This is a genomic window from Streptomyces sp. 378, from assembly GCF_030124145.1.
Lineage (GTDB): Bacteria > Actinomycetota > Actinomycetes > Streptomycetales > Streptomycetaceae > Streptomyces.
In genome coordinates, this window is record NZ_JASKMS010000011.1 from 1 (window position 1) to 113,999 (window position 113,999).

The following is a 113,999-nucleotide window of genomic DNA, read 5'->3' on the forward strand; positions in this document are numbered from 1 at the left end:
CCGGTGGCGGTGGCGGTGGTGGCGAGCGGCGCTGCCCCGTCCTGCCAAGGGCGCCGGGCGGCCCGGGATCCGGTCGGCCCGGTGTCGGTGGCGGTGGCGAGCGGCGCTGCCCGGTCCTGCCAGGGACGCCGGGCGGCCCGGGATCCGGTCGGCCCGGTGGCGGTGGCGGTGGTGGCGAGCGGCGCTGCCCCGTCCTGCCAAGGGCGCCGGGCGGCCCGGGATCCGGTCGGCCCGGTGTCGGTGGCGGTGGCGAGCGGCGCTGCCCGGTCCTGCCAGGGACGCCGGGCGGCCCGGGATCCGGTCGGCCCGGTGGCGGTGGCGGTGGTGGCGAGCGGCGCTGCCCCGTCCTGCCAAGGGCGCCGGGCGGCCAGGGGTCCGGTCGGCCCGGTGGCGGTGGGCTGCCGGGGGCGTCTCGGTTGGGCAGCGGAGGGCCGTGTCATCAGCCGGGTGAGCAGAGTGGTCGTCGCGAGGGCCGCGAGGGGTGGCAGGGGTGAGCCGCCCTGTGCCTCCTGGCGGGAGACCGTCGTGACGGCCAGGGTGTGGGTGCCGAGGAGGGCGGCGGAGGGCAGCGCCTTGCGGGTACGGCCGGTGGTGGCCGCGGCTCCCAGAAGCAGGTCGAGGCCGCGGGCCGCCCCCATGGCCACGGGTCCGGCGGGTGTGTGCTTCAGGCCGAGGTCATACGCCCAGACGGTCGCCGCCAGAGGGGCGGCGACGGCCAGGGCCGGACGGCCCGCGCGCGCGGCCAGGGCCAGTCCGGCTCCGGTGAGGGCGCAGGCCGCCGTGAGGGCGGCAGCCGGGCGGATGCGGCCGGAGGGCAGGGGGCGGTGCGGGCGTTCGACGGCGTCCACGTCGCGGTCGGCCCAGTCGTTGAGGGCCATGCCGGCCTCGTACAGGCAGAGGGAGGAGGCGATGGCGAGCAGGGTGCGCGAGTCGGGTGCCGAGCCGGTGGCGGCCGTACCGGCCAGGGCGTCCCCTGGGACACTGAACAGGGCGGGCAGGCGCAGGAGTTCGGCCCAGGCGAGAATCCGGTGGGAGCGGTCGGCGCAAGGGCGAGAGGCCTGGTCGCCGGCAGTGGTTCGGGGGCCGGCGCTGGGCGCACCGCCGGGGCACCCGCAAGGGCTCTCGCGCAGCGTCACGGCGCTTCTCCCGTCTCCTCGGAGCTCCTCCCCGGCCGCGTGCCACCGGCCTTTCCACCGGCCTGCGCAAGGCTTCGCCCGAACCGGACGAGCGCCTCGTACTGCTCCGACAGTCCCGGGGGCCCGTCCCCCACCGGGTCCTTGAAGTAGAAGCCGAGGGCATCGAGCGGGCCGGACAGCCCCGTCTCGTGGGCGCGGGCGGTCAGGCGGGCCAGGTCCAGCACCAGGGGCGCCGCGAGGGCCGAGTCGCAGCCCTGCCAGATGGTCTGGAGGATCATGCGGGTGCCGAGGAAGCCGTCGAAGGCGATGTGGTCCCAGGCGGTCTTCCAGTCGCCGAGGGCGGGGACGTCGTCGATGTGGACCTCGCCCTCGGGGACGGTGCCGAGGGTGTCGGCGAGGACGCGTTCCTTGCCGGCGTTCTTCGCTGCCGCCGCGGCCGGGTCGGCGAGGGCCGCCCCGTCGCCGCCGCCGAGCAGGTTCGTGCCGGACCAGGCCCGGACCCTCAGCGCCCGTTGCGGGAACATCGGGCCCAGCACGGCCCGCAGCAGTGTCTGTCCGGTCTTGCCGTCCCGGCCGGCGAAGGGCAGGCCGCTCCCTTCGGCCTCGCGGGCGGCGACGGGGTGGTGCATGCCCTCGGAGGGGGTGAAGTTGACGTAGGGGCAGCCCGCGCGCAGGGCGGCCAGCGCGTACAGGGTGCTGGCGGGCAGTGGGGCGCCGGGCTCCTGGGAGGCGGGTTCGGTGGAGGCGACGTTCACCACCACGGCCCGCTCCAGTGCGTGGCGGTGCAGGAAGTCGCGGATGTCGTGGGCGAAGGCCGTGATCAGGTCGGTCTCGCTCCTGGTGTCCCCCGGGGTGGGGCCGCCGGGCCTGGTCTCCTGGTCGGCGGCGTTCAGTTCGGCGGCGACGGCGGTGGCGACGCCGGGTGGGAGGACGCCGCCGGCGGTCAGGGTCTCGGCGCGTTTGGGCAGGGGGCAGTCGAGGGTGTCGTGGCCGCCGAAGACGAGGTCGGACAGGGCGGGCAGGCCGCTGTCGGTGAATGCCGGTGTTTCGGTCACCATGCCGGTGGGCGGGTGCAGTCCCGCGGCGACGGCGGCGCACCCCGTGACGACGGTGGTGGCGACGGAGCCTCGGGCTCCGATCAGCCACACCCCCACACGCGGTCGGGAGAGGGACGCGGACATGGGCAGCCTCCTGGTCGTACGCGAACCCGGGGGAGAGGGAGGGAGACGGCGGGCGGGGGTCCGGCGTCCCCCGCCCGCCGCCGTTCAGTCGCCCTTGACGGGCAGTTCCTTGAGCTGGATGTTGCGGAAGGAGACCTGGTCGTCGGCGCCGTGGTTCTGCAGGCCGATGTAGCCGTCGGTCAGGCTCCGCTGGGGATCCTTGTTGGTGAAGTCGTTGATCTTGACTCCGTTGAGGAACACCCGGAGGCGTTCGCCCTGGACCTTGATCTCGTAGGAGTTCCACTGGCCGGGTGGCCGCAGAACCTGGTCACGGGCCTTGATGTTCGCCGACTTGAAGGAGTAGACGGAGCCCGTGGTGCGGTCGGGCGCGTCCGTGGCGTCGATCTGGATCTCGTAGCCCTTGTTCACGGCGGACCAGGGATCGTCGGAGGCGGGGAAGCCCACGAAGATCCCCGAGTTGTCGTCGCCCCGCATCTTCCAGTCGAGCTTGAGCGAGTACGACTTCAGCTCCTTGGCCTGGTACCAGAGCAGTCCCATGCCGCCTTCGGACTCCATCACGCCGTCCTTGACGACGAACGTGCCGGGGCCGGCCTGCTTCCAGCCGTCCAGGGTCTGGCCGTTGAAGATCTTCCGGTAGTCCTTGCTCGGCTTGCAGTCCGCCTTGACCTGGCCGGTGGCGTACTGGAGGCCGCCGAGCAGGTGGGCGCGGAAGGCCTCGTCGGCGTAGGACTCCTTGGTGTGGCCGCCGCCGGTGTAGAAGGACCGGCCGCCGCCGTAGTTCTGGCACCAGGCGATCGGGTGGTCGCCCTTCATGGTGCCGCCCTGGTAGCTGGTCTCGTCCAGGGTGGCGAGGATCTTGGCCTGCTCACGCGGGTTGGTGCGGTAGTTGTACCACTCGTCGGTGCGCTCCCAGGCCTCGCCCAGGTGCGCGGTGGACGGGTGGTCGTGGTCCTCGACGCGGACGGTGGCCTTCTGGATGGCCGGGTGCGAGTGGAAGTAGGCGCCGACGAGGCCGCCGTAGAACTCCCAGTCGTACTCGGTGTCGGCGGCGGCGTGGATGCCCATGTAGCCGCCGCCGTTGCTGACGTAGTTCTCGAACGCCTGCTGCTGCTCGGCGTTGAGGACGTCACCGGTGGTGGACAGGAAGGCGACCGCGTCGTACTTGGCGAGGTTGGCGGTGGTGAACTGCCGGGCCTCCTCGGTGGCGTCGACCGTGATGCCCGCGGGGCCGCCGAGCTCCTTCAGCGCGGTGATGCCGGCCGGGATGGAGTCGTGGCGGAAGCCGGCGGTCTTGGAGAAGACCAGGACCCTCTTGCCGCCCTTGAACGGCTCCTTGGAGAACTCGAAGTCGTCCACGTCGAACAGCGCGCCCTCACCGCCCTTGAAGACCAGGTAGATGTCCGTGGTCTTCCTGGGCAGCGACCGCAGCGGCACGTCGACGTTCTGGAACGTCTCCCAGCCGCCGGTCGGCGGGATGTACGCCGAACCGTGCAGCGGGCCCTCGGGCGAGCCGGTGCGCAGCTCGACGAAGCCGCCCGCGCCGCCCGAGGACGCCCGCACGGTCATCTTCTTCTGCCCGTCGAACCGGTAGGGGGAGAAGGAGATCCAGTCGCCGTCGTTGATGTCGCCGACGGTCTTGCCGCCGTTGGCGGCGGTCTTGTCGATCACCGATACGCCCGACTGGGTGGTGAAGTGCTCGCCCTGGCGGTGCGGCGGCTGGAGCACGGTGCGGGCGGTGCCGGTCAGTTCCTCCTGGCCGCTTGCCCCGCCGTCGGTGTAGGCGGCGCCGACGACGCCGTAGATGTTGGCGTTGGGGTCGTGTCCGCCGTCACCGGCGGGCGGCTTCAGGGTGCCCTCGCAGCCCATCTCGCTGGTCAGCTCGTGGGCGTGGGAGTCGTGGCCGAGGCTGTAGGTGACCTTGACCTTGGAGCAGTCGACGGTCTCCTCGGGGTCGGTGACCTTCACCTTGAACGGGACGGGCCGGCCCAAGGCGGTCAGGCTGCCGTTGGCCGGGGTCTCGATCGTCACCTTGGGCTCGGTGTTGCCGACCACGATCCGGACGCTGGCGTTGCCGGTGTTGCCCTCGGGGTCCTTGGCGGTGAAGGTGGCGCTGTAGGTGCCGATCTTCTTGTACCGGTGGGTGGGGTTGAGGCCTTCGCCCTTGGTGCCGTCGCCGAAGTCCCAGCTGTAGGTGAGGTTCGGGGAGTCGGCGTCCTTGGCGGATCCGGTGAAGGCGACCTTCAGGCCGGCCGCTCCGGACGTCTTGTCGGCGCTCGCCTCGGCGATGGGCGAGAAGCCGTCCTCGGCGCTCTCGATCCGGTACAGCGCGGAGTTCTCGTCGCCCTGGAACCAGGAGACGCCGTAGTCGAGGACGTAGAGCGCGCCGTCGGGGCCGAACTCCATGTCCATGATCTGGGTGCCGGTCCAGGGGAAGTCGTTGATCTTCGCGACGGTCCCGTCAGCGTTCTGTTCGATGCGCTTGATCCAGCGGCGGCCGAACTCACCGGCGAAGAAGTCGCCGTCGTAGGCCTCGGGGAACTTCACGCTGGAGTCGAGTTCGGGGTCGTAGCGGTAGACCGGACCGGCCATCGGGGACTCGGAGCCGCTGCCGAACTCGGGCACGGAGCCGCCGTCGTACGGGATCCAGGCGGCCTGCGCGGTCGGCAGGTCGACCAGGCCCGTGTTGTACGGAGAGGTGTTCTTCGGGGCGTCGCAGTCGAACGTCTCGCCGGACTGCTTGGTGGCGAAGTCGTAGTCGACGTAGGGGTCGTTGTCGCCGGTGCAGAAGGGCCAGCCGAAGTTGGCGGCCTTGGTCACCTTGGCGAACTCGACCTGTCCGCCCGGGCCGCGCTCGGGGTCAGCGGCGCCCGCGTCGGGGCCGTAGTCGCCGACGTAGACGGTGCCGGTCTTGTCGTCGACGCTCATGCGGAACGGGTTGCGGAAGCCCATCGCGTAGATCTCGGGGCGGGTCTTCTCGGTGCCCGGGGCGAAGAGGTTGCCCTCCGGGACGGTGTAGGAGCCGTCCTCGGCGACCTTGATGCGCAGGATCTTGCCACGCAGGTCGTTGGTGTTGCCGGAGCTGCGGCGCGCGTCGAAGGCCGGGTTGCGGCCCGGCCGGTCGTCGATCGGCGTGTAGCCGTCGGAGGCGAAGGGGTTGGTGTCGTCGCCGGTCGACAGGTAGAGGTTGCCGTCCGCGTCGAAGTCGATGTCGCCGCCGACGTGGCAGCAGATGCCCCGGGAGGCCGCGACGTCCAGGACCTTCTTCTCGCTGGACATGTTGAGCGTGCCGTTGGCGTTGAGGACGAAGCGGGAGAGGCGGTTGACGCCGTCGAACTTCTTGAAGTCCTCGGCGGTGCCGGTCTCGGGGGCGTCGCCCACGGGGGTGTCCAGCGGCGGGGCGTAGTAGAGGTAGATCGCCCGGTTGTTCTTGAAGTCCGGGTCGATGCCGACGCCTTGGAGACCTTCCTCGTCGTGGCTGTAGACGGGGATCTTGCCGGCGACCTTGGTGACGCCGCCCTGGTCGGTGAGGCGCAGCGTGCCGTCGCGCGAGGTGTGCAGGACGCTGCGGTTCGGGAGCACGGCGAGCGACATCGGCTCGCCCGTCTCGGGTTCGCCCTTGGCGAGCGGCACTTGCTGGAACTGGCCCTCGGCGGCTGCCGGTTCGTCGTGTTCCGGGTGTCCGGGGTGGGCGCCGGCGACGGTGGCCGGGGTGCCCACGGCGAGGAGCAGGCCGGTGAACAGGGCGACGGTGGTGCGCAGTGCGGGCCGTCTGGGGGTGCGGGCGCTTCTGAGTCTGGTTCTGTGCACGAAGTCCCTCCGGGAACGGGGTGGGCCGTACGGGGTGGGTGCGTGGACGTGCGGTGCGGGTGCCGGGGTGCGCCGTCACCCCGGAGGTGCGTGTGTCCTGAACACATCAAGGACGGTAACCTCGTCCGTCCGGGGCGAACACCCCCCGCGAATGACTCGGTCGAACGTCCTCCCGCCTCCGGACGAAGCGGGATCCGGGCAGGTCGGAGGGGGGATCGGCGTTGCTGCCGGTCCCCGCTCCCGACCAGCGCCGGGCGCGCTGTTCAGCTGTTGAACGCGGCGTCGAAGGACGCGCTGGGCGGATCGAAGTCGAACGCCTTGAGACGGGTCAGGGCCTCGGGGGCACCTTGGAGCCGGTCCATGCCGGCGTCCTCCCACTCGACCGAGACCGGGCCCTGGTAGTCGATGGATCGCAGCATCCGGAAGACGTCCTCCCACGGGACGTCCCCGTGCCCGGCGGAGACGAAGTCCCAGCCGCGCCGCGGATCGCCCCAGGGCAGATGGGAGCCGAGCCGGCCGTTGCGTCCGTCCAGGCGCTTGCGGGCCTCCTTGCAGTCGACGTGGTAGATCCGGTCGCGGAAGTCCCAGAGGAAACCGACGGGGTCGAGGTCCTGCCACACGAAGTGCGAGGGGTCGAAGTTCAGGCCGAACGCGGGGCGGTTTCCGACGGCCTCCAGGGCGCGCTGGGTCGTCCAGTAGTCGTAGGCGATCTCGCTGGGGTGCACCTCGTGCGCGAACCGCACGCCCTCGGCGTCGAAGACGTCCAGGATCGGGTTCCAGCGGTCGGCGAAGTCCTGGTAGCCGCGTTCGATCATCGTGTCCGGGGCGGGCGGGAACATGGCGACCAGGTGCCAGATGGCGGAGCCGGTGAAGCCGATGACCGTGTTCACGCCGAAGGCGGCCGCGGCCCGGGCGGTGTCCTTCATGCGCTCCGCGGCCCGCCGCCGGACCCCTTCCGGATCGCCGTCGCCCCATACCGCTCCCGGCACGATCGCCTGGTGGCGCTCGTCGATGATGGCGTCGCAGACGGCCTGGCCGACCAGGTGGTTGGAGATCGCCCAGCACTTCAGGCCGTACTTGTCGAGGAGCTGGTGCCTCGACTCCAGGTAGGAGGGGTCGCTCAATGCCTTGTCGACCTCGAAGTGGTCGCCCCAGCAGGCGAGTTCGAGGCCGTCGTAGCCGAAGTCGCGGGCCAGGCGGCAGACCTCCTCCAGGGGCAGGTCCGCCCACTGGCCGGTGAACAGGGTGAAGGTGCGCGGCATGCTCGGGGCCTCCTCAGACCGAGATCGGCGTGTAGACGGAGTTCTTCTCGGCGCTCTCCTCGACCGCCGCGAGCACACGCTGCACCTGCAGCCCGTCGGCGAAGGAGGGTTCGGGGCGGCGGCCCTCGGCGATCGCGTGGACGAGGTCGCGTGCCTGGTGGACGAAGGTGTGCTCGTAGCCGAGGCCGTGGCCCGGCGGCCACCAGGCCTCCAGGTAGGGGTGGTCGGGTTCGGTGACGAGGATCCGGCGGAAGCCGGCCTCGGCGCCCGGCTCGGTGCCGTCGTGGAAGGACAGCTCGTTGAGCCGCTCGAGGTCGAAGGCGAGCGAGCCACGCTCCCCGTTGAGTTCGATGCGCAGGGCGTTCTTGCGGCCGGTGGCGTAGCGGGTGGCCTCGAAGGAGGCGAGGGCGCCGGAGAGGAAGCGGGCCGTGAACAGGGCGGCGTCGTCGACGGTGACCTGGCCGGTGCCGGCGGACGTGACGGCGGACAGCCCGCTGGTCGCGCCGCCGGGCAGGGGCCGTTCCCTGACGAAGGTCTCGGTCAGCGCCGAGACGCCCGCCAGCGGCTCCCCCACCAGGTACTGCGCGAGGTCGACGATGTGCGCCCCCAGATCGCCCAGCGAGCCCGCGCCGGCCTGCTCCCTGCGCAGCCGCCAGGTCAGCGGGAACGCGGGGTCGACCAGCCAGTCCTGGAGGTACGTCACGCGCACGTGCCGCAGCCTGCCCAGGCGGCCCTCGGCGACCATGCGGCGGGCCTGGGCGGTGGCGGGCACCCGGCGGTAGTTGAACCCGACCATCGCCACCTGGCCCCGCGTGTGGGCCTCTTCGGCCGCCAGCGCCATCGAGGTGGCTTCCTCGACGGTGTTGGCGAGGGGCTTCTCGCACAGGACGTGCTTGCCCGCGGCCAGGGCGGCCAGGGCGATCTCGGCGTGGCTGTCGCCCGGGGTGCAGATGTCGACGAGGTCGACGTCGTCCCGTTCCACGAGGGCTCGCCAGTCGGTCTCGGTGGAGGCCCAGCCGTGCCGGTCGGCCGCCGCGCGGACGGCGGCGGCGTCCCGGCCGCAGATCACGGCCTGCACGGGGTTCAGCGGCAGGTCGAAGACGCGGCCCGCGGTGCGCCAGCCCTGTGAGTGGGCGGCGCCCATGAAGGCGTAGCCCACCATCCCCACGCGCAGGGGCGGCTTGCCTTTCTCGGTCCCTTCCGACGGCTGCTGCGGCTGTCCCATACGGGTGTCCTCCTCGTCCTGGTCGGGGTGGCGCACGTGGGGGGTGCGGGGTGGCTCACTTGAAGCCGGTGGACATGTACTGGTCGACGTTGGTCTTGTCGACGACGGCCGAGTAGAGCGTGAGCGACGACGGGATCTCGAATTCGGCGAGTCCTTGGATGCCCTTGCTCTGGCCGAGGGCCCGGGCGAGGTCGATCGCGGAGGCCGCCATGGTCGGCGGGTACAGCACGGTCGCCTTGAGGACGGCGTCGTCCTGCTTGATGGCCTGGAAGGCGGAGAGCGCGCCGGCGCCGCCGACCATCAGGAAGTCGTCGCGCCCGGCCTGCTCGATGGCGCGCAGCGCGCCCACGCCCTGGTCGTCGTCGTGGTTCCACAGCGCGTCGAAATTCGACTGCGCCTGGAGCAGTTGGGCCATCTTGGCCTGCCCCGACTCGACGGTGAACTCGGCGGCCTGCCGGGCGACCTTCTTGATGTCGGGGTAGTTCTTCAGGGCGTCGTCGAAGCCCTGGGTGCGCTGCTTGGTGAGCTCCAGGTTGTCCAGGCCCGCCAGTTCGATGACGCGGGCGCCCGACTTGCCCTTCAGCTTCTCGCCGATGTAGTGCCCGGCGTTGAGGCCCATGCCGTAGTTGTCGCCGCCGATCCAGCAGCGGTACGCCTGCGGGGAGTTGAAGATCCGGTCGAGGTTGATCACCGGGATGCCGGCGCGCATCGCCTTGAGGCCGACCTGGGTGAGGGCCTTGCCGTCGGCGGGCAGCACGACCAGGACGTCGACCTTCTTGTTGATGAGGGTCTCGATCTGGCCGATCTGCTGGGCGGTGTCGTTGGAGCCCTCGGTGATCTCCAGGGTGACGTCGGAGTACTTCTCGGCGCGGCTCTTGGCGTTGTCGTTGATGGCGTTGAGCCAGCCGTGGTCGGCCTGCGGTCCGGCGAAGCCGATGGTGACCTGCTTGCCGGGCTTGTCGTCGGCGGCCGGCTGGTTGTTGCCCGCCGGCTCGTCCTTGGAGTCGGACGGCTCGTTGCTGGTGCACCCCGTGACGAGGGCACCGGCGGAGACGGCGGCGGCCCCGAAGAGCAGACCTCTGCGGCTCGTGATCTCTGGCATGGCGGGGAACCCTTTCCTCAGGTCGTGCTCGCGGTACGGCGCTGGACCAGCACGGCGGCGACGATGATCGCGCCCTTGGCGATCTGCTGGACGTCGCTCTGCAGGTTGTTCAGGGCGAAGATGTTGGTGATCGTGAAGAAGATCAGGACGCCGAGGACGGAGCCGGTGATGGTGCCCCGGCCTCCGGTGAGCAGGGTGCCTCCGATGATCGCGGCGGCGATGGCGTCGAGTTCGTAGAGGTTGCCGTTGGTGTTCTGGCCCGAGCCGGACAGGACGATCAGGAGGAAGGCGGCGATGCCGCAGCACAGCCCGGACAGCAGGTAGAGGTAGAGCCGCTGGCGGCGGACGTCGATGCCGGCGAGCCGGGCGGCCTCCGGGTTGCCGCCGACGGCGACCGTGCGGCGGCCGAAGGTGGTGCGGTTGAGCACCAGCCATCCGATGACCGTCACGACGGCGAAGACCAGGACCAGTGGCGGGATGCCGAGGACGTAGGCGTCGCGCTCCCCCAGGTCGAGGACGGACGGCACCGTGACGATCTGTGTCTTGCCGTCGGTGATCTGCAGGGCGAGGCCGCGGGCGGAGGCCAGCATGGCGAGGGTGGCGATGAACGGCACCATCGCGCCGTAGGCGATGAGCACCCCGTTGACCAGGCCGCAGCCGACCCCGACGACGATCGCCGTGAAGAGGATGCCGGCGAAGCCGTACTCCTGGGTGGCGACGGTGGTGGCCCACACGGAGGCGAGGGCGACGATCGCGCCGACCGACAGGTCGATGCCGCCGGAGATGATGACGAAGGTCATGCCGACGGTGACGACCCCGACCACGGAGGCCTGGGTGAGGACCAGTTGCAGGTTGCGGGTGTCGAGGAACTCGTCGGGTTTGGTGATGCCGCCGACGAGGATCAGCGCGGCGAGCACGCCGAGCAGGGAGAGGGTGCGGATGTCGGCGCGGGCCGGCAGGCCGCGCCAGGCGGGGGGCCGGGCCTGCGGCACCTTGTCGGTCGTGCTGTCCCGCGGCGGGGAGACGGGCTGCGTCATGACGCCGGGCTTCCTTCCATGACCAGGTCGAGTACGCGGTGTTCGTCGAGTTCGCGCGCGGGTGCCGTGTGGACGACACGGCCCTCGCGCAGCACCAGGACGCGGTCGGCGAGGCCGAGCACCTCGGGCACCTCGCTGGAGACCAGCAGCACGGCCAGGCCCTCGTCGGCCAGCCGGCGGATGACCGCGTAGAGCTCGGCGCGGGCGCCGACGTCGACGCCGCGGGTGGGTTCGTCGAGCAGCAGCACCTTGCAGCCGCGCAACAGCCAGCGGGCGAGGACGGCCTTTTGCTGGTTGCCGCCGGACAGGGTGCGCACGGGCACGGACGGGTTGTCCGGCCGGAGTGACAGTTCGCGGGTCGCGGCCCGGGCGGCGCCCAGTTCGGCGCCCCGGTCGATCCAGCCGCCGCGTGAGAAGCGGGACATGGACGAGACCGACACATTGCGGGTGACGGATTCCAGCATCAGCAGGGCCTGGGCCTTGCGTTCCTCGGGAGCGAGCCCGAGTCCGGCCCGGACGGCGGCCTGTACGCTGCCCGGCTTCAGGGCCTTGCCGCCGATCAGCACCTGACCGGTCGTCGGTTTGCGGGCGCCGTAGACGGTCTCCAGGATCTCGGAGCGGCCCGAGCCGACGAGTCCGGCGAGGCCGACGATCTCACCCGGCCGCACCTCCAGGTCGAACGGTTCGAACTCCCCACGCCGGGAGAGCCCTTGGACCTTCAGCACCGGCTCGGTGGCCGGCGGTGCGACGGGCCGGTCCGGGAAGAGGTACTCGACGTTGCGGCCCGTCATCAGCGAGACGACCTCGCGGGTCGGGGTCGACTTCGCCGGGAGCCCGTTCGCGACCGCCCGGCCGTCCTTGAGCACCGTCACCCGGTCGCCGATACGGCGGATCTCCTCCAGGCGGTGCGAGATGTAGACGACGGCGACTCCGGCGGCGGTGAGGTCGCCGACGATGCGGAAGAGGTTGTCGACCTCGTCCGGGTCGAGGGCGGCGGAGGGCTCGTCCATCACGATGAGCCGCACGTCGTGGGAGAGCGCCCGGGCCATGGACACGATCTGCTGCTGTGCCGCCGGCAGCTCCCCGACGAGCCGGGCCGGATCGATCTCGGCATGCCCGAGTCGTTGTAACAGGGCGGCGGTTGACGCCTTGGCCGCCTTGCCGCGGACGACGAACCCCGCGGCGGTCGGCTCATGCCCGAGATGGACGTTCTCGGCGACGGACAGGTGGTCCACCAGGTCGAGTTCCTGGTAGATGGTGGCGATGCCGAGGCGCATGGCCGCGAGGGGCGAGCGGAGCGCGACCTCCTCGCCGCGCCAGCGCAGACGGCCGGTGTCGGGCTGGTGGGCGCCGGCCAGGACTTTGATGAGGGTCGACTTGCCGGCTCCGTTCTGGCCGAGCAGGCAGTGCACCTCACCGGCCTGGACGTCGAGGTCGACGCCGTCGAGGGCCCGGACTCCGGGGAACGACTTGGTGATGCCGGACATGCTGAGCAGCGGTGGTTCTGGTGCCATGCGGATTCCCCTTGGCGGGCGGGCCGGTGTCAGGGCGCTTGTCGAGCAGGCGTGTTTCAGGGCAGGGCAGGGCAGAGCAGGGCGCTGTGCTGGTGAGCCGTGCTGTGAAGGGACTACGCGGGTGAGAACAGGTGGTCGCTGATGAGCCGGGCCGCGCCGATGACTCCGGCGGTGGGGCCGAGCTCTCCCAGGACGATGGGCAGGTTGCCGGTCGCCAGAGGCAGCGACTGGCGGTAGACCTGGGTGCGGATCGCGGCGAGCAGGGTGTGGCCGAGGCCGGTCACCCCGCCGCCGATCACCACCAGGCCCGGGTTGAAGAAGCTGACCAGGCCGGCGATGACCTGGCCGGTGCGGTTGCCGCCCTCGCGGATCAGATCGAGGGCGGTGGCGTCACCGGCGGAGGCCGCGGCGGCGACGTCGACAGCGGTGAGTCCGCCGTTGGTGTCCAGCCGCGAGGCCAGTTCGACCGAAAGGCCCTGCTGGGCGGCCTCCGTGGCGTCGCGGGCCAGCGCGGCGCCGCTGAAGTGGGCCTCCAGGCAGCCCCGGTTGCCGCAGGCGCACGGGCGGCCGTCGGGCACGGCCTGGATGTGCCCGATGTCGCCGGCGCTGCCCGTCGTTCCGCGGTAGACCTCGCCGCCGACGACGATGCCGCAGCCGATGCCGGTGCCGATCTTGACGCAGAGGAAGTCACCGACGCTGCGGGCGACGCCCGCGTGCTGCTCCCCCAGCGCCATGAGGTTCACGTCGTTGTCGACCATGACCGGGCAGCCGAGTTCCTGGCTGAGCGCCTCCCGCACGGGGAAGCCGTCCCAGCCGGGCATGATCGGCGGTGCCACCGGGATGCCCTCGGGGAAGCGGACCGGGCCCGGGACGCCGATGCCGGCGCCGTCGAACCCCTCCGCGAGCCCGGAGGCCCTCAGTTTCGCGGCCATGGCCAGGACCTGCTCGAAGACCGCGACCGGGCCCTCGCGCACGTCCATGGGCTGGTTGAGATGCCCGAGGGTCTCCAGTTCGGCGTTGGTGACGGCGACGTCGATCGAGGTCGCGCCGATGTCGACGCCGAGGAAGCGCAGCTCGGGGTTGAGCCGGACGTTGTGGGAACGGCGGCCGCCGCGCGAGGCGGCGAGCCCGTCGGCCACGACCAGACCCGTCTCCAGTAGCCGGTCCACCTCCACGGCCAGCTTGGACCGCGAGAGGTCGACCTGGTCGCCCAGCTGGGCACGGGAGTTGGGTCCGCCGTCACGCAACAGCTTGAGCAGTCGGGCCTGATGGGCGTTGGCGGGTCGTGCGGTCATACGTCTCACGAGCCCCTCCCCGCCTCAATCGGCCTGCGCGCGCCGGTTTTCCGCCACCTCGGTGGCTTGCTTTCGGAGGGAACGTAGCAGCGGCTGCCGGAGGTGGGAAGAAGTCGCGCAGGAATTGCCCTCTACTTTTTCCACTCACAGGACAAAGACGCGGTGACGGGTGCCTCGCGGCACAGGACGCCTGTGGTGGCGCTACGAGCCCGCCCGCGCGTGGTACGACCGTCGTGTGTGCTCCGTGTGGGCGCGCATCAGCTGGGTGGCGCGCTGTTCGTCCCGGTCGGAGACCGCGGCGATCAGTTCGCGGTGTTCGATCCAGGACTGGTGGCCGCGCCGGCGGGCCACCGGCGTGTAGTACCAGCGCACGCGCCGGTCGACCTGGGCGGCGAGTTCCGCGAGGACCGCGTTGCCGGCGAGCTCCATGATCTTGGCGTGGAAGCGGGCGTTCATCGCGACGGCCCCGTCCACGTCGTCGGCCTCCACGGCCTTCTCGCCCTCCGCGCACAACGCCTCCAGGGCGGCGACGCCCGCGCTGTTCGCGTTGGCCGCCGCGAGCCGGGCCGCCTCGGCCTCCAGGAGCGTACGGACCGTGAGGAGCTGGTCGGCCTCCTCCTCCGTCGGCTCGTGCACGAACGCGCCCTGCGCGGGCCGCAGATCGACCCACCCCTCGGTGTTGAGCCGCTGCAGCGCCTCGCGCACGGGCTGCCGGGAGACCCCGAGGTGCCCGGCGAGTTCACTCTCGACGAGATGCTGGCCGGGCTGGAGCGCACGGGTGGTGATGAGTTCGAGCAGTGCCTCGTAGACACGGTCGCGCAGCGGACCCGGGCGTTCCAGCTTGGGTACCGCCCCCTGGGGCAGGCCTGTCGACAGCATCGCGGTCCCCCTCCTCGGCAGGGCCGTGCACAGCGCGGCGCCGGCCGGTGTCACCGCAGAGTCAGTATTGATTGTCTTTCGTCTACAGTCTACGGCGCACCAGAGCCAGGGTTTCGGGGAGTTGACCGCGTCACACCACCCCTCCGCCAGGGGCGGCGCACACTCAGGGGCAGCGCACGACCTGCCCCGCGTACGAGAGGTTCCCGCCGAAGCCGAACAGCAGCACCGGGTCGCCGGTGGTGAGCGCTCCCCGCTCGACCAGCTTCGAGAAGGCCAGCGGGATACTCGCGGCGGAGGTGTTGCCGGACTCGGTGACATCGCGCGCGACGACCGCGTTGACGGCTCCGATCTTCTCCGCGAGGGGTTCGATGATGCGCAGGTTCGCCTGGTGCAGCACGACCCCGGCGAGGTCGGCCGGCTCCAGCCCGGCCCGCTCGCAGGCCCGGCGCGCGATGGGCGGGAGCTGCGTGGTGGCCCAGCGGTAGACGCTCTGCCCCTCCTGGGCGAAGCGCGGCGGGTTGCCCTCGATGCGCACCGCGTTGCCCATCTCGGGCACCGAGCCCCACAGCACCGGGCCGATGGCCGGCTCGTCGGCGGCCTCCACCACCGCGGCCCCGGCTCCGTCACCGACGAGCACACACGTGCTGCGATCGCTCCAGTCGGCCACCTCGGACATCTTGTCGGCCCCGATGACCAGCGCGCGGCTCGCGCCCCCCGCGCGGACGGCGTGGTCGGCGGTGGCCAGGGCGTGGGTGAAACCGGCGCACACCACGTTGAGGTCCATGGTGGCGGCCTGCGGGATGCCCAGGCGGGCCGCGACCCGGGCCGCCATGTTGGGCGAGCGGTCGACGGCGGTGGAGGTGGCGACCAGCACCAGATCGATGTCCGCCGGGGCCAGCCCGGCCGCCGCGAGGGCCTTGGCGGCGGCGTGGCCGGCCAGTTCGTCGACCGGCTCGTCGGGTCCGGCGATGTGGCGGGTCCGGATGCCCACCCGGCTGGTGATCCACTCGTCACTGGTGTCCACCAGAGCCGCCAGATCCTTGTTGGTGAGCACCGTGGCGGGCTGGTAGTGGCCGACGGCGGCGATGCGCGAGCCGTTCATTGGGTGGGTCCCCCTCGTTGCCTTGGGTAGCGGATCCACCAGTCTGATCAGTGACTCACGGGTACGACGGCAGCCAAGGCGACAGGAAACGAGCGCCGGGGTTGTCAGCTTCGGTCAGCAGCTCGGACGCCCGGACACCTGTCGGCCGCCCACCCCGTACACCGGCGCCCGTCCCGCGCCCCGGCGGCTACCCGGTGAACAACTGCGTCGCCTTGCGGACGAGCTCGTACAGCCCGTAGGCGAGCGGGACGCCCACCCACACCCAGGCGAAGGCGATCAGCCACCGCCGGTCCGGGCTAGGCGGACTCTGACTGCTCTCGCCGGACATGGGCGGCCTCCTTCGGCTCGAGGACGTGGTGGCGGGGGTCGACGGGCCGCACCAGTTCGTTGGCGACGAAGCCGACGACGAGCAGCCCGATCATGATGACGAAGGACAGCCCGTACAGGGACGCGCCGTGCCGGCCCGCCTCCTCCTGCCGGTCGGCGATCCAGTTCACGATCAGCGGCCCGAGCACCCCGGCCGTGGACCAGGCGGTGAGCAGCCGCCCGTGGATGGCACCGACCTGGTACGTACCGAACAAATCCTTCAGATAGGCCGGAACCGTGGCGAAACCACCGCCGTAGAAGGAGAGAATGACCAGCGCGCACAGGATGAACAGCGGCTTGGAGGAGTCGCCGAACAGGGCGATGAGCGCGTACATCAGGGCGCCGGCGCCCAGGTAGAGGCGGTAGATGTTCTTGCGGCCGATGAGGTCGGACGTCGACGACCAGCCGATGCGGCCCGCCATGTTCGCCGCCGACAGCAGCGCGACGAAACCGGCGGCGGCCGTCACCGACACCGGGGTGGAGGTGTCCGCGAAGAAGTCCGTGATCATCGGCGCGGCCTTCTCCAGGATGCCGATGCCGGCGGTGACGTTCATGCAGAGCACGAGCCACAGCAGCCAGAACTGCGGGGTGCGCAGCGCCTGGTTCGCGGAGACCTGCGGGCCGGTGGGGGCTTGTCGCGCGGTTGCCCGCGCCGCTGGGGCAGGACGCGGAACCCGGACCAGGAACACGCCCAGCAGCATGAAGACGGCGTACGACAGCCCGTGCACGAGGAAGGCGAGCGCGATGCCGGAGCTGTCGCCGCCGAACGACTCCAGCATCTGCGCCGACCACGGCGAGGCGATGAGGGCGCCGCCGCCGAAGCCCATGATGGCGATGCCGGTGGCCATGCCGGGCCGGTCCGGGAACCACTTGATCAGCGTGGAGACGGGCGAGATGTAGCCGATGCCGAGACCGATGCCGCCGACGAAGCCGTAGCCGAGGACGATCAGCCAGTACTGCTCCAGGGACGCGCCCAGCGCGGAGAGCAGGAAGCCGGAGGAGAAGCAGACCAGGGCGACGGTCATGGCCCAGCGGGGGCCGTTGCGCTCCACGAGCGTGCCGCCGAACGCGGCGGACAGGCCCAGCATGACGATGCCCAGCTGGAAGGGCAGCGCGCTCTGCGTGCCGCTGAGCCCGAGGGCGGACTCGAGGGGCGGCTTGAACACGCTCCAGGCGTAGGCCTGGCCGATGGAGAGATGTACGGAGAGAGCTGCGGGCGGGACGAGCCAGCGGCTCCAGCCCGGGGGCGCGACTGGGGGACTCATGAACCCGGGACGGTAGGTATCCGCGCGGGAGTTGAGAAGGCGGCGCGTCGACCGTATGCGGTGAACGGTATCCGGCCTGCGCCGAACGGTCGGCGCGCGAACCCTTGCCGCCCCAACCTCCATACTGTAGACAATATTTCGTCGACACAAGCCGTCCGCGAGAAGGCCCAGCCCGCCTGCGCTGGGCGGGGCGCGTCCCGTGGGCGGCCGGACGGCAGCCACCTCCGCGGTATCCCTCGAACCGAACGGAGTGTTTCCGTGAAAGTCGCAGTTCTCGGTGCCGGTGCCATCGGCGCCTACGTCGGCGCCGCGCTCCACCGCGCGGGCGCCGAGGTGCATCTCATCGCCCGTGGACCGCATCTGGCGGCCATGAGGCAGCACGGAGTCCGGGTGCGCAGCCCACGCGGCGGCTTCACCGCACACCCCCACGCCACCGACGACCCGGCCGAAGTCGGCCCGGTCGACCATGTCTTCCTGGGCCTGAAGGCCAACGCGTACGCGGCGTGCGGGCCGCTGATCGCGCCCCTGCTGCACGAGACGACCTCGGTCGTCGCGGCCCAGAACGGCATCCCCTGGTGGTACTTCCACCGGCACGGCGGCCCGTACGACGGCCACCGTGTCGAGAGCGTCGACCCGGACGGCGCGGTCAGTGCGGTGCTCGCGCCCGAACGGGCCATCGGCTGCGTCGTCTACGCGGCGACCGAACTCGAAGGGCCGGGCGTGGTGCGGCACTTGGAGGGCACACGGTTCTCCATCGGCGAGCCCGACCGCAGCCGCTCCGCCCGCTGTCTCGCCTTCAGCGAGGCCATGCGGGAGGGCGGGCTGAAGTGCCCGGTCGAACCGGACCTGCGCAGCGACATCTGGGTCAAGCTGCTCGGCAACATCTCCTTCAACCCGATCAGCGCCCTGGCCCGCGCCACCATGCGGCAGATGTGCCTGCACGGCGGCACCCGCAAGGTCATCGAGATCATGATGACCGAGACACTGGCGGTCGCCGAGGCCCTCGGCTGCGAGGTCGGGGTCTCCATCGAGCGCCGGCTCGCGGGCGCCGAGCGGGTCGGCGACCACCGCACCTCCACGCTCCAGGACCTGGAGCGCGGCAAGCCGCTGGAACTCGACGTGCTGCTGGCGGCGGTCGTCGAGCTGGCGGAGATCACCGGCGTGGAGGTGCCCACCCTGCGCACCGTGCACGCCATCTCGGACCTGCTCGCGCTGAGGAGCGCCGCATGAGGAAACGCGACCGGACCCCCAAGACCTACACCCGGCTCACCAACCCCCTCGTCAGGGACGCCCGCGACGAGCCGTTCCGGCGGGCCACCTGGGACGAGGCCCTGGACCGGGCCGCCGCGGGCCTCGGGCGCAACCGCGACGCCTTCGGTCTGTTCAGCTGTGCCCGCGCCACCAACGAGATGAACTACGTGGCGCAGAAGTTCGCCCGGGTCGTCATGGGCACCAACAACGTCGACTCCTGCAACCGCACCTGCCACGCCCCGAGCGTGGCGGGCCTGTCGGCGGCGTTCGGCTCGGGCGGCGGGACGTCGTCGTACGAGGAGATCGAGCACACCGACGTCATCGTGATGTGGGGCTCCAACGCCCGGTTCGCGCACCCGATCTTCTTCCAGCACGTGCTGAAGGGGATCAGGAACGGCGCCCGGATGTACGCGGTCGATCCGCGCCGGACGTCGACCGCCGAGTGGGCGGAGAGCTGGATGGGGCTCAACGTCGGCACGGACATCCCGTTGGCGCACGCGGTCGGCCGCGAGATCATCCAGGCGGGGCTCGCGAACGAGGCGTTCATCGAGCGGGCGACCACCGGCTTCGAGGAGTACAGGGCGCTGGTCGAGCCGTGGACCCTGTCCCTCGCCGAGAAGGTGACGGGCGTACCGGCGGCGGCGATCCGCGAGCTGGCGCACGCCTACGCCCGGGCCGAGCGGGCCCAGTTGTGCTGGACCCTGGGCATCACCGAGCACCACAACGGCACCGACAACGTCCGCGCCCTGATCAACCTGTCCCTGCTCACCGGGCATGTCGGCCGCTACGGCTCGGGGCTTCAGCCCCTGCGCGGGCAGAACAACGTGCAGGGCGGCGGCGACATGGGGGCGATCCCCAACCGGCTGCCCGGGTTCCAGGACATCCTGGACGCGAGCGTCCGGCTGAAGTTCGAGTCGGCCTGGGACACCGTGATCCAGCCGCACTACGGCCTGAACCTCACCGAGATGTTCGAGGCCATGGAGGACGGCTCGCTCAGGGCCGTCTACTGCATCGGCGAGAACCCGGCCCAGTCGGAGGCGGACAGCGAGCAGGCCGTGCGGCGGCTGAAGGCCCTGGACTTCCTGGTCGTGCAGGACATCTTCCTGACGAGGACGGCCGAGCTCGCGGACGTCGTCCTGCCGGCCACCGCCGGCTGGGCGGAGACCGACGGCACGACCACCAACAGCGAACGGCGCGTGCAGCGCGTGCGCAAGGCCGTCACCCCGCCCGGCGAGGCCCGCGAGGACATCGACATCATCTGCGACCTCGCGGCCCGCCTCGGCCACGACTGGAAGTACGCCGACGCCGAGACCGTGTGGAACGAGCTGCGGTCCGTCTCACCCGACCACCACGGCATGACGTATGAGCGGCTGGAGGAGCACCAGGGCATCCAGTGGCCCTGCCCGAGCACGGACGGCATCGAACCCACCTATCTGCACGGGCGGTTGTGGGAGACCGACCCCGCACGGCGCGGACCGCTCGCTCCGTTCGGGATCGTGCGGCACGACCCGCCCGTGGACCTCACCGACGAGCGGTACCCGATCCGGCTCACCACCGGGCGGCGGCTCGACTCGTACAACACCGGTGTGCAGAGCGGTGGTTACGCCTCGCCGCTGCGGCGCGGCGAGTTCATCGAGCTGAGCCCGGAGGACGCCGAGCGCTACGGGGTCGTGGTCGGCGAGCACGTCCAGGTGACCTCGCGGCGCGGGTCGGTGACCGCTCCCGTGTGGGTGGACACCGCGCTGCGGCCGGGGCTCGCCTTCATGACCATGCACTTCCCGGACGAGGTGGACACCAACGCCCTGACGATCGAGGCGAACTGCCCGATCGCGGGGACGGCGGAATTCAAGGCGTCGGCGATCCGGATCGAGAAGCTGCCCATCGCGACCATCGTGGGGTGAACGTACGTGGACCTGCACTTCGGTGACAGCAAACCGACGGACGAGGAACGGGCGGCCGTCGACGCCCTCCTCGGGCCTCCCGAGTCCTCCTGGGAGGGCGCCGACCGCTCGGACGCGGATCTGCGATGGGCGCGTGGCGGGCGTGAGGCCAGGGACCGCCGCGACCTGCTGCTGCCGGGGCTGCACGCGGTCAACGACCGGACCGGCTGGATCAGCGAGGGTGCCCTGGACTACCTGTGCCGGCGGCTGACCGTGCCGCCGGCGGAGGCCTACGGGGTCGCCACCTTCTACGCCATGTTCTCGGTCAAGCCGCGTCCGGCGACCGTGCTGCACGTGTGCACGGACCTGGCGTGCGCGGCGGCCGGGGCGCCTCGGCTGTGCGCCGGGATCGAGGCGCGGCTGGGCCTCGGCAGCGGGGTCAGTGTCGAGCGCAGCCCGTGCCTGGGCCTGTGCGAACGGGCCCCGGCCGCGCTCGCGATCAGGGCGGGGGACCCTGTCCGTACGGCGGTCTCCGCGCCGGCGACCGTCCGGGACGCCGTGCTCGCCGCGAGCTCACCCGACTCGGCGCCCGAGGAGCCGCCCGCAGCGCTGGCGGTGCCCCAGGCCGGGCAGGACGGTCTGATGCTGCTGCACCGCGTCGGCGTGGTCGACCCGTGGTCCCTCGACGACTACCGCGCCCACGGCGGCTACACCGCCCTGCGCCGGGCCTTCGGGCTGGGTCCGGCCGGGGTCATCCGCGAGGTCGCCGACTCGGGTCTGGTCGGGCGCGGCGGCGCCGCCTTTCCCACCGGCCGCAAGTGGCAGGCCGCGGCGTCCCAGCCCGACCGTCCGCACTACCTCGTCTGCAACGCCGACGAGTCGGAGCCGGGCACGTTCAAGGACCGGGTGGTCATGGAGGGCGATCCGTACGCGCTGATCGAGGCGATGACGATCGCCGGTTACGCGACCGGCGCCCACAGGGGCTACCTCTATCTGCGCGGCGAGTACCCGCGCGCCCTGCACCTGCTGGAGCACGCGATCGCGCAGGCCCGTGCGCGCGGACTGCTCGGCGACGACGTCCTCGGTCAGGGCTACGCCTTCGACATCGAGATCCGGCGCGGCGCGGGCGCCTACATCTGCGGTGAGGAGACGGCCCTGTTCAACTCCATCGAGGGCTACCGGGGCGAACCGCGCTCGAAGCCGCCGTTCCCCGTGGAGAAGGGCCTGTTCGGCAAGCCGACGGTCGAGAACAACGTGGAGACCCTGGTCAACGTCCTGCCGATCCTGACGATGGGCGCCCCGGCGTACGCGGCGATCGGCACCCGGGGCTCCACCGGACCGAAGCTGTTCTGTGTGTCCGGCAGTGTGGAGCGGCCCGGTGTCTACGAGGTGCCGTTCGGCGCGACGCTGGGCGATGTGCTCACGCTGGCCGGGGTGCGGGACGGTCTGCGGGCGGTGCTGCTCGGCGGGGCGGCCGGCGGTTTCGTGCGGGCCGACGAGCTGGACGTCCCGCTCACCTTCGAAGGGACGCGGGAGGCGGGCACGACACTCGGCTCGGGGGTCGTGATGGCCTTCGACGACAGCGTGCCCCTGCCCCGGCTGCTGCTGCGCGTCGCGGAGTTCTTCCGGGACGAGTCGTGCGGGCAGTGCGTGCCCTGCCGGGTGGGGACGGTGCGGCAGGAGGAGGCGCTGCAGCGGATCGTGGAGCGCACGGGCGCCGACGCCGCCGGGGACATCGCGCTGCTGCGGGAGGTCGGCCGCGCCATGCGGGACGCCTCGATCTGCGGTCTCGGGCAGACCGCGTGGAACGCCGTGGAATCCGCCATCGACCGTCTGGGGGCGTACGAATGACCGTCACACCGCTGGGGATCCCGCGCCGGATGCTGGAGTTCACCCTCGACGGCGAGCAGGCCCGGGTCCTCGAGGGCTCGACCGTCCTGGACGCCTGCCGGGCGGCCGGGAAGGACATCCCGACCCTGTGCGAGGGCGACACCCTGCGGCCGAAGAACGCCTGCCGCGTCTGTGTCGTCGAGGTGGAGGGGGCCAGGACGCTCGTTCCGGCCTGCTCCCGCGAGGCCGAACCGGGGATGGAGGTGCGCACGGACACCGAGCGCGCCCGGCACAGCCGCAAGGTCGTCCTGGAACTGCTCGCGTCCTCGGTCGACCTCTCGACGGCACCGAAGGTCGCCGGGTGGCTCAAGGAGTACGAGGCGAAGCCGGACCGCTTCGGCCCGGACGCGGCGCGGCTGACCGAGGAGCCGAGGGTCGACAACGAGCTGTACGTGCGCGACTACGACAAGTGCATCCTCTGCTACAAGTGCGTCGACGCCTGTGGCGACCAGTGGCAGAACTCCTTCGCGATCTCGGTCGCGGGACGCGGTTTCGACGCCCGGATCGCCGTGGAGCACGACGCGCCGCTGACCGACTCGGCGTGCGTGTACTGCGGGAACTGCATCGAGGTGTGCCCCACGGGCGCGCTGTCCTTCAAGTCCGAGTTCGACATGCGGGCGGCGGGTACGTGGGAGGAGGCGCGGCAGACGGAGACGACCACGGTGTGCGCGTACTGCGGAGTGGGCTGCAATCTGACGTTGCACGTGCAGGACAATGAGATCGTGAAGGTCACCTCACCGCACGACAACCCGGTGACCCACGGCAACCTCTGCATCAAGGGCCGCTTCGGCTACCAGCACGTACAGAACCGGGACTGATCAGGACATGGGACGAGTCACGGAACGACGCAAGGTTCTCCGCATCCGGGACGGGGCGGTCTCCAGCCGTCCCGACACGCTCGTCGCCGAGGAGCCCCTGGAGATCCGGCTCAACGGCAAGCCCCTGGCGATCACCATGCGCACCCCGGGGGACGACTTCGCGCTGGCGGCGGGGTTCCTGGTCAGCGAGGGGGTGCTGGCCGGGCAGCAGGACCTGCGGAACATCGTCTACTGCGCCGGCGCGACGGCCGACGGCTCGAACACGTACAACGTGGTCGACGTGCAGACGGCCTCCGACGTGGTGATCCCCGACATCACGCTGGAGCGCAACGTCTACACCACGTCCTCCTGCGGCCTGTGCGGCAAGGCGTCGCTGGACGCGGTGCGCACCACGGCCCGGTGGCCCCTCGCCGACACTCCCCCGGTCCGGATCAGCCCCGAACGGCTCGCGAGCCTGCCCGACCGGTTGCGCGCGGCCCAGCGGGTCTTCGACCGGACCGGTGGCCTGCACGCGGCGGCCCTGTTCTCCGAGGAGGGCGAGCTGCTGGACGTCCGGGAGGACGTGGGCCGGCACAACGCGGTCGACAAGCTGGTCGGCCGCGCCCTGCAGAACGGGGATCTGCCGCTGTCACGGGTGATCCTGCTCGTGTCGGGCCGGGCCTCCTTCGAGCTGGCGCAGAAGGCCGTGATGGCCGGCATCCCCGTGCTGGCGGCGGTGTCGGCCCCGTCCTCGCTGGCGGTGGATCTCGCCGCCGAGACGGGCCTGACGCTGGTGGGCTTCCTGCGGGGCAGTTCCATGAACGTGTACGCGGGTGAGGGCCGGATCGTCCTGCGGGCCGCGGCCGCCCAGGGCTGAACCGGTTCCTCCGCGACACGGCGGCGGGGCCCCGACCGGCGGGGAGCGCCCCCTGCGCCGCAGGGGCCCCGTCTCGGCCGCCTTCGTGAGGACGCGGGAGCGTCGTCAGTCCGCCGTGCCGGATATCCGCAGCAGCATCCCCGTGAACTGCTCCCGTTCGGCCGCCGACAGCGGTGCGAGCAGTTCGTCGTTGGCCGCGCGGGCCGCCTTCTCGCAGCGCTTCAGCAGCCGTGCTCCCCGTTCCGTGAGGGACACCGCGTTCTTGCGGCGGTCGACCGGGTCCGGCTCGCGTACCACCAGGCCCGCCGACTGGAGGTCGTTGAGGACGCCGACCAGGTCCTTGGGGTCCAGCCGTACCCCGCGGCCGAGGTCGGCCTGCGCGACGGGACCGAGGTCGCGGACGGCGGACAGCACCACGTGGTGCCACATCCGCATGTCCTCCTCGGCCAGCGCCTCGGCCACCAGGGCCCGGCCGCGGGCGGCGGCGCGGCCGAGCAGCCAGCTGGGCAGGGAGCGGATCGCGGGGAGGGGGGCTTCCGACATGGCCGCAGCCTAACCAGTAAATCGTTGGGTGTTCCTATGATCCTCCTATACCGTTGGGGATTCCAACGACTCCGTTGGGGACCCCAACGACTCCGTCGGGAAGTCCGACGACCCCGGAGGTGCGATGCGCCGCGTCCGCTACGAATCCCGAGGCGGCCCCCTCTTCGTGGAGGAGGTCCCGCTGCCCGAGCCCGGTCCCGGAGAGCTGCTCGTGCGCGCGGAGGCGATCGGCGTCACGCTTCCGGTGGTACGCGAGGTCACCGAGGCGGCCGAGCCCGTCCCGCTCGGCGGTGAGATCGCCGGGCAGGTCGTGGCCGTCGGCGAGGGCGTCACCCGCTTCGGCACCGGCGACCGGGTGACCGGTCTCTGCCTCGGCCACGGGTATGCCGACGTCGCGCTCCTGCACGAGGCCATGGCCTCCCCGGTTCCGGGGGACACCGGCGCCGTGGACGCGGTCGCCCTGCTCCGCAGCGGCCTGGTCGCCCTCGGCGCCCTGGAGGCGGCCCGCCCCCAGCCGGGCGAGGCGACCCTGGTCACCGCGGCCGCGAGCGGCGTCGGCCACCTGGCCGTGCAGCTGGCCAGGACGCGCGGCGCCGGACGGGTCGTGGGAGCCGTCTCCGATCCGGCCAAGGCCGGTTTCGTCCGGGCCCTCGGCGCCGATCACGTCATCTCCTACGGCGACGGCAGCTGGGGCACCCCGGTCGACTACGTGCTGGACGCGGTCGGCGGGGAGCTGCTCACCCGCGCCCTGCACGCGCTCGTCCCCGAGGGGCGGCTGGTGGCCTACAGCTCGGGCGGCGGCACCATCCAGGCGTACGACCTGCTCGTGGACGCCAAGTCGGTGATCGGGTTCCAGATGGCCCGGGTCGCCCGGGGGAAACCGGAGCTGTACGAGCAGTGGCGTGAGGAACTGTGGCGGCTGTTCGCGGCGGGCGAGGTCAAGCCCGTCGTCCACGCGGAGTTCGCCCTGGAGGACGCGGCCCAGGCGCACGCGGAGATCGAGGCCCGGGCCAATCTGGGCAAGGTCGTCCTGATCCCCTGACGCACGATTCTTGTGGGGGGTCCGAGAAGCCAAGTACCGTCTGTGGCCCAGACATTGGACGTGGAATGTCCGGATGACCGGATGTCAGTTCCATACCCCGGTGGTCCGGCCGACAGACGCATGAAGGGCAGGTCGCACCATGCCGTCAAGTCTTCGCGCACGTCTGAGATCCACCCTGACCGCCACCGCCGCCGCCGGGGCGCTGCTCGCGCCCACCGCACCGGCGCACGGCCAACCCTCGTCACCTGCGGCCGAGTTCGAGCAGCAGGTGCTCTTCAAGGCCTCCCAGGACCCCGGTTACGCCTGCTTCCGGATCCCGGCGATCGTGCGCACCACCAGCGGCACCCTGCTGGCGTTCGCCGAGGGCCGCGTCCTCAACTGCGGAGACGCGGCCGACATCGACATCGTCGTCAAGCGCTCCGCCGACGGGGGCCGTACCTGGGGGCCACTGCGGGTCGTCACCGAGGGCGCGGGCGACACACACGGCAACCCGGCGCCGGTCGTGGACCGCGGGACCGGCCGGATCCTGCTGGCCGAGACGTTCAACACCGGCCGTACCGACGCCGGCAACTGCGCCGTCCCCTGCGACCGCACCCCGCATCTGCAGTACAGCGACGACGACGGCCGGACCTGGTCCGAGCCGCGCGATCTGAGCGGCGAGATCCTGCCCGGGCACTGGAACTCCTGGTACGCGACCGGGCCCGTGCACGGAATCCAGCTGACCCGCGGCAAGCACGCGGGGCGGCTCGTGTTCGGCGTCAACACCGAGACGTGGAACGGCAGCCGGGTCTCCGCCAACCACGCCGCGCTCGTCGTCAGCGACGACGGCGGCGACTCCTGGCGGGTCGGCGCCACGGACACCTGGCCCATAGCGCAGGACGGCACGTTCCGGCAGAAGCCGTCCGAGGTGACGCTCACCGAGCGCGCCGACGGCGCCCTGCTCGTCAGCGGCCGGGAACAGGACGGCACCGACCTGGGCCACCGCTCCCAGACCCTCAGCCTGGACGGCGGCGACAGCTTCGCCACGCCGTTCCGCGCCCTCCCGGACCTGTACACCCCGCAGGTCCAGGGCGCGACGCTGCGCCTCGGTGACCGGATGCTGCTGTCCGCCCCGGCCGACCCCGACCGCCGCCGCACGATGATGGTCCGCTCCTCCTACGACGGCGGACGCACCTGGGAGAGCGTGGACCGGGGCACGGTCGTCACCACGGACTGGTCCGGCTACTCCGACATGGCCGCCGTCGACCGCGCGACGGTGGGCCTGCTGTACGAGGGCGGCGCGGCCGACGCGCGCGACGAGATCCGCTTCGCGCGCTTCACCGAGGACTGGCTGAAGCCGCGCCGGGGCGCCGACCCGACCACCCGCGACGCGGCGCCGGGTACCCGGCCCGCGGCCGTGCTCGGCGGCGCCGGGCCGACGGCCGGTGCCCGCGGCGGCGCGCTGTCCTTCGACGGCGCCGACGACGCCGTACGGCTGCCCTACCGGTCCCGGCTGCCGCTCGGCGAGGGGGACTTCACGGTCTCGCTGCACTTCCGCTACACCGCCACGACCGGCGAGCAGCCCTTTCTGTGGATGGGCGGCATCGGCACCACACAGCCGCAGATCTGGCTGCGCGGGGAGCCGGCGAGCAACCGGGTCCGAGGGCTGATCACCACCCGGTCGGGCGCGACGACCGTCAGGTCGGCCTCGGTGTCGACCGACGGCGCCCACAACGACGGCCGCTGGCACCACCTGGCGCTGCGCCGCGGCGGGAGGAATCTGACGCTCTTCCTCGACGGCGAGGCGATCGACACCCCCGACGTGCCGGGCTCGGTGAGCCGCAACTCCCCCTTCGGGGTGCACATCGGCCAGCGCATGGACAGCCGGGCGTTCCTCACCGGGGCCATCGACGACGTCCGCGTGTGGAACCGGGCTCTGAGTGACAAGGAGTTGGCCTCGGGCACCTCGGGCGCGGCCCCGCGGGGCACGGTGCTGTGGCTGCCCATGGACCGGGTGAGCGGCAGCAACTAACGTCACGGCCGTGCCCGACGACTCAGGAGCAGCACGAGCACGACAGCGCACGGGAACCGAGATCGGCCTTCTGCTGGTCCTGGTTCTCGGCGCCGCGCTGCTCATCGCCCTGCCGGACGACGACGGTTCGGACGACGGCGCCTGCCGGGGCCTCACGGTCGGCTCCTGGAAAGCGGACGACGGCCTCACCGCCGAGTTCGCCCGCTACGGCGACGACGTGAGCCGCACCGACGACTGGACCGGCGGCGACGGCACCCACTCGGTGCGACTGCCGGACGGCCGGGTGCTGTGGCTGTTCTCGGACACCTACCTGGGCCAGGTGTACGGACCGCCCAACCCGCACGGCGAGCCCTACGCCTGGCGGGACCCGACCACACCGCTGGTGCGCAACTCGGCCGTGCTGATGCGCGACGGCCGGCTCGAATCGACCCTGCCGGCCCCGCTGTTCGCCGATCCGGCGCCCAACCAGTGGCGCTGGCCGGTCGCCGCCCGCGTCGAACCCCGCTCCCCCGGCTCCCCGGAGCAGGTCGTGCGGGTCCTGCTGTGGGTGCGCACGGCGGGCCAGGCTCCCTGGATCTACGGCGTTCCCACCGCCACCGAGGTCGCCACCCTGTCGCTGCCCGCGCTGCGCCTGGAGTCGATCGTCGAGGTGCTGGGCCAGCGCTCGGTCCCCGACCCGTCCCGCCGCGTGCTGTTCGGCACGACGCTGGTCGAGGAGGACGGCTGGACGTACGTGTTCGGTGGCGACGACGGCCGGGCCGCCTCCCGCCCCGCCTCGCACGCGTACGCGGCGCGGGTGCCGGAGGGCCGGCTCGCTGATCCGGACGCCTGGCAGTTCTGGAGCGGCTCGTCCTGGGTGCCCGGCGCCCGCCCCCGGCCGGTGCTCGGCGACGGGCGGCGCACGGGTGTGGGCAGCGCGTTCACGGTCGTCCGGGACGGCGGCACCTACGTGCTGTTCACGATGGCCGCCGGCCCGAAGGGCCTGACCACCGTGGCGTCCTACTGGGCCTGCTCCCCGGCCGGGCCGTGGCACGGTCCGGCGAAGGAGTTCAGCCCCTCGCTGCCGCAGGGGCAGGTGGCCGCCTACAACCCCCAGGCGCATCCGGTGCTGAGCGGCGGGGGACGGCTCGTCCTGAGCTACGACGTCAACTGGCTGGGGACGACGGGCGCCGCCGCCCAGCTCAGCCGGAACGTGTCCCTGTACCGGCCACGGTTCGTGACACTGCGCCTGGCCGCGGTGCGGTGACCTCGCCCGCCGCTTCCCGTGCGCGCCGCTTGGCGATCACCGCGCACACGATCAGCTGCATCTGGTGGAAGAGCATCAGCGGCAGCACGGCGAGCGCCGCCTGCGCGCCGAACAGGACGCTCGCCATGGGCAGCCCGGCGGCCAGGGACTTCTTCGAGCCGGCGAACTGGATCGCGATCCGGTCCGCCCGGCCGAAGCGCAGCGCCTTGCCGCCGTACCAGGTGAGCAGCAGCATCACGGCGAGGATCACCGCCTCGACGACGACCAGGCCGCCGAGCCGCGCGGGGCTGACCTGGTGCCATATGCCCTGGACCACACCCACGCCGAACGCGGTGTAGACGACCAGCAGGATCGAGCCGCGGTCCACCAGAGCGAGGACCCGCTTACGGCGGGTGACGAAGCCGCCGATCCAGCGGCGCAGCAGCTGCCCGGCCAGGAACGGCACGAGCAGGTGCAGCACGATCTTCAGCAGCGAGTCGGCGGAGAACCCGCCGCTGCCGCCGAGCAGCGAGGCCGCGAGCAGCGGGGTGGCGATGATGCCGACGAGGGAGGAGAAGGAGCCCGCGCAGATCGCCGCGGGCACGTTGCCGCGGGCCATCGAGGTGAAGGCGATCGACGACTGCACGGTGGACGGGACGAGTGTGAGGAAGAGCAGGCCCTGGTAGAGCGGGTGCGTCAGGATCACCGGCACCAGCCCGCGGGCGGCGAGCCCGAGCAGCGGGAAGACCACGAAGGTGCCGGCCAGGACCGTGATGTGGAGCCGCCAGTGCCGCAGCCCGTCGAGCGCCTCACGGGTGGAGAGCCTGGCGCCGTACAGGAAGAAGAGGAGGGCGACCGCGGCGGTGGAGGCACCGGAGGCGAGGTCAGCGGCCGATCCGCGTGCCGGGAACAGTGCGGCCAGGCCCACCGTCCCGAGGAGGAGCAGGATGTAGGGGTCGATCGGCATCCACTGCGGCCACTGCAGGCGTTTCACGGTGCTCCACTTGCTTGGTGCTTCCGTCGGTCCGGTTGCTTGGTGCTTCCGTCGGTCCGGGGCCGTGGCGGCCCCCTCCCATCCTGCTCCCCCGGTCGGCGATCGGGAATCCCGCACACCGCTTTCACTGTCATCGCGATGCGCGATAACGTGGTGCCCATGTACGACCCCGCGCATCTGCGCACGTTCCTGTCGGTGGCACAGACGCTGAGCTTCACGCAGGCCGCGCGGCGGCTCGGACTGCGGCAGTCCACGGCCAGCCAGCACGTGCGGCGGCTGGAGGACGCCGCCGGGCGGACGCTGTTCACCCGGGACACGCACTCGGTGGAGCTGACGGAGGACGGCGAGGCGATGCTCGGTTTCGCCCGCCGGATCCTGGAGGTGCACGAGCAGGCCGCGGCGTTCTTCACGGGCACCCGGCTGCGCGGCCGGCTGCGCTTCGGCGCCTCGGAGGACTTCGTGCTGACACGGTTGCCCGAGATTCTCGAGGGCTTCCGGCACGAGCATCCGGAGGTCGACCTGGAGCTGACGGTCGAACTGTCGGGCACGCTGCACGAGCAGCTGGCCGCGGGGAAGCTGGATCTGGTCCTGGCCAAGCGGCGGCCCGAGGACCCGCGGGGTGAGCTCGTCCGGCACGACCGGCTGGTGTGGATCGGTGCGGAACGCCTCCGGCTCGACCCGGACCGCCCGGTGCCGCTCATCGTCTACCCGCCGCCGGGCATCACCCGCGCGCTCGCCCTGGAGGCCCTGGAGCGGCAGGGCCGCCAGTGGCGCGTGGTGTGCACCAGCGGCAGCCTCAACGGCCTGGTCGCGGCGGCCCGGGCCGGTCTCGGCGTGATGGCCCACTCGCGCGGTCTCATCCCGCCGGGACTGGTCCGGGTCCCGGACCGGGCGGGGCTGCCGGAACTGGGGCAGGTCGACTTCGTCCTGGTCCACGGCCGGCGCCGGCCCTCCGCCCAGGGCGCGGCGGACGCCCTGGCGGCGGCGGTCCTGGCGGGCGGCGACCGGCTGCACCGCAGCGAGCGCAAGGGACTGTGACGAAGCGGAGTAACAGAATCCGCCGTCGTCCCGCTCACAGAAGAGACCTCGCCCGAAGGCGCGTCGCACGGCACCGGGGCTCGTACAGATTCGGTGGAGATTACGGCACCGAAACTTACTCAACCGTCAGGAATGTGTCCGACCCTTCCCCATGTGAGCACTTTTTCCCTCGCTGACCAGCGCGGACCGGAGCGGTGCTCACCTTCGCGCCCCCTCCCGCCCCCTGTCCGGGTGGGGTAGTTTTCACGGCGCTGTGCGGGGCGTCACTCGACAGGAGCGCTGAGGAGCGGGGAGCGGGGTTTGCGCGAGTTCACCAACCCTCCGTTGGCGTTGGCACCTCCGGTGGGCGGTCTGGCCGACGTGGTCTTCGAGCATGCCCAGGAAGACCCCCTGCACATGGCGCTGGGCCGCAAGGACGACTCCGGCCAGTGGCGGGACGTCACCAGCGCCGAGTTCCGCGACGAGGTGCTCGCCCTGGCCAAGGGCCTGCTCGCGAGCGGCATCCGGTTCGGCGACCGGGTCGCGATCATGTCCCGCACGCGCTACGAGTGGACCCTGTTCGACTACGCCTTGTGGACCGTCGGCGCCCAGGTCGTCCCGGTCTACCCGACGTCCTCCGCCGAGCAGTGCTTCTGGATGCTGTACGACGCCGAGGTGACGGCAGCGGTCGTGGAGCACGAGGACCACGCGATGACGATCGCCACCGTCATCGACCGGCTGCCCCAGTTGCGCCGGCTGTGGCAGCTCGACTCCGGTGCCGTGCACGAGCTGTACGACGCGGGCGCGCACCTCGACGACGAGGTGGTGCACCGCCACCGGCAGGCCGTCACACCCGACTCGGTCGCCACGATCATCTACACCTCGGGCACCACCGGCCGCCCCAAGGGCTGTGTCATCACGCACGGCAACTTCATGTACGAGGCGGACACGGTCATCGAGCGCTGGAAGCCGTTGTTCCACTCCAAGCGCGGCGACGAGCCGGCGACCCTGTTGTTCCTGCCGCTCGCGCACGTCTTCGGGCGGATGGTCCAGGTCGCCGGGATCCGCGGCAAGGTGAAGTTCGGCCACCAGCCGCAGCTGAACGCGGCGGCCCTGCTGCCGGACCTGGCCGCGTTCAAGCCGACGTTCTTCCTGGCCGTGCCGTACATCTTCGAGAAGGTGTTCAACGCCGCCCGCCGCAAGGCCGAGAAGGAGGGCCGCTCCGGCCCCTTCGAGAAGGCCGTCGACATCGCCATCAAGTACGCCGACGCGATGGAGGCCAAGGCTTGGGGCACCGGCCCCGGCCCGTCGGCGGGCCTGCGCATGCAGCACCAGCTGTTCGACAAGCTGGTCTACGCCAAGATCCGCGCCGCGATGGGCGGCCGCATCAAGCACGCCATGTCCGGCGGCTCGGCGATGGACCGCCGGCTCGGACTGTTCTTCGCCGGGGCGGGCGTGCACATCTACGAGGGCTACGGCCTGACGGAGTCGACCGCCGCCGCGACCGCCAATCCGCCCGACCGCACCCGGTTCGGCACGGTCGGCCAGCCCATCCCCGGCATGACCGTGCACATCGCGGACGACGGTGAGATCTGGCTGCGCGGCGAGAACCTCTTCCAGGGCTACCTCAACAACCCCAAGGCCACCGACGAGGCCCTGCACGACGGCTGGCTCGCCACCGGCGACCTCGGCGCACTCGACGAGGACGGCTTCCTCACCATCACCGGCCGCAAGAAGGAGATCCTGGTCACGTCCGGCGGCAAGAGTGTCTCGCCCGGTGTGCTGGAGGAACGCGTCCGGGACCACCCGCTGGTCAACCAGTGCATCCTCGTCGGCAACGACCGTCCGTACATCGCCGCCCTGGTCACCCTCGACCAGGAGGCCGTGGAGCACTGGCTGGCCATGCGGGCCAAGCCGCGGATGTCCCCGGCGGAGCTGGTGCGCGACGCGGATCTGGAGACGGAGGTGCGGCGCGCCGTGGTCGCCGCCAACACCCTGGTCTCCCAGGCCGAGTCGATCCGCACCTTCCGCATCCTGGCCCAGCCGTTCACGGAGGAGCACGGGTTGCTCACCCCGTCCCTGAAGCTGAAGCGCAAGGCGATCGAGAAGGCGTACCGCAACGAGGTCGAGGCGCTCTACCGGGCGTGACCTCCGCCCCCGCGGGGCAGGTGTGGCTTCGGAATTCTCCCGTCAGGAATGCATCACCGCCCGTGATCGTTCACGATGGGAGCACACCTGACCACTTACCGAAGGATCGAGAGCTCGTGAGCAAGGTCCCCCCGATCATCCTGAACAACGGCGTCGAGATGCCCCAGCTGGGCTTCGGCGTCTGGCAGGTGCCGGACGACGAGGCCGAGACGGCCGTCGCGGCGGCGCTGGAGGCCGGGTACCGCAGCATCGACACCGCGGCGATCTACGGCAACGAGCAGGGCACCGGCAAGGCGATCGCCGCGGCCGGTCTCCCCCGTGAGGAGCTCTTCGTCACCACGAAGCTCTGGAACGCCGACCAGGGGTACGACTCCACGCTGCGCGCCTTCGACACGTCGTTGGAGAAGCTCGGCCTGGACTACGTCGACCTGTACCTGATCCACTGGCCGACGCCGGAGCGGGGTCTGTACGTCGACACCTACAAGGCGTTCGAGAAGCTGCACGCCGACGGCCGGATCCGGGCCATCGGTGTCTCCAACTTCCTCCCCGAGCACCTGGAGACGCTGATCGGCGAGACCTCGGTCGTCCCGGCGGTGAACCAGATCGAGCTGCACCCCCACCTCCAGCAGGAGGCCGCCCGTGCCTTCCACGCGGAGCGGGGCATCGCCACGGAGGCCTGGTCGCCGCTGGGCCAGGGCAAGGGCCTGCTGGAGGTCCCGGCGATCGTGGCCATCGCCCGCAAGCACGACCGCACCCCGGCCCAGGTGGTGCTGCGCTGGCACCTCCAGCTGGGCAACGTGGTGATCCCGAAGTCCGTGACGCCGTCGCGGATCAGGGAGAACATCGAGGTCTTCGACTTCAGCCTCGACGACGAGGACCTGGCGGCGATCAGCGCCCTGAACGAGGACCGGCGCCTGGGCCCGGACCCGGCGGAGTTCAACGGAGCCTGAGCCGCGTCGGGGAGCGCCCCGGTCCCCGGGCCCTGGTGGGCCGAGTCCGGGGCGCCGCCGGTTCAGCGCCCGTTCAGCCCGGCTGCCCGACCGGCGGTTCGACCACCGTGTCGACGTCGTCCCCGTCGGGCACCTTCGAAGCCGAGGGCCGTCGACGCTACGCGGGCCGGACCGCCGTGTGCACCGTGTGGGCCTCCAGGACGAACACGTCCGGGCGGTGGTGCAGGCTCGCCTCGTCGTCGGGGTCGAGCAGACGGTCGACGGTCGCGAGGTCCTCCGCGTCGAGCCCCTCGGTGAGCTTGTCGCGCATGTGGGACAGGGACGCCACGACGTAGGCTCGCGCCCGGTCCGAGGCGGGCGCCGGGAGGTCGAGCAGGAAACTGTGCGTCCTCGTGTGCTTGAGGCCCGCTGCGGCCAGCAGGGCCGGCCAGTCCTCCGTCTCGGTGACGTGCCCGGGCAGGTCGGTGCGCATCCGGGTGAACCACTCCGACTCCACGGCGTCGATCCGCGCCTGGAGACCGGGCCGGCCGATGCCGATGTCGCGCGGCAGGAACCGCGGGGGCAGACCGCCCTCCATGAGGGCCAGGGTGCCGCCCGGCGCGAGCCGCTGCGCGAAGGCTGCCAGCGCGGCCCGCTGGTCGCCCAGGTGGTGCAGGCTGCGACTGGCCCAGAGCAGGTCGGCGGGGTATTCCAGCTCGCCGAGCACGTCGGGCAGGTCACCGGCGAGCGTGCCGAAGCGGTCGGCGACGCCCTGCCGCTCGGCCCGCGCCCGGGCGCGTTCCAGCAGCGGCGCGGAGCCGTCCACCGCCACGATCCGCGCGCCCGGGAACGTCTCCGCGAACAGGCACGACACGACGCCAGGACCGCTGCCCGCATCGACGATCAGGCCCGGCTCGGTCACCTCCTTCGCGAGCCAGCCCAGCGCCCGTTCGTACAGGGACGCGAAGAGTTCCGCCGAGGACTCCAGCATCGGGCCCATCTCGGCCCAGTCGAGATCCGTGTGGTCGTGATGATGTCCAGGCTCAGGCTTGTGCTCGTGCCGGTGGTCGTGGTCGTGCTGGTGCGCCATGGTGGTCAGCCTCTCGCTCGGATGCGGTCAGCGTGCGCCGACGCACCGATCGGAGGCCACTGCTGTTGCCGGTGCGGCAAATCCGCCGGGGCCCGGAGCCCCGGCGGATCTGCCGTTCAGCGGATACGGTTCAGGACAGCGGCGGGTACGCGTTCTGCATCAGCTGCCGGAACTGGGCGGAGAACCAGTGTCCGGACACCGGTGCGTCCGGCAGGGCACCGGACGGGCTGTTGCCGTTGCGCGGGTTGCCCTCGTACGTCGGGTCGCACATCCGGTCGAAGCCCTTGCCCTCGGTGTTCGGGATCTCCTTGCTCGCCCCGTCGGACTCGCCCGGGGGCTTCATCCACACGTAGGCGTCGATCCCGGCGGCCGGGCTGGCCTGCGGCCGCTCGCCGAGGCCGGCTCCGGACTGGTTGCACCAGTTGCCGGGGTTGATGCGGCGGTCGTAGCGGCCGCCGTCGACGTAGGTGTCGACGGAGGTCTGGGCGCCGGGGCCGGTGGGCCGAGCGGCGCCGCCCCAGCCGTTGCGGGAGGTGTCGATCAGCATGCCGATGCCGGAGTTGAAGCCGACGGAGACCAGCTGGTCGCGGAACGCCTGGGCGAAAGACAGCTCGTCGACGTAGCGGTTCCAGTCGACCCAGTCCGACTCACGGACGGACTTGCCGGCCACGTTGTCGTTGATGGAGAAGTGATCCTCCTTCAGGGCGCTGTAGTTCGCCGTGTTGGTGATGAAGCCGTGGACGTCGTTGACGGTCGCGCCCTCGGCGGTCGCCGCCTCCTTGAACAGGGTCGCGGAGGGGCCGAAGTTGTCGTCCCAGCCGATCCAGCCGTGGTGGCCGGCGTCGACGTAGTTGTAGACGTTCGGCACGTCACCGAGCTTGTTCAGCGCGTACCCGACGCCCTTGATGTAGTTGCCGTTGGCCTTCATCACGTCGCACTGCGGGGTGGCCGTCGGGCGGCTGCCGGTGTTGGTGACGAGGTTCGGCAGCGAGTCGATCTCGACGGTGGTGACGATCCGCAGCGAGGAGTACTTCGAGTCGGCGAGGATCGCCTTGATCGGGTCGATGTACTCCGTCCTGTAGCGGCCGATCTCGTCGGCCTTCAGCTCACCGTTGGAGGCGAGGGCGGCACAGTCACGGCCGGGCAGGTTGTAGATGACGAGCTGCACGACGAGTTCGCCGGAGCCCTTCTGGCGCAGCGCCTCGTCGAGGTGGGCGCGCAGGCCCATCTTGCCGCCCGCGCCGTTGATGGCCGCGGTCCGGTCCAGCCAGACACCCGTGGGTTGGTTGGAGATGCGGCTGCCGCCCGGCTCGGCGGCGGCATTCGCGGACCACTCCGGGTTCACGTACACCTTGGCGCCGTCGTAGGGGTTGTTCACCCGGTTCCCAGGGCCCCCGGGATCGGGATCGCCGGGACCGCCGGAGCCGCCGTCGTCGACGTTGCAGGTCACGCCGTCGAGGGTGAAGGTGGCCGGGATCGCGTTGCTGCCGCTGTGGCTGCCCTGGAAGCCGAAGCTGACCGAACCGCCGTTCGCCAGCTGACCGTTGTAGGTCTCGTTGGCGGCGGTGACGGCGGCACCGCTCTGGCTGATCTTGGCGTTCCAGCCGCTGGTGACCTTCTGGTTGCCGGCGTACGACCACTTCAGCGACCACGAGGACTTGGCGGCACTGTTGTTGGTGACGGTCACGGCGGCGGTGAAGCCGGTGTTCCACTCGTTCTGGATCTTGTAGTCGACGGTGCACGGGACGGCGGCGATGCGGGCACCGCCCGGGTCGACGGCGAAGGCGGTGCCGGTCGCACCACCGACCAGGGCCATGGCGGCCAGTAACGCGGTTCTCGTACGGCTCATGAGTGGGGGTCCCTCTTCCCTTGGGGTTCCTTGCGATGTCCGCGGTTGCGTGGGGGGGGTTCGTCAGGTGCGGTGAGGCTTATCGCGGGCAGGGCGATGCCGGGCGGCGACGTACGTGACCGAGGCGGGGCGGCAACGGTCCGCCACAGGCGGGCGTCCGGCGCCGGCGGCGGCTCAAAGCACTGAAGGCGGGGGGTGTCGCATGAGCGACTCCTTGCAGGTCGGGCGTGCCGTGACGGACGCGTCGACTGATGGAACCGCTCCCACTGGTGCCAAGGAAGGTAGCGCCAAGTGACAGTAAAGAACAGGGAAGTTGCTGACTTTTGCTCAAGGCGGGGCGTCGAATCTTTTCGACTCTTCAAGGACCTTGACCGGTACCTGACGGGTCCGCACTATGGGAGCGCTCCCACTGGTTCAAGCCTTGACTTCTCCGAGCCGCAAGGAGGGACCAGCACCATGCATCCCCCACCCCGGAGACGCGGAGCGGTGCGGCGGTTGTGGACCGCCGCCCTCGCAGCTCTCGCGCTTCCGTTGACGATGCTCTCCTCAGGGTCGACCCCCGCGCAGGCGGCGGCACTTCAGTGCAGTGTCGACTACAAGACGAACGACTGGGGCTCCGGTTTCACGGTGGACCTGACCCTCACCAACCGCGGCACGGACGCCATCGACGGCTGGACGCTGACCTACGCCTACTCCGGCAACCAGAAGCTGCAGAACGGCTGGAACGGCGCCTGGTCACAGTCCGGCCAGAACATCACCGTGAAGAACGCCGCCCACAACGCGCGGGTCGCCGCGGGTGCCGCCGTCTCCACCGGCGCCCAGTTCTCCTACAGCGGCGGCAACACCGCGCCGACGTCCTTCTCGGTCAACGGCACGGCCTGCACCGGCGCGCACCAGCCGCCGATCGCCGTGCTGACCAGCCCGAGCGCGGGCGCCGTCTACACCCAGGGACAGGCGGTGCCCCTGGCGGCGACGGCCGCCGCCGCGGACAACGCCTCGATCAGCAAGGTGGAGTTCTACGACGACACCAAGCTGCTGGGCACGGACACGAGCGCGCCGTACACGCTCTCCGTCTCCGACTTGACCGTGGGCAGCCATTCCCTGGTGGCGAAGGCGTACGACAGCATGGGCGCCTCCGCCGACTCCACCCCGGTCGGGATCACCGTCGCCGCCGGTCCCACCCTCGTCGCCTCCCCACTCCAACTGGGCGTCCAGTCCGGCAAGTCGGGCACGTACGAGGTGAAGCTGTCCAAGCAGCCGTCCTCCAACGTGACGGTGACCTCGGCCCGCGCGAGCGGCAACTCGGGCCTGTCGGTCTCGGCCGGCGCCTCGCTGACCTTCACGCCGCAGAACTGGAACACCGCGCAGAAGGTGACCGTCACGGCCGCGGACTCCGGTACCGGTTCCGCCGTGTTCGAGTCGACGGCCGCGGGCCATGCGAAGGCCTCCGTCACCGTCACCCAGCTGGCGGCGGCGAAGGTGTACGACGCCCGCTTCCTGGAGCTCTACGGGAAGATCACCAACCCGGCGAACGGCTACTTCTCCCCCGAGGGCATTCCGTACCACTCGGTCGAGACGCTGATCGTCGAGGCGCCGGACCACGGTCACGAGACCACCTCGGAGGCGTACAGCTACCTCCTGTGGCTCCAGGCCATGTACGGCAAGGTGACGGGTGACTGGTCGAAGTTCAACGGCGCGTGGGACCTCATGGAGAAGTACATGATCCCCACCAAGGCCGACCAGCCGACCAACTCCTTCTACAACCCCTCCAAGCCGGCCACCTACGCCCCCGAGCTGGACACGCCGAACGAGTACCCGGCCAAGCTCGACACCGGCGTCTCGGTCGGCACGGACCCGATCGCGGGCGAGCTGAAGAGCGCCTACGGCACGGACGACGTCTACGGCATGCACTGGCTCCAGGACGTCGACAACGTGTACGGCTACGGCAACTCGCCCGGCAAGTGCGAGGCGGGCCCGTCGGACACCGGCCCGTCGTACATCAACACCTTCCAGCGCGGTGCGCAGGAATCGGTGTGGGAGACGGTGCCGCAGCCGACCTGTGACGCCTTCAAGTTCGGCGGCAAGAACGGCTATCTGGACCTGTTCACCGGTGACGCCTCCTACGCCAAGCAGTGGAAGTTCACCAACGCGCCGGACGCCGACGCGCGGGCCGTGCAGGCCGCCTACTGGGCGGATCTGTGGGCGAAGGAGCAGGGCAAGGGCTCCGCCGTCTCCGCGACGGTCGGCAAGGCCGCCAAGATGGGCGACTACCTGCGCTACTCGATGTTCGACAAGTACTTCAAGAAGATCGGCAACTGTGTCGGGCCGTCGACCTGTCCGGCCGGCACCGGCAAGGACGCCTCGATGTACCTGATGTCCTGGTACTACGCATGGGGCGGCGCCACCGACACCTCGGCCGGCTGGGCCTGGCGCATCGGCTCCAGCCACGCACACGGCGGCTACCAGAACCCGCTGGCCGCCTACGCGCTCGGCAACTACGCGCCGCTGAAGCCCAAGTCGGCGACGGGCGCCGCGGACTGGGCGAAGTCCATGGACCGGCAGCTGGAGTTCTACCGCTGGCTGCAGTCGAGCGAGGGCGCCATCGCCGGCGGCGCGACCAACAGCTGGGCGGGCCGGTACGCGACCCCGCCCGCCGGGAAGTCGACGTTCTACGGCATGTACTACGACGAGAAGCCCGTGTACCACGACCCGCCGTCCAACCAGTGGTTCGGCTTCCAGGCGTGGTCCATGGAGCGGGTCGCCGAGCTGTACCAGCAGACGGGGAACGCGAAGGCCAAGGCGGTCCTCGACAAGTGGGTCGACTGGGCGCTGTCCGAAACCACGTTCAACCCGGACGGCACCTTCCGCATCCCGTCGACGCTCCAGTGGTCGGGTCAGCCCGACACCTGGAACGCCTCCAGCCCCGGCGCCAACAGCGGACTGCGCGTCACCGTCGCCGACTACTCCAACGACGTCGGTGTGGCCGGCGCGTACGCCAAGATCCTGACGTACTACGCGGACCGCTCCGGTGACACGGAGGCGGCGGCGGCGGCGAAGAAGCTGCTGGACGGCATGTGGGACAACCACCAGGACGCCCTCGGGATCGCCGTCCCGGAGAACCGGGCCGACTACAACCGGTTCGACGACCCGGTGTACATCCCCAGTGGCTGGACGGGCACGATGCCGAACGGTGACGCGATCAACTCGTCGTCGACGTTCGACTCGATCCGCTCCTTCTACAAGGACGACCCGGCCTGGTCGAAGATCGAGAGCTATCTCGCGGGCGGCGCGGTGCCGTCGTTCACGTACCACCGGTTCTGGGCTCAGGCGGACATCGCCTTGGCCATGGGCGCGTACGCGGAGCTTCTCGAATAGCCCCCGCCGGACGCTCCTCGGGTGGGCGGGGTCCCGGTTGCCGGTCCGTCGTGGCTGGTCGCGCAGTTCCCCGCGCCCCTGAAACAGCAGGTGCGTCCGACGCTCCGCGTACCCGGCCCCGCACCTGACGCGGGGCCACCACGGCCGGGCGGCTCCCCCGCACGGGAGTCGCCCGGCCCTCGCACGTTCCCCCTCCCGCGGAAGGAACCCCACCGTGCGAAGAACCCGTATCCTCACGGCCGTGCTGGCGCTGGCGGCCGGCCTGCTGTCGGGCGCCCCCGCCGCCCTGGCCGCCGACCCGCCGTCGCCGCGGATGGCCGCCGACACCTACACCTGGAAGAACGCCCGGATCGACGGCGGTGGCTTCGTCCCCGGGATCGTCTTCAACCGCTCCGAGAAGAACCTGGCCTACGCCCGTACGGACATCGGCGGCGCCTACCGCTGGCAGGAGTCCTCGAAGACCTGGACGCCGCTGCTGGACTCGGTCGGCTGGGACGACTGGGGGCACACGGGCGTCATCGGCATCGCGTCCGACTCCGTCGATCCGGACCGGGTGTACGCGGCGGTGGGCACGTACACCAACAGCTGGGACCCGAAGAACGGCGCGGTCATGCGCTCCTCCGACCGGGGCGCGAGCTGGAAGAAGACGAATCTGCCGTTCAAGCTGGGCGGCAACATGCCGGGGCGGGGCATGGGCGAGCGGCTGGCCGTCGACCCGAACCGGAACAGCGTGCTGTACCTGGGGGCGCCCAGCGGCAAGGGGTTGTGGCGGTCGACGGACGCGGGCGTGACCTGGTCGCAGGTCGCGAACTTCCCCAACGTGGGCAATTACGTGGCGGATCCGAGTGACACGTCCGGCTACTCCAGCGACAACCAGGGCATCGTCTGGGTCACCTTCGACGAGTCCACGGGCACGTCCGGCAACGCGACGAAGACGATCTACGTCGGGGTCGCCGACAAGGACAACGCGGTGTACCGGTCGACGGACGCGGGCGCCACCTGGCAGCGGCTGGCCGGGCAGCCCACCGGCTACCTCGCCCACAAGGGTGTGCTGGACGCCGAGAACGGCTCCCTCTACCTCGCCTACAGCGACAAGGGCGGCCCGTACGACGGCGGCAAGGGCCAACTGTGGCGATACGCGACCGGGACGGGGGCCTGGACGAACATCAGCCCGGTCGCGGAGGCCGACACCTCCTACGGCTTCAGCGGACTGACGGTGGACCGGCAGAAGCCGGGCACGGTCATGGCGACCGCGTACAGCTCCTGGTGGCCGGACACGCAGATCTTCCGCTCCACGGACAGCGGCGCGACCTGGACCAAGGCGTGGGACTACACCTCGTACCCGAACCGCGAGAACCGCTACACGATGGACGTCTCCTCCTCGCCGTGGCTCACCTGGGGCGCGAACCCGCAGCCGCCCGAGCAGACGCCGAAGCTGGGCTGGATGACGGAGGCCCTGGAGATCGACCCGTTCGACTCGAACCGCATGATGTACGGGACGGGCGCGACGATCTACGGCACCGAGAACCTCGGGAACTGGGACACTGGTGGCAAGTTCACCGTCAAGCCGATGGTCCGGGGACTGGAGGAGACGGCGGTCAACGACCTCGCCTCTCCCCCGTCGGGCGCCCCGCTGCTGAGCGCGCTGGGTGACATCGGCGGCTTCCGCCACACGGATCTGGCCAAGGTCCCGCCGATGATGTTCACCCAGCCGAACTTCACGACCACGACGAGCCTGGACTTCGCCGAGTCGAACCCGAACACCGTCGTCCGGGTGGGCAACCTGGACTCGGGCCCGCACATCGCGTTCTCGACGGACAACGGCGCCAACTGGTTCGCCGGCACCGACCCCTCGGGCGTGAGCGGGGGCGGCACCGTCGCGTCCGCGGCCGACGGCGGCCGCTTCGTATGGAGCCCCGAGGGCGCCGGCGTGCACCACACGACGGGCTTCGGCACGTCATGGCAGGCGTCGGGCGGGATCCCCGCCGGGGCGATCGTCGAGTCGGACCGCGTCGACCCGAAGACCTTCTACGGCTTCAAGTCCGGCAGGTTCTACGTCAGTACGGACGGCGGCGCGACCTTCAAGGAGTCCCCGGCCACCGGGCTGCCGAGCGGCGACAGCGTCCGCTTCAAGGCGCTGCCCGGAGGGAAGGGCGACGTGTGGCTGGCGGGCGGTGCGACGGACGGCGCGTACGGGCTGTGGCACTCCACGGACGGCGGGACGAGCTTCACCAAGCTCTCCGCCGTCGAGCAGGCCGACACCATCGGCTTCGGCAAGGCGGCGCCCGGCGCCTCCTACCAGACGCTGTACACCAGCGCGAAAATCGGCGGCGTGCGCGGCATCTTCCGCTCCACGGACAAGGGCGCGAGCTGGACGCGCATCAACGACGACGCCCACCAGTGGGGTTGGACGGGCGCGGCGATCACCGGCGACCCGCGGGTGTACGGCCGTGTCTACGTCTCCACGAACGGCCGTGGCATCGTCTACGGCGACAGCTCCGGCGGCGGCACGACGGACCCGGGCCCCGGCCCCGATCCGGCGGGACCCTGCAAGGTGACGTACAAGGTCACCAGCCAGTGGTCGGGCGGCTTCCAGGCGGACGTCCAGCTCACCAACACCGGTAGCACCACCTGGAACGGCTGGTCCCTGGGCTGGACCTTCCCGGACGGCCAGAAGCTGACCCAGGCCTGGAACGCCGGGGCGACGCAATCGGGCGCGGCGGTGACGGCGAAGAACGTCGGCTGGAACGCGAACGTGGCGGCGGGCTCGTCGGTGGGCTTCGGCTTCACGGCGGAGTGGTCGGGCACGAACACGAAACCGGCCGCGTTCAAGCTGGGCGAGCAGACCTGCGCGCTTGCCTGACCTGACCGGGTGACCCGAGGGCGTGTGCCGGCAACGGCATGCGCCCTCTTCGCGGGTCCGGACCGACCCCGCCCGCCATGACCGACCTCACTCGCCGTGACCGCCACCGTCACCGAGAAGGCGCGGTCGGACGACGCGGGGGAATGGGCGCCCACCGTGTCAGCCACGGCTCCGGCTGGATCATGGAGTTCACCCGGCCTTCCGGAACGACCGCAGGCTGAACACCGGGTCGGGGCGGGGCCGGTCCTGGTCGGGCAGGCGCGCGAGACGGGCGGCGAACCCGTCGGCGAGCGGATCGCCCGGCGGCAGCGTGACGAACCAGCCCCGGCGCAGGTCGGCGATGGTCCGGCGGGGGCTGCGGCCCTGGCCTTGACCGGTGAAGCGGGCCTGCCCGGCCGGGACCAGGCCGTGGGCGGCGGCGCAGGACTCGACGTCCGCCGCCGCGTCCCGGACCGGGCTGGGCGGCCGGGAGGACAGGACGACATCGATGTCACTGCCCACATTGTGGGAGGCGGCCTTGTCGACCGTCGTGACGTAGATCCCGCCGGGCCGCAGCACCCGGGCGCACTCGCCGACGATGGTCCGCACCTCGGCGGGACCGGCGGCCAGATGCAGCAGCCACACACTGCACACGGCGTCGAACTGCCCGTCCCGGAAGGGCAGCCGGCGGCTGTCGGCGCGCACGACGGCACCGGGCAGCCGGGTGGAGGCCTGTCGGACCATCGCGGGGGCGAGGTCGACACCGGTCACCCGCATGCCGTCACGGGCGGCGGCGAACCGGCGGGTCACGATGCCCGTTCCGCAGGCGACGTCGAGCAGGGCACGCGTGTCCGGCGGCAGCAGGCTCAGCACCGCCTCCGCGGCGGCCGCCGCCCGGGGCTCGCCGCCGCGCGAGGCGTCGTACCGCTCCGCTTCCTTGTCGTAGTCGAGCACCCCGTCAGTGTGCCCCGTGACCGGGGGCGAGGTCCTCCACCCTGCGGGCGAGCTCGAAGTCCTTCTCCGTGACGGTGCCGCCCGCGCTGTGCGTGTGAAGGGCCAGGGAGACGGTGTGGTAGCCGAGCGTGAGGTCGGAGTGGTGGTTCAGCTCCTCCTGGACCTGGGCGATGTGCACGACCATCGCCGTCGCCGCGAAGTGCGAGCCGAGCCGGTAGGACCGGATGAGGTGGTCCTTGTCGAGCGACCAGCCCGGCAGCTCGGCCAGCCGGTCCTCGATCTCCTTCTGCGACAGCGGTTCGACGGGCATGGGCTGCGCTCCTTGTCCTGCTCCGGAGTCCTCGGGCTGTTCCCTCAGCCTGCCACAGGCCGGCCGCCGAGACCCTGGTCGCAGTCGCAGGGGTGTGCCTGTCCGGCACGACCGGTTCTCGACTACGGTCCTGACATGACCATTCACGCGTCCACCGCCGAGAAGGGCGTGGGTCCGCTGCTGCGGGCCTGGCGGGAGCAGCGGCGGGTCAGCCAGCTGGAGCTGGCCCTGCGCGCGGACTCCTCGGCCCGGCACATCAGCTTCGTCGAGACGGGCCGCTCCCGGCCCAGCGAGGAGATGGTGCTGCGGCTGGCCGAGCACCTGGAGGTGCCCGTGCGGGAGCGCAACGCGCTGCTGCTCGCGGCCGGTTACGCCCCGCGCTACCCGGAGACCCCGCTGGACGACCCGGCGCTCGGCGCGCTGCGGGAGGGCATCGAGCGGCTGATCAGCGGCTACGAGCCGTATCCGGCGCTGGTGGTGGACGCGCTGTACAACGTGGTGGCCGCCAACCGCGGGGTCATGACGCTGGTCGACGAGGTCTGCCCCGCACTGCTCGAACCGCCGCTGAACGCGATGCGGCTGGCCCTGCACCCGCGGGGCCTCGCGCCGCGCATCCGCAATCTGCGCGCCTGGCGGGGCCATCTGCTGGAACAGATGGAGCGGCAGATCGCGCTGCACCGCTCGGAGCCGCTGCGGGCGCTGTACGAGGAGGTGGCGGCCTATCCGGTGCCCGAGGCGGATCCGGCGGACGAGCCGTCGGAGCCGGTGCCGTACTTCGCGCTGCCGCTGCGGCTCGAGCACGAGGGGCGGACGCTGTCGTTCATCTCCTCGATCGCCACGTTCAACACCCCGATGGACGTGACGGTCGCCGAGCTGGCCATCGAGACCCTGCTCCCGGCCGACCCGGCGACGGTCAAGCACCTTCAGGCGCTGCTGTCCTGACGCATCTTCAGGGCGGTGTGCTGGAGGACGGCGAACGCGGCCACGGTCAGGGCCTGGAGTACCGTCCACACGGCGCCCGGGGTGCTCGGCGTGAGCCACAGCGCCAGTGCCACCAGGCTGACCGCCGCCCAGGCGAGGTTGCCCTCGACGACGGCCCGCACGCCGAGCGCCGGCGGGCGTCGGCGGGCGGCCAGCAGGCCCACGCCCGCCGCGTACAGCGCGAGGAACGCGCCGAGGGTGAGCAGCAGCGTGGCGTCGACGCCGAGAAAGCGCCCGAGGGGACCGGAGAACGCCACGTAGGCGAGCGCGTTGGCGCCGGTCACCACGGCGTCCAGGGCGAGGAAGCGGCGCAGCACGGACTGCGGCTCGGAGGTCCGGGCCAGTGCGGCGAGCTGGATGGCGGACATGGGGCATCACCCTCCGTCGGGTCGTGGTGGGGCGGCTGGGGCCGGGTCCCGGGCCGGAGTGCGCCGGCCCGGGACCCGGTGGGTTCACGATCCCGTGCGGGGGACGTCCGGTCGATTACCCGCGGGGTCATGCCCCTGCCTCTGCCCGGCTCGCGCGATCTTCCCGGTGCAAGGCCCTGTGATACCCCCGGCCGGACGTGACAGACTGATCGCAGGCTTGGCACGTTGGGGAGGCGTGGCGTGAGTGAACGGCGGGCCGCACCCACCGTGGGCCAGGTGGTCCTGGGCAAGCGGTTGCAGGAACTGCGCGAGGCCGCGGGCCTCAGTCGTGACGAGGCCGCCCGGGTGCTGCGGGTCGCCCCCGCGACCGTCCGGCGGATGGAGACCGCCGACGTCGCGCTGAAGATCCCGTACGTGCAGATCCTGCTGACCGCGTACGGGGTGGCCGAGGACGAGGTGAGCGCGTTCGTCGACCTCGCCGAGGAGGCGAACCGGCCGGGCTGGTGGCAGCGGTTCCACGACGTGCTGCCGGAGTGGTTCAGCCTGTACGTGAGTCTGGAGGGCGCCGCCCGGATCATCCGGTCGTACGAGCCGCACTTCGTGCCGGGGCTGCTGCAGACCGAGGGGTACGCGCGGGCCGTGCTGAAGGCCGGCACCATCGCGAACGCGGGACCGGAGGCCATCGAGCGGCATGTGTCGCTGCGGATGGAGCGGCAGCGGCTCCTGGACCGCCCGGACGCGCCGCACCTGTGGGTCATCATGGACGAGACGGTGCTGCGGCGCCCGGTGAGCGTCGACGGCCGGGTGATGCGGGACCAGCTGGACAAGCTGCTGGAGTACGCCGGGCGCGACCGGGTCACCCTGCAGATCGCCGAGTTCGCGGACGGCCCCCATCCGGGGACGTACGCGCCGTTCTCGCTGTTCCGCTTCGCCGAGCCGGAACTGCCCGACATGGTCTTCACCGAGTATTTGACCGGTGCGCTGTACCTGGACTCCCGCAAGGAGGTCTCCACGCATCTGGAGGTGCTGGACCACATGACGGCCGGGGCGGGCTCCGCGCAGCGCACGGAGGAACTGCTGCGGGAGTACCGCGAGCGCTACTGAGCTCGTCGTCTCCCGCCGTGACGTCATGGCACGGGTTCTGACCCGTACGGGCGCCGCCGACAGGTGTGCTCCCCGGCCCGCCCCTAGCGTCTGGGATGACGGGGCAGGCAAGGGAGCGCACGCGAAGGAGGTCCGATGCCCGGATTCGAGGTGCTGTACCAGGCGGCGGCGCTGTGCTTGATGTACCCCGACGACGACTTCCGCGCCCGGCTGCCGCTGCTGCGCGAAGCGGCCCCGCAACTGCGGGAGTTCGCCGACCACGCGGCCGTGACCCCGCCGAGGGAACTGGCCGCGCACTACGTCGAGGTGTTCGAGGCCGGGCAGGACCACAGCCTGTATCTGAGCGTCTGGCGGGAGGCGGCGCCGGCACCCTCCGAGGAGATGTACCGCGCGCACGGCCTGGAGACCACCGGCGAGGAACCGCCGGACTTCCTGCCGGCGGTCCTGGAGTTCGCGGCCCGCACCGGCGACACCGGGCTGCTGGCGGAGCACCGCGACGGCCTGGACCAGCTCCGCACCGGCCTCACCGACTTCGGCACGCCGTACGCGACGGTCCTGGACGCGGTGTGCGCGACACTGCCGCCCGCGCACACCGAAGCCTAGGAGCCGGGTCCTTCCCTGTCCGCCGCACTCGGCCCGCAGGTCGCACGGGCCGCTGGAGGCCGGCAGGGGGCAAGGCTAGGCGGTACCCCCCTTTTCGTCCCGGGCGTCCCGGTCCTCGTCCACGATCTCCGCGTCGACCACGCCCTCCTCGTCCCGCGGCGTGGCCGAGGGGCCCTCGGTGGGGGGCTGCTGGGTCTGTGCGTACATCGCCTGGCCCATCTTCTGGCTGACGGAGGCGAGTTTCTCGGCACCGGCGCGCAGGGCCGTGGTGTCGGCCTGCCGTTCCAGGTGCTCCTTCACCTCGGCGACGGCCGCCTCGACCTCTGACGTGGTGTCCGCCGGGATCCGGTCGCCGTTCTCGCGGAGGAAGCTCTCGGTCTGGTAGACGAGTTGCTCGGCCTGGTTGCGGGTCTCGGCGGCCTCGCGGCGCCCCCGGTCCTCCTCGGCGTACTGCTCGGCCTCGCGCATCATGCGGTCGATGTCGTCCTTGGGCAGGGCAGAGCCGCCGGTGACGGTCATCTTCTGCTCGCGGCCGGTCGCCAGGTCCTTCGCGGAGACGTGCATGATGCCGTTGGCGTCGATGTCGAACGCCACCTCGATCTGCGGCACACCGCGCGGCGCCGGCGGCAGGCCCGTCAGGTCGAAGACGCCGAGCTTCTTGTTGTACGCGGCGATCTCCCGCTCGCCCTGGTAGACCTGGATGCCGACCGAGGGCTGGTTGTCCACCGCCGTCGTGAAGATCTCCGAACGCCGTGTCGGGATGGTCGTGTTGCGCTCGATGAGCTTCGTCATGATGCCGCCCTTGGTCTCGATGCCGAGGGACAGCGGGGTGACGTCGAGCAGCAGCACGTCCTTGACGTCGCCGCGGATGACGCCCGCCTGGAGCGCGGCGCCGACGGCCACGACCTCGTCGGGGTTGACGCCCTTGTGCGGCTCCTTCCCCGTGAGTTCCTTGACCAGGTCGGTCACCGCGGGCATCCGGGTCGAGCCGCCGACGAGGATCACGTGGTCGATCGCCGACAGCTTCACGCCGGCGTCCTTGACCGCCTGGTGGAACGGGTTCTTGCAGCGGTCGAGCAGATCGGCGGTGAGCTCCTGGAACTGGGCCCGGGTCAGCTTCTCGTCGAGATGCAGGGGCCCTTCGGCGGAGGCCGTGATGTAGGGCAGGTTGATCGTCGTCTCGGTCGAGCTGGACAGCTCGATCTTGGCCCGCTCCGCGCCCTCGCGCAGCCGTTGCACGGCCATCTTGTCGCGCCCGAGATCGACGCCGTTCTGGCCCTTGAAGCGCTTGATCAGGTACTCGACGATCCGCTGGTCCCAGTCGTCGCCGCCGAGGTGCGTGTCGCCGTTGGTGGCCTTCACCTCGATGACGCCCTCGCCCATCTCCAGCAGCGACACGTCGAAGGTGCCGCCGCCGAGGTCGAAGACGAGCACCGTCTGGTCGTTCTCCTTGTCCAGGCCGTAGGCGAGGGCCGCGGCCGTCGGCTCGTTGATGATCCGCAGGACCTTCAGGCCCGCGACCTCACCGGCCTCCTTGGTCGCCTGCCGCTGGCTGTCGTCGAAGTAGGCGGGGACGGTGATCACCGCGTCGGTGACGTCCTCGCCGAGGTAGGACTCCGCGTCCCGCTTGAGCTTCTGCATCACCCGCGCGGACAGCTCCTGCGCCCGGTACCGGGTGCCGTCCACGTCGCCCTCGTCGGGGAAGCGCCAGTGCGCGTCACCCATGTACCGCTTGACCGAGCGGGCGGTGCGCTCCACGTTCGTCACGGCCTGCCGCTTGGCCACCTCCCCGACCAGCACCTCGCCGTTCTTGGCGAACGCCACGACCGAGGGTGTCGTTCTGGCACCCTCCGCGTTGGCGATGACGGTGGGCTCGCCGCCTTCCAGCACGGCGACCACCGAGTTCGTGGTTCCGAGGTCGATTCCGACCGCACGTCCCATCGCTGTCCCCTTCCGCCAGGGCGCTCTTCCCATTCTCCAGCACAAAACTTGAGTGCGCTGTTGTCAATGCCGCGAAGGGGTGATCGCCCCGCGCAGCGCCACGGCGTGCCGGGGGCGGTCCGTGACGAGCACGTCGACGCGCGGGTGGGCCAGGAAGGCCCGCATGAGGGTGTCGTCGTTGACGGTCCACACCAGGGTGAACAGGCCGTGCCGGGCCGCTTGGCGCAGCACGCCGGCCCGGGCCAGCCGCTGGTGCACGGCGACACCGTGGGCCCCGCAGGCCCGGATGCGCCGGACGGGGAAGAGCTCGCTCAGGCGCGTCCCGGGCAGCCGGGCGAGGGCCAGCTCCCCGCGGTCACGCCCCAGGGACAGGGCGGTGCGCACACCCGGGTGCCGCTGTGCGACGGCGGCGACGGACCGGTCCTCCAGCGTCGTCACGACGAGCCCGTCCACGCCGAGCAGGGCCACCGCCCGGTCGATCACCTCCCGCTCGTAACCGGTCTCCTTGAGGTCCAGGTGGGCCACGAGCCGCCCGGCGATCAGCGCCATGACCTCGTCCACGACGGGCACGGCGTATCCGGCCCGCTCGCACAGCTCGGCGTGGGTGAGCGCGGACAGCGGCGGCCCGGCGGGGCCGACCCGGGGGTCGTGGTAGACGACGAGGACCCCGTCCTCGGTTCGGCGGATGTCGAACTCGACGTACTCCGCACCGGAGTCGATCGCGTCCTCGTACGCCTCCCAGGTGGCCGGGCCGGCGCGCTCGGAGCCGCCCCGGTGGGCGGAGACGGCGGGGTGCGGCGTCAACGCGTTCCTTCCGGGCCGGCGGTTCGAGGCGTCTGATTCATACCCCGGCCCGGGGTGGTGAACCGACGACACCGCGCGGGCCGCCCTGGTGGGCGGACCCGCGCGGCGGGAGGTGCGGTGGGTCAGGCGAGCTTGGCGGTCAGCGTGATCGGGGTGGCCTTGAGGGCCTGGCTGACCGGGCAGCCGACCTTGGCCTCGTCGGCGGCGGCCTGGAAGGCCGCCTCGTCGATGCCGGGGACGGTGCCCTCGACGGTGAGGTGGATGCCGGTGATGCCCTCACCGGGCTGGAAGGAGACGTCGGCCGAGGTGATGAGCTTGGTGGGCGGCGTCCCGGCCTTGTTGAGGATGTTGGAGAAAGCCATGGAGAAGCAGCTGGAATGGGCGGCTGCGATCAGCTCCTCGGGGCTGGTCTTGCCGTTCGCCTCCTCGGCGCGCGAGGCCCACGTCACCGGCTGCTCGCCGATGGCGCCGGAGGAGTCGAAGGTGACGACACCGCTGCCCTCGAGCAGGTTGCCTTCCCAGACCGTGTGTGCGGAGCGCGTGGTAGCCACGAGTTCTTCCTTTCGCATGCGGACTCGCGTGCGGGCCCGTCACCGGGCCCCGTGTCCCCCATCCGATCACACTACGGCTCAACGCACGCACAGGACCGGTCCTCTGGCGGTGAACGGCAGCCGCGCTCGCTGCGGGATCGGGTACGCGTGGCGGCGCGCGGGACGTCGCCCCTGCCGTCGATGACGACCAGGACGGACGGGACAGGCGGGACAGGCGGGACGGACGGGCCGGTGATCCCGGTGACGGGCGGGCAGCCGGCGTCGTGCGGGGCCGCGTCACCGGACCCGGCGGGTCGGCGGCATGCCCCCGGGCCGGGCCCGATGCGGGGCGCGTACGGGGAGGCCCGGCCGCGAAGGCGCCGCGGCCCCCGGGCCCTCGCAGCGCCGCGCGCTCCACGCCGCCTCCTCCGGCGCTACGGCACCGAGGCCCCGGCGGTGCACGACCTGCCCGACGGGCGGCCCGGCGTCCAGGTGTGGCTCAGCGTCCTCGGCACGGTGCGGCGGGCGCCTCGCAGGGCGCCGCCGCCACTCCTCGGGCGGTACGCGGCGTCCGGCGCGCGAGCGGTGCGCGGGTACGGCCCGGTGGGCGCGGCCGATGTTCAGGCGGCGCGCTCCTCCTCGGTGGCCTCCAGCGGCACCTGCGGTCCGTTCGACTCGCGCAGCCAGCGCCGCAGCACCCGGTGCACGTGCTCGGCGCCCACGAGTTCCTCGCCCTCGGCGACCGGTGGGGTCAGGCCGAGCGGCGACAGCAGGAAGGGCTTGCCCTGGGCGCCGCCCAGGCCACCGTGGGAGCCGATCTGCTCCTCGAAGGCCAGGACTTCGCCGTCGGCCGGGTCGTGGACGGAGTTGACCATGATGTCGGCGGTGTGCGGGAACGCGTGCGTACGGCGGACCGCTTCGGCGGCGCCCGGCCCGAACGGGGCGAGCGGGCCGGGGTTGTCGTCGAGGTCGGCCAGCGGGATCTCGGCGCCGTACGCGCCGAGGACGACGCCGCCGTGCTTCTCGCTGCGGACCAGCAGGAATCCGATGCCGGGATGGTTGGCGAGGGTCGGCAGCAGCGCGGGGTGGCGGGCGTCGATCTCCTCCTTGCTCATCCGGTGCGTGACGTCCGGGAAGCAGACCAGGCCGAGGTTGCCGGAGGCCAGCACGATCGGCTCCGCGCTGCGCCCGGGACGATGCTGTTCACCGGCCTCCTCCACGGGGATGCGCAGCGCGGCGCGGACGGCGGCGCGGGCCTCCGCACCGCTGCGGGTGCGCTGCGCCCTCCGCGGTACGGGCAGGCCGCAGCCGGCCCGCACCAGGTCGCCGAGCGGGAGGCCGTAGCGGGAGCGGAAGGTCTCGCCGGGGCTCTGGCCGTGGTCGGACAGCACGACGATCCGGTAAGGGCGCGGGGCGTGCTCGGCGACGTTCTCGATCAGGGCGAGGCAGCGGTCGAGGCGTTCGAGGACCTTCTGCGCGTCGCGGCTCGCCGGGCCGGAGTGGTGGGCGACCTCGTCGTAGGCCACGAGGTCGGCGTAGACGGCGGTGCGGCCGACGAGCATGTCGCCCGTCACCGCGGCGACGACGACGTCCCGCTCGACGACGGTCGCGAAGGCCCGGACCAGGGGGTAGAGGCCGCCGCGGGCGACGCGGGGGCGCTGCTTGCGCAGGCGCGCCCGGGTGGACTGGCCGATCTCCCGGCCCACCTCGGCGACGAAGGAGAGCGCGGTGCGCACGGCGTTGGCGGGGTCGGAGAAGTAGGCGAAGTAGCCGTCGCGGGAGCGGTTCTCGCGGCTGCGGCGGCGGGCGGCGATGGACAGCACGAGGGCCTGCTGGTCGGCGCCGCCGCTGAAGAGGTTGCCGCGGCTGGCGCCGTCGACGGTGAGCAGCCCGCCGTGCCCCGCGTACTCGACGGCGCGGCGCTGGAGTTGCACGGCGCTGGTGGGGCGGTTGCAGACGACCACCTCGCGGGTGTCCTTCTCGTACCAGCGGAAGGCGGGGACGTCGTGGTTGCTGCCGTGCAGGATGCCGAGCTGGCTGGCGCCGGTCTGGCTGGACCAGTCGGTGCGCCAGGGGGTGAGGCGGTGGGTGGGGCGGCCGCCGGCGCCCAGGTCGAGCCAGCGGGCGACGGTGGGCATCAGGCCCCTGCCGACCGCGTCGAGCAGCGTGTCGTGACCGACGCCGTCCAACTGGATGAAGACCGTGCCCGGGGTGGCGGGGCAGGGCGGTCCGGACCGGCGGCGGCGACGGTCGGAGAGGCGGTACAGCCTGCGGCGGTAGGCGTCGTCGTCCCGCACGGCCAGTGCGGCGCCGGTCGCGGACGCCACGGCGGACATCACGGCGGCGACGACGACGGCGGTCTCCGGCTCGGCGGCGCCCCGCTCGGCCGGGTTGAGGTTCAGGGCGAGCAGCAGCAGGGCGCCGTTGAGGAAGAACACCAGCAGCCCCAGCACGAGCGCCGGTACCAGGAGCAGGAGCCTGACGAGCAGCGGCCACACCACGGCCGACAGCAGACCGAAGACGCCGGCGCCGAAGGCCGCCGTGACGGCGATGTCGGTGGCACTGTCGCCGTTCTCCGAGCGGAGGCGGAATTCCGGGAGGATCCCGGCGAGTACGAGCATGGTGAGGGTGGAGACCGCCCACACGGCGACGCTCCGCCCCACCTGACTGGCGATCCGCCGCCATCGCACGCCCCGCACGCCTCGTCACCTCACGTCCCTCGCCCGCGACCGCCGCGGACCCTCCCCGACAGTTTCCCCACGCCCGGTCGGGTCTTCCCGTCCCCGGGCCGCACCCGGTGAGAGACGTCAGCGCCCGTCGTAGCCGGCCGTCGGCATCGACAGCCGCCGGTGCACGCACGCCTTCATCGCGGCGTCGTACGCCGGTTCCGCATGCCCCACGGTCTCGACGCGTACACCCCGCCGCGCACACTCGGCGGTGAACTCCTCGACGGAGGCGAGCGCGCTCTCCAGTACGCGGCGGCTGGGGGCGACGAACAGATCGAGGCCGGGCCGGACGCCGTCCCACAGCGCGCCGTGGTCGGGCCGCAGCCCACGGACGAGCAACTCCCGGCTGACCACGTAGCCCCGCTCGGCGGCCCAGCGGGCACACATCGCGTGCTGACTGCGGGAGTCGACGAGGAACGGATCGTCGTCCAGCTCCTCCAGCGGCGTCAGACTCGCGATCGCCGTGACCCGCACCGGCACCATGGCGTCCCCCTCACCTCCGGTTTCGCCGCCGACCCTACTCCTGCACGTAGGCTTCGGGGGAGTCGCGCGAAGGAGGCAAAGGAGTGCCGGTGGAGATCACCTGGTGGGGTCACGCCACTTGCACCGTCGAGGACTCGAACGTGCGCGTGCTCACGGACCCCCTGTTCGCGCGCCGGCTCGCACATCTGCGCCGCCGGCGCGGGGCCCTGCCGCCTCCGGGCGCCCCGCACGCGGACGTGGCGCTGGTCTCCCATCTGCACGCCGACCATCTGCATGTGCCGTCGCTGAGGCGACTCGCGCCGGGCACGCGCCTGCTCGTGCCCCGGGGCGCGCGCCGGGCGGTGCCGGGACTGCGCCGGCTCACACACCTGCGGGTGAGCGAGGTCGCCCCCGGGGACGAGACCCCGGTCGGCGACATCGTCGTACGGGCCGTGCCCGCGCTGCACGACGGGCGGCGGCTGCCGTTCGGGCCGCACCGCTCCCCCGCCCTCGGCTACGTCATAGCCGGTGAGGCCCGCACCTACTTCGCGGGGGACACCGGCCTGTTCGACGAGATGGCCAAGGAGGTCGGGCCGGTCGAGGTGGCGCTGCTGCCGGTGGGCGGCTGGGGGCCGTGCCTGGGCGAGGGGCACCTGGACGCGGGCCGGGCGGCACAGGCGCTGGAACGGCTGGCGCCGCGCAGTGCGGTGCCGGTGCACTACGGCACCTACTGGCCGATCGGCATGGACGCCGTGCGCCCCCACGAGTTCCACGCGCCGGGGGACGAGTTCGTCCGGCTGGCGGCCCGGCACGCGCCGGCCGTGGCGGTGCACCGGCTCGGGCACGGGGAGAGCGTGCGCCTGGAGGGCGCGCGGTGAGCTGGCCCGCGCCCTGGGCGCTCGCGGTGCCGGCCGTGACACCGGTGTCCCTGGTGTCGGAGGCCACGCAGCAGGCGATCGGATATCCGACGCTCTTCCTGCTGGTGCTGGCCGGGGCGCTGGTGCCGGTGATCCCGACGGGGGCGCTGGTCAGTTCGGCGGCGGTGGTCGCCATGCACCGGACGGCGCCGTTCTCCCTGGCGATGGTGTTCGTGACGGCGTCGCTGGCGGCGTTCCTGGGCGATGCGGCGCTGTACTGGCTGGGGCGGCGCGGACTGAAGTCGAAGAACGGGTCGCGGTGGCTGGAGGCGCTCCGGTCACGGGCGTCGGAGGGCCGGCTGGAGCAGGCGCAGGAGAAGCTCGCCGCGCACGGAGTCGCCGTGCTGGTGCTGTCGCGGCTGGTGCCGGCGGGACGCATCCCGGTGATGCTGGCCTGCCTGCTGGCCCGGTGGCCGATACGGAGGTTCTCCCGGGGGAACCTGCCGGCCTGTCTGGCCTGGGCCGTGACGTATCAGCTCATCGGGATACTCGGCGGGTCGCTGTTCGCCGAGCCGTGGCAGGGCGTGGTGGCGGCGATCGCACTGACCCTGCTGATCAGCGTGGTGCCGACGGTGGTGCGGTGGGTGCGCGGCTTCCCGCGCTCCTGAGGGTCACCCCGGACAGCACGCGTGAGGCGCCCACGGGCATGTCCCACAGGTTCTCCCGGGGCAGCCCCGCCTTCTCCCAGGCCGCTCGCACACGCGTCAACGGTTCCATCACCGGCTCCGCCGACAGCACGAACGTCGCCCAGTGCATGGGGGCCATCCGGCTCGCGCCCAGGTCCTGGGCCGCGCGGACCGCCTCCTCCGGGTCGCAGTGGACGTCTCTGAGCCACCAGCGGGGGTCGTAGGCGCCGATGGGCAGCAGCGCCAGGTCGATGCCGGGGTAGCAGCGGCCGATGCGCGAGAACCAGTGCCCGTAGCCCGTGTCGCCCGCGAAGTAGACGCGTCGGCCGTCCCGGTCGGTGAGGACCCAACCGCCCCACAGGCTGCGGCAGGTGTCGGTCAGGCTGCGCTTGGACCAGTGGTGGGACGGGACGAAGTCGAAGCGGACGCCGTCCAGTTCGGCCGTCTCCCACCAGTCGAGCTCCGTCACGCGGGTGAACCGGCGGCGGTGGAACCAGCGGGCGAGCCCGGCCGGGACGAACACCGGGGTGTCGCGCGGGAGGCGGCGCAGGGTGGGGGCGTCCAGGTGGTCGTAGTGGTTGTGGCTGATGACGACGGCGTCGACGCGCGGCAAGTCCTCCCAGGGGACACCCACGGGGGTGATCCGGGCCGGGGTGCCGAGGATGCGGCGGGACCACACGGGGTCGGTGAGGACGGTCAGCCCGCCGATGCGCAGCACCCAACTGGCGTGTCCCGCCCAGGTGACGGCGACGGTGCGGGCGTCGACGCGGGGCAGCGGGGCCGGGGCGTAGGGCAGCCGGGGAATGTCGGCGAGGCCCTCGGGGCCCGGTTTCACCGCGCCCTCGCGGGCGAAGCGGGCCATGGCCTTCAGACCCGGCAGCGGCGCGGTCAGCCGGTCGTGGAAGGTGCGCGGCCACACCCGCCGCTCGGCCGGTGGGCGGGGTTCGGCCAGGGGCGGGCAGGGCGGCGCGAGGGGCGACGGGAGCGCGGGTTCGTCGGACTCCTGGGTGGTCGTGCCGGTGGTCGACTGGGACTGCTGCGTCATCGAGGAGGCTCCCATCGCTGAGCTTCGTCGCGGAGATCGTCGAAGACCGATTTCAGTTGGATCAACGCGCGGTGCACGTGCGGCAGTTCCAACGGCGTGGGTGAAGTGAGGCATTCCGCGCGTTCGGTGTCGGAACCGGCCACCAGTGCGCCGGTGGAAAGCCGCACGCGCGGGGCTTCGAGGTCGTCGCCGAAGCGGTGCCCGCCCGGGGCGGGCATACCGAGGCGCGCGGTGAGGAAGTCCTCCAGTTCCTGTGCGTCGCCGACGCCGTGCGCGTCCAGCGCGGGCCGCAGCGGGGCCAGGTCCACGTACAGGTGGCGGCCTGAGCGCGGGGGACGGGCGAGGGCGCCCGCGGCGACGACGACGGAGTGCGCCTCGGCGGCCAGGAGCGCGTGCAGGCGCACGGTGCGCGCCACGCGCGCGGTGACCGGTTCCGGTTCGCCGAGGGCGTGCGCGGCCGCCGCGGCGACGGGCGCGGCGACGCGGGCGTCGAGGGCGGTGAGGACGTCGAGCACGCGCGCGTGCAGGCCGTCACCCTCCTCGCCGGACGGGAAGCGGGCCACGGCGGCCGGCCAGCCGGGCGGGAGCAGGGCGCCTGCCAGGTCGGTGACGACGGTGACCCGGTCGGGGACCATCTCGGCGGGGCTGAGCAGCACGGTGTCGTGCGGGTCGTGCAGGGTGTCGCGCCAGGTCTCGTCGCTGACCAGGTGCAGGCCGGCCCCCTGGGCGGCCTCGACGGTCTCGTGGAGCAGCTCGGGCGGGGCGACGGTCCCGGTGGGGTCGTCGGCGACCGACAGCACGAGCAGCCGCGGGTCGCCGCCCTCGGCGCGGACCCGGCGCACGGTCTCCAGCAGCGCGTACGGGTCGGGAACGCCGCCGCTCTCCGGCGGGGTCGGCACCTGGAAGGCGGGGCGGCCCAGCAGGCGCGCGTACGGCGCCCACCAGGCGGCGCAGGGTCTCGGTACGAGGACGTCGCCGCCGAGCGCCGCGGTCAGTGCGAGCAGCAGCGCGGGCGAGCCCGGGGCGGCGGCCACCCGGTCCGGGCGGCAGTGCAGTCCGCGCCGGTCCCAGTAGCCGCAGGCGGCCTCACGCAGGGCCTGACTGCCGCCGACCGGCTCATGGTCGCCCCCGGACGCCGCCGCGGCGAGTACCGCGGACAGCTCGGGCAGGACGGGCAGTCCGTCCTCGGGCAGCGGCGGCCCGAACCGGACGGGGCCGTGACCTTCCGGGGCCGTCCGCCGCATCCGTACCTCCGCAGTGCCTGGTACCGCCGTGTCATGTCGCCCTCAGCGCGTGCCCCGTCCGCTGCCCGGTGCCCCGTACGGTGCGGCTCGTGCCCTCGGCCTCCGAGTACCCAGAGTGCCGCCGCCCCAAGGGCCCCGGCAGAGTCGTGACGGTCACAGCATGAGCGGGCCCTGACCGGGGAAGCCGGGTCCCTCCGGAGCGGTGGGGCGGGTCAGCGGCAGGGATCGTGCTCCCGATGACGCAGCCGGTGCGCGGCGGCTCCGAGCGCCCCCGCGATCAGCACTCCGCCCGCGATCAGGGCCGGCACGGAGTCGGTGAAGGCGCCACCGTCCCCGGCCCGCACCCCGCGTTCGATCACCGCCGCGCCGCACTCGGTGGAGTGCGGTGCGCGGTGGTGGGTGGGCTCGGGGCAGGGCTGGTGAGTGCGGTGGTGTGTGGGGTGGTGTGTGGGCTCGTGCGACGGCTCGTGGGGCCCCGAGCCGTGCGTCACGGTGAACGTCGCGCTCCACGGCTCACCCTCGCCGCCGGGAGGGGCCGGGCAGGTGCCGTCGACGGTCCAGGCGGAGTCCTCGCCCTCGGCGTCCGGATCGCCCTCGAAGTTCTCGGCGGAGGCGATGCGGGCCGTGCCCCGGTAGGCCGGGCCGGACACCGCGTCGTCGTTGCCGGTGACCCGGCGCAGCGGCACCATGCCCTCGTCGAAGGCCTGCGAGGTGGCGTCGATGGTGTCGGGCGGCGGCCCGTCGGTCGGATCACAGCTGACCGAGACGGTGAGCGTGTCCCCGGGCCGGACGGTGGCGGGGCTGACCTCGGCGGCCGGTTCGGCGAAGACCGCCGGCGCGAAGCCCAGCAGGGCCGAACCGGCCAGGGCGGCGACGGACAGGGCGTGCAGGCTGCGGCGCATCGAGGGGACTCCTTCGGTAGTCATACCCCTCTGCCATGACAGCCAGGCCGTTGTGCGGTGGCGCGCGGCGAGGCCCCATTGGCGGGACAGGGCCACTCGACCGGGTGAAAGTGGCGGGGCCCGGCGTCAGGCCAGGTCTCGCATGACCTGCTCCCGCACCCGGCCGCAGCACCGGCTGATCAGCCGGGACACGTGCATCTGCGAGATCCCCAGCTCCTCGGCGATCCGGCTCTGCGTCATGTCGTCGAAGAACCGCATGTACAGGATCGTCCGCTCCCGCTCCGGCAGCGCCGCCAGCCGGGCCTTGACGGACTCGCGGTCGACGACGGTGTCCAGGGCGGGATCGGCGGACCCGAGCGCGTCGCCCAGGGAGTATCCGTCCTCGCTGCCGGACAGCTCCGCGTCCAGGGACAGTGCCGTGAAGCTCTCCAGCGCTTCCTGACCGGCCCGGACGTCCTCCTCGCTCAGGTTCGTGTGCTCGGCGATCTCGGCCACGGTGGGGCGGCGGCCCGGGATGGTCTGGGACAGGTCCTGGCCGGCGACACGCACGCGGTTGCGCAGGTCCTGGACGCGGCGGGGTACGTGCAGGGTCCACATGTGGTCCCGGAAGTGCCGCTTGATCTCGCCCGTGATCGTCGGCACGGCGTAGCTCTCGAAGGCGTGGCCGCGCTCGGGGTCGAACCGGTCGACGGCCTTGACCAGGCCGAGGGCCGCGACCTGACGCAGGTCCTCGGCGCTCTCGCCGCGGCTGCGGAAGCGTCCGGCGAGTCGGTCCGCCATGGGCAGCCAGGCCTCGACGATCTCGTCGCGGAGCGCGTCGCGCTGCGGGCCGTCGGGCATCGAGGCGAGCCTGCGGAAGGCCTCGGCGGTGTCGGGGGCGTCGTGGTGGGGGTGCCGCTTCGCGCTGGTTCGGGGCATGATGCGTCGCATTCGCTGGAAAGTGCTCTGGTCGGACGGTCACCGCGGAAACGCGTCCGCTGTCGGACGGGGCCTCGGTGCGGCGCGCGGCGCCGCTTCCACGGGCGTGCCTCCTGTCCGAAGCACTGGGGAGCGCCTGCCCCCGGCCACGCCACGCAAACCCGAGGCGTTCTTCGCCGTCGCGCAGCGTGACGCGTACCGCCGGCCCCGTCCCCCTGCGTGCGGCAGGCCGTTCATGAGCACCCGAGGTCGCCGACCATGTCCCGCGGAGGCTGCGTGAGTGGAGGGGGGAGCAGGTCTTCGGCCATCCCGGTGACGGCATCGACGGGACGGCCGACTCGCCGCGGGGGGCAGGGTCGAGAAGGAGCCGCGTTTCGTGCATTTCGCGGCACGAGGAGCCCGGAGACGGCCGCTGAACTCGGCATGGCCGACCGCCCTGGAACGCGGCCATGGGTGGAGGCGGCCCGGCGGACCGCGCTGGAGAAGGACGGCCCCGCGGTGTGGGAGTCCCCGGCCCGATCCGGCTGTCCCACCGATCCCACCGCACGCCACCTGGGATCAGATGGAGGCGACCGCCGCATCGACCCTCAAGGGCGACGCGGACCGGGGATCGATGGTCGAGCGGGGTTTCAGGGCGAAGGTGCGGGAGTTCCTGCCGGGGCCGGAGAAGCGGCAGCGGCCCCGGGAGGCACGCCGGCCGGTTCACGCCGGCCGGCGTCCTCCTGCGGCAGCAGCATCTCCTCGTAACGCCCCAGCACCAGCACCACTCCGAGCGTGAGCAGCGGGATGAGCACAGCGAGCATCGCCATGACGGGTCCTTCCCCAGAGAGGTGTGGGGGGTGCGATCCGGGTCTCCCGCGGGGCGTGGCGCAAACCAGCGGGGACGGCGGCGATCGGGGCGGCGGACCCTGTGTCGGCTCCCGGTGTTCGGGTACGCGGTGCGGGCCCCCGAACGTCTGGAGGGAGACATGCAGCGAGGCAGCGACCGGCTGAGCGTCCACCGGGACGACGAGATGAAACACGAACTCCAGGGTCTGCTCAGGTCCGGGCATCCCACGCGCAGCGAGGAGTGGCACGACCCGGAACCGGCCGCCGAGGACGACCCCGAGGTCGCCCACGGGCCGGTGACGCCGAGCCGCGCGCCGACGTCTCTCGAGTCGGTGCGACTGGAGCTGGCGCGGATCCTGGGCCGTAGGGCGTTCCCCGCGAGCCCGCGCGAGCTGGCCCGCGCGTTGCGCGGCCACCAGGCGCCCGACGCCTTGGTGGAGTCCTTGGAGGGGCTGCCGCGCCAGGAGCGCTACGGCAATGTCCAGGAACTGGCGCAGGCCCTGATCCGGGCCCGTGAGGCCGGGCCGCGGGAGTACGCGTAGGGACCGTGCCGGGGCATCGCGATGCCACCGCGGTGCCCCCACTGGGAACGGAGGGGAGGCCCGAGTGATGGCCGAGAAGGTCAAGGACGTGATGACAGCGGGTGTGGTCGCCGTGCGCCCGGACGCCTCGCTCGTCGAGGCGGCGCAGTTGATGCGCACGCAGAACATCGGCGACGTGGTGGTGGCCGACGGGCAGGACGTGATCGGCGTACTCACCGACCGTGACATCACGGTGCGGGCCATCGCCGAGGGCACCGACCCGATGACGGTCAGCGCGCAGGCCGTGTGCACGAGGAATCCGGTGACGGTGACGCCCGAGGACCGGTTGGCGACCGCCGTGGCACTGATGCGCGAGCACGCGGTGCGCCGGCTGCCGGTGGTGGAGAACGGGCTGCCGGTCGGGGTGGTGAGCCTGGGCGACGTGGCCGAGGTGGAGGATCCCGCGTCGGCGCTCGCCGACATCAGCCGGGCCGAGCCGGACACCCGGGGCGATGCCTGAGCACACGCGGGAAGAACGAGAAGCAGAAGGACGAGAACGACGCGTGGAGTGACGCTGCGCGCTTGAGTGCCGCATCACTCCCGGAAAGGACACCGAACATCATGCGTATCGCGTTTCTGGTCGCGCCCGAGGGCGTCGAGCAGGTCGAGCTGACCGATCCGTGGCAGGCCGCGAAGGACGCGGGGCACGAGCCCGTGCTGGTGTCGACGCAGCAGGGCGAGATCCAGGCCTTCAACCACCTCGACAAGGCGGACACGTTCACCGTGGACGAGGTCGTCGGCGACACCTCGCCGGACTCCTTCGGTGCGCTCGTGCTGCCGGGCGGCGTCGCCAACCCGGACTTCCTGCGGATGGACGACAAGGCCGTCGCGTTCGTCCGGGACTTCTTCGAGCAGGGCCGCCCCGTGGCCGCGATCTGCCACGCGCCGTGGACGCTGGTCGAGGCGGACGTCGTACGCGGCCGGGAGCTCACGTCGTGGCCGAGCCTGCAGACGGACATCCGCAACGCGGGCGGCACCTGGGTCGACAAGCAGGTCACGGTCTGTGACCACGGGGCGAACAAGCTGGTCACCAGCCGCAAGCCGGACGATCTGAAGGCGTTCTGCGAGACCTTCCTCGACGTCTTCGCACAGCAGGCCGCCTGATCAGGCCGCCTGACTCGGCACCGGCGCCCGGAAGCGGCGGTAGCCGGCCCGGTCCACCGAGCAGGGCGTCGTGACGCCCGCCGGGCAAGGTGCCGTGACGGCGCAGCTGACCTTGGTCGGCGCCGGTGAGATTGTCTCGTGCCGGTCCCGCTCCGGCCGGGTCCTTGGAGGGGCTCAGGTGCCGGGGGTGGTGGGGGTCGCGGACTCCCCGCTCCCCCGCTCCCGGGCCCCTTCGCGTGTGCGGCCCGCGGCCACCGGGCGGCGCGGGTTGCGGCGCAGGTACTCGCCCTCCAGTTGCGCCATGCGCTCGTTGTGGGCGCGCAGCGCGTCGTTCGAGCCGTACAGCAGTGTGTCGTGGCGCGTGCGGTGGATGGTCTCCAGCTCTTTCATGAGCTGCTGGTCGTCCAGCCGGTCAGGGTCCACTCCGGTCATCGTGTCGCCCCGCTCGTCGTGTTCGTCTGCGCGGTCCGGGTACCCGCCCCCGGAGCAAGTGAGCACTGCCCCGAGCGGCATCCGGGAGGAACTATGGATCTCGCCCTTCTGCACCCACTGTACGAACACCCCGGGCCTTGGGCCTCCGTGTACGTCGACACCTCGCGTCACACGGAGGGCACTCCCCACGAGCGGGAGCTGACGGCCCAGGCGATGGCCCGGGAGCTGGCCGCGCAGGGGGCGGACGAGGCGACATGCCGTGCGGTGCGGAGCGCGATCGAGGATTTGCGGCACTCGTCCGAACCGCACGGCAGGGCCCTGTTCGCCCGTGCCGGTGAGGTCGTTCTCGACCCGCCGCTGGTGCGTCCCCCGCAGGGCGGCGACTGGGCCGAATGGGCGCCGCTGCCCAGGGTCGCGCCCCTGCTGGAGCTGGCCGGCGAGGACCCGGTGTGCGTGGTGGCGTACGTCGACCGCAAGGGCGCGGACTTCGAGCTGCGCAGCGCGCTGGGCCGGGAGGACGCCGGGAGCGTCACCGGGCGGCAGTGGCCGGTGCACCGGACGAGCACCGCGGACTGGTCCGAGCGGCATTTCCAGCTGCGGGTGGAGAACACCTGGGAGCACAACGCGGCGGAGATCGCCGACGCACTGGCCGTGTGCCAGGAGGAGACCAAGGCCGACCTGCTGATTCTCGTCGGAGACGACCGGGAGCGGCGGTCCGTGCACGAGCGGCTGCCCAAGCGGCTGCACGACCTGGTGGTCGAGGCGCCGCACGGCACCGGCAGCCGGCTCCTGGACGAGGATGTGGAGCGGGCCCGGGCCGAGCACGTGGGGCGGCAGGCGGAGGCGGAGCTGGAGCGCTTCCGCGCCGCCCGCACCCCGGACGACGAGGGCCGGACCGGGGCTGTCGAGGGCGTGCCCGCGCTGGTCGAGGCGGCCCGGGAGCACCGTATCGACGAGCTGCTGATCAGGGTCGACGGCCCGGACGCGCACCGCGAGGTGTGGATCGGGGAGGATCCCGATCAGCTCGCGGTGCGCCGGACGGATCTGAAGATCCTCGGCGAGCAGCACGCGTGGCCCGCCCGGGCCGACGACGCGCTGATCCGTTCCGCGGTGGCCACGGACGCTCCCGCGCTGTCGGTGTCGGAGCGGGAGGTCCCCCTGGGCGGCCTGGGGGCGCTGCTGCGCTGGAAGTGAACCGGAGCGGGCCCGGGCCCTAACGGGCCCGTTCCACCCTGCGTTCGTCCCACACCGGGTCCGGGGTCTCCCGGACCCGGCCGTCACTGCCGAAGACCAGGAAACGGTCGAAGGAGCGGGCGAACCAGCGGTCGTGGGTGACCGCGAGGACCGTCCCGTCGAAGGCCTCCAGGCCCTCCTGGAGCGCCTCGGCGGACTCCAGGTCCAGGTTGTCGGTCGGCTCGTCCAGCAGCAGCGCCGTCACGCCCTGGAGTTCCAGCAGGAGGATCTGGAACCGGGCCTGCTGGCCGCCGGAGAGGCGCTCGAACGTCTGCTCCGCCTGGTGGGTGAGTTCGTAGCGGCGCAGCCGGGACATGGCGGCTCCGCGGTCCTGTGCGTGTTCCTTCCACAGGATGTCGAGGAGCGTGCGGCCCTCCAGCTCCGGATGCGCGTGCGTCTGCGCGAAGTGCCCGGGCACGACCCGCGCGCCCAGCTTCCACTCCCCCGTGTGCGCCACGTCGTCGCCGGCGAGCAGGCGCAGGAAGTGCGACTTGCCGGAGCCGTTGGAGCCGAGCACGGCGACGCGCTCGCCGTAGAAGACCTCCAGGTCGAAGGGCTTCATCAGGCCGGTGAGCTCCAGGTTCGCGCAGGTGACGGCCCGGACGCCGGTGCGGCCGCCCTTGATCCGCATCCTGATGTCCTGCTCGCGCGGCGGCTCCGGGGGCGGTCCGGCCTCCTCGAACTTGCGCAGACGGGTCTGCGCGGCCGCGTAACGGGAGGCCATCTCATGGCTGACGGCTGCGGCCTGACGCAGATTCAGCACGAGCTTCTTCAGCTGGGCGTGCTTCTCGTCCCACCGCCTGCGCAGCTCCTCGAAGCGGGCGAAGCGCTCGCGCCGGGCGTCGTGGAAGGTGGCGAAACCGCCGCCGTGCACCCAGGCGTCGGCACCGGCGGGGCCGGGCTCCAGGGAGATGATGCGCTGGGCGGCGCGGGCGAGGAGTTCGCGGTCGTGGGAGACGAAGAGAACCGTCTTGCGGGTCTCCTTCAGCCGTTCCTCCAGCCACCGCTTGCCGGGGACGTCGAGGTAGTTGTCGGGCTCGTCCAGGAGCAGCACCTCGTCGGTGCCGCGCAGCAGCGCCTCGAGGACGAGCCGCTTCTGCTCGCCGCCGGACAGGGTGCGGACCTCCCGGAACTGCGCCTTGTCGTAGGGCACCCCCAGCGCGGCCGTCGTGCACATGTCCCACAGCGTCTCGGCCTCGTAGCCGCGGGCCTCGGCCCAGTCGGCGAGGGACTGCGCGTACTTCAGCTGGGCGGCCTCGTCGTCGACGGTCATGATGGCGTGCTCGGCGGCGTCCACGGCGCGGGCCGCCTCGCGGATACGGGGCGTCGCCACGGACACCAGCAGGTCCCGCACGGTCGTCTCGTCGCGTACGGATCCGACGAACTGCCGCATGACCCCGAGCCCGCCGCCGACGACCACGGACCCGCCGTGCGGTTTGAGCTCACCGGCGAGCATCCGCAGCAGGGTGGTCTTCCCGGCGCCGTTGGGCCCCACGAGGGCTACGACGGCCCCGTCGCCCACCCGGAACGAGACATCACCGAGCAGCGCCCTTCCGTCAGGCAGGTAGTACTCCAGATGCGCGGCTTCGAGGTGACCCATGGGGCCGATTCTGTGGGGGCGCGGGTGCCCGGGGCAAACCGGTTTCGGGCCGATGGCCATCCACCTCGAACCCGTCCTCCCCCACCTCGGCGAAGAGATCCTCGTGCATGAGGTGGACCTGGCGCGGATTGCATATCCCTGACATACCGTCAGTCCATACTTCAGGATGCGGGTCTCACTATGCGGCGTTCCCGCGTACGGTGATCTCACGCCGACCCGACCGGAAGGGGTGGGATCCGCCATGCCGGAACCCAGGGAGACCGCCGTCTACACCCACGGGCACCACGAGTCCGTGCTGCGCTCGCACGCCTGGCGGACGGCCGCGAACTCGGCCGCGTACCTGCTGCCCTCGCTCACGCCCCACATGAAGATCCTGGACGTCGGCTGCGGACCGGGCACGATCACCGCCGATCTGGCCGAGCTCGTGCCCGACGGACAGGTCACGGGGGTCGACCGGGCGCCGGAGATCCTGGAGCAGGCGCGTGCCACGGCGGCCGGGCGAGGGCTGGCCAACATCGACTTCGCGGTCGCCGACGTGCACGCCCTGGACTACCCGGACGACACGTTCTGCGTGGTCCACGCCCACCAGGTGCTCCAGCACGTGGGCGATCCGGTGCGAGCGCTGCGCGAGATGCGGCGGGTCGTCAGGCCGGGCGGCCTGGTCGCCGTGCGGGACGCGGACTACGCGGCCATGACCTGGTATCCGGCGTCCGAGGGGCTCGACACCTGGCTGGACCTCTACCGTCGGGTCGCCCGCGCCAACGGTGGCGAACCGGACGCCGGGCGCCGGCTGAAGGCCTGGGCCCTGCGGGCCGGGCTCAGGGACGTCACGGCGAGCTCCGGCACCTGGACCTTCGCGACGCCGCAGGAGCGGGCGTGGTGGAGCGGGCTGTGGGCCGATCGCACCCTGGCGTCGGCGTACGCGGACCGGGCCGTCGAGGGCGGACACACCGACGAGGCGGGGCTGAGGGCCGCGGCCGAGGCCTGGCGGGAGTGGGGCGCCCGGGAGGACGGCTGGTTCAGCGTCCTGCACGGAGAAATTATCTGCCGCAAGGAAGCCTGAAACGCCATTTTCGGGACACTCTGAAAGCAGGAGGTTCTTATTATGGTTCCCATCCTGCTGGTGCTGCTTCTGGTTTTGATTCTTTTCGGCGCCGGATTCGCAGTGGAAATTCTCTGGTGGATCGCACTCGCGGTTCTCGTCCTGTGGCTGCTGGGATTCTTCGTCCGCGGCACGTCGGCATCCGGCGGCAGGGGCCGTTGGTACAGGTGGTGAATGTGCACGCGCTTCCCCGGCCCTGACTCGCTCAGGGCCGGGGAAGCGCGTGTGCGTCATTCCCGCGGAAGCAGCGGTCCGAGCGGCCCGAGGTCCAGGTTGAGGTCCTCGGGCCGCAGTCCGTAGCGGTCGCGCAGCTCCGTCATCCGCTCGTCGAGCAGCATGAGCGTGAGCCCGATCCGCTCCTCCTGCTCCTCGCTCAGATCCCCCACGTCGAACCGCCGCACCGCTTGGCGCTCCATGAGCTGACGCAACAGCTCCACCACCGTCAGCACGAGTTTGACCAGGTCACGCTCGACGGTATCGGGCTCCAGATCCATCCGGTTGGAGCGCGGCCGGGGGTGGTCGGGCGGGGTCACAGCAACTCCTCGAACGGTGAGGGCACCTGGGCGTTCACCGAGCTGATGAGCGCGTTGAGGTCGATACGGACGAGGTCGACGTCGGCGATGCGCAGTGTGATGTCCCCCGTGATCACGACTCCGCCGGCCAGCAGCCGGTCGAGCAGGTCCACGAGGGCGACCTCACGGCGTTCCACTACGGTCACGTCTTCGCTCCGTCGTTCATGTGGTCTCCCCGGCGAACGAGTAGGCAGCCCAGGGGCCGGTGAGTTCGACGCGCATTCCGGGCACCTGTCCCTTCGTGCGGTCCACCAGTTCCACGAACTCCTCGGAATGCGCACGCGGAACGAGATAGGCGGCGTTCAGCACGTTCCGCCCGGTCGCCTTGGACAGTGCGGGGTTCTGCGGGGGGTGCAGCCGGGAATCCTCCGCGAATGCGGAGAGTTCTTCGTGCAGCCGCGTCGCGAAGGCCTCCGCCTTCTGCCACATCTCCTCGTGGGACCGGGTCTGCATACGCCGCTGTCGCAGATAGTCCCGGCCCGAGGTGGCCTTCTGCGGGGGCCCGGCGCTCTCCTGTGCTTCGGACTCCGCGTACACCTTCACGCCCCACTCGACCCGGCCCTCCAGCCGGTCGAGGGTGCGCAGGAAGTCCTCCTCACGCGCCTCCATCATCATGCGGACGCCGCTGTCGTCGTGGAAGACGGTGCCGAGCCGCAGCGGCAGCGGGGTCGTGACCGTGGTGAGTGCGTCGATGACGCCCTGGTGGGCACGGGCGGTCTCGGTGAGCCAGTCCAGGTCCTCCAGATGGCGCCGGAGCGGCTCCTCGGCGAAATCCCGCTCCGGCACGTGACTCACCACGGCCACCAGGCCGCGGTGAGTCAGTGCCCTGGGCGGGTCGCCGGCCACGCCCGTCAACTGGGCCTGGAGCGGTGTGCCGAAGGGGCGGCAGACGGCGTAGACGTACCGCAGTCCGGTCACGGTGCCTCCCTCTTGTCCGCGTGGCCGAGCTCCAGTTCCTCCAGCCGGGCCAGCCTCTCGCGCAACTCGGCGTTCTCACGGGTCAGTTCGTCACGGCGGGCCCGTGAGCTCAGCGCCGGGTCCGTCTCCCACCAGTCGATGCCCATCTCCTTCGCCTTGTCGACCGAGGCGACGATCAACCGCAGTTTGATCGTGAGGAGTTCGATGTCGAGCAGGTTGATCCGGATGTCGCCCGCGATGACGATGCCCTTGTCCAGCACCCTCTCGAGAATGTCGGCGAGGTTGGCACCGCCTCCCTGGCCGTAGGGCTCGGGCATCCTGCTGGGCGTCGTCATCGCCGGCTCCCTGCCTCGACTTCCTCGTCCTCGTACTCCTCGTCCTCGTACTCGCCCTCGGGCTCTTCCTCCTTGGGCTCTTCCTCCTCCTCGGGCAGTTCCTCGCCTTCGGCTTCCTCGTCGTACTCGGCCTCGGAGTCGTCCTCTTGCTCGCCCTCGGGCTCCAGTTCGCCTTCCTCTTCCGGCTCGTCCACGTCGTACTCGTCCTCGGCCTCTTCGCCCTCGGGGCGCTCGTCCTCGGACTCCTCCTCGGACTCCTCCTCGGCGAGCGCGTCCTCGTGGCTGCGGACGACCTCGCCGTCTCTGATCTCACCGCGCCAGCCGTCCTCCGCCTCGCCCTTGATCGTGATGAAGCGGACGAAGTTCTTGAGATCGAGCCGGGCCCGGCGGCCCTGAGCGCGCCAGATGTTGCCGGTCTTCTCGAAGAGGCCGGAGGGGTAGTACTCGATGACGAGCAGGACGCGGGTGAGGTTGTCGGTGAGCCGGTGGAAGGAGACGACGCCCTTCGTGGTGCCCTTGGCGCCCTCGGAGGTCCAGGCGATGCGGTCGTCGGGGACCTGCTCGGTCGTCTTCGCCTTCCAGCTGCGGTTGGACCACCAGATCTTCGTCTGCCAGTCGGAGTGGGTGTCGTCGTCGCGGCTCGCGCTCTTGACGCCCTTTGCGAAGGTGCTGAAGTCCTGGTACTGGGTCCACTGGTCGTACGCGGTGCGCAGCGGCACACCGACATCGATGTGCTCGATGATGACGGTGGGCTTGTTGCCGGAACGGCCCTTGCCCTTCCCCTTGCCGCCCAGGCCCTTGAAGGCACCTGTGACCTTGTCCTTGAGGCGAGAGCCGCCGACTTCCATCGCGGAGCGCAGGGGGCCCTTGCCCTCCGCGATCTTGCGGCCGCCGTCGAGAGCGAGCTTGGCGAAACCGGGGCTGTTGCCCTCGGCGATGTCGTTCAGTTTGCCGGTGGTCTCGCCGAGCTTGCGGCCGACGCCGGTCAGCATGCGCGTGGCCTGGGCGGCGAGGTACTCCTGCAGTTCGGCCTTCAGCCGGTCCGCGGCCTCGCTGTGGGCCAGGTCGGTGAGCGGGTTCTTCGCCGCTCCGTCGGCGGCGGACTTCGCCGAGCCGAGAGTGTCGCTCATCCCTCACCGCCTCCCTTCGGCAGTCGGGAGCGTGCGCTGCCGCCTCTGCTCCCGGAGGTCGCCTTCTTGGCGGCCGTGCTCTTCGCCGCCGTCTTGCGGCCGGCCGCGGTCTTCTTCGCGGGGGCCTTCTTGGCGGTCTTCTTGGCGGGAGCCTTCTTGGCCGGCGCCTTCTTGGCGGCCCTCTTGGCCTTCGGCTCCTCCTCCTCTTCCTCAGGGCCGGAGTCCTCGGGCTCGTCCGCCTCGGGCTCCTCGTCCTCGCGGGCTTCGGAGTCCTCGGGCTCTTCGTCCTCGTACTCGGCGTCCTCGGCGTCGTCGTCCTTGCCGCCGGGCGCCACGCCCGACAGCTGGTCGCGCACCTGTGCGGTACGGCCGTGCAGTCGGTCGGCGAGGGCGTCGAGCTGCCGCTCGACCATGGCGCCGGAGGCGGCCTTGCCGACACCGCGCAGGTCCTGGCGCAGTTGGTCGCCGATCTCCTTGAACTGCGGGTTGTCCCGCAACTGCTGCTGGAGCAGATCCGCGACCATGCGCGGGCTCAGGTTCAGCTTCTTCCCGGCGACCAGCCCACCGACGGCCATCGCCATCTTCAGTTTCTTGGTCCGTCCCAGGAGGTATCCGGCCCCTATGGCGAGACCCAGTCCCGTTCGGTTCATGGTGTTGTCCCGTTGCCTGTTCCCGCGCTGCCGCGCGAAGCGATCTCCAACCGGTCGAGGAGATCGTCCTCGAGACGGTCGAACTCCTCCTCCGTGATCTCTCCGGCCTCCATCTGCTCCTCAAGGCGGGCCAGTTCGGCCCGGATCGTGGCGGGGTCGTAGTAGATCCGCTCGGCCTCCTGGACTACCTGCTTGATGGCCCAGGCGCTGCCGCGTACCGGTGCGAACGGCAGCAGCAGCACCTCAGAGATCAGGCCCACGTCATCACCCCGCTCCGGTGTCCGTTCCGCTCGCCACCGTGCCCGCGGGCTCGACCGGGCCGGGCTCGACGAAGCTGTACGGCGGCAGCGGGCCGTTGACCCGCACCTCCAGGTGCGGCATGTCCTTGCGGACCTGCTCGACCGCGGCCAGGAAGGACTCGGCCGAATCCCTGTCCACCAGGAACGACACATTGGCCAGCCAGCCGGTGGACTCCGGGCCCACGCTCATGTCGTCGGCGGCCCCTTCCAGGGCGCGCCGCACCGCGGCGCCGTCGTCCGACTCCTTGGCCTTGACCGCGGCGGCGACCATCTCGCCGAGCCGGATCTTGTCGTCGTAACTGCCGCCGCCGGCCTGCCGGTTGGCCTCCGCGAGCCCGCGAATGTCGGGGCTCTCGGCCATCACCTGGTGCAGGACGGCCTCTTCGACGTGGTTGGCCTTGACGTTGTACTCGACCCGGTTGTCCAGCGCCCGCAGCCGCTCCTTGTAGTGCTCGGCGCGCTCGGCGAGCACCGCGGTGATGGAGTTGTCGTCCGGAGCGACACTGCCGAACCGCATGGGCAGCACGCACCCGGCCGCACCGGCCTCGCTGAGCACGTTCTGGTGGGCGAGCAGTTCCTTCCGCTTGGGCCGCAGCCCGTCGGGCGCCTCACTGACGACCGCCGCGAGGTCACCTTCGCGCAGGATGCGCACCGGGCGCGGCGGGTCGCCGACGCCACTCATGCCCTCGGGCAGCCCGGGGTGCGAACCGGCGGCGATGCCGTAGACGTACGTGCTCACTCCTGCTCCTCCTTACGGCGGGACGACGTGCTCTTGCGGGCTCGCGGACGAGACTCGGTCTCCCGCTCGGAGTCTTCGCTCCGCCCCTGCTTGAAGGCGTCGGAGATGGTCTCGGCGGCACCGGACAGCGCCCCCTTCGACTTGCCGCGGGCGCCGGACTCGGTCATCTCGCCGACCAGATCGGGCAGGCCCGGGTCCTTGCGCGGCCCGGCCTCCAGGTCGAGCCGGTTGCACGCCTCGGCGAAGCGGAGGTAGGTGTCGACGCTGGCGACGACGACGCGGACGTCGATCTTGAGGATCTCGATGCCGACCAGGGAGACACGCACGAATGCGTCGATGACGAGCCCCCTGTCCAGGACGAGCTCAAGCACGTCATAGAGACCGCTGCTGCCGCCTCCGCCGCCGGACTGCTGTGCCGGTACGACTGTCATGCGGGGTGTTCCTCCTCGTGTGTGTGGGTGCGGGTCCGGTCAGGGGGCCTAGCCGCCCCTGCGCGCGTCGGACCGACCTCGTTCATAGCGGCGCACGCGCCGGTAACCGGTGAGCTGCCCGTCGGGATCGAGTTCCACCTGGTAGCTCGCCATCAGGCTCATCGTGTCGGGTACGCGCTCGAGTTCGAGAACCTCGACCTCCAGCGCCCAACCCGCCTCTGTCTGCTCGAAGGACGACACGGACTCGGCTTCCATCCCGGTGAGCTCGGCGAGCTGGCCGCGCGCCTGACGCAGCACCTCCATCGGGCTGGGCCGCTTCCGGGCCGTTCGGTCGTCGTTCGTCTCGCTCGAGTTCTCTGAGTCCTGTGACTTCTGTGAACTCTGCGACTCTCGCGTGTTGTTTGTGTTCGACATGGCCACCTCCCCCTCCGTCTGGCCGCAACCTTGTTCGCCAAACCTCTCCGAACGCATGCATCCGCCACCCGCCGGGCCGGGGACGGGCGGTTCAGCCGCGCAGGGCGTTCAGCCGCCGCCGGGCCGGTCCCAGCGCCCGGCCCCGATTCAGCAGGCCTGACCAGGGATTGGTGCGGGCCTGCTCGACGGCGTCGGCGATGGTCCAGCGGCGGGCGTGCAGCTCCGGATCGTCGAGCCGGCCCCACGTGAGAGGGGTGGCCACCGGCGCGCCCGGGCGGGGCCGCACCGTGTAGGGCGCGACGGCGGTCTGGGCGTAGGCGTTGCGCTGGATGTCGAGGTAGAGCCGCTCGCCGCGGTCCTTCTTGCGGGCGGCGGTGGTGAGCCGGTCGGGGTGCGCGGCGGCGAGCAGGTCGGCGACGTCCCGGGCGAAGCCGCGCGCCTCGTCGAAGTCGTGCCGTCCGTTCAGGGGCACGATCACGTGCAGCCCGCGCGAGCCGGTGGTCATCGGCGCCGAGGGCAGCTCCAGCTCGTCGAGCAGCTCCCCGAGCAGCCGGGCGGCCTTGCGCACGGCCTCGAAGTCGTCCCCCGACGGATCGAGGTCGAAGACCAGCCGGTCGGGGTGGTCCACGCCGCCGGCCCGGGACAGCCAGCGGTGCAGGGTGATGCTCGCCTGGTCGGCCAGGTAGACGAGGGTGGCCGTGTCGTCACAGACGGTGTGCCGGACGATGCCGCCCTCCTTGGCCACCTCTGCGCGGGGGATCCACTCCGGGTAGTGCTCCGGGGTGTTCTTCTGCATGAACGTCGGTCCGTCGATGCCGTCCGGACGCCGTTCCAGCATCAGCGGGCGGCCACGCAGATGCGGCAGCATGAAGGGCGCGACGGCACGGTAGTAGTCCACCAGGTCGCCCTTGGTGTACTCCTTGGCGTCGCCGCCGCCGGGGAAGAGCACCTTGTCCGGCCGGTGCACCTCCACCGTGCGGCGGCCCGCCCGCACCCTGCGCGTACCGTCGCCGCCGCTCACCGCACGACCGCTTCCTCCACCAACAGCCGTCCGGCCGCCGCGATGGACTCCGCGTCGATGCCCGAGGCGCGCAGCTGCTCCTCCGGGGACGCCGAGCCCGGCATCGTGCGCACGCCGAGCCGCACCAGGCGTGGTACGGGACGCCCGTCGGTGAAGGCGTCGAGGACCGCGTCCCCGATGCCGCCCTCGGGGTGATGGTCCTCGACGGTCACCAGGCAGCCGGTCTCCTCGGCGGCCCGGCGCAGGGTGGCCCGGTCGACGGGCTTCACGGAGTACAGGTCGATCACCCGCACGGCGATGCCCTCCTGCTCCAGGGCCTCGGCGGCGGCCAGTGCCTCGTGCACGGTGACGCCCGCCGTGACGAGGGTCAGCCGGTCCTGGCCGGAGGAGCGCAACACCTTGCTGCCGCCGACCGGGAAGTCCTCGTCGGGGCCGTAGATCACGGGGCTCTCACCGCGCGAGGTGCGCAGGTAGCGGACGCCCTCCAGGCCGGCCATCGCGCCGACCAGGCGTGCGGTCTGGTTGGCGTCGCACGGGTACAGCACGGTCGAGCCGTGCACCGCCCGCATCATCGCCAGGTCCTCCAGGCCCATCTGGCTGGGCCCGTCCTCGCCGATGGCGACGCCCGCGTGCGAGCCGACGAGGTTGATGCCGGAGCCGCTGACGGACGCCATCCGGATGAAGTCGTGGGCGCGGGTCAGGAACGCCGCGAACGTCGCGGCGTACGGCACCCAGCCGCGGGACGCGAGACCGACCGCCGAGGCGACGAGCTGCTGCTCGGCGATGTAGCACTCGAAGTAGCGCTCCGGGTGCTCCTTGGCGAAGAACTCGGCGCGGGTGGAGTCGCCGACCTCGCCGTCCAGGGCGACGATGTCGCCGCGGCCGGTGCCGAGGGCGGTCAGCGCCTCACCGAAGGCGTTGCGGGTGGCGACCTCCTCGCCCTTGTCCCACCTCGGGAGCTCGAAGTCGCCGGTGTGGACGGAGTGCAGCATGCGGGCGGTGGGCGGCTCCTGCACCCGGACGCGGAGGTCGCGCGGGCCGCCGAGTGCGGTGATCGCCTCCTCGGCCTCCGGCAGCGGCTTGCCGTGCAGGCCCTCGCGGTCCTGGACGGCCTCGACGCCCTTGCCCTTCAGTGTGCGGGCGAGGATCGCGGTGGGCTGGCCCTTCGTGGACGCGGCCTCTCCGTAGGCGCGGTCCACGGCGTCCACGTCGTGGCCGTCGACCTCGATGGTGTGCCAGTCGAAGGCCTGGAAGCGGCGGGCGTAGGCGTCCAGGTCGTGGCCGTGCCGGGTGGGGCCGCGCTGGCCGAGGCGGTTGACGTCGACGATCACGGTGAGGTTGTCCAGGTGCTCGTACCCGGCGTGCTCGGCGGCCTCCCAGACGGACCCCTCGGCCAGCTCGCTGTCGCCGCACAGCACCCAGGTGCGGTAGCCGGTGCGGTCGAGCCGCTTGCCGGCCAGCGCGATGCCGACCCCGACGGGCAGGCCCTGCCCGAGCGAGCCGGTGGCGGTCTCGACCCACGGCAGACGCTGCGGGGTGGGGTGCCCCTCAAGGCGGCTGCCCAGCTTGCGGAAGGTGAGCAGTTCCTCGTCGTCGATGGCGCCGGCCGCCTTGTAGGCGGAGTAGAGCAGCGGGGAGGCGTGGCCCTTGGACAGGACGAAGCGGTCGTTGCCCGGGTGGGCGGGGCGGTCGAAGTCGTAGCGGAAGTGGTGTGCGAACAGGACGGCCACCAGATCGGCGGCGGACATCGAGGACGTCGGGTGCCCGGATCCCGCCGCGGCGGCGGCGCGGACGCTGTCCACCCGCAGCTGCTGTCCGAGGTCGGTGAGTTCACCGGTGTTCATGAGTCTCCTTTCCCGGAGTCGTCCGGGGCGTCGGTTCGTTTGACGGGGCCGGGGGCGGGGTCACCCGCGGGTGGCCGACCTGGCGCGGGTGCCGGGGCGGGTTGGTTCCTGGCGGGCTCACCACCGGGCTGATTCTTGGCGGGCTCACCACCAGGCTGGTTCCTGGCGGGCTCACCACCAGGCTGATTCCTGGCGGGCTCACCACCAGGCTGATTCTTGGCGGGCTCACCACCCCGCTGATTCCTGGCGGGCTCACCACCAGGCTGGCTCTCGGCGGGCTCACCACCAGGCTGATTCCTGGCGGGCTCACCACCCGGCTGATTCTCGGCGGGCTCACCACCCGGCTGATTCTTGGCAGGCTCACCACCCGGCTGATTCTTGGCGGGCTCACCACCAGGCTGGCTCTCGGCGGGCTCACCACCCGGCTGATTCTTGGCAGGCTCACCACCAGGCTGGCTCTCGGCGGGCTCACCACCCGGCTGATTCTTGGCAGGCTCACCACCAGGCTGGCTCTTGGCGGGCTCACCACCCGGCTGATTCTTGGCAGGCTCACCACCAGGCTGATTCTTGGCGGGCTCACCACCCGGCTGATTCTTGGCAGGCTCACCACCCGGCTGATTCTTGGCGGGCTCACCACCCGGCTGATTCTTGGCAGGCTCACCACCCGGCTGGCTCTCGGCGGGCTCACCACCCGGCTGGCTCTCGGCGGGCTCACCACCCGGCTGCTTCTCGGCGGGCTCACCACCCGGCTGGTTCCTGGCGGGCTCACCACCGGGCTGATTCTTGGCGGGCTCACCACCGGGCTGACCCTTGGCGGGCTCACCACCCGGCTGACCCTTGGCCGGCTCAGCGCGCGGCCGGTCTGCTGCCGGGCGGCCCTTGGGGGTGTCGGACTCGGACCGGGGTTCCGCGGCCCCGGATCCGGGCCGTACCTGCGTCGCCCCGGATCCGGGCTGCCCCTTCGCGGGCTCCTCCCGGGGAACGGCCCGGCCGGGCCGTTCCCCGCCGGTACCCCCGTCGTCCGTGTCGGCCGCGAGCGCCGCCCCCGGCCCGGACCGGGCGTTCGCCTCCTGCCGCTCACCGGGGCCGCCCGGCACGCGGGCCACCTCCGGGGACGACGTGTCCAGCGGCACCGACCAGGACCGTATGAGCCCCAACTGCACGGCTTGGCGCGGCAGTACGGCGTCCAGCAGCCAGTCCGCCGCGACCCGGACCCGGTTCCCGGGCATCGCGGCGAGATGGTAGCCCCGTGTCACCGCACCGGCGGGCACACCGGAGAGGGTCACACCCAGCGGGTTGGCGGCGGCCTTCGCCCCACCCAGGTCGACGACGAACCCCAGATCGCGGTGGCGGTACGGCTTGTGCGCACCGCCCAGCCCGAGCGACGCAGCGACGTTCTCCGCCGCGACCTTGCCGTGCCGCCAGGCGTGCTGCGCGGTCATCGGCGTATAGCTCCCCGGATGCTCCAGATCGGGTACCGCGGCGATGTCACCGCACGCGAACAGCTCCGGCCGGCCCGGCACCCTCAGGTGCGGATCGACGAGCAGCCGTCCCTTCTCCTGGGGCAGTCCGAGGGACTCCACCAGCGGGTCGGGACGCACGCCCACGCACCACACCAGGGTCCGGGTCGCGACGAACTCGCCGTCGGTCAGCACAACCCCCTCGGATGTGGCCTCCTTGACGGAGGTCCCCATCCGGACGTCCACACCCCGCTGACGCAGGACCCGGTCGGCGGTGGCGGAAAGCTTCTCGTCCATCTCGGGCAGCACCCGCGGCGCCACGTCCAGCAGCATCCAGCGCGGCCGCATGCCCTGCCGCAGAGGGTGCTTGCGCACCTGCGCATCGGTGAACATCTGGCCGTGCGCGGCGACCTCGGTCCCTGTGTATCCGGCGCCCACGACGACGAAGGTGCACCGTGCGGCGCACGTTTCGGGGTCGTCGTCGGAAGCCGCGAGCTCCACCTGCCGGGTCACGTGATCGCGCAGGTACAGCGCCTCGGGCAGCCCGCGGAACCCGTGCGCGTGCTCGGCGACACCGGGGATGGGCAGCAGCTTGTTGACGCTGCCCGCGGCGAGCACCAGCCGGTCGTAGGAGAGGGTGCCATCGCCGCCCTCGGGGCCGGTGTAGTGCAGTGTGCGGTCGTCGAGGTCGATCCGGTCGGCCTCACCGAGTACGAGCCGTACGTTCGGCAGCGAGTCCGAGAGGGAGACGGTGACCCGACGCGGCTCCAGGATGCCGGCGGCGACCTGGGGCAGCAGGGGCAGGTACAGGAAGTAGTCGGTCGGGTTCAACAGGGTGATGTGGGCCCGGCCCCGGGTGATCCGGGACAGGGTGCGGGCCGTGCGGTATCCGGCGAAGCCGGCACCGACGATCAGGATGCGGGGTCGACTCACAGTCGCTCGCCTCCGGCGCTGTCGCGTGGCTCGGGCAGCTTTCCGCGTCCCCCTGGCCCGGTCGCCCAAACGTCGGCCGGGCCCCGCTCGCCCCGACGCCGCCGGTTTCCGGCCCCGCGCCCGGGTACCCGGTGCGGGATACGGACCGCCGATGTCGCGGAGGCACTCCCCATGCCCGAGTACGGTTACTTCCTCTCGTGCGAGCAGTACGGACCGGCCGAGCTGATCGAGCAGGCGCGGATGGCCGAACAGGCCGGATTCCAGGCGCTGTGGATCTCGGACCACTACCACCCGTGGAACGACGAGCAGGGCCAGAGCCCGTTCGTGTGGTCGGTGATCGGCGCGCTGTCGCAGGCGGTGTCCCTGCCGATCGAGACGGCGGTGACCTGCCCGACCGTGCGCATGCATCCGGCGGTGGTGGCGCAGGCCGCGGCGACCAGCGCGGTGATGACGAACAACCGCTTCCGGCTCGGTGTCGGCTCCGGCGAGGCGCTCAACGAGCACATCCTGGGCGACCACTGGCCGCCGGCCCATGTCCGGCTGGAGATGCTGGAGGAGGCCATCCAGGTGATGCGCCGGCTGTTCACCGGCGAGGAGGTCAACCACCACGGCCCGCACTACACGGTGGAGAACGCACGTCTGTACACCGTCCCGGACGAGCCGATCCCGATCGACATCTCCGGCTTCGGCCCGGCGGCGACCCAGCTCGCCTCCCGCGTCGGCGACGGGTACATCACGGTGATGCCCGACGAGACGATGGTGGAGCAGTACCGCAAGGGCGGTGGCGGCGGAAAGCTGGTCAGCGGCGGCACCAAGGTCTGCTACGGCACCGACAAGGACGAGGCCGTGCGGACCGTCCACCGGCTCTGGGCGAACGAGCAGCTGCCGGGCGAGCTCGGCCAGGTGCTGCCCTCCCCCAAGCACTTCGAGCAGGCGCAGCAGCTCGTCACCGAGGACATGGTGCGCGAGAACCGGGTGTGCGGCGACATCGTGGATGAACACGTGGCGGAGCTGAAGCAGTTCGCGGACGCGGGATTCGACCGGGTGTACGTGAACCAGATCGGCCCCGACCTGCGCGGCTTCTTCGACTTCTATCGCACGAAGGTTCTGCCGCAGCTCCAGCAGTCCATCTGACGAGGCGCGTCCTCGCCGAACGCGTCCGCCCGGCCCGGCCCGTGGGCCATGCGTTCACCTCCGAAACCGGGAGGTGAGAAATCGGGAGGTGAAGGGGTACCGGGTCGCCTAGAGTCGCCGCATGTCTGTTCACCTACGTATGCGTGAGGCCCTGCCGGAAGCGATGCGGGCCCGGGACAAGGTTGCCGTGAGCGCCCTGCGCGGCACGCTGTCCGCACTGGACAACGCCGAGGCGGTGCCGGTGGACGCGACCGCGTCCCGCGCCGGCGCTCTGGAGGCCTCGCCGGTCGGCGCGGGCGCCACGGAGGCGGCCCGGCGGGAGCTCAGCGAGCGGGAGACGGTGGCCGTCGTACGTGCCGAGGCCGCCGAACGGCTGGAAGCGGCAGCGCAGTTGACCGCACCCGCGCATGCGGCCCGGGCCGAACGGCTGCGGGCGGAGGCGGCGGTACTGCTGCGGTTCCTCGACGGCTCCGAAGGCGGCGGCACGGCCGCCGGCACAGCGGCCGACGCGCGAGACGGCGCGGAAAGCACCTAGCGGACCGGCGGGCAAGCGGCGGACGAGAGCCGCCGGCCTGCGGGCCGCCAGAACGCCCGCTCCCGCGGTGAGGGCCGCGCCCCTCCAGCCGCGATGCCGCGGGAGCCACTGCCGCGGGCCGTGGTCGGCGGATTCGTCGTCGAAGCGGCTGTGGGCGCCGAAGTCCCGCCCGTGCGGCCCGTCCGCGGTCATCAGAGGTTCACCGGCCCTCGGTGCGGCCCGTCAGCCGGTGACCAGAGGTTCGCCGGCCCTCGGTGCGGCCCTCCTCCCGCTGAGCGTCGATCTGGTGCCCGCGGGCGAGCGCAGGGCGACTTCGTCGCCGCGGGCGGCGAAGGCCCGGACCGTGGCTCATCCGACTACGCTGCCGGACCACTCACCACGACCACCCGGCCATGCCGGTGCGACGGTCCGGTCCAGCGCACCCGGCATCACACCCCGCGGTGGGGTACGTCCGGGGCGGCCGCCGGTCGCGGGGGCACGGTGCCCGGGGCGGCCGTCCCGCCGGACGGGGCCGGTGGCACGGGCGGATACGGCATGCCGCCGACGGCCCCGGCGGCGGTCCGGCGGGCGTCGTCCCCGCCCGTCGCCACCCCGGCCGCGTGCCCCCGACCCGACCGGGACGGCCGGGCCATGCCGCGCAGCACATAGGCCAGCGCGCCCAGGATCACGGCGGTGATCAGCGCGGCGGCCCAGTCGGGCAGGGCGAGGGCGAGGGTCAGCCCCACGGCGAGCGCGAGAGCCGCGCCCGCGTAGAGGGCGAGGGCGCCGGACGCGGCGTACAGCGCTGCCTTGCGGCGCTGCTTGCGTGTCTGCTCGCGCAGTTCCTCCCGTACGCTCTCGCGCGCCACCTGTGCCAGCTCGTCGACCAGGTGCTTGTCCAGATGCTCCAGGTGAGCCAACGGCTTCATACCCGGCCGGGTACCCTCGCCCCCCTGCGCGTAACTAGGCTCGGTGGCATGGAGATTCTGGGTGCCACACTGCGCGTCTGCGTCGACGACCTCGAGACCGCGATCCCCTTCTACGAGCGGCTGGCGGGCGGCAGAGCCCAGCGCTTCGAACGGGGCGGTGTCCAGGTGGCGGCGATCGGCTGCTTCCTGCTGATGAGCGGTCCCCCGGCCGAACTGGAGGTGCTGCGCAAGGTCGCCGCGACGATCGCCGTGACGGATGTCGAGGAGACCCACAAGGTGCTGACCGACCTGGGGGCCCACATCGTCGCGGGCCCGATCGCCTCGCCCGCGGGCCGCAACCTGATCGCCCTGCATCCGGACGGGTCGGTCTACGAGTACGTGGACCGCCGGGCGTAGGCGCCGCCCGGGGCTCAGCGCGGCCCCTGCCGGGTGACCATCTCGGTGGTGATCGCCCAGCGTTGGTGATCGCGCCAGGCCCCGTCGACGAAGAGCATCTTCGGCGAGAAGCCCTCCAGACGGAACCCGCAGCGGCGGGCCAGGGCGATCGACGCGGCGTTGCCCGGCTGGACGTTGATCTCCAGCCGGTGCAGCCGCATCGGGCCGAACGCGTACCGCACGACGAGGTCCAGCCCTTCGCGCATCAGCCCACGCCCCGCGGCGTGCGCGAAGGCGCCGTAGCCCAGTGCCCCGGACTGGAAGCCGCCCTCGACGATGTTGTTGATGTTGATGAACCCGCCGATGGCTCCGTCGCTCTTCTCGCACACCAGGAACCCGGCCTTGGACCGGTCCTCGATCAGCCGGCCGGCGTAGGCGGTGTAGGCCTGCGTGGTGGTGGGCGGGAAGAGCCACGGGCGGTGCAGGTCCTTGCTCTCCCGGGCGCGGGCGGTGAACTCGGCGCCGTCCTCGTAGGTGAAGGGGCGTACGACCACCCGGGGGCCCTCGGCGAGGTGGCGGGATGTGTGGTGCGGCACCCTGCCACGGTAACCGCGCCGCCGGGGTCCTTCAGGGCCCGACGACCGGCAGCCGGAGCGTCCCGGTGTCGCGCGGCCCGCTGACGACGGTGACCGGTTTGATCCCCCGGTTGCCGAAGTACGCGTCGTCGCTCGCCGCGATCACGGTAGGTGCCCGTCGTGTTCGACTTCGCGTTCGCGGGCGGGGTGAGGGCGAGGGGCACGGCCAGCGCGGCGCCCAGAGCCAGAGCGAGGGGGCGCGGGATCTGGGCACGCGTCGGGACACACGGACCTCCACGGGAGGGGACACCTGGATACCGACCAGTAGGTACTAATTCGGTTGTCATGGTGTGACGCGTGTCAGCAGCCGTCAATCACCGAAACGGGGGTTTCTTGACAGGATTTCAGGAGCGATCCGCTCAGCTCAGGGCCGGCTCGTCGAGCGTCAACGTGGCTGCCCCGGCGTCCAGTTCGGCCCGCACCCCGAAGGGCATCGTCAGCGCGCCCGGTCCGTGCCCGAACCCGAACTCCTCCACGACCGGGACACCCAGCCCCCCGAGCCGGTCGGCCAGAACCGCGCGCAGCTCTTCGTAGGGGCCGCACCCCTCCCAGGACCCGAGCGCGATCCCGGCGACGCCGTCGAGCCAGCCGCTGCGCAGGAGTTGGGTCAGGTACCGGTCCAGGCGGTAAGGGCTCTCGCCGACGTCCTCCATCAGCAGCAGCCCGCCCCGCGCCCCGGCAGGGGCGTGCGGGGTGCCGAGGTCGCTCGCGAGCAGGCTCAGGCAGCCGCCCAGGGTCACGCCCCGCGCCCGGCCCGGGACCAGAGCGGTGCCGCCCGGGGGTGTGGCCGTGACGGTCCGCACCGACTCGGGAGCGAAGAGGGTGGCCCGCAGATGTTCCTGGGCCCGGGCGTTCTTGAGGAAGTCCACGCCGGCGGCCGCGGGTCCGTACAGGGTGACCAGGCCCAGGCGGGTGGCGAAAGCCTGGTGCAGGACAGTGATGTCGCTGAACCCGGCGAGCACCTTCGGGCCGGCCGCCCGCATCGCCGCCCAGTCGAGCAGGTCGACCATGCGCTGCGCCCCGTATCCGCCCCGGGCGCACAGCACGGCCGCGACGGACGGATCGCACCAGGCGTTCTGCAGGTCGGCGGCCCGCTGCGCGTCCGTACCGGCGAGGTAGCCCAACTGCCTGTGTCGGCCCAGCACCTGGGGTGTCACGACCGGATCGAGGTCCCAGCCGCGCAGGATGTCGAGCCCGGCCTGCAGCCGCTCCTCGGGCACGGGCCCGCTCGGCGCGACGACGGCGACCCGGGCACCGGGGGCGAGCCGGGGCGGTCGTACCAACGGGTTCACTCGGCGAGCTCCAGGGTCGGGATACCGGGCGGATCCAGGCGGAACGCCTGGGCGTACAAGGACAGTTCGGCCTCCAGGGCGCGCACCATGGTCTCGGCCTTCCGGAAGCCGTGCCCCTCTCCCTCGAAGGCGAGATACGCGTGCGGCACCTTCCGGCCCGCCAGCCGGGCCAGGAAGCGCTCGCACTGGGCGGGCGGGCAGATCACGTCGTCCAGGCCCTGGAGCAGCAGGAACGGCACGGTGAGCCGGTCGGCGTGAGCGGCGGGCGAGCGCTGCGCATACCGGGCGGGCACGTCGGCGAGCCGCCCGATCAGGCTCTCCAGGTACCGCGACTCGAAGTCGTGGGTCTCCCCCGTGCCCCAGCCGGCGAGGTCCAGGATGGGGTACTTGATCGTGCCGCAGGCGTAGACGTCGGTGGTGGTGAGCGAGGCGGCCGCGGTCCAGCCGCCCGCGCTGCCGCCCCGGACGGCGAGCCGGGCGCGGTCGGCGGTGCCCTCGTCGGCGAGGGCGAGGGCGACGGCGGCGCAGTCCTCGACGTCGACCACGCCCCACTGCTCGCGCAGCCGCTCGCGGTACGGGCGGCCGTATCCCGTGGAGCCGCCGTAGTCGACCTCGGCGACTCCGATGCCGCGCGAGGTGAAGTAGGCGATCTCCAGGTCCAGCACGAGCGGCGCGCGGCCGGTGGGCCCGCCGTGCGCCCAGATGACGTAGGGCGGCAGTTCGTCGCCGGGCGCGACGCAGCCGGGATGGTGCGGCGGGTAGATGTGGGCGTGGATGTCGCGTCCGTCGGGGCCGGTGAAGGTGCGGATCTGCGGCTCGGGGTAGTACGCGGGATCCACGGCGTCGTCGTGCTCGGCGCCGACGACCCGGGCCCGGCCTGTGCGGGCGTCCAGTTCGACGACCTCGTAGTCGCTGCGCGGGCTGGCGGCGACGGCGACGACCTGTTCACCGTGTGCGGCCAGGGTGGGGGCGAACTCGGTCCAGGGCCCGGCCGCGTCGACGACCTCGCTCGTCTCGGGGTCCAGGATGCCGAGGGCGGTGGTGCCCCGGCCGTGCACGACGGCGATCAGACCGCTCTCCAGCGGCGTGAACCATCTCGACCCGAGCTTCCACAGCGCCCCGCCGAACTCCTCCTCGCGGGGGCACAGCGGCTCGCCGTCCAGGTAGAGGTTCCACCAGCCGGTGCGGTCGCTCGCGTGCAGCAGGCGGCCGTCATGGGTCCAGTCGGCCTGGGCGATCGACTCGCCGGGACCGCCGGCCACGGCCCGGGCGCCGCGCAGGGTGCCGTCAGGGGCGACGTCGGCGAGGAGCAGTTCGGTGCCGTCCCAGGGCATGCGGGGATGGTCCCAGGCGAGCCAGGCGGCCCGCCGCCCGTCGGGTGAGAGCTTCGGCCCGGTGACGAACCGGTGCCGGGCGTCGGTGAGTTCGCGTACGGCGTCCCGGTCGCGGGCCGCGGAGCCGTCCAGCGGGACGGCGGCCAGGACGCGGCGCACGTCGGTGGGCCCCTCGCCGGTGAACTCCTCCAGCACGCACCACACTTCGCCCCGTTCGGGCAGCGGCAGCGGTTCGGCCCAGCGCAGACCGCCGCCCACCGGGGAGACGGGTGTCAGCGGGCGCGGCTCGCCTCCCGGCTCCCAGCGGTACAGCCGCTGGTCGGCGAAGTTCACGAACAGCACCAAGGGCCCGGCCTCACCCGCGACGGCGGCCCAGGGGTGCCCGCCGTACTCGATGACCCGGCTGCGCACGTTCCACGGCGCGGGCAGCAGCGACTCCTCCCGGCCGTCGGTGTGCCGCCGCACCAGGGTGCGCCGACCGCCCTCGGCGGGGCGCGGCTCGGTCCACCACACCTCCTCGCCGACGAAGCCCACGTACTCCGGGTGCCCGTCGTGGGCGGCGGCCAGGGCCGCGTCGATGGGTGAGGGCCACGCCCCGTAGGCCAGCGTCCGCACCGTCTCCCCCATTCTCCTAGGCCGTCCGCAGGAACCGGTCGAGTACGCGGACACCGAAGTGCAGCGCCTCGACCGGTACCCGCTCGTCGACCCCGTGGAACATGGCCGCGTAGTCGTAGCCGTCCGGCAGTTTCAGCGGGGTGAAGCCGTAGCCGGTGATGCCGAGGCGGGAGAACTGCTTGGCGTCGGTGCCGCCGGGCATGCAGAACGGCACCACGTGCCCCTCGGGCGCGAACTCCTCGACGGCGGCGCGCATGCCGGCGAAGGTCGCGCAGTGCACCGGCGACTCCAGGGCGACCTCCCGGTGGTGGAACTCCCAGTCCACGTGCGGCCCCGTGAGCCGGTCGAGGGTGCTGCGGAACTCCTCCTCGCCGCCGGGCAGGTACCGGCCGTCCACGTGGGCCACGGCCTCGACGGGAACGACGTTGATCTTGTAACCGGCGTCCAGCATCGTCGGGTTGGCGCTGTTGCGGAGGGTCGGCTCGACGAGTTTCGCGGCCGGGCCGAGCTTCTCCAGCAGCGCGTCCACATCGGTGAGGTCGGTCTCGACGCCGTAGAGCACGGCGAGTTCGGTGAGCGCGGCGCGCACGGTCGGGGTGAGCCGGAGCGGCCACTCGTGCGCGCCGATCCGCGCGATCGCGCCCGCGAGGCGGGTCACGGCGTTGTCCCGGTTCACCTTGGATCCGTGCCCGGTGCGTCCGCGGGCGGTGAGCTTGAGCCAGGCGGTGCCGCGTTCCCCGGCCGCGATGGGGTAGATCTGCCGTCCGTCACCGTCGTGGAAGGTGAAGGCGCCCGATTCGCTGATGCCTTCGGTGCAGCCCTCGAACAAGCCGGGGTGCCGGTCGGCGAGGAACCCGGCGCCGTCCGCGGCGCTGGCCTCCTCGTCGGCGGTGAACGCGATGACGATGTCCCGGCGGGGCCGGACGCCCTGCCGTGCCCAGCCGCGCACGACGGCCAGGATCATCGCGTCCATGTTCTTCATGTCGACGGCGCCGCGCCCCCAGACGACCCCGTCGCGGATCTCCCCGGAGAACGGGTGCACGCTCCAGTCGGCGGCCTGCGCGGGCACGACGTCCAGGTGGCCGTGGAGGAGCAGCGCCTCGGCCGAGGGGTCGGTGCCCTCGATCCGGGCGATGACGTTGGTCCGCCCCTTGGTGCGCTCCAGCAGGGCCGGTTCGATGCCGGCCTCGGCGAGCCGTGCGGCGGCGTACTCGGCGGCGGGCCGCTCCCGGCAGTCCCCGCCGCCCCGGTTGGTGGTGTCGATCCGGATGAGGTCGGACGTGAACGTCACGACCTCGTCCAGCGCGGGCCCGTCGGCCTGCTCAGCCATACTGCTCCTCCACCGCGGCCGAGACGATCGTGGTGACCGCCTTGAAGGTGCGGATGCCCTCGTACATGGTCTCGCTCGTGTACGCCACCTTCCGCTCCGCGATGCGGTCCACGCCCGGCACGACGGTGGCGGCCATCGCCAGGTGCTCCGCGTCGAACTCCACGGCCACGGTGAACGGGCCGCCTCGCACGGGCTCGTGGCGCACCGCCAGCGCGGCCGCCTCCTTGGCCGCCGCCCGGATGTCGGCCGCCGTGCGGGCGGGAGTGCGGCACACCGCCGCGTAGCGCGACACGTGGTCCTTCACCGCGACCTTCAGCGCCTCGGGCGCGTACCCCAGCGCGTCCTCGCAGGCGACGTCGTCCCCGGTGACCAGCACGACGGGAACCCCGTACTCGGCGACGACCTGGGCATTGAGCAGCCCCTCGCTCGCCCGTACACCGTTCAGCCAGACGCCCGTGATGGAGTTGGCGAGGTAGGTGTGCGCGAGGACGCCCTCCATGCCGGCGCCCGCGTGGTAGCCGACGAACGCGATGCCGTCGACGTCGCCGTGCTGCACGCCCTCGACCATGGACAGCGCCTTGTGCCGGCCGGTGAGCATCTGGGCGCGACCGTCGAGCCGCTCCAGCAGCAGGTTGCGCATCGTGGAGTGCGCCTCGTTGATGATCACCTCGTCGGCGCCGCCGTCGTAAAAGCCCCGTACGGCGGCGTCGACGTCGGAGGTGAACAGCGAGCGGCAGCGCTCCCACTGCGACGCGCCCGGCATCACGTCGTCGGGCCAGGTGACGCCGGTGGCGCCCTCCATGTCGGCGCTGATGAGGATTCTCATGACGAGCCGTCCAGGGCGGAGATCTTCATGGTTCGTCACGTTACGCGCTGTGGGCGGAACCGGCTACGAGGTGGTCACCAGCGGATCGGCAGGCCGGCGAGGAGGGCGGTGAGCCGGTCGGCGAGAAGGCGGTGGTCGCGGGCCGAGTAGTGCCAGTGGCAGCCGGCGTGGTCGAGGCCGGTGGTGTCGAGGGACCAGAAGCGGACCCGTCGGTCGCCCGCGCCCGTGCGTTCCCGGACGACGTGCTCGACATGACCGGCGAACGGACCCGTGCCCACGGCCAGGATGGTGGTCGCGGCCCCGTAGCGTTTCCGCAGCTTCTCGAGGAAGCCGAGGTAGGCGCTGCGGTAGGCGGCGGCGAGGCTCTCGTCCGTCCACGGCTCGCCCGGGTTGACGGGGGTGGAGAAGTCATTGGTGCCGAGGTGGACCACGACCAGCTGCGGCCGCCAGGTGCCCGGGTTCTGCCAGACGTCGCCGGGCACGTTCAGCAGCGCGCGGTCGTAGAAGGTGCGGTAGTTCACCTCCGGCGAGCTGCCGTTGTAGTTGCGCACCATGCCCTGGCCCGAATAGGCGTTGATCTGGTAGTCGGCGCGCAGCCGCCGGGCGGTGAGGGCGCCGTAGCTCACGTCGGTGTTGGTGGTGCGCTTGAGCTGCTCGCCGTCGCAGTCGCGGGAGGTGGAGAGGTTGCCGTAACCGGCCGTGAGGGAGTCGCCGATGAACTCGATGTGGCGGCTGCGCGCGGCCGGCCGGGCCAGGACGGCACCGCCGGGTGCGGCGACGAAGCCGCCGAAGGAGCTGGTGCTCCACGGGGTGTCGTTGCGCTTGACGAGCCGGACGCTGTGCACGCCGTCGCGCAGGCCTCTGACCCAGTGGGTGGTCCTGCCCGGCGCGGTGAGGGTCGCGACGGTGGCGCCGTCCACCTGGACGTCGTAGTCGGCGGCCGGATCGTCGAGCACGACGCCCACACCGGTGCCCCGGACCCTGCCCTCGAAGTAGACACCGGGCCAGCTGTACTGGAGCACGTCCCCGGCGACCTTGACGCGCCCGGCGGTGTGCACGCTGTCCCGTACTCCGCGAGGCTCCGGCGCGGCGGCGGTCGTGACGGCGCTTGTGCCGATCAGCACCGTCGACACCGCTGACGCGGCGAGCATCCGTAACCAGGGCATCGGCATGACGGTCCTCCGCGGGGCGAGGCGGGTGCACGGACAAGGTTCGAGTGACCGTACACCGACAAAATCAGCGCTCGCCAGACCGCGTCAGCGGGTCCGGGCCCCTGACCGCTCGGCACCCGGGCCCGCGACCGCCCGCCTCAGGCCGTACGCCCCGCCACCAGCCAGGTGGACGGCAGCTCGATGCGCGTGCCGTCCGGGCGGTACTCGGTGCTCTTCAGCGGCAGTTGACCGCTCGCCAGGACGGTGAGACCGGCCGAGCGCAGATACTCCGGCACGGCCTCGTCCGAGACCTCCCCGGGGGTGAGGCCGTGCCGGAAGACCGGCGCGAGCTTGGGCGGCGGGCCGTCCGGGCCTCCCGCCAGGCTCCTCAGCACCTGCTTGGCGGCGCCCGAGAGCTCCACCAGGCAGGCCCGGCCGCGGTCGCCGACCAGCGTGGCGATGCCGTCGATCAACGCCTGCCGGTCGTCCGGCTCACACTGGTGCAGGACGCCCCGCATGTAGATGTTGGTGTCGCCGATTTCCGCGTGCAGGGCCTGCGCCTCGCCCTTCTCCGCGGCGTCCAGCTGCCGGTAGGCGGCCTGCCCCGCCGGGTCGGCCCGCCGGGCGTGGTCGAGGGCCGCGGCGGACAGGTCGACGCCCAGGACGTGCGGGAAACGGTCGGCGAGGTAGCGGGTCTGGGTGCCGTTGCCGCAGCCGAGGTCCACCAGCGGCAGGGCGGGATCGGCCAGGTACGGTTCGAACAGGGCCAGATGAGGGCCCACGGTCAGGACGGGTTCGGCGTCCCAGAACACCGCCCCGGGTTCGGCGGGCGCCTCACGCCAGAACCCCTCCCAGGACTCCCGGTACCGACTCGTCACGCTCATGGCCCACTCCCCTGGGTGCGTACGAATCCCGCCACACGGCGGGCGAGTACGGTGTATCGCGCCCCGGTCGCCGCCACAAGAACGCGGCACGCAACCTTCACGCCCCGTTCGAGTCGGTGCCGTTCAGCGGCGCGGCAGCGTCAGCTCGAACCAGACCGTCTTGCCGGCCTGGGTCCGGCTGGTCCCCCACTCGCGGGACAGGGTGCTGACGACGCGCAGTCCGCGTCCGGAGTCGTCGAGCGGCCCCGCGTCGATCAGCGTCGGCAGCTCGTGGTCGTCGTCCTCCACCTCGCACAGCAGGGTGTCGCCGCGAACCAGGCGCAGTTCGACGGGCCGGGCGTGGGAGTGCCGTACGGCGTTGGTGACCAGCTCTCCGGCCAACAGCTCGGCGGTCGGGGCGAGTCTCGCCAGGCCCCAGTCGTGCAGTTGCTCGCGGACCGCCCCACGGGCCCGGCCCACCTCGGCCGGGTCGAGGGCGAGGCGCCATTCGGCCACGTCGTCCGGCGCGATGCCGCCCAGGCGGGCCATCAGCAGCGCCACGTCGTCCTTGCGGCCACCCCGCCCCGCCTCGGCGAAGGTCACGGCGAGCGCCCGGATGATGGTGTCGCAGGCGTCGTCCATGGAGGCGGCCGGGTGCGCGGCCGACTCGCAGAGTGTCGCGAGGCCCACCCCGATGTCCTCGCCGCGCACCTCGACCAGCCCGTCGGTGCACATCACCAGCCGGTCACCGGGCTCCACGCGCACGGAAACGGCCTCGAAGGGCACCCCGCCGACGCCGATGGGCGCGCCGGTGGGCAGGTCCAGCAGTTCGCTGCGGCCGCCGTCGGCCCGGACCAGGACGGGCGGGATGTGACCGGCGTTGGCGAGCTCGAGTTCGCTCGCGATCGGGTCGTAGACGGCGTAGAGGCAGGTCGCGAGGTAGCTGTCGCCGAGGCGCTGGGCGAGGTCGTCGAGGTTGCGCAGCAGTTGGGCGGGCGGCAGGTCGAGCCCGGCCATGGTCTGGACGGCCGTGCGCAACTGACCCATCATGGCTGCGGAGTTGAGGCCGTGCCCCATGACGTCGCCGACGACGAACGCCGTGCGCCCGCCGTGCAGTTTCACCGCGTCGAACCAGTCGCCGCCGACCCTGCCGAGCTGTGTGCCGGGCAGATAGCGGGTGGCGATGTCGCAGCCGGACAGACGGGGCGGGATGTGCGGCAGCATGCTGTCCTGGAGCGTCTCGGCGACGTTCTCCTGGAAGGTGTACATCCGTGCGTTGTCCAGCACGAGCCCCGCGCGGGCGGCGAGTTCGGCCCCGGTGACGCGGTCCATGTCGTTGAAGACGGGCCGCTCGGGGTGGCGCAGCAGGATCATGAACCCGAGGACGACGTTGCGTGCCTTCAGGGGTACGACGAGCATCGAACGGCCGGTGATGAGCGGCCGGATGTCGCGCTTCTCGAACTGCGCGGCGATGGCGTGTCCCATCTCCTCGCTGATGCGCGGCACGAGGACGGGCTCGCCGCTGGTCATGCACTGGAAGAACGGCGTGTGCGCCGGGAACGGCATGGCCTCGCCGACGGGGACGACGTCGTCCCAGCGGCCGGGTTCGTCGGTGTGCTCGACGGCGACCCGGTGCCACAGGGTGGTCGTGTCGGGCACACCGTCCGCGAACTCCTCACCGGCGACGACCTGTTCCCGCAGATAGGTCCCGGCGACATCGGTGAAGCGGGGGACGACGGCCCTGCTGACCTCGATGATCGTGCGGGACAGGTCGAGGGAGGTGCCGATGCGGCCGCTGACCTCGTTGAGGAACTCCAGGCGCTCGCGGACGGCGGCGTACTCGAGGTCCTCCCCCTCGTCCCGCAGCTCTTCCGGCACGGGTTCGCCGGCGGCCAGGGCCCGCGCGGCCCGTTCGCGGCGCGCCTTGCGCTCGGCGCGCCGGGCCACGCCCCAGTCGGGCGTGACGGGCACCCGCTCGTTCCGGCTGAACTCCAGGACCGGGTAGCCGAGTTCGAGGATCTGGGCGACGATCCGGGCGCTCTCGCCGACGCTCATGCTGGGCAGAATCTCGGGGAGCCGGCGGGCGAGGTCCTCCGCCCCGGGGAAGTCGGTGTGCAGCGCGAAGCCGGGCGCGATCCGCTCGACCGCCGCGTCCCGCGGGCGCAGCCCTTCCGCGTCGGCGGCCAGCACGAGCAGCCGCTCGGGTCCGGGGCCCACCAGCGGGTAGGCCCACCACAGGACGTCGACCCGGCCGTCCCCGGGCGCGGTGAGCCGGGCGCGGCCCGCCGCCGGGTAGGAGAGTCCGCCGTCGAGGGAGGATCCGAGGTCGGGGCCGAGGCCGTCGCAGGCGGCGTACGGGGTGGTGTCCCGCTCCTCGGGCAGGGCGCCGGAGACGGGCAGCAGGTCGAGGGCCATGCGGCCGATCGCCTCGTCCTTGGGGACGCCGAACAGGCGCCATGCGCCTCGGCTCCAGTGGGACACGAGGCCGTCGCGGTCGACCACGACGACAGCCAGGGGAACGCGGCCGGGCTCGGCGGGCTCCGTCGCCGTGCCCTGCCCAGCCCTGTCGGTGCCACGGTCCATGGCCCAGGCCCTCTCTCCCACGGACTCAAGATCTGTGCCGGCGTCACCACCGTACGGCTCGGGCCGGTGGCGATGTGAGGCAACGCGGGAATTGCCCGCGAGGGGTGCGCCCGGCGTGCGCCCCCGCCGCGGGCCGGTGCCGTTCAGTCCTCGTGACCCAGTTGGAGATCCCGCTCGGTACGGCCTCCTCCGGCGACGTGGAGCACGGTGGCGACGGGCGGGTATCCGGCGGCGATGACGGTGTACTCACCGGACGACAGGTCGACGAAGCGGAAGACGCCGTCGGCGCCGGTGGTGAGGGTGTCGACGACGTTTCCCGCCACATCGAGCAGCGTCACGCGCGCGTCCTCCACGGGCCGGCCGCCGCCCGCCCGGACGGTGCCGCGCAGTACCGCACCGCCGGCCAGTTCGATGTCCCGGCGGGTCTCGCGGGCGGCCTGGACGGTGACCGGGAGCGCGGCCGGGCGGAAGGCGGGCGCACCGGCGGCGAGGGTGTACTCACCGGCGACCAGATCGGTGATGACGTAGCCGCCGTCCCGGCCGCTGCGGGTGGTGGCCACGACCTCGCCGTGCACGTTGGTGAGCGTGACGGTGGCGTCACGTACGGGCGTGCCGTCGGCGGTCACCACCGTGCCGATCAGGGCTCCGGCGCCGCCGAGGACGATGTCGAGTTCGACGGGACGCTCGCCGACGGTCACGGAGACCGCCTGGGGCTGGTGGCCACCTGCCGCGGCGATCAGCACGTACGAGCCGGGGCCCGGGGTGGCCAGCGCATAGCGCCCGTCCTCTCCGCTCGCGCCGCGTCCGGTCTGCTGCCCGGTGACGTCGATCAGCGTGATCGCCGCGCGGGGCACGACGGTCCCGTCGTGGTGCTGCACCGAGCCGCAGACGGGGACGCCGGCGGCGTGGGCGGCCCGGGTCTGCGGGATCGGGGCGTTCCCCGGCGCCGTGTCCGGGTCGGTGACGGAGGCATGGTGGGACACCAGGGGTTTCTCCTTGAGGAAGAGGGCGGCGACCAGTCCGAGGACCAGCACCGGCACCAGGTAGAGGAAGATCCGCGGCATGGCGTCGGCGTACGCCCGGATGTAGCCGTCGCGCAGGGCCGGGGGCAGCGCGTGCACGAGCTGCGGGGTGATGGACTGGGTGTCCGGGAGGCCGGTGGCCGCGCGCGGGGGGAGGCGGTGGGCGAGGGCGTCGGCGAGCCGGTCGGCGAAGAGGGTGCCGAAGACGGCGGCTCCGACACTGCCGCCGATCTGCCGGAAGTAGTTGTTGGCGCTGGTGGCGGTGGAGAGGTCGGCGGGCCGTACGGAGTTCTGCACGGCGAGGATCAGGACCGGCATGACCAGGCCGATGCCGGCGCCGAGGACGGCCATCCAGATGCTGTAGTGCAGCCGGGGCGTGCCGACCTCCAGGCGCGACAGCAGCCACATGCCGACGGCGGAGAGGGCGCCGCCGAGGATCGGGTAGGCCTTGTAGCGGCCGGTGTGGCTGATGAGCTGTCCGGCGATGACCGAGGCGCCGACGATGCCGGCCATCATCGGCAGCATGAGCAGGCCCGACTCGGTGGCGGAGGCCCCGTCGACCATCTGCAGATAGGTCGGCAGGTAGCCGGCGGCGCCGAAGAGGCCCACCCCGATCACCAGGCCGACCAGACCGGTGACGTTGAAGACGCTGTCCCTGAAGAGCCGCAGCGGCATGAGGGGTTCGGCGGCGAAGTGCTCGGTGACCAGGAAGAGGACGGTGGCCGCCGCCGCGCCGGCCGCGAGGCCGAGGATCGTCCGCGAGTCCCAGGCGTGTTCGGTGCCGCCCCAACTGGTCAGCAGGACCAGGCAGGTGGAGGCGGCGGTCAGCAGCAGCGCGCCGAGGATGTCCAGCCGGGCCTTGGCGGCCGGCTTGGGGAGCTTCAGGGCGATCGTGACGACGGCGAGGGTGACCAGGCCGAAGGGGACGTTGAGGTAGAAGCACCAGCGCCAGGAGTGGTGGTCCGTGAAGTAGCCGCCGAGCAGCGGTCCGGCCACGGACGCGAGGCCGAAGGCGGCGCCGATCAGGCCCATGTAGCGGCCGCGCCGCCGGGGCGGCACGATGTCCGCGATGATCGCCTGCACGCCGATCATGAGGCCGCCCGCACCGACGCCCTGCAAGGCGCGGAAGGCGATCAGCTGATCCATGGACTGCGCCCGGCCGGCGAGGGCGGAGCCGACGACGAAGACGGCGATCGCGAACTGGAAGACGCCCTTACGGCCCAGCAGATCGCCGAGCTTGCCGTAGATCGGCAGCCCGACGGTGGCGGTGAGCAGGTAGGCGGTGATCGCCCAGGACATCCGGTCCAGGCCGTGCAGCTCGCCGACGATCTTGGGGAGCGCGGTGGCGACGATCATCTGCTCCAGGGCGGCCAGGAGCAGGGCCGGCAGGAGCGCGAAGAAGACCAGCCGCACCCGGCGCGGGCTCGGTCCGGTGTCCGGATCCGGCGGTGGTGCGGGGGTGTCGGGGGGCGCCACCGCCGGTTCGTCCTGCGCCAGAGTGATCCCGCCCACTCACCGCTCCCCTCGTCGCGCTGCCGCACAATTCCCGCGTAAAAGCGACAACTACGAGCAAGCGCGACGAGTTACGGCACGACAGCGAGCCGCAGGGAGATCACTCGAACCGGTGAGGGACACAACACCCCCCGACAGTCCGGGTTTTGAGGCGGACTACTTCTCGACCTCGGCGGCGAGCCTGGTGAGCATCGCGTCGTAGATCCGGCCGAGGCCCTTGGGCGCGAAGGTCTTCTCGAAGAAGCCGCCGATGCCGCCGGCGCCGGTCCAGGTGGTGGTCACGACGACCCGGGACTTGCCCTCGCCGGCCGGGGTGACCCGCCAGGTGGTGACCATGGAGGAGTTGCGGTCCTTCTCGACCAGCTCGCCGTCGGTGGGCTCGCTGACCTCCAGGAGGCAGTCGCGCACCCGCTTGCTGGTGGCCTGGAGCTTCCAGTGGACGAGAGTGCCCTCGCCGTCGCCGCCCTCCCGGACCTCGTACTCGCTGAACTGCTCGGGCAGGAGCTTCGCGCGTGTGCCGCTGTAGTCGGCGAGGGCATCGAACACCGTCTCCGCGTCCGCCGCGACGATCCGCTCCGTAGTGGCCTCGACCTGCGCCATCGCTTTCCTCCAGGACCTGGTTGCTCGGGGGTCGGGGCAAGCCAACCACCCCGCTGCCCGGCCCCCCAAATCGGGGTGGCCGAACCCGGTCGAACGCGCTCGGAAAAGACCCTCGCACGATCAAGGGAACATGTGTTCTATTCTGTGGCCAGTGCTACCGAGGAGGCGTCATGCGCTGGGAGAACCTCACAGTGGACTCCGAACACAGCCGGGCCGATGCCGCGCTGTTCGACGCGGACGCGGTCACGACCCGTACGTTCGACACGCCGGAGTTCCGCGGAACGACGTTCCACGAGATCCGGGCCCGCTCGATCATCAACCGGGTGCCGGCGGTGTCGCGGATGTCGTTCCAGTGGACGGTCAACCCCTATCGGGGCTGCTCGCACGCGTGCGTGTACTGCTTCGCACGCAAGACGCACAGCTACCTGGACCTCGACACGGGCCTCGGCTTCGACAGCCAGATCGTGGTCAAGATCAACGCACCGGAGCTGCTGCGCCGGCAGCCCGGCTGGGGACACCGGTCCGGCTGTCACTCGCCAAAGTCCTGCCGGACCGGTGCCATTCTCTTTTCTGATACCGACTCTGCGATTCCTCTACGAGGGCTTTTCGTTGCCCTAGGCGCCTTCGTCGTCATGCCAGATGATTTCCATGCGTGCGTCTCCGTCAAATGTCTGCCCCCGATAGTCCGCCTTCTTGACCCGGATGCGCCGAATGGCAAGCCTCAACAGGTCTCGCTTAAGCGCGTCGTCTGCGCCGTCCCAGGCTTCGCGTTGATACGACGTGTCGAGAAGGAACGAAATATCAACGCCTTCCTGCCCCCGCGTTGCCTCCACAGCCTTCTGTGCGTCTAGGACTGCTTCATTGGCTTCAGCTAGCGCCGGGGCAAAGAAGCGCTCTGAGGGGCCGTCATAGAGTCCAGCGCGCCGGTCTTTCCACAGACGGCTGAGGGCTGCTTCCGCGTCTGCCAGGGCCGTGCGCGCGGCTGCTTCATCCTCTGACGCTTGGGGGTCCTGTCGGGCCTGCCAACGCTCCGCCGCAATCGCCAGCAAGCGGTCATCAGGCTCAGTCGCTGCAAGTCGCGAAGACCAGCGCATGTAGACGTACTCTTCAGCGCTTTTCTGCGCCACGTACGCCGGGGCCGGACACACTCCCCCAGCACCCGGACGCCAACAGCAGTAGCCTTTTCCGCGCCACGTCACTGAAGACCCGCATCCGGCACATTCAAGGAGATCAGTGAGAACGTGACGCGCTCGCCATGATTCCTTAACAGCGGCAGGACCGGTTCCCCTGGATGCTGCTTGCGCTGCGTTGTACTCGGATTCGGTCAACACTGGTGGTCCCACCATGACGCTGACTCGCTCACCGGCGGCATTTCGGTACAGCATCCGCTTGGACTTTCCGTCTTCGCGCCCGGCCACCTGCCAGCCCGCATAGGCAGGGTTATCAATCATGTTGGCGACCGTGCTAAAGGCCCATGTGCCACTGGTTGGCGACGGAACGCCACGATCATTGAGCATGCGGGAGATTTGCCTCTTGGCGTGCCCAGCAAGAGGGGCTTCGTACGTAACCCACCGGGCAATGTTCAGCTTGGTCACTGTCGGCTCACCAGGGATTCCGGCGGACGTTTCGGTGTCACGCTCCAACTTGCGCTCTTCGATCTGTTCCCCGTCTTCGTCCTCAGCCGTGACCATGACGATTCTGAGGCCGTAGGGGGCCACGCCGTTAAGCCATTCTCCGTTGTCGCGCTGGAACGTCTTCGTGTTCCGCACGCGCTCACTCAGGATCTCCGTCTCTTCGCGGGCATCCTCGGCACGACGAATCAGTTCCGAACGGTCGCGCGGGTTAGCGGAATCCAGCCCGATTCCAGGGGTTTCCGGGTCACCGTTGTCCACCAGCAAACGCCGGGGCCGTCCGTCCTGCGGCTCAACAATGCTGAGGATTGCTCCTGCCCCACGCCGGGTCCACCGGTCAAGGCGGAATACCCAGAGCGCGCCAATCTCCCCTTTCTCAAGCGCCTGCAACGCTAGGTCTTGCTGGGCCACCTTCTTGCTTCGGCGGAACCGACTAGCGCTGCCGACTTCCCGCCAGACGTGCCGCACAGTGAGACCTAGCTCAGCCGCTGTGCGTCTCCCCCGGGCTTCCTGCGCACTGACAGAGATTTCCCGGCGTCCGGACTTCGACTTCACGGCTTGGCTCTTGCGGCACACCAGGTCAATCAAGGTGCTGGTGTCTTCGGTTGGGGTACTCATCGGCCAAGATTCGCACGTCAGGGGCGGGGACCGCCAGTGTCCAACGCGCCGAGGGCCGTTACCGGCTGATGCCGGGCATCATCGCGGCGCTGCGCGACCACGCGAACCCCTTCTCGATCCTCACCAAGGGCACGCTCGTCCTGCGCGACCTGGAGCTGATCAAACAGGCGGCACAGGTGACCGACGTCGGCATCTCCGTGTCGGTCGGCTTCATCGATCAGGAGCTCTGGCGCACCGTCGAGCCGGGCACGCCCGCGCCGGAGCGGCGCCTGGAGGTGGTGCGCGCCCTGGGCGAACACGGCATCGGCTGCGGCGTGCTGATGGCACCGGTGATCCCGTTCTTGAGCGACTCCCCCGCCCAACTCCGGGCCACGGTGCGGGCCGTCGCGGCCTGTGGTGCCACGTCCGTGACACCGCTGGTGCTGCATCTGCGGCCCGGCGCCCGCGAGTGGTTCATGGCCTGGCTGGGGCGGCACCATCCGCACCTGGTGGCCCGTTACGAGCGGTTGTACGCGGAGGACTCCTACGCTCCCAAGTGGTACCAGCGGCGGATCACCCGTCAGGTGCACGAACTGGCCGAGGAGTACGGCATCGGGCCCACGCGCGCGCGGACGCCCCGACGGATCCCGCCCACCCGGCCGGCCGGGGAGCCTCCGGTGGCTGGGCCGACCCAACTCTCGCTCCTCTAGGAGAATTCGAGACCAGCGCCCTGTTACGAGCATTCGAGCGCATCCGAAGATCCAATTGGGTCATGAGTTTGACGGAATGAGTTCTTCCGGGACCGGTTTCCGGGACGATGCGGCGAGGACGGTGACCCTCGCGGTCCGACATCCCGCCGTCCTGGGAGGACTCCATGAGAAAACGCGCAGCCGCGCTGTGCGGCGCCGCCGTCGTCATGGCCGGGACCTTCACGGCCGTTCCCGCCGAGGCGAGCGCACCCAGCACCGCGAACACCACCTCGCAGACCGCGAAGCTCACCTGGAAGAGCTGCGCCACCGAGGCTTACCCGACGCTTCAGTGCACGTCCCTGAAAGTGCCGCTCGACCACCGCAGGCCGCACGGGCAGAAGATCACCCTCGCCCTGTCCCGCGTCCCGCACACCGCCCGGACCTACCAGGGCCCGCTGCTGGTCAACCCCGGCGGTCCCGGCGGCAGCGGCCTGGGGCTCGCCGGGTTCGTCGCGTCCTCGCTGCCCGCGAAGGTCGCGGCCCAGTACGACGTCATCGGCTTCGACCCGCGCGGCGTGGGGGCGAGCGAGCCCGCGCTGGACTGCAAGCCGGGCCACTTCGACCCGGTCCGCCCTAACTCCCTGCCGACGACGCCGGCGATCGAGAAGGCCAACCTCGACCGCGCCAGATCCTTCGCCGCCGCCTGCGGCAAGAAGTACGCGCACCTGCTGCCGTACATCAACACCACCAGCGCCGTGCGCGACATGGACGCGATCCGGCAGGCCCTGGGCGCGAAGAGGATCAACTACTTCGGCTACTCGTACGGCACCTACCTGGGCGCGGTCTACGCCCGGTTCTTCCCCGAGCGGGTCCGGCGGCTGGTCCTGGACTCGGTCGTCGACCCGACCGACGTCTGGTACGAGGCCAACCTCAACCAGGACGTGGCCTTCAACGACCGCCACCGCGCCTTCCTCGCCTGGGTCGCCCGCCACGACGCGACCTACGGGCTCGGCACCGATCCGGAGAAGATCGAGACCACGTGGTACGCGATGCGCGCGGCCCTCGCGAAGAAGCCGGCGGGCGGCACGGTGGGCGCCGCCGAACTGGAGGACACCTTCATCCCGGGCGGCTACTACAACGGCTACTGGCCGAGCCTGGCCGAGGCGTTCGCCGCGTACGTGAACGACAAGGATCCCGAGCCGCTGGTCGAGGCGTACGAGGACTTCGGCGCGGTCGACGCCTCGGGCGACAACGGCTACAGCGTCTACACCTCGGTGCAGTGCCGGGACGCCGACTGGCCGCGCGACTGGCGGCAGTGGCGCAAGGACAACTGGGCGGTGTACGAGAAGGCGCCGTTCATGACCTGGAACAACGCCTGGTACAACGCGCCGTGCGCGTTCTGGCCGACGGACTCGCTGCGCCCGGTGAACGTGGCCAACGGCAAGCTGCCGCCGGTGCTGCTGTTCCAGGCGACCGGGGACGCCGCCACCCCGTACGAGGGCGGTGTCACCGCGCACCGGCTGCTGGCCCGTTCCAGCCTGGTGGTCGAGGAGGGCGGCGGCAACCACGGCATCACCCTGAGCGGCAACGCCTGCCTGGACAAGCACCTGGCGGCGTACCTGACGGACGGCACCGTACCGCGCGGCTACGGCGAGGCGGACGCGGTGTGCGAGGCGCTGCCGGACCCGAAGCCAGCGGCGGCTGCCGCCAAGGCGATGTCGGGCTCGCCGAACGGCTCGACGCTGCACGGCCTGCTCGGCTTCCGCCACTGACCGGCTGACGACCCGTCGGGGCGGGCCTCGTCGGTGCCATGGTCCACGATGGACCCATGAGTGAGCTGACGAGGATCCCCGCCCCCGACGGCGTCGCCGCCGCCCAGTACAGCCACGTCGTCCTCGGCACGGGCCGTTTCGTGTCGATCGCCGGTCAGCTTCCGCTCGACGAGCAGGGGCGGCTGGTCGGCGAGGGCGATCCGGCGGCGCAGGCGCGTCAGGTCTTCGAGAACCTCCGGCGCTGCCTGGCGGCCGCCGGCGCGACCTTCGACGACGTCGTCAAACTCACCTACTTCGTCACGGACATGGCCCATATGTCCGCCGTCCGGGCGGCCCGCGCCGAGCACATACCCGACGACCGGCTGCCGGCCGCTTCGGCGGTGCAGGTCGCCGCGCTGGTCCGCCCGGAGTTCCTGCCGGAGATCGAGGCGTACGCGGTGGTCGCGCCATGAGGAGCCCGCGGATACGGGAGATGACGCTCGCCGACTGCGACCGCGTCGCTCAGATCCGCGTCGGCGGCTGGCGCAGCGCCTACCAAGGCCTGGTTCCGCAGTCGTACCTGGACGGGCTCAGCGTCGAGGAGGACGCCGAGCGCCGCCGTGCGTACCTCGCGCGGGGCGAGGGCAGTGTGGTGAACCTGGTCGCCGAGGGCACCGGCGGCGAGCTCGTCGGCTGGGCGTGCCACGGCCCGTACCGGGAGGGTGAAGTCCTGACCGAGGACGCCGAGTTGTACGCCCTCTACGTCCACCCCGACCAGGTGGGCCGAGGCGTCGGGCGGGCGCTGATCGCCGAGTCCGTCGCGCGCTGCTCCGCGGCGGGCCACGGCCGCCTCCTGCTGTGGGTGCTCAAGGAGAACGACCGGGCCCGCCGCTTCTACGAACGGGCCGGCTTCCGGGCGGACGGCGCCGAGGAGCCCTTCGAGGTGGACGGGGTCGCCGTTCCCGAGGTGCGGTACGCCAGGACGCTCCCCCGCTGACGTCACCTCTGCTTCGGGATCCGCCCCAGCGCCCGCACCGCGGCCTCGGCCAGCGCCGGATGCGCGAGGGCCTCGTTCAGGACGGGCCGGGCCCGGGCGTCGCCCAGCGCGCCGAGCCCGTCCACACAGGCGAGGGCCACGCGGCGGTACGGGTCGTGCGGGCGCAGGCGCCGCTGGAGCGTGGTGATCAGCGCGGGCACCGCCTCCGGGGCGCGCAGCTCGACCAGGAGCCGCACCGGGTGCAGGGCGTAGGCGACCCGCAGTTCGTTGGTGGCCAGGGCGGCGGCCGCGCGGGCGGTACGGGGGTCGCCGAGCCGGGCGAGGGCGTGGGCGGCGGAGGCACAGCGCGGGGGGTCACGGTGATTGAGCAGCAGTACCAGGGCCTCGAAGGCGCGCCGGTCCCGCGCGAGCCCCAGCCGGAACGCGGCCAGCTCCCTCGCCCACAGGTGCTGCCCGGGTTCGGTCAGCGCGGTCGCCAGGGCGTCGAGGTCGTCGGTCGCCACGAGCCGCTCGAACGCGGGCGGCGCCCCCGACTCCTGCCGTAAGCGCTCCGTGAGTGATCGCAACTCTTCGTCCATGAGGGAGAGGTTAGGCGCGTCGCGAGCCGTGGGGGACGTACATCACAAACCCGGGGGCTGGCGCGCTCGTTACCCGCCGGTTAAGCTCAGACGAGCGAGTTACCCACTCGCATTTCCTCGCGGCGGTCTGGTGACGCGGCCGTCGTGAGAGCAGTCGGTTCGGTGCCTCAGGTACCGCAGTACGGCTCGGCCCCGGGACAGGGCCGGTCGGAACCGCCGTTCCCCCCGGGCGTGTGCACGCCCGCGGAGGCGGCACCGGGCGTGTGCGCTTCGCAGCCCGGCCAGCACCCGCACTTTCCCACGCACCCGGTGCGCCCGTGGTCCGGCCCTGCCGGGCCGTCTTCGGCGCACCCGGAGCGCTCCCCGTCGTCACCCTCATCCTGGAGTCCCGCGATGGCCACTCCCCTTTCCGACCCGTCCCAGTCCTCGCTGCGGACCGTCGCCGTCGTCGGCCTCGGCACGATGGGCACCGGCATCGCCGAGGTCCTCGCCAAGGCCGGCCGCACGGTCGTCGGCATCGACATCAGCGAGGCCCAGGCCGCGAAGTGCGTCGCCGCTCTGGAGGCCTCCACCGCCCGCGGCGTCGAGCGCGGGCGGCTGACCGAGCAGGAGCGTGCCGACATCCTCGGCCGTGTCCGCACCTCCGCCGACCTGCGTTCCGCCGCCGACGCCGACCTGGTCATCGAGGTGGCCCCGGAGTCCTACGAGGTCAAGCAGCAGATCTTCCGGGAGCTGGACACGATCGTGCGCCCCGGGACGATCCTGGCGACCGGCACCAACGCCCTGTCCGTGACCCGTCTGGCCGCCGACTCCTCCCGCCCCGAGCGGGTGCTGGGCCTGCACTTCTTCAACCCGGCCCCGGCCATGAAGCTGGTGGAGGTCGTGTCCTCCGTGCTGACCGCGCCGGCCGCCGTCACGGCGGTCACCGACCTCGCGCTCGATCTGGGCAAGGAGCCCGTCGCGGTCGGCGACCGTCCGGGATTCGTCGCGGACGGCCTGCTGTTCGGCTACCTCAACCAGGCGGCCGCGATGTACGAGGCGAAGTACGCCTCCCGTGAGGACATCGACGCCGCGATGCGGCTGGGCTGCGGGCTGCCCATGGGCCCGCTGGCGCTGCTCGACCTGATCGGCGTCGACACCGCGCGCACGGTCCTGGAGGCCATGTATGCCGCCTCGCGCGACCGGCTGCACGCCCCGGCACCGATTCTCAAGCAGCTGAGCGAGGCGGGCCTGACCGGCCGCAAGGCGGGGCGGGGCTTTTACACGTACGAGGCGCCGGGCAGCCCGGTCGTGGTGCGGGACGCGCTGACGCCGCTGGAGGGCGGCGACCCGGTTCCCGGCCGGGAGATCCGCTCGGTCGGTGTCGCCGGCTCGGGCACGATGGCCTCCGGGATCGCCGAGGTCTTCGCCAAGGCCGGGTACGAGGTGGTCATCGCCGCCCGCAGCGGGGAGAAGGCGCAGACCGCGAAGGCCCGGATCAGCAAGTCCCTGACCCGTTCCGTCGACAAGGGCCGGATGACCGCCGAGGCCGCCGCGCAGACCCTGGAGCGGGTCAAGCCGACCGGCACGTACGACGACTTCGCCGACGTCGACCTGGCCGTGGAGGCGGTCGCCGAGGACCTGGAGGTCAAGCGGCAGCTGTTCGCGGCCCTGGACAAGGTCTGCAAGCCGGGCGCGATCCTGGCCACCACGACCTCGTCGCTGCCGGTCGTCGCGTGCGCCCGGGCCACGTCGCGCCCGCAGGACGTGATCGGCATGCACTTCTTCAACCCGGCGCCGGCCATGAAGCTGGTCGAGGTCGTCCGCACGGTGCTGACCGCCGACGACGTGCACGCGACCGTCCGCGAGGTCTGCGCCCGGATCAGGAAGCACCCGGTCGACTGCGGTGACCGGGCCGGCTTCATCGTGAACGCGCTGCTGTTCCCGTACCTGAACAACGCGATCAAGATGGTGCAGGAGCACTACGCGACGCTCGACGACATCGACGCCGCCATGAAGCTGGGCGGCGGTTACCCGATGGGCCCCTTCGAGCTGCTGGACGTCGTCGGGCTGGACGTCTCGCTCGCCATCGAGAAGGTCCTGCACCGCGAGTTCCGCGACCCGGGGCTCGCTCCGGCGCCGCTGCTGGAGCACCTGGTGGCCGCGGGCTGCCTCGGCCGCAAGACCGGCCGTGGCTTCCGCGAATATGCCAAGCGCTGAGCATCCCGGTGACTGGTTCCGGTCCGGCGCGGAGTGGGGCGGCCTGCTCGGCCCGGACCGGTTCCACCCGGCCGGCCGGGCCGCGGCTCCCCCGTCCTCCGGCGGCGGGGGAGAACCAGGTCATGCGCACCGAGCTGCGCACATGCAGTACGTTCAGGGCATGCCCCAGCCCGCCAAATCCTCCCGTACACCCGCCGCGACCGACGCGCCGGAGAGTGCCGCCGGTTCTCGCGCCGCCGCCCAGCGGCTCAAGATGCGCCGGGAACTCGCGGCCGCCGCGATGGAGTTGTTCGCGACGAAGGGGTACGAGGCGACCACCGTCGACGAGATCGCGGCCCAGGCGGGGGTCGCCCGCCGCACCTTCTTCCGCCACTTCCGCTCCAAGGAAGAGGCGATCTTCCCCGACCACGACGACACCCTGATCCGCGCCGAGGCGGTGCTCAACGCCGCGCCCGCGCACGAGCACCCGCTCGACACGGTGTGCCGCGGCATCAAGGAAGTCATGCGGATGTACGCGGCCCGGCCGGAGATCTCGGTCGCCCGCTACAAGCTGACGCGCGAGGTGCCCACCCTGCGCGAGGCGGAGATCGCGTCGGTGGCCCGCTACGAGCGCCTCTTCACCCGCTACCTCCTCGGCCACTTCGACGAGCGGGCGCACGCCGACGACGCCAACGACGACCCGCTGCTCGCGGAGGTCGCCGCGTCCGCGGTCGTCACGGCCCACAACCACGTGCTGCGGCGCTGGCTGCGGGCGGGGGCCCAGGGGGATGTGGAGGCGCAGCTGGACCACGCCTTCGCGATCGTGCGCAAGACCTTCGGCAGCGGGATCGGGGCCGGGCGCTCCACCGAGCCGCAGCCGGCCGCCACGGCCTCGACGCAGGGCGAGGTGCTGGTGACCGTCGCCCGCACCGACGCCCCGCTGGACGAGGTCATGCGGACGATCGAGCAGGCGCTCAAGGAGCGCTGAGCGGCTCACCGCACTGTGATGACGGCCACCCCTCGGGGTGGCCGTTTTGGCATGTCAGGGGCCGTTTCGTGGGCCCTCGCCGACCCCGTTCGATCGATCATCGCTCATATGTTGCGTAAAGATTTCATGTGAGGGCAAGTTCTGGCACTCAGTGCCTTGCGGGGTGACACGCGGTGTCATACGTTGAAGGAGTCCGGACGACGTCCCGGCAGGCCGAACCCGCCTGCACGCCCGGGCGCCTGCGTCACAGGCAACCTCCCGCGCCACCCAGCGCTGCCGAACAGCACCACCGCCGAACCGACGGCACACCCTCAACCCTCAGCAGCACCGACGTACCCATCGGCGCCCCTCCCTCAGGGCGCTCACCGCCGGAGGCAACACCGTGACCGTTAAGGACATCCTGGCCGCGATCCAGTCGCCCGACTCCACGTCGGAGGACTTCGCCGCCCTCCCGCTCCCCGAGTCGTACCGCGCGATCACCGTGCACAAGGACGAGACGGAGATGTTCGCGGGCCTCGAGACCCGCGACAAGGACCCCCGCAAGTCGATCCACCTGGACGATGTGCCGCTGCCCGAGCTCGGCCCGGGCGAGGCCCTGGTGGCCGTCATGGCCTCCTCGGTCAACTACAACTCGGTGTGGACGTCGATCTTCGAGCCGCTGTCGACCTTCGGCTTCCTGGAGCGCTACGGCCGCACCAACGAGCTGGCCAAGCGCCACGACCTGCCGTACCACATCATCGGCTCCGACCTCGCGGGCGTCGTCCTGCGCACCGGCCCGGGCGTGAACGCCTGGCGCCCCGGTGACGAGGTCGTCGCGCACTGTCTGTCCGTCGAGCTGGAGTCCTCGGACGGCCACAACGACACGATGCTCGACCCAGAGCAGCGCATCTGGGGCTTCGAGACCAACTTCGGCGGCCTGGCCGAGATCGCGCTGGTCAAGTCCAACCAGCTGATGCCCAAGCCCGACCACCTGTCGTGGGAGGAGGCCGCCGCCCCCGGCCTGGTCAACTCCACCGCCTACCGGCAGCTGGTCTCCCGCAACGGCGCCGGCATGAAGCAGGGCGACAACGTCCTCATCTGGGGCGCGAGCGGCGGACTCGGCAGCTACGCCACCCAGTTCGCGCTGGCCGGCGGCGCCAACCCGATCTGCGTCGTCTCCAGCCAGCAGAAGGCCGACATCTGCCGGTCCATGGGCGCCGAGGCGATCATCGACCGCAGCGCCGAGGGCTACAAGTTCTGGAAGGACGAGAACACCCAGGACCCCAAGGAGTGGAAGCGCTTCGGCAAGCGCATCCGCGAACTCACCGGCGGCGAGGACATCGACATCGTCTTCGAGCACCCCGGCCGCGAGACCTTCGGCGCGTCCGTCTTCGTCACCCGCAAGGGCGGCACCATCACCACCTGCGCCTCGACCTCGGGCTACATGCACGAGTACGACAACCGCTACCTGTGGATGTCGCTGAAGCGGATCATCGGCTCGCACTTCGCCAACTACCGCGAGGCCTGGGAGGCCAACCGGCTCATCGCGAAGGGCAAGATCCACCCGACCCTGTCCAAGGTGTACTCCCTGGAGGACACCGGCCAGGCCGCCTTCGACGTGCACCGCAACCTCCACCAGGGCAAGGTCGGCGTGCTGTGCATGGCACCCGAGGAGGGCCTGGGCGTGCGCGACGAGGCCAAGCGCGCCCAGCACATCGACGCCATCAACCGCTTCCGGAACATCTGAGGAGCGCTGCATGACTGAGCGTCAGCCCACTGAAGGCAAGCGGGAGAAGGACCGGCCGTGGCTCATGCGCACCTACGCCGGTCACTCCACGGCCGAGGCGTCCAACGAGCTGTACCGGCGCAACCTCGCCAAGGGCCAGACAGGTCTGTCGGTGGCGTTCGACCTGCCGACGCAGACCGGCTACGACTCCGACCACATCCTCGCCCGCGGCGAGGTCGGCCGGGTCGGCGTGCCGATCGCGCACGTCGGTGACATGCGCCGGCTGTTCCAGGACATCCCCCTGGAGCAGATGAACACCTCGATGACGATCAACGCCACCGCCATGTGGCTGCTGGCGCTCTACCAGGTCGTCGCCGAGGAGCAGGGCGCGGACATCACCAAGCTCCAGGGCACGACCCAGAACGACATCGTCAAGGAGTACCTGTCCCGCGGCACGCACGTCTTCCCGCCGGGACCCTCGCTCCGCCTGACGACGGACATGATCGCGTACACGGTCTCCCACCTCCCGAAGTGGAACCCGATCAACATCTGCAGCTACCACCTGCAGGAGGCGGGCGCCACGCCGGTCCAGGAGATCGCGTACGCGATGTCCACCGCGATCGCCGTCCTCGACGCCGTGCGCGACTCCGGCCAGGTGCCGCAGGAGCGCATGGGCGACGTCGTGGCACGCATCTCGTTCTTCGTGAACGCGGGCGTCCGCTTCGTCGAGGAGATGTGCAAGATGCGGGCGTTCGGCCGCATCTGGGACCGCATCACCCGCGAGCGGTACGGCATCGAGAACCCCAAGCAGCGCCGCTTCCGCTACGGCGTCCAGGTCAACTCCCTGGGCCTGACGGAGGCGCAGCCGGAGAACAACGTCCAGCGGATCGTGCTGGAGATGCTGGCCGTCACCCTCTCCAAGGACGCACGCGCGCGTGCCGTGCAGCTGCCCGCCTGGAACGAGGCCCTGGGCCTGCCCCGCCCCTGGGACCAGCAGTGGTCGCTGCGCATCCAGCAGGTGCTGGCGTACGAGAGCGATCTGCTGGAGTACGAGGATATCTTCGAGGGCTCGAAGGTGATCGAGGCGAAGGTGGAGCAGCTGGTCGAGGCGTCGTTCGCCGAGATCGACCGCATCCAGGAGATGGGCGGCGCGATGGCGGCCGTCGAGTCGGGCTACCTCAAGTCGCAGCTGGTCGCCTCGCACGCCGAGCGCCGGGGCCGGATCGAGTCCGGCCAGGAGAAGATCATCGGCGTCAACATCTTCGAGGGCACCGAGCCGAACCCGCTCACCGCCGACCTGGACACCGCCATCCAGACGGTGGACCCGGCGGTCGAGGCCCGCGTCATCGCCGCGCTCCAGCAGTGGCGCGACAGCCGCTACCAGCCGCCCTTCAACCACCCGCGGCCCTGCAAGGCGCTGGAGCGGCTGAAGGAGGCCGCGCGCGGCGACGAGAACCTGATGGAGGCCACCCTGGAGTGCGCGCGCGCCGGGGCGACGACCGGCGAGTGGGCCGGGGCCCTGCGCGAGGTGTTCGGCGAGTTCCGGGCGCCCACGGGCGTCTCCTCGGCACCGGTGGCGGTCCCCGTGGAGGAGGGCAGCACGCTCGCCCTGGTCCGCCGCAAGGTCGATCTCACGGCCAAGGACCTGAACGTGGGCAAGCTGCGCTTCCTGGTCGGCAAGCCGGGCCTGGACGGGCACTCCAACGGCGCCGAGCAGATCGCCGTGCGGGCGCGCGACGCCGGCTTCGAGGTGGTCTACCAGGGCATCCGGCTGACGCCCGAGCAGATCGTGGACGCGGCCCTCGCCGAGGACGTGCACGCGGTGGGCCTGTCCATCCTGTCCGGATCGCACGCCCAGCTGGTGCCGGACGTCCTCGAACGGCTCCGTGTGGCGGGCGCCACAGATATTCCGGTGATCGCCGGTGGCATCATCCCGAACGGTGATGCCGAGCAGCTCAGGGCAGCCGGAGTGGCCGCGGTCTTCACCCCGAAGGACTTCGACATCACCGACATCATCGGCCGCATCGTCGACGAGATCCGGAAAGCGAACCAGCTCGACCCCCTGGAGGTCCCCGCATGACCAGCCCTGCTCCGCAGGTCAACCGCCTTCGCCCCCGGCGTTCCTGCCTGGCGGTGCCGGGCTCGAACCCGCGCTTCCTGGAGAAGGCCCAGGGCCTCCCGGCCGACCAGGTCTTCCTCGACCTGGAGGACGCGTGCGCCCCGCTCGCCAAGCCCGAGGCACGGCACACCATCGTCAAGTTCCTCAACGAGGGCGACTGGACGGGCAAGACGCGGGTCGTGCGCGTCAACGACTGGACGACCGAGTGGACGTACCGCGATGTCGTCACGGTCGTGGAGGGCGCCGGCCAGAACCTCGACTGCATCATGCTGCCGAAGGTGCAGACGGCCCAGCAGGTCGTCGCCCTGGACCTGCTGCTGACGCAGATCGAGAAGACGATGGGTTTCGAAGTCGGCAAAATCGGCATCGAGGCGCAGATCGAGAACGCGCAGGGCCTGAACAACGTCAACGAGATCGCGCAGGCCTCGCCGCGCGTGGAGACGATCATCTTCGGCCCGGCCGACTTCATGGCGTCCATCAACATGAAGTCGCTGGTCGTGGGTGAGCAGCCGCCCGGCTACCCGGCGGACGCCTACCACTACATCCTGATGAAGATCCTGATGGCCGCCCGCGCCAACAACCTCCAGGCGATCGACGGCCCCTACCTCCAGATCCGCAACATCGACGGCTACCGCGAGGTCGCCCGGCGCGCCGCCGCCCTCGGCTTCGACGGCAAGTGGGTGCTGCACCCGGGCCAGGTCGAGGCGTCCAACGAGATCTTCTCGCCGTCGCAGGAGGACTACGACCACGCCGAGCTGATCCTGGACGCGTACGACTACTACACGTCCGAGGCGGGCGGCAAGAAGGGCTCGGCGATGCTCGGCGACGAGATGATCGACGAGGCCAGCCGCAAGATGGCGCTCGTCATCTCCGGCAAGGGCCGCGCCGCCGGCATGCAGCGCACCAGCAAGTTCGAGATTCCGGAGGGCTGAGCGCGATGCAGTTCGGGCGCACCTACGAGGAGTTCGAGGTCGGGGCGACGTACAAGCACTGGCCGGGCAAGACGGTCACGGAGTACGACGACCACCTGTTCTGCCTCCTCACCATGAACCACCACCCGCTCCACATGGACACGAACTATGCGGAGAAGACGACGGACTTCGGCAAGAACGTCGTCGTCGGGAACTACATCTACTCGCTGCTGCTCGGCATGTCCGTACCGGACATCTCCGGCAAGGCGATCGCCAACCTGGAGATCGAGTCGCTGAAGCACGTGGCGCCGACCTTCCACGGCGACACGGTCTACGGCCAGACGACCGTGCTCGACAAGTGGCCGTCGAAGTCGAAGAACGACCGCGGCATCGTCTACGTCGAGACCAAGGGCTACAAGCAGGACGGCACGCTGGTCTGCGTGTTCCGCCGCAAGGTGATGGTGCCGACCGAGACGTACATCAAGGAGCGCGGCGGCGAGCAGCCCGGCCGCCCACCCGTCTCCCACCACCACCCTCAAACGACGCCCCCACGGGGCGACACCCCCGGTTCTGAGCTCAGGGAGCAGGAGAAGTAGCCATGGCGCGACTCGCCCAGACCGCCGGTCTGACGGACGTCCAGCAGGAGATCCTGTCCACCGTCCGGGACTTCGTGGACAAGGAGATCATTCCGGTCGCCACGGAGCTGGAGCACCGCGACGAGTACCCGCAGCAGATCGTCGACGGGCTGAAGGAGTTGGGCCTGTTCGGCCTGATGATCCCCGAGGAGTACGGGGGGCTGGGTGAGTCGCTCCTGACCTACGCGCTGTGCGTGGAGGAGATCGCCCGCGGGTGGATGTCGGTGTCCGGCATCATCAACACCCACTTCATCGTGGCGTACATGCTCAAGCAGCACGGCACGCGGGAGCAGAAGGACCACTTCCTGCCGAGGATGGCGGCCGGCGACATCCGGGGCGCGTTCTCGATGTCGGAGCCGGGCCTCGGTTCGGACGTGTCGGCGATCACGTCGAAGGCGGTGAAGGACGGCGAGGAGTACGTCCTGAACGGCCAGAAGATGTGGCTCACGAACGGCGGAACGTCGTCCCTGGTGGCCGTTCTGGTAAAGAGTGACGAAGGTCACCCCGAGGGCACGGCCCGCCACAAGTCGATGACCACCTTCCTGGTCGAGAAGGAGCCCGGTTTCGGCGAGGTGCGCCCCGGCCTCACCATCCCCGGCAAGATCGACAAGATGGGCTACAAGGGGGTCGACACCACCGAGCTCATCATGGATGGCCTGCGGATTCCCGCGGATCGGGTGCTCGGCGGGGTCACCGGCCGCGGCTTCTACCAGATGATGGACGGCGTGGAGGTCGGCCGCGTCAATGTGGCGGCGCGTGGCTGTGGCGTCGCCCAGCGTGCGTTCGAACTGGGTATCCAGTACGCACAGCAGCGTCACACCTTCGGGAAGCCGATCGCCCAGCACCAGGCGATCCAGTTCAAGCTGGCCGAGATGGCTACCAAGGTCGAGGCCGCGCATGCGATGATGGTGAACGCGGCACGCAAAAAGGACTCCGGGGAGCGAAACGACCTTGAGGCTGGGATGGCGAAGTACCTCGCCTCCGAGTACTGCAAGGAGGTCGTCGAGGACGCCTTCCGGATCCACGGCGGCTACGGCTTCTCCAAGGAGTACGAGATCGAGCGCCTCTACCGTGAGGCGCCGATGCTGCTGATCGGTGAAGGTACCGCCGAGATCCAAAAAATGATCATCGGCAGGCGGCTGCTCGAAGAGTATCGATTCCAGGGCTAGATGTCCGGATACGGGGTGTTTTCTTGGAGAAGAAGATCACACCCCGTCAGCACTCTTCTGCCGCCGACTCGGCTGCCTGGCTTACCCAGTTAGGGCCGCGAGCCGCTACGATCGCCGGAAAGCCGCCGTCCCCCGTCAGAGTGCGGCATCATCCGCTACGAAGGTCATCCATGCCCCACAGCCAAACCTCTGCACCACGCGACAGCCGGGCCGGCGTACGCCTCGCGCGCGGAGCATCGCCGTGGCTCCTTCCGACCGTCGCCACCGCAGCCCTCAGCCTCGCGCGGGCCCGGCGCTCCGGCGCCGCCAAGGCCGTCGCCGTGCCCGCCACCGCGCTCGCGGCCGGGATGCTGTGGTTCTTCCGCGACCCCGAGCGCGAGATCACCCAGGGCCGGGTCATCTCGCCCGCCGACGGTGTGGTGCAGAGCATCATGCCGTGGAAGGACGGCCGCACGCGCGTCGCGATCTTCATGAGCCCGCTCAACGTCCACGTCAACCGCGCGCCGCTGGCCGGCACGGTGACGTCGGTCGAGCACATCCCCGGTGGCTTCGTTCCCGCCTTCAACAAGGAGAGCGAGAACAACGAGCGTGTCGTCTGGCACTTCGACACCGAGCTCGGCGACATCGAGATGATCCAGATCGCCGGCGCTGTCGCCCGCCGCATCGTTCCCTACCTGCCCCAGGGCACCAAGGTCGAGCAGGGCGAGCGGATCGGCCTGATCCGCTTCGGTTCGCGCGTCGACCTCTATCTGCCCGAGGGCGTGGAGGTCGCGGTCGAGGTGGGGCAGAAGACCGTGGCTGGAGTGACTCGCATTGACCGTGATTGATCCTGACACCAAGGCCGGCTGGGTCCCGGAGGCCGACGAGGTCGACGAAGAAGAGGAGATGCCGCTCTCTCTTCGCCTGTCGATAGCGGACACCCTGACGCTCGGCAACGCCACGTGCGGCTTCATGGCGGTGTACTTCACCACCACCGGCATCCTGATCCCGCACCTCACGGGCAGCCAGGAGACCGGCATGGCCCGCCACAGCGCGGCCACGGCGGTCATCCTCATGCTCTGCGCGGCGGTCTTCGACCTCTTCGACGGTCTGGTGGCGCGCAAGCTGCGCTCCTCTCCCATGGGCGCGGAGCTGGACAACCTCTCCGACCTGATCAGCTTCGGTCTGGCACCGGCGTACTTCGTGCTGGTCTACGGCATGGTGGCGGACGACGCGCACCAGCGGGTGGCCGCGGTCGGGGCGATCGTCGTCCTGCTGGCGGTGGTGCTGCGGCTCGCCCGGTTCTCGTGCGTCACGGTCAAGGACGGCACCTTCCAGGGCATGCCCTCGCCGTTCGGCGCGCTGACGGTCGTGTCCATCGTGCTGCTGGAGCTGCCCTTCGTGGCGACGCTGCTGGCGATCCTGGGGACGGCGTGGCTGATGGTGAGCCGCGTGGAGTACCCCAAGCCGCGGGGCAGGCTCGCGGTGGCGATGCTGTCGTGGATCGTGCTGGGCATGGGCCTGATGGCGGCCTGGGCCTTCGACGCGCCGAGCGGACAACTGCTCCTCCAGACGGGGTGTGCGCTGCAGCTGGTCATGGGGGCGGTGATCCCGCTGTTCGCGACGGCCCGGCGGGTGAACAACTTCCGCGACAACCGACGGGAAGCACGCGCGGCACAGCTGCCGTGACCTCGTTCCTCCACTGACGGGTGTGGCCCGGGCCTTCGAAGGCCCGGGCCACACCCGTTTCGCGTCAAGGGCATCCTCTTCTTGCCCTTGACCGGTCAACCACCTCTGGTGGACCCATGAGTGCTCCCCGCGCCCGAGGACGGACGATCCGTGCACCGCCCACCCGGCCCAGCAGCCGATCGACCCCGCCCGCTTCTCCGTACCGGACCTCTCCGCGGGCTCTCGACATGTGGTGCGCGGTCCTGGCGGTCAGCTCCCACACCAGCGAGTGGCCCGCGCCGGCGAGGCCGCATCCCCCTGTCGTGACGGCTCAGGTCAGGAAGTCCCGCGCGATCCGTTCCGCGACCCGTTCCAGGATCGGCCCCGCCTCGGCGATGCACTTCGCCACGTCCGGTTCCGCGTCCGTCAGGGGGTAGGCCCGGCGGATGCCGGCGCGGCCCAGGGTCTGGGGCGGCAGGGCGAGGCGGCCGCAGACGGCCACGACGTCCTTGTCGGCGGCACGGGCCGCCGCGGCGACGCCCGCCGGGGCCTTGCCGTGGAGGGTCTGCTCGTCGAGGGACCCCTCGCCGGTGATGACCAGGTCGGCACGGTCCAGTGCGGGGGCGAAGCCCAGGACGTCGAGCATCACCTCGATGCCGGGGCGGAAGCGGGCGCCCAGCAGCAGGGCGCCGTAGCCGATGCCGCCCGCCGCGCCCGCGCCGGGCGAGGCCGCGTACGCGGCGGCCCGCGGTCCGGCCGGTCCTTCCAGCACCTCGGCGAAGTGCGCGAGGGCGCTGTCCAGGGCCTTCACGTCGTCCGGAGAAGCGCCCTTCTGCGGGCCGTAGACCGCGGGTGCGCCCTTCGGGCCGGTCAGCGGATTGTCGACGTCACTCGCGAGGACCAGCTCGACCTCGCCGAGGCGCGGGTCGAGTCCCGACAGGTCGGCGGTGGCCAGCCCGGCGAGTCCGCCGCCGCCCGGGGGCACCGGCTCCCCGTCTGCGTCCAGGAGCCGGGCGCCCAGCGCGGACAGCATCCCGGCGCCGCCGTCGGTGGTGGCGCTGCCGCCGACCCCGAAGACGATCGTGCGGGCGCCCGCGTCCAGGGCGGCCCGCAGGAGCTCGCCGGAGCCGTACGTGGACGCCGTGAGGGGGGCGAAGACCCCGGCGGGCAGCCGCTGCAGCCCGCTCGCCTCGGCCATCTCCACGACCGCGGTGCCCTCGCGCAGCGCGAACGCCGCCGTCACCTCCTCGCCGAGGGGACCGGCGACCCGTACCTCCCGGCGTTCGAACCCGGCCGCGACCGCCGCGGCCACGGTCCCGTCGCCACCGTCGGCCACGGGCAGCGCCTCGACCTCGAGGTCCGGCAGGACCCGGCGCAGCCCGGCCGTGATCCGCTCGGCGACCTCCACGGCCGTCAGCGACCCCTTGAACTTGTCCGCGGCGACGAGCACCCGCTGTGCCTTCCGGGTACCGCTCACTGCAGCGTCCGCCACTTGCACTCCCCTTGCTCTCCGGGCCCTCACGCACGTCAGGGCCAGTCGCGCCGCTGTGACCTTAACCGCAGGACGACCCGGCCGTCAGCACGTGCCCATCTCCTGGACTTACGGCTCCCGCCCCGCAGACGGGTGGATCGCGCGAAACGGGTAGACCGTAACCATGGCCCTTGCGCACACCGAGACGGACCTGGCCGACCGCGTTCTCGGCGGCTGGACGGGCCGCATCGCGGGCAACATGCTCGGCAAACCCGTCGAACAGGGCGAGATCTGGTCGCGCGACCGCATCGACCGCTACCTCAGACGGGCCGCCGCCCTGCCCCTGACCGACTACCTGCCCGAGCCCACCGGCGACGAGGCGACCGCGCTGCGCCCCGAGTGGCGCCAGTGCGTGCGCGGCCGCATCCACGGCAGTTGCCGTGACGACGACGTCGACTACGCGATTCTCGGCCTCGACCTGCTGGAGACGCACGGATTTGGCTTCAGCACCGAACAGGTCGGCGACCTGTGGTTGCTGCGGCTGCCGTACCTGCAGACGTTCACCGCCGAACGGGCCGCCTACCGCAACCTCACGGGCGGGCTGAAGCCGCCGTTGACCGCGACGTACGACAACCCGTACCAGGAGTGGATCGGCGCCCTCATCCGCGCCGACATCTTCGGCTGGACCTGCCCCGGCGACCCGCGCCGGGCCGCTTCGCTCGCCCGGCGGGACGCGGTGCTGTCGCACACCGGCAACGGGGTCTACGGGGCGATGTGGGCGGCGGCGCTGATCGCTGCGGCGTTCACGGCACCCACCGTGCGCCGGGCCGTCGACGAGGCCCTGGCCGTGATCCCGGCGAGCTGCCGCCTCGCCCGCACGGTGCGCCGGGTGGTCTCACTGCACGGCACCCGGCTGTCCTGGGAGGACACGCTCAGCACGGTCGCCGAGGAGACGGCCGGGATGGGCTGGATCCACACCGTGCCGAACGCGGCCGTCCTCACCGCCGGCCTGCTCCACGGCGACGGCGACTTCGCCCGCACCATCACCCTGACCGTCCGGGGCGGCCTGGACACCGACTCCAACGGCGCGACCGCGGGATCGGTGGCCGGTGTGTTCGGCGGGGCACGGGCCATCCCCGACCAGTGGAAGGCCCCGCTGGAGGACCGGGTGCGCAGTGCGGTGTTCGGCTTCGACGGGGTGCGGATCAGCGAACTGGCGGAGCGGA

At 71.6% G+C, this 113,999-nt stretch carries 98 protein-coding genes and 5 pseudogenes (1 of these 103 running past the window's edge); 43 read left to right on the plus strand and 60 right to left on the minus strand.

Annotated elements, in window-relative coordinates; all coding sequences use genetic code 11:
- From QNO09_RS16915 to QNO09_RS16975, 13 genes are all read right to left on the minus strand, one after another.
- Positions 1-1,136, minus strand: a 1,136-nt coding sequence (locus tag QNO09_RS16915; protein WP_502962308.1) for an SCO3242 family prenyltransferase, incomplete at its 3' end; no start/stop codon positions are given.
- Positions 1,133-2,317 carry an inositol-3-phosphate synthase gene (locus QNO09_RS16920; RefSeq protein WP_283971021.1) on the minus strand — a complete coding sequence of 395 codons (1,185 nt, stop codon included), beginning with the start codon at positions 2,315-2,317 and terminating at the stop codon, positions 1,133-1,135. The genes QNO09_RS16920 and QNO09_RS16915, both read right to left, overlap by 4 nt.
- Positions 2,318-2,401: 84 nt before the next feature.
- On the minus strand, positions 2,402-6,124 hold the full coding sequence (locus QNO09_RS16925; RefSeq protein WP_283971022.1) for a ThuA domain-containing protein: 3,723 nt from the start codon (positions 6,122-6,124) through the stop codon (positions 2,402-2,404).
- A gap of 263 nt (positions 6,125-6,387) precedes the next feature.
- The gene (locus tag QNO09_RS16930) at positions 6,388-7,386 is read right to left on the minus strand and encodes a sugar phosphate isomerase/epimerase family protein (RefSeq protein WP_283971023.1); all 999 of its coding nucleotides are present in this window, start codon (positions 7,384-7,386) and stop codon (positions 6,388-6,390) included.
- A gap of 13 nt (positions 7,387-7,399) precedes the next feature.
- Complete coding sequence (locus QNO09_RS16935) at positions 7,400-8,611, minus strand: Gfo/Idh/MocA family protein (RefSeq protein WP_283971024.1); 1,212 nt, start codon at positions 8,609-8,611, stop codon at positions 7,400-7,402.
- A 55-nt stretch (positions 8,612-8,666) separates the two neighbouring features.
- Complete coding sequence (locus tag QNO09_RS16940) at positions 8,667-9,713, minus strand: substrate-binding domain-containing protein (RefSeq protein ID WP_283971025.1); 1,047 nt, start codon at positions 9,711-9,713, stop codon at positions 8,667-8,669.
- A 17-nt stretch (positions 9,714-9,730) separates the two neighbouring features.
- Positions 9,731-10,750: an ABC transporter permease gene (locus QNO09_RS16945; protein WP_283971026.1), complete on the minus strand. Its 1,020-nt coding sequence runs from the start codon at positions 10,748-10,750 to the stop codon at positions 9,731-9,733.
- Entirely contained in the window at positions 10,747-12,264 is a 1,518-nt protein-coding gene (locus QNO09_RS16950) for a sugar ABC transporter ATP-binding protein (RefSeq protein ID WP_283971027.1), read from the minus strand. Before QNO09_RS16950 ends, QNO09_RS16945 begins: the two co-directional genes overlap by 4 nt.
- A 113-nt stretch (positions 12,265-12,377) precedes the next feature.
- Entirely contained in the window at positions 12,378-13,559 is a 1,182-nt protein-coding gene (locus QNO09_RS16955; protein ID WP_283971028.1) for an ROK family transcriptional regulator, read from the minus strand.
- A 201-nt stretch (positions 13,560-13,760) separates the two neighbouring features.
- A complete protein-coding gene (locus QNO09_RS16960) occupies positions 13,761-14,438 on the minus strand; it encodes a GntR family transcriptional regulator (RefSeq protein ID WP_283971029.1) in 678 nt (225 codons plus the stop codon).
- 163 nt (positions 14,439-14,601) lie between these two features.
- Positions 14,602-15,540, minus strand: coding sequence for a beta-ketoacyl-ACP synthase III (locus QNO09_RS16965; RefSeq protein ID WP_283971030.1), 939 nt, complete (start codon positions 15,538-15,540; stop codon positions 14,602-14,604).
- A gap of 187 nt (positions 15,541-15,727) precedes the next feature.
- The gene (locus QNO09_RS16970) at positions 15,728-15,868 is read right to left on the minus strand and encodes an MFS transporter small subunit (RefSeq protein WP_283971031.1); all 141 of its coding nucleotides are present in this window, start codon (positions 15,866-15,868) and stop codon (positions 15,728-15,730) included.
- Positions 15,837-17,171 carry an OFA family MFS transporter gene (locus QNO09_RS16975; RefSeq protein WP_283971032.1) on the minus strand — a complete coding sequence of 445 codons (1,335 nt, stop codon included), beginning with the start codon at positions 17,169-17,171 and terminating at the stop codon, positions 15,837-15,839. Before QNO09_RS16975 ends, QNO09_RS16970 begins: the two co-directional genes overlap by 32 nt.
- 258 nt (positions 17,172-17,429) lie before the next feature.
- On the opposite strand from QNO09_RS16975, the gene QNO09_RS16980 reads away from it, so the two are divergent.
- Genes QNO09_RS16980 through fdhD form a run of 5 tightly spaced genes read left to right on the plus strand, consistent with a single transcriptional unit; the run spans position 17,430 to position 23,866 of the window.
- Positions 17,430-18,401 (plus strand): 2-dehydropantoate 2-reductase, encoded by a 972-nt coding sequence (locus QNO09_RS16980; protein WP_349636975.1) that lies wholly within the window; start codon positions 17,430-17,432, stop codon positions 18,399-18,401.
- The gene (locus QNO09_RS16985) at positions 18,398-20,323 is read left to right on the plus strand and encodes a molybdopterin oxidoreductase family protein (protein ID WP_283971034.1); all 1,926 of its coding nucleotides are present in this window, start codon (positions 18,398-18,400) and stop codon (positions 20,321-20,323) included. The genes QNO09_RS16980 and QNO09_RS16985 overlap by 4 nt, the downstream gene beginning before the upstream one ends.
- A 6-nt stretch (positions 20,324-20,329) precedes the next feature.
- Positions 20,330-22,153, plus strand: coding sequence for an NAD(P)H-dependent oxidoreductase subunit E (locus QNO09_RS16990; protein ID WP_283971035.1), 1,824 nt, complete (start codon positions 20,330-20,332; stop codon positions 22,151-22,153).
- Complete coding sequence (locus QNO09_RS16995; protein WP_283971036.1) at positions 22,150-23,010, plus strand: 2Fe-2S iron-sulfur cluster-binding protein; 861 nt, start codon at positions 22,150-22,152, stop codon at positions 23,008-23,010. The genes QNO09_RS16990 and QNO09_RS16995 overlap by 4 nt, the downstream gene beginning before the upstream one ends.
- Before the next feature lie 7 nt (positions 23,011-23,017).
- Complete coding sequence (fdhD, locus tag QNO09_RS17000; RefSeq protein WP_283971037.1) at positions 23,018-23,866, plus strand: formate dehydrogenase accessory sulfurtransferase FdhD; 849 nt, start codon at positions 23,018-23,020, stop codon at positions 23,864-23,866.
- Positions 23,867-23,971: 105 nt separating this feature from the next.
- Here the strand turns inward: fdhD and QNO09_RS17005 are convergent, their stop codons facing one another.
- Complete coding sequence (locus QNO09_RS17005; protein WP_283971038.1) at positions 23,972-24,409, minus strand: MarR family winged helix-turn-helix transcriptional regulator; 438 nt, start codon at positions 24,407-24,409, stop codon at positions 23,972-23,974.
- A 124-nt stretch (positions 24,410-24,533) separates the two neighbouring features.
- On the opposite strand from QNO09_RS17005, the gene QNO09_RS17010 reads away from it, so the two are divergent.
- From QNO09_RS17010 to QNO09_RS17020, 3 genes are all read left to right on the plus strand, one after another.
- Positions 24,534-25,451, plus strand: a complete 918-nt coding sequence (locus QNO09_RS17010) for a quinone oxidoreductase family protein (protein ID WP_283971039.1) — start codon at positions 24,534-24,536, stop codon at positions 25,449-25,451.
- A 139-nt stretch (positions 25,452-25,590) separates the two neighbouring features.
- Positions 25,591-27,462: an exo-alpha-sialidase gene (locus tag QNO09_RS17015; RefSeq protein WP_283971040.1), complete on the plus strand. Its 1,872-nt coding sequence runs from the start codon at positions 25,591-25,593 to the stop codon at positions 27,460-27,462.
- A gap of 10 nt (positions 27,463-27,472) precedes the next feature.
- Positions 27,473-28,708: a DUF5005 domain-containing protein gene (locus tag QNO09_RS17020; RefSeq protein WP_283971041.1), complete on the plus strand. Its 1,236-nt coding sequence runs from the start codon at positions 27,473-27,475 to the stop codon at positions 28,706-28,708.
- Here the strand turns inward: QNO09_RS17020 and QNO09_RS17025 are convergent.
- Positions 28,644-29,654: a bile acid:sodium symporter family protein gene (locus tag QNO09_RS17025; RefSeq protein ID WP_283971197.1), complete on the minus strand. Its 1,011-nt coding sequence runs from the start codon at positions 29,652-29,654 to the stop codon at positions 28,644-28,646. The genes QNO09_RS17020 and QNO09_RS17025 overlap by 65 nt on opposite strands.
- A gap of 186 nt (positions 29,655-29,840) precedes the next feature.
- Here QNO09_RS17025 and QNO09_RS17030 point away from each other — a divergent pair, with 186 nt between their 5' ends.
- The 3 genes from QNO09_RS17030 to QNO09_RS17040 all read left to right on the plus strand — a co-directional run bounded on the left by QNO09_RS17030 (position 29,841) and on the right by QNO09_RS17040 (position 33,796).
- Positions 29,841-30,719, plus strand: coding sequence for a LysR substrate-binding domain-containing protein (locus QNO09_RS17030; RefSeq protein ID WP_283971198.1), 879 nt, complete (start codon positions 29,841-29,843; stop codon positions 30,717-30,719).
- A gap of 300 nt (positions 30,720-31,019) precedes the next feature.
- Positions 31,020-32,846: an AMP-dependent synthetase/ligase gene (locus QNO09_RS17035; protein ID WP_283971042.1), complete on the plus strand. Its 1,827-nt coding sequence runs from the start codon at positions 31,020-31,022 to the stop codon at positions 32,844-32,846.
- Between the two features lie 158 nt (positions 32,847-33,004).
- The gene (locus QNO09_RS17040) at positions 33,005-33,796 is read left to right on the plus strand and encodes an aldo/keto reductase (protein WP_283971199.1); all 792 of its coding nucleotides are present in this window, start codon (positions 33,005-33,007) and stop codon (positions 33,794-33,796) included.
- 157 nt (positions 33,797-33,953) lie between these two features.
- Here the strand turns inward: QNO09_RS17040 and QNO09_RS17045 are convergent, their stop codons facing one another.
- Both QNO09_RS17045 and QNO09_RS17050 read right to left on the minus strand, forming a co-directional pair.
- Entirely contained in the window at positions 33,954-34,865 is a 912-nt protein-coding gene (locus QNO09_RS17045) for a class I SAM-dependent methyltransferase (protein WP_283971043.1), read from the minus strand.
- A 130-nt stretch (positions 34,866-34,995) separates the two neighbouring features.
- Positions 34,996-36,714 (minus strand): glycoside hydrolase family 6 protein, encoded by a 1,719-nt coding sequence (locus QNO09_RS17050; RefSeq protein WP_283971044.1) that lies wholly within the window; start codon positions 36,712-36,714, stop codon positions 34,996-34,998.
- Positions 36,715-37,170: 456 nt separating this feature from the next.
- Here QNO09_RS17050 and QNO09_RS17055 point away from each other — a divergent pair, with 456 nt between their 5' ends.
- Positions 37,171-40,089, plus strand: a complete 2,919-nt coding sequence (locus QNO09_RS17055) for a glycoside hydrolase family 48 protein (protein WP_283971045.1) — start codon at positions 37,171-37,173, stop codon at positions 40,087-40,089.
- Between the two features lie 214 nt (positions 40,090-40,303).
- A complete protein-coding gene (locus tag QNO09_RS17060; protein WP_283971046.1) occupies positions 40,304-42,952 on the plus strand; it encodes a cellulose binding domain-containing protein in 2,649 nt (882 codons plus the stop codon).
- A 189-nt stretch (positions 42,953-43,141) separates the two neighbouring features.
- Here QNO09_RS17060 and QNO09_RS17065 read toward each other — a convergent pair whose 3' ends face one another.
- Both QNO09_RS17065 and QNO09_RS17070 read right to left on the minus strand, forming a co-directional pair.
- Positions 43,142-43,885: a class I SAM-dependent methyltransferase gene (locus QNO09_RS17065; RefSeq protein WP_283971047.1), complete on the minus strand. Its 744-nt coding sequence runs from the start codon at positions 43,883-43,885 to the stop codon at positions 43,142-43,144.
- A 4-nt stretch (positions 43,886-43,889) separates the two neighbouring features.
- Positions 43,890-44,195, minus strand: a complete 306-nt coding sequence (locus QNO09_RS17070) for a 4a-hydroxytetrahydrobiopterin dehydratase (RefSeq protein WP_283971048.1) — start codon at positions 44,193-44,195, stop codon at positions 43,890-43,892.
- A 135-nt stretch (positions 44,196-44,330) separates the two neighbouring features.
- On the opposite strand from QNO09_RS17070, the gene QNO09_RS17075 reads away from it, so the two are divergent.
- Entirely contained in the window at positions 44,331-45,137 is an 807-nt protein-coding gene (locus tag QNO09_RS17075; protein ID WP_283971049.1) for a helix-turn-helix domain-containing protein, read from the plus strand.
- Here the strand turns inward: QNO09_RS17075 and QNO09_RS17080 are convergent.
- Positions 45,119-45,544, minus strand: a complete 426-nt coding sequence (locus QNO09_RS17080; protein WP_283971050.1) for a hypothetical protein — start codon at positions 45,542-45,544, stop codon at positions 45,119-45,121. The genes QNO09_RS17075 and QNO09_RS17080 overlap by 19 nt on opposite strands.
- Positions 45,545-45,784: 240 nt before the next feature.
- Here QNO09_RS17080 and QNO09_RS17085 point away from each other — a divergent pair, with 240 nt between their 5' ends.
- Both QNO09_RS17085 and QNO09_RS17090 read left to right on the plus strand, forming a co-directional pair.
- On the plus strand, positions 45,785-46,648 hold the full coding sequence (locus tag QNO09_RS17085; protein ID WP_283971051.1) for a Sco1979 family transcriptional regulator: 864 nt from the start codon (positions 45,785-45,787) through the stop codon (positions 46,646-46,648).
- Between the two features lie 135 nt (positions 46,649-46,783).
- Entirely contained in the window at positions 46,784-47,251 is a 468-nt protein-coding gene (locus QNO09_RS17090) for a nitrate reductase molybdenum cofactor assembly chaperone (RefSeq protein WP_283971052.1), read from the plus strand.
- A gap of 75 nt (positions 47,252-47,326) precedes the next feature.
- Here the strand turns inward: QNO09_RS17090 and dnaK are convergent, their stop codons facing one another.
- From dnaK to QNO09_RS17115, 6 genes and pseudogenes are all read right to left on the minus strand, one after another.
- Positions 47,327-49,192, minus strand: coding sequence for a molecular chaperone DnaK (gene dnaK, locus QNO09_RS17095; RefSeq protein ID WP_283971053.1), 1,866 nt, complete (start codon positions 49,190-49,192; stop codon positions 47,327-47,329).
- 63 nt (positions 49,193-49,255) lie between these two features.
- The gene (locus QNO09_RS17100) at positions 49,256-49,996 is read right to left on the minus strand and encodes a glycerophosphodiester phosphodiesterase family protein (RefSeq protein WP_283971054.1); all 741 of its coding nucleotides are present in this window, start codon (positions 49,994-49,996) and stop codon (positions 49,256-49,258) included.
- 122 nt (positions 49,997-50,118) lie between these two features.
- Positions 50,119-50,547: an OsmC family peroxiredoxin gene (locus QNO09_RS17105; RefSeq protein WP_283971055.1), complete on the minus strand. Its 429-nt coding sequence runs from the start codon at positions 50,545-50,547 to the stop codon at positions 50,119-50,121.
- Positions 50,548-50,625: 78 nt separating this feature from the next.
- Positions 50,626-50,825 (minus strand): annotated as a pseudogene (locus QNO09_RS39970) (DUF2201 family putative metallopeptidase); the annotation flags it as partial.
- 321 nt (positions 50,826-51,146) lie between these two features.
- Positions 51,147-53,225, minus strand: coding sequence for a phage holin family protein (locus QNO09_RS17110; RefSeq protein WP_283971056.1), 2,079 nt, complete (start codon positions 53,223-53,225; stop codon positions 51,147-51,149).
- 108 nt (positions 53,226-53,333) lie between these two features.
- Positions 53,334-53,735 (minus strand): hypothetical protein, encoded by a 402-nt coding sequence (locus QNO09_RS17115; protein ID WP_030843767.1) that lies wholly within the window; start codon positions 53,733-53,735, stop codon positions 53,334-53,336.
- Between the two features lie 83 nt (positions 53,736-53,818).
- On the opposite strand from QNO09_RS17115, the gene QNO09_RS17120 reads away from it, so the two are divergent.
- Positions 53,819-54,592 carry an MBL fold metallo-hydrolase gene (locus QNO09_RS17120; RefSeq protein WP_283971057.1) on the plus strand — a complete coding sequence of 258 codons (774 nt, stop codon included), beginning with the start codon at positions 53,819-53,821 and terminating at the stop codon, positions 54,590-54,592.
- Entirely contained in the window at positions 54,589-55,239 is a 651-nt protein-coding gene (locus tag QNO09_RS17125) for a DedA family protein (RefSeq protein WP_451523330.1), read from the plus strand. The genes QNO09_RS17120 and QNO09_RS17125 overlap by 4 nt, the downstream gene beginning before the upstream one ends.
- On the opposite strand, the gene QNO09_RS17130 is transcribed toward QNO09_RS17125, so the two are convergent.
- From QNO09_RS17130 to QNO09_RS17145, 4 genes are all read right to left on the minus strand, one after another.
- Positions 55,187-56,302: an MBL fold metallo-hydrolase gene (locus QNO09_RS17130; protein WP_283971058.1), complete on the minus strand. Its 1,116-nt coding sequence runs from the start codon at positions 56,300-56,302 to the stop codon at positions 55,187-55,189. The genes QNO09_RS17125 and QNO09_RS17130 overlap by 53 nt on opposite strands.
- Entirely contained in the window at positions 56,299-57,546 is a 1,248-nt protein-coding gene (locus QNO09_RS17135; RefSeq protein ID WP_283971059.1) for an aminotransferase class I/II-fold pyridoxal phosphate-dependent enzyme, read from the minus strand. The genes QNO09_RS17130 and QNO09_RS17135 overlap by 4 nt, the downstream gene beginning before the upstream one ends.
- Before the next feature lie 212 nt (positions 57,547-57,758).
- Positions 57,759-58,448 carry a hypothetical protein gene (locus tag QNO09_RS17140; RefSeq protein ID WP_283971060.1) on the minus strand — a complete coding sequence of 230 codons (690 nt, stop codon included), beginning with the start codon at positions 58,446-58,448 and terminating at the stop codon, positions 57,759-57,761.
- A 126-nt stretch (positions 58,449-58,574) separates the two neighbouring features.
- Positions 58,575-59,366, minus strand: coding sequence for an RNA polymerase sigma factor SigF (locus QNO09_RS17145; protein WP_283971061.1), 792 nt, complete (start codon positions 59,364-59,366; stop codon positions 58,575-58,577).
- A gap of 453 nt (positions 59,367-59,819) precedes the next feature.
- Here QNO09_RS17145 and QNO09_RS17150 point away from each other — a divergent pair.
- A pseudogene (locus tag QNO09_RS17150) lies at positions 59,820-60,039 on the plus strand (thiamine pyrophosphate-requiring protein); the annotation flags it as partial.
- Here the strand turns inward: QNO09_RS17150 and QNO09_RS17155 are convergent.
- Positions 59,996-60,175 carry a hypothetical protein gene (locus QNO09_RS17155; RefSeq protein ID WP_283971062.1) on the minus strand — a complete coding sequence of 60 codons (180 nt, stop codon included), beginning with the start codon at positions 60,173-60,175 and terminating at the stop codon, positions 59,996-59,998. The pseudogene QNO09_RS17150 and the gene QNO09_RS17155 overlap by 44 nt on opposite strands.
- Before the next feature lie 159 nt (positions 60,176-60,334).
- Here QNO09_RS17155 and QNO09_RS17160 point away from each other — a divergent pair, with 159 nt between their 5' ends.
- The 3 genes from QNO09_RS17160 (at position 60,335) to QNO09_RS17170 (ending at position 61,879) form a co-directional block, all read left to right on the plus strand.
- Positions 60,335-60,736: a DUF2795 domain-containing protein gene (locus QNO09_RS17160; protein WP_283971063.1), complete on the plus strand. Its 402-nt coding sequence runs from the start codon at positions 60,335-60,337 to the stop codon at positions 60,734-60,736.
- A gap of 67 nt (positions 60,737-60,803) precedes the next feature.
- Positions 60,804-61,235 (plus strand): CBS domain-containing protein, encoded by a 432-nt coding sequence (locus QNO09_RS17165; RefSeq protein ID WP_283971064.1) that lies wholly within the window; start codon positions 60,804-60,806, stop codon positions 61,233-61,235.
- A gap of 101 nt (positions 61,236-61,336) precedes the next feature.
- The gene (locus QNO09_RS17170) at positions 61,337-61,879 is read left to right on the plus strand and encodes a type 1 glutamine amidotransferase domain-containing protein (RefSeq protein WP_283971065.1); all 543 of its coding nucleotides are present in this window, start codon (positions 61,337-61,339) and stop codon (positions 61,877-61,879) included.
- Between the two features lie 174 nt (positions 61,880-62,053).
- Here QNO09_RS17170 and QNO09_RS17175 read toward each other — a convergent pair whose 3' ends face one another.
- Positions 62,054-62,392 (minus strand): DUF6158 family protein, encoded by a 339-nt coding sequence (locus QNO09_RS17175; RefSeq protein ID WP_283971066.1) that lies wholly within the window; start codon positions 62,390-62,392, stop codon positions 62,054-62,056.
- Between the two features lie 12 nt (positions 62,393-62,404).
- On the opposite strand from QNO09_RS17175, the gene QNO09_RS17180 reads away from it, so the two are divergent.
- Positions 62,405-63,505 (plus strand): baeRF2 domain-containing protein, encoded by a 1,101-nt coding sequence (locus tag QNO09_RS17180; RefSeq protein ID WP_283971067.1) that lies wholly within the window; start codon positions 62,405-62,407, stop codon positions 63,503-63,505.
- 19 nt (positions 63,506-63,524) lie between these two features.
- Here QNO09_RS17180 and QNO09_RS17185 read toward each other — a convergent pair whose 3' ends face one another.
- A complete protein-coding gene (locus tag QNO09_RS17185; RefSeq protein ID WP_283971068.1) occupies positions 63,525-65,144 on the minus strand; it encodes an ATP-binding cassette domain-containing protein in 1,620 nt (539 codons plus the stop codon).
- A 241-nt stretch (positions 65,145-65,385) separates the two neighbouring features.
- Between QNO09_RS17185 and QNO09_RS17190 the strand changes: the two genes are divergently transcribed.
- Together QNO09_RS17190 and QNO09_RS17195 are read left to right on the plus strand one after the other, a co-directional pair.
- A complete protein-coding gene (locus QNO09_RS17190) occupies positions 65,386-66,207 on the plus strand; it encodes a class I SAM-dependent methyltransferase (RefSeq protein ID WP_283971069.1) in 822 nt (273 codons plus the stop codon).
- Between the two features lie 42 nt (positions 66,208-66,249).
- Positions 66,250-66,420 carry a hydrophobic protein gene (locus QNO09_RS17195; protein ID WP_248509498.1) on the plus strand — a complete coding sequence of 57 codons (171 nt, stop codon included), beginning with the start codon at positions 66,250-66,252 and terminating at the stop codon, positions 66,418-66,420.
- A gap of 56 nt (positions 66,421-66,476) precedes the next feature.
- On the opposite strand, the gene QNO09_RS17200 is transcribed toward QNO09_RS17195, so the two are convergent.
- From QNO09_RS17200 to QNO09_RS17260, 13 genes and pseudogenes are all read right to left on the minus strand, one after another.
- A complete protein-coding gene (locus QNO09_RS17200; RefSeq protein ID WP_283971201.1) occupies positions 66,477-66,740 on the minus strand; it encodes a gas vesicle protein K in 264 nt (87 codons plus the stop codon).
- Positions 66,741-66,775: 35 nt separating this feature from the next.
- Entirely contained in the window at positions 66,776-66,964 is a 189-nt protein-coding gene (locus QNO09_RS17205; protein ID WP_003994122.1) for a gas vesicle protein, read from the minus strand.
- 16 nt (positions 66,965-66,980) lie between these two features.
- Positions 66,981-67,736, minus strand: a complete 756-nt coding sequence (locus QNO09_RS17210; protein ID WP_283971070.1) for a GvpL/GvpF family gas vesicle protein — start codon at positions 67,734-67,736, stop codon at positions 66,981-66,983.
- Positions 67,733-68,071: a gas vesicle protein gene (locus QNO09_RS17215; protein WP_283971071.1), complete on the minus strand. Its 339-nt coding sequence runs from the start codon at positions 68,069-68,071 to the stop codon at positions 67,733-67,735. The genes QNO09_RS17210 and QNO09_RS17215 overlap by 4 nt, the downstream gene beginning before the upstream one ends.
- Positions 68,068-69,201: an SRPBCC family protein gene (locus QNO09_RS17220; RefSeq protein ID WP_283971072.1), complete on the minus strand. Its 1,134-nt coding sequence runs from the start codon at positions 69,199-69,201 to the stop codon at positions 68,068-68,070. Before QNO09_RS17220 ends, QNO09_RS17215 begins: the two co-directional genes overlap by 4 nt.
- On the minus strand, positions 69,198-69,851 hold the full coding sequence (locus QNO09_RS17225) for a DNA primase (RefSeq protein WP_283971073.1): 654 nt from the start codon (positions 69,849-69,851) through the stop codon (positions 69,198-69,200). The genes QNO09_RS17220 and QNO09_RS17225 overlap by 4 nt, the downstream gene beginning before the upstream one ends.
- Positions 69,848-70,111: a gas vesicle protein GvpG gene (locus tag QNO09_RS17230; RefSeq protein ID WP_283971074.1), complete on the minus strand. Its 264-nt coding sequence runs from the start codon at positions 70,109-70,111 to the stop codon at positions 69,848-69,850. The genes QNO09_RS17225 and QNO09_RS17230 overlap by 4 nt, the downstream gene beginning before the upstream one ends.
- 4 nt (positions 70,112-70,115) lie before the next feature.
- Positions 70,116-70,889, minus strand: coding sequence for a GvpL/GvpF family gas vesicle protein (locus QNO09_RS17235; RefSeq protein ID WP_283971075.1), 774 nt, complete (start codon positions 70,887-70,889; stop codon positions 70,116-70,118).
- The gene (locus QNO09_RS17240; protein WP_283971076.1) at positions 70,886-71,320 is read right to left on the minus strand and encodes a gas vesicle structural protein GvpA; all 435 of its coding nucleotides are present in this window, start codon (positions 71,318-71,320) and stop codon (positions 70,886-70,888) included. Before QNO09_RS17240 ends, QNO09_RS17235 begins: the two co-directional genes overlap by 4 nt.
- Before the next feature lie 48 nt (positions 71,321-71,368).
- Positions 71,369-71,734 (minus strand): gas vesicle protein GvpO, encoded by a 366-nt coding sequence (locus tag QNO09_RS17245; RefSeq protein ID WP_283971202.1) that lies wholly within the window; start codon positions 71,732-71,734, stop codon positions 71,369-71,371.
- Positions 71,735-71,825: 91 nt separating this feature from the next.
- A complete protein-coding gene (gene ligD, locus QNO09_RS17250; RefSeq protein WP_283971077.1) occupies positions 71,826-72,755 on the minus strand; it encodes a non-homologous end-joining DNA ligase in 930 nt (309 codons plus the stop codon).
- The gene (locus QNO09_RS17255) at positions 72,752-74,599 is read right to left on the minus strand and encodes a transketolase (protein WP_283971078.1); all 1,848 of its coding nucleotides are present in this window, start codon (positions 74,597-74,599) and stop codon (positions 72,752-72,754) included. Before QNO09_RS17255 ends, ligD begins: the two co-directional genes overlap by 4 nt.
- A gap of 745 nt (positions 74,600-75,344) precedes the next feature.
- Positions 75,345-76,992 (minus strand): annotated as a pseudogene (locus QNO09_RS17260) (NAD(P)/FAD-dependent oxidoreductase); the annotation flags it as partial.
- A 171-nt stretch (positions 76,993-77,163) separates the two neighbouring features.
- Between QNO09_RS17260 and QNO09_RS17265 the strand changes: the two are divergent.
- Positions 77,164-78,126: an LLM class F420-dependent oxidoreductase gene (locus QNO09_RS17265; protein WP_283971080.1), complete on the plus strand. Its 963-nt coding sequence runs from the start codon at positions 77,164-77,166 to the stop codon at positions 78,124-78,126.
- A 163-nt stretch (positions 78,127-78,289) separates the two neighbouring features.
- Positions 78,290-78,661, plus strand: coding sequence for a hypothetical protein (locus QNO09_RS17270; RefSeq protein WP_283971203.1), 372 nt, complete (start codon positions 78,290-78,292; stop codon positions 78,659-78,661).
- 428 nt (positions 78,662-79,089) lie between these two features.
- On the opposite strand, the gene QNO09_RS17275 is transcribed toward QNO09_RS17270, so the two are convergent.
- Complete coding sequence (locus QNO09_RS17275) at positions 79,090-79,569, minus strand: phage holin family protein (RefSeq protein WP_283971081.1); 480 nt, start codon at positions 79,567-79,569, stop codon at positions 79,090-79,092.
- A gap of 48 nt (positions 79,570-79,617) precedes the next feature.
- On the opposite strand from QNO09_RS17275, the gene QNO09_RS17280 reads away from it, so the two are divergent.
- The gene (locus tag QNO09_RS17280) at positions 79,618-79,965 is read left to right on the plus strand and encodes a VOC family protein (RefSeq protein ID WP_283971082.1); all 348 of its coding nucleotides are present in this window, start codon (positions 79,618-79,620) and stop codon (positions 79,963-79,965) included.
- Positions 79,966-79,979: 14 nt separating this feature from the next.
- Here the strand turns inward: QNO09_RS17280 and QNO09_RS17285 are convergent, their stop codons facing one another.
- From QNO09_RS17285 to QNO09_RS17330, 10 genes are all read right to left on the minus strand, one after another.
- The gene (locus tag QNO09_RS17285) at positions 79,980-80,540 is read right to left on the minus strand and encodes a GNAT family N-acetyltransferase (RefSeq protein ID WP_283971083.1); all 561 of its coding nucleotides are present in this window, start codon (positions 80,538-80,540) and stop codon (positions 79,980-79,982) included.
- 398 nt (positions 80,541-80,938) lie between these two features.
- Entirely contained in the window at positions 80,939-81,871 is a 933-nt protein-coding gene (locus tag QNO09_RS17290; RefSeq protein ID WP_283971084.1) for a S66 peptidase family protein, read from the minus strand.
- Complete coding sequence (locus tag QNO09_RS17295) at positions 81,868-83,832, minus strand: prolyl oligopeptidase family serine peptidase (protein WP_283971085.1); 1,965 nt, start codon at positions 83,830-83,832, stop codon at positions 81,868-81,870. The genes QNO09_RS17290 and QNO09_RS17295 overlap by 4 nt, the downstream gene beginning before the upstream one ends.
- 4 nt (positions 83,833-83,836) lie before the next feature.
- Positions 83,837-85,150: a M20/M25/M40 family metallo-hydrolase gene (locus QNO09_RS17300; RefSeq protein ID WP_283971086.1), complete on the minus strand. Its 1,314-nt coding sequence runs from the start codon at positions 85,148-85,150 to the stop codon at positions 83,837-83,839.
- Positions 85,143-85,976, minus strand: a complete 834-nt coding sequence (locus tag QNO09_RS17305; protein WP_283971087.1) for a M55 family metallopeptidase — start codon at positions 85,974-85,976, stop codon at positions 85,143-85,145. Before QNO09_RS17305 ends, QNO09_RS17300 begins: the two co-directional genes overlap by 8 nt.
- A 74-nt stretch (positions 85,977-86,050) precedes the next feature.
- Entirely contained in the window at positions 86,051-87,148 is a 1,098-nt protein-coding gene (locus tag QNO09_RS17310) for an SGNH/GDSL hydrolase family protein (RefSeq protein WP_283971088.1), read from the minus strand.
- A 137-nt stretch (positions 87,149-87,285) separates the two neighbouring features.
- Positions 87,286-88,011, minus strand: coding sequence for a class I SAM-dependent methyltransferase (locus QNO09_RS17315; RefSeq protein ID WP_283971089.1), 726 nt, complete (start codon positions 88,009-88,011; stop codon positions 87,286-87,288).
- A gap of 123 nt (positions 88,012-88,134) precedes the next feature.
- Positions 88,135-90,573 (minus strand): ATP-binding SpoIIE family protein phosphatase, encoded by a 2,439-nt coding sequence (locus QNO09_RS17320; RefSeq protein WP_283971090.1) that lies wholly within the window; start codon positions 90,571-90,573, stop codon positions 88,135-88,137.
- 143 nt (positions 90,574-90,716) lie between these two features.
- Positions 90,717-93,107: an MFS transporter gene (locus tag QNO09_RS17325; protein WP_283971091.1), complete on the minus strand. Its 2,391-nt coding sequence runs from the start codon at positions 93,105-93,107 to the stop codon at positions 90,717-90,719.
- A gap of 156 nt (positions 93,108-93,263) precedes the next feature.
- Entirely contained in the window at positions 93,264-93,707 is a 444-nt protein-coding gene (locus QNO09_RS17330) for an SRPBCC family protein (protein WP_184907765.1), read from the minus strand.
- A 170-nt stretch (positions 93,708-93,877) separates the two neighbouring features.
- On the opposite strand from QNO09_RS17330, the pseudogene QNO09_RS17335 reads away from it, so the two are divergent.
- A pseudogene (locus QNO09_RS17335) lies at positions 93,878-94,210 on the plus strand (Rv2578c family radical SAM protein); the annotation flags it as partial.
- Between the two features lie 111 nt (positions 94,211-94,321).
- On the opposite strand, the gene QNO09_RS17340 reads toward QNO09_RS17335, so the two are convergent.
- Entirely contained in the window at positions 94,322-95,956 is a 1,635-nt protein-coding gene (locus tag QNO09_RS17340) for a recombinase family protein (RefSeq protein WP_283971092.1), read from the minus strand.
- A gap of 38 nt (positions 95,957-95,994) precedes the next feature.
- On the opposite strand from QNO09_RS17340, the pseudogene QNO09_RS17345 reads away from it, so the two are divergent.
- The 4 genes and pseudogenes from QNO09_RS17345 to QNO09_RS17360 form a co-directional block, all read left to right on the plus strand.
- A pseudogene (locus tag QNO09_RS17345) lies at positions 95,995-96,645 on the plus strand (radical SAM family protein); the annotation flags it as partial.
- Between the two features lie 164 nt (positions 96,646-96,809).
- Complete coding sequence (locus tag QNO09_RS17350) at positions 96,810-98,396, plus strand: alpha/beta hydrolase (RefSeq protein WP_283971093.1); 1,587 nt, start codon at positions 96,810-96,812, stop codon at positions 98,394-98,396.
- Between the two features lie 56 nt (positions 98,397-98,452).
- Positions 98,453-98,848 carry a RidA family protein gene (locus tag QNO09_RS17355; protein WP_283971094.1) on the plus strand — a complete coding sequence of 132 codons (396 nt, stop codon included), beginning with the start codon at positions 98,453-98,455 and terminating at the stop codon, positions 98,846-98,848.
- Positions 98,849-98,868: 20 nt separating this feature from the next.
- Positions 98,869-99,372 (plus strand): GNAT family N-acetyltransferase, encoded by a 504-nt coding sequence (locus QNO09_RS17360; RefSeq protein WP_283971095.1) that lies wholly within the window; start codon positions 98,869-98,871, stop codon positions 99,370-99,372.
- 2 nt (positions 99,373-99,374) lie between these two features.
- Here the strand turns inward: QNO09_RS17360 and QNO09_RS17365 are convergent, their stop codons facing one another.
- Complete coding sequence (locus tag QNO09_RS17365) at positions 99,375-99,950, minus strand: adenylosuccinate lyase (protein WP_283971096.1); 576 nt, start codon at positions 99,948-99,950, stop codon at positions 99,375-99,377.
- 393 nt (positions 99,951-100,343) lie between these two features.
- Between QNO09_RS17365 and QNO09_RS17370 the strand changes: the two genes are divergently transcribed.
- From QNO09_RS17370 to pssA, 9 genes are all read left to right on the plus strand, one after another.
- On the plus strand, positions 100,344-102,149 hold the full coding sequence (locus QNO09_RS17370) for a 3-hydroxyacyl-CoA dehydrogenase family protein (protein ID WP_283971097.1): 1,806 nt from the start codon (positions 100,344-100,346) through the stop codon (positions 102,147-102,149).
- A 142-nt stretch (positions 102,150-102,291) separates the two neighbouring features.
- Complete coding sequence (locus QNO09_RS17375; RefSeq protein ID WP_283971098.1) at positions 102,292-103,116, plus strand: TetR family transcriptional regulator; 825 nt, start codon at positions 102,292-102,294, stop codon at positions 103,114-103,116.
- Between the two features lie 382 nt (positions 103,117-103,498).
- Entirely contained in the window at positions 103,499-104,842 is a 1,344-nt protein-coding gene (ccrA, locus tag QNO09_RS17380; RefSeq protein ID WP_283971099.1) for a crotonyl-CoA carboxylase/reductase, read from the plus strand.
- Between the two features lie 10 nt (positions 104,843-104,852).
- Positions 104,853-106,901 carry an ethylmalonyl-CoA mutase gene (locus tag QNO09_RS17385; RefSeq protein WP_283971100.1) on the plus strand — a complete coding sequence of 683 codons (2,049 nt, stop codon included), beginning with the start codon at positions 104,853-104,855 and terminating at the stop codon, positions 106,899-106,901.
- Entirely contained in the window at positions 106,898-107,872 is a 975-nt protein-coding gene (locus tag QNO09_RS17390; RefSeq protein WP_283971101.1) for an HpcH/HpaI aldolase/citrate lyase family protein, read from the plus strand. The genes QNO09_RS17385 and QNO09_RS17390 overlap by 4 nt, the downstream gene beginning before the upstream one ends.
- Positions 107,873-107,877: 5 nt before the next feature.
- Positions 107,878-108,447 (plus strand): MaoC family dehydratase, encoded by a 570-nt coding sequence (locus tag QNO09_RS17395; RefSeq protein WP_283971102.1) that lies wholly within the window; start codon positions 107,878-107,880, stop codon positions 108,445-108,447.
- Between the two features lie 2 nt (positions 108,448-108,449).
- Positions 108,450-109,655 (plus strand): acyl-CoA dehydrogenase family protein, encoded by a 1,206-nt coding sequence (locus tag QNO09_RS17400; RefSeq protein WP_283971103.1) that lies wholly within the window; start codon positions 108,450-108,452, stop codon positions 109,653-109,655.
- Positions 109,656-109,825: 170 nt separating this feature from the next.
- Entirely contained in the window at positions 109,826-110,482 is a 657-nt protein-coding gene (locus QNO09_RS17405) for a phosphatidylserine decarboxylase (RefSeq protein ID WP_033309199.1), read from the plus strand.
- A 58-nt stretch (positions 110,483-110,540) separates the two neighbouring features.
- The gene (gene pssA, locus QNO09_RS17410; protein ID WP_051185636.1) at positions 110,541-111,323 is read left to right on the plus strand and encodes a CDP-diacylglycerol--serine O-phosphatidyltransferase; all 783 of its coding nucleotides are present in this window, start codon (positions 110,541-110,543) and stop codon (positions 111,321-111,323) included.
- A gap of 310 nt (positions 111,324-111,633) precedes the next feature.
- Here pssA and QNO09_RS17415 read toward each other — a convergent pair whose 3' ends face one another.
- The gene (locus QNO09_RS17415) at positions 111,634-112,752 is read right to left on the minus strand and encodes a glycerate kinase (protein ID WP_283971204.1); all 1,119 of its coding nucleotides are present in this window, start codon (positions 112,750-112,752) and stop codon (positions 111,634-111,636) included.
- Positions 112,753-112,957: 205 nt separating this feature from the next.
- On the opposite strand from QNO09_RS17415, the gene QNO09_RS17420 reads away from it, so the two are divergent.
- Positions 112,958-113,999, plus strand: partial view of an ADP-ribosylglycohydrolase family protein gene (locus tag QNO09_RS17420; RefSeq protein WP_283971104.1) — the 5' portion only. It continues 29 nt past the right edge of the window; the window shows 1,042 of its 1,071 coding nt (coding positions 1-1,042); its start codon is at positions 112,958-112,960; its stop codon lies beyond the right edge, outside the window.

Excerpts from the sequence above, each read along its gene's own strand:
- QNO09_RS17405 (WP_033309199.1), top strand. The coding sequence starts at position 109,826 with ATGCCCCACAGCCAAACCTCTGCACCACGCGACAGCCGGGCCGGCGTA.
- QNO09_RS17170 (WP_283971065.1), top strand. The coding sequence starts at position 61,337 with ATGCGTATCGCGTTTCTGGTCGCGCCCGAGGGCGTCGAGCAGGTCGAG.
- QNO09_RS17375 (WP_283971098.1), top strand. The coding sequence starts at position 102,292 with ATGCAGTACGTTCAGGGCATGCCCCAGCCCGCCAAATCCTCCCGTACA.
- QNO09_RS17225 (WP_283971073.1), bottom strand. The coding sequence starts at position 69,851 with ATGAACCGAACGGGACTGGGTCTCGCCATAGGGGCCGGATACCTCCTG.
- QNO09_RS17330 (WP_184907765.1), bottom strand. The coding sequence starts at position 93,707 with ATGGCGCAGGTCGAGGCCACTACGGAGCGGATCGTCGCGGCGGACGCG.
- QNO09_RS17370 (WP_283971097.1), top strand. The coding sequence starts at position 100,344 with ATGGCCACTCCCCTTTCCGACCCGTCCCAGTCCTCGCTGCGGACCGTC.
- QNO09_RS16945 (WP_283971026.1), bottom strand. The coding sequence starts at position 10,750 with ATGACGCAGCCCGTCTCCCCGCCGCGGGACAGCACGACCGACAAGGTG.
- QNO09_RS17355 (WP_283971094.1), top strand. The coding sequence starts at position 98,453 with ATGAGTGAGCTGACGAGGATCCCCGCCCCCGACGGCGTCGCCGCCGCC.
- QNO09_RS17240 (WP_283971076.1), bottom strand. The coding sequence starts at position 71,320 with ATGACAGTCGTACCGGCACAGCAGTCCGGCGGCGGAGGCGGCAGCAGC.
- QNO09_RS17265 (WP_283971080.1), top strand. The coding sequence starts at position 77,164 with ATGCCCGAGTACGGTTACTTCCTCTCGTGCGAGCAGTACGGACCGGCC.
- QNO09_RS16940 (WP_283971025.1), bottom strand. The coding sequence starts at position 9,713 with ATGCCAGAGATCACGAGCCGCAGAGGTCTGCTCTTCGGGGCCGCCGCC.
- QNO09_RS17075 (WP_283971049.1), top strand. The coding sequence starts at position 44,331 with ATGACCATTCACGCGTCCACCGCCGAGAAGGGCGTGGGTCCGCTGCTG.
- QNO09_RS17070 (WP_283971048.1), bottom strand. The coding sequence starts at position 44,195 with ATGCCCGTCGAACCGCTGTCGCAGAAGGAGATCGAGGACCGGCTGGCC.
- QNO09_RS17385 (WP_283971100.1), top strand. The coding sequence starts at position 104,853 with ATGACTGAGCGTCAGCCCACTGAAGGCAAGCGGGAGAAGGACCGGCCG.
- QNO09_RS16950 (WP_283971027.1), bottom strand. The coding sequence starts at position 12,264 with ATGGCACCAGAACCACCGCTGCTCAGCATGTCCGGCATCACCAAGTCG.
- dnaK (WP_283971053.1), bottom strand. The coding sequence starts at position 49,192 with ATGGGACGTGCGGTCGGAATCGACCTCGGAACCACGAACTCGGTGGTC.
- QNO09_RS17025 (WP_283971197.1), bottom strand. The coding sequence starts at position 29,654 with ATGCCGATCGACCCCTACATCCTGCTCCTCCTCGGGACGGTGGGCCTG.
- QNO09_RS16970 (WP_283971031.1), bottom strand. The coding sequence starts at position 15,868 with ATGTCCGGCGAGAGCAGTCAGAGTCCGCCTAGCCCGGACCGGCGGTGG.
- QNO09_RS17245 (WP_283971202.1), bottom strand. The coding sequence starts at position 71,734 with ATGTCGAACACAAACAACACGCGAGAGTCGCAGAGTTCACAGAAGTCA.
- QNO09_RS17175 (WP_283971066.1), bottom strand. The coding sequence starts at position 62,392 with ATGCCGCTCGGGGCAGTGCTCACTTGCTCCGGGGGCGGGTACCCGGAC.
- QNO09_RS17215 (WP_283971071.1), bottom strand. The coding sequence starts at position 68,071 with ATGACGACGCCCAGCAGGATGCCCGAGCCCTACGGCCAGGGAGGCGGT.
- QNO09_RS17400 (WP_283971103.1), top strand. The coding sequence starts at position 108,450 with ATGGCGCGACTCGCCCAGACCGCCGGTCTGACGGACGTCCAGCAGGAG.
- QNO09_RS17255 (WP_283971078.1), bottom strand. The coding sequence starts at position 74,599 with ATGAACACCGGTGAACTCACCGACCTCGGACAGCAGCTGCGGGTGGAC.
- QNO09_RS17160 (WP_283971063.1), top strand. The coding sequence starts at position 60,335 with ATGCAGCGAGGCAGCGACCGGCTGAGCGTCCACCGGGACGACGAGATG.
- QNO09_RS17295 (WP_283971085.1), bottom strand. The coding sequence starts at position 83,832 with ATGGGGGAGACGGTGCGGACGCTGGCCTACGGGGCGTGGCCCTCACCC.
- QNO09_RS16985 (WP_283971034.1), top strand. The coding sequence starts at position 18,398 with ATGAGGAAACGCGACCGGACCCCCAAGACCTACACCCGGCTCACCAAC.
- QNO09_RS17010 (WP_283971039.1), top strand. The coding sequence starts at position 24,534 with ATGCGCCGCGTCCGCTACGAATCCCGAGGCGGCCCCCTCTTCGTGGAG.
- QNO09_RS17080 (WP_283971050.1), bottom strand. The coding sequence starts at position 45,544 with ATGTCCGCCATCCAGCTCGCCGCACTGGCCCGGACCTCCGAGCCGCAG.
- fdhD (WP_283971037.1), top strand. The coding sequence starts at position 23,018 with ATGGGACGAGTCACGGAACGACGCAAGGTTCTCCGCATCCGGGACGGG.
- QNO09_RS17390 (WP_283971101.1), top strand. The coding sequence starts at position 106,898 with ATGACCAGCCCTGCTCCGCAGGTCAACCGCCTTCGCCCCCGGCGTTCC.
- QNO09_RS17180 (WP_283971067.1), top strand. The coding sequence starts at position 62,405 with ATGGATCTCGCCCTTCTGCACCCACTGTACGAACACCCCGGGCCTTGG.
- QNO09_RS16965 (WP_283971030.1), bottom strand. The coding sequence starts at position 15,540 with ATGAACGGCTCGCGCATCGCCGCCGTCGGCCACTACCAGCCCGCCACG.
- QNO09_RS17190 (WP_283971069.1), top strand. The coding sequence starts at position 65,386 with ATGCCGGAACCCAGGGAGACCGCCGTCTACACCCACGGGCACCACGAG.
- QNO09_RS16995 (WP_283971036.1), top strand. The coding sequence starts at position 22,150 with ATGACCGTCACACCGCTGGGGATCCCGCGCCGGATGCTGGAGTTCACC.
- QNO09_RS17185 (WP_283971068.1), bottom strand. The coding sequence starts at position 65,144 with ATGGGTCACCTCGAAGCCGCGCATCTGGAGTACTACCTGCCTGACGGA.
- QNO09_RS17145 (WP_283971061.1), bottom strand. The coding sequence starts at position 59,366 with ATGCCCCGAACCAGCGCGAAGCGGCACCCCCACCACGACGCCCCCGAC.
- QNO09_RS17015 (WP_283971040.1), top strand. The coding sequence starts at position 25,591 with ATGCCGTCAAGTCTTCGCGCACGTCTGAGATCCACCCTGACCGCCACC.
- QNO09_RS16975 (WP_283971032.1), bottom strand. The coding sequence starts at position 17,171 with ATGAGTCCCCCAGTCGCGCCCCCGGGCTGGAGCCGCTGGCTCGTCCCG.
- QNO09_RS16935 (WP_283971024.1), bottom strand. The coding sequence starts at position 8,611 with ATGGGACAGCCGCAGCAGCCGTCGGAAGGGACCGAGAAAGGCAAGCCG.
- QNO09_RS17135 (WP_283971059.1), bottom strand. The coding sequence starts at position 57,546 with ATGCGGCGGACGGCCCCGGAAGGTCACGGCCCCGTCCGGTTCGGGCCG.
- QNO09_RS17220 (WP_283971072.1), bottom strand. The coding sequence starts at position 69,201 with ATGAGCGACACTCTCGGCTCGGCGAAGTCCGCCGCCGACGGAGCGGCG.
- pssA (WP_051185636.1), top strand. The coding sequence starts at position 110,541 with ATGCCGCTCTCTCTTCGCCTGTCGATAGCGGACACCCTGACGCTCGGC.
- QNO09_RS17315 (WP_283971089.1), bottom strand. The coding sequence starts at position 88,011 with ATGAGCGTGACGAGTCGGTACCGGGAGTCCTGGGAGGGGTTCTGGCGT.
- QNO09_RS17050 (WP_283971044.1), bottom strand. The coding sequence starts at position 36,714 with ATGAGCCGTACGAGAACCGCGTTACTGGCCGCCATGGCCCTGGTCGGT.
- QNO09_RS17165 (WP_283971064.1), top strand. The coding sequence starts at position 60,804 with ATGGCCGAGAAGGTCAAGGACGTGATGACAGCGGGTGTGGTCGCCGTG.
- QNO09_RS16930 (WP_283971023.1), bottom strand. The coding sequence starts at position 7,386 with ATGCCGCGCACCTTCACCCTGTTCACCGGCCAGTGGGCGGACCTGCCC.
- QNO09_RS16920 (WP_283971021.1), bottom strand. The coding sequence starts at position 2,317 with ATGTCCGCGTCCCTCTCCCGACCGCGTGTGGGGGTGTGGCTGATCGGA.
- QNO09_RS17320 (WP_283971090.1), bottom strand. The coding sequence starts at position 90,573 with ATGGACCGTGGCACCGACAGGGCTGGGCAGGGCACGGCGACGGAGCCC.
- QNO09_RS17280 (WP_283971082.1), top strand. The coding sequence starts at position 79,618 with ATGGAGATTCTGGGTGCCACACTGCGCGTCTGCGTCGACGACCTCGAG.
- QNO09_RS17350 (WP_283971093.1), top strand. The coding sequence starts at position 96,810 with ATGAGAAAACGCGCAGCCGCGCTGTGCGGCGCCGCCGTCGTCATGGCC.
- QNO09_RS17155 (WP_283971062.1), bottom strand. The coding sequence starts at position 60,175 with ATGGCGATGCTCGCTGTGCTCATCCCGCTGCTCACGCTCGGAGTGGTG.
- QNO09_RS17310 (WP_283971088.1), bottom strand. The coding sequence starts at position 87,148 with ATGCCGATGCCCTGGTTACGGATGCTCGCCGCGTCAGCGGTGTCGACG.
- QNO09_RS17045 (WP_283971043.1), bottom strand. The coding sequence starts at position 34,865 with ATGGCGCACCAGCACGACCACGACCACCGGCACGAGCACAAGCCTGAG.
- QNO09_RS17305 (WP_283971087.1), bottom strand. The coding sequence starts at position 85,976 with ATGAGAATCCTCATCAGCGCCGACATGGAGGGCGCCACCGGCGTCACC.
- QNO09_RS17055 (WP_283971045.1), top strand. The coding sequence starts at position 37,171 with ATGCATCCCCCACCCCGGAGACGCGGAGCGGTGCGGCGGTTGTGGACC.
- QNO09_RS17365 (WP_283971096.1), bottom strand. The coding sequence starts at position 99,950 with ATGGACGAAGAGTTGCGATCACTCACGGAGCGCTTACGGCAGGAGTCG.
- QNO09_RS17030 (WP_283971198.1), top strand. The coding sequence starts at position 29,841 with ATGTACGACCCCGCGCATCTGCGCACGTTCCTGTCGGTGGCACAGACG.
- QNO09_RS17130 (WP_283971058.1), bottom strand. The coding sequence starts at position 56,302 with ATGACGCAGCAGTCCCAGTCGACCACCGGCACGACCACCCAGGAGTCC.
- QNO09_RS16960 (WP_283971029.1), bottom strand. The coding sequence starts at position 14,438 with ATGCTGTCGACAGGCCTGCCCCAGGGGGCGGTACCCAAGCTGGAACGC.
- QNO09_RS17360 (WP_283971095.1), top strand. The coding sequence starts at position 98,869 with ATGACGCTCGCCGACTGCGACCGCGTCGCTCAGATCCGCGTCGGCGGC.
- QNO09_RS16955 (WP_283971028.1), bottom strand. The coding sequence starts at position 13,559 with ATGACCGCACGACCCGCCAACGCCCATCAGGCCCGACTGCTCAAGCTG.
- QNO09_RS17090 (WP_283971052.1), top strand. The coding sequence starts at position 46,784 with ATGCCCGGATTCGAGGTGCTGTACCAGGCGGCGGCGCTGTGCTTGATG.
- QNO09_RS17300 (WP_283971086.1), bottom strand. The coding sequence starts at position 85,150 with ATGGCTGAGCAGGCCGACGGGCCCGCGCTGGACGAGGTCGTGACGTTC.
- QNO09_RS17040 (WP_283971199.1), top strand. The coding sequence starts at position 33,005 with ATGCCCCAGCTGGGCTTCGGCGTCTGGCAGGTGCCGGACGACGAGGCC.
- QNO09_RS17200 (WP_283971201.1), bottom strand. The coding sequence starts at position 66,740 with ATGGATCTGGAGCCCGATACCGTCGAGCGTGACCTGGTCAAACTCGTG.
- QNO09_RS17275 (WP_283971081.1), bottom strand. The coding sequence starts at position 79,569 with ATGAAGCCGTTGGCTCACCTGGAGCATCTGGACAAGCACCTGGTCGAC.
- QNO09_RS17340 (WP_283971092.1), bottom strand. The coding sequence starts at position 95,956 with ATGAGTACCCCAACCGAAGACACCAGCACCTTGATTGACCTGGTGTGC.
- QNO09_RS17395 (WP_283971102.1), top strand. The coding sequence starts at position 107,878 with ATGCAGTTCGGGCGCACCTACGAGGAGTTCGAGGTCGGGGCGACGTAC.
- QNO09_RS17270 (WP_283971203.1), top strand. The coding sequence starts at position 78,290 with ATGCGGGCCCGGGACAAGGTTGCCGTGAGCGCCCTGCGCGGCACGCTG.
- QNO09_RS17195 (WP_248509498.1), top strand. The coding sequence starts at position 66,250 with ATGGTTCCCATCCTGCTGGTGCTGCTTCTGGTTTTGATTCTTTTCGGC.
- QNO09_RS17140 (WP_283971060.1), bottom strand. The coding sequence starts at position 58,448 with ATGCGCCGCAGCCTGCACGCCCTGTCCGTCGCCGCCCTGGCCGGTTCG.
- QNO09_RS17115 (WP_030843767.1), bottom strand. The coding sequence starts at position 53,735 with ATGGTGCCGGTGCGGGTCACGGCGATCGCGAGTCTGACGCCGCTGGAG.
- QNO09_RS17005 (WP_283971038.1), bottom strand. The coding sequence starts at position 24,409 with ATGTCGGAAGCCCCCCTCCCCGCGATCCGCTCCCTGCCCAGCTGGCTG.